At 57.3% G+C, this 115,343-nt stretch carries 81 protein-coding genes, 3 tRNA genes and 3 pseudogenes (2 of these 87 cut by a window edge); 35 read left to right on the forward strand and 52 right to left on the reverse strand.

Features of this window, described 5'->3' with window-relative positions:
- The 3 genes from H3T93_RS07375 to leuC form a co-directional block, all read right to left on the reverse strand.
- A protein-coding gene (locus H3T93_RS07375) for a CPBP family intramembrane glutamic endopeptidase (protein ID WP_144178107.1) crosses the window boundary here: on the reverse strand, positions 1-646 show its 5' portion. 314 nt of this gene lie to the left of the window's left edge; the window shows 646 of its 960 coding nt (coding positions 1-646); the start codon lies at positions 644-646; its stop codon lies beyond the left edge, outside the window.
- 114 nt (positions 647-760) lie between these two features.
- Positions 761-1,447 carry a 3-isopropylmalate dehydratase small subunit gene (leuD, locus tag H3T93_RS07380; RefSeq protein ID WP_046322421.1) on the reverse strand — a complete coding sequence of 229 codons (687 nt, stop codon included), beginning with the start codon at positions 1,445-1,447 and terminating at the stop codon, positions 761-763.
- A 46-nt stretch (positions 1,448-1,493) separates the two neighbouring features.
- Positions 1,494-2,897: a 3-isopropylmalate dehydratase large subunit gene (gene leuC / locus H3T93_RS07385; protein WP_144178109.1), complete on the reverse strand. Its 1,404-nt coding sequence runs from the start codon at positions 2,895-2,897 to the stop codon at positions 1,494-1,496.
- Positions 2,898-3,048: 151 nt separating this feature from the next.
- On the opposite strand from leuC, the gene H3T93_RS07390 reads away from it, so the two are divergent.
- On the forward strand, positions 3,049-3,837 hold the full coding sequence (locus H3T93_RS07390; RefSeq protein ID WP_046322418.1) for an IclR family transcriptional regulator: 789 nt from the start codon (positions 3,049-3,051) through the stop codon (positions 3,835-3,837).
- Between the two features lie 16 nt (positions 3,838-3,853).
- Here H3T93_RS07390 and H3T93_RS07395 read toward each other — a convergent pair whose 3' ends face one another.
- Positions 3,854-5,308 (reverse strand): serine/threonine protein phosphatase, encoded by a 1,455-nt coding sequence (locus H3T93_RS07395; RefSeq protein ID WP_144178111.1) that lies wholly within the window; start codon positions 5,306-5,308, stop codon positions 3,854-3,856.
- Between the two features lie 228 nt (positions 5,309-5,536).
- On the opposite strand from H3T93_RS07395, the gene H3T93_RS07400 reads away from it, so the two are divergent.
- Positions 5,537-6,496 carry a polyprenyl synthetase family protein gene (locus H3T93_RS07400; RefSeq protein ID WP_144178112.1) on the forward strand — a complete coding sequence of 320 codons (960 nt, stop codon included), beginning with the start codon at positions 5,537-5,539 and terminating at the stop codon, positions 6,494-6,496.
- 217 nt (positions 6,497-6,713) lie between these two features.
- Here the strand turns inward: H3T93_RS07400 and H3T93_RS07405 are convergent, their stop codons facing one another.
- From H3T93_RS07405 to H3T93_RS07460, 12 genes are all read right to left on the reverse strand, one after another.
- Positions 6,714-8,207 (reverse strand): cytochrome ubiquinol oxidase subunit I, encoded by a 1,494-nt coding sequence (locus H3T93_RS07405; protein WP_046322412.1) that lies wholly within the window; start codon positions 8,205-8,207, stop codon positions 6,714-6,716.
- 261 nt (positions 8,208-8,468) lie between these two features.
- Entirely contained in the window at positions 8,469-10,328 is a 1,860-nt protein-coding gene (cydC, locus tag H3T93_RS07410; RefSeq protein ID WP_144178114.1) for a thiol reductant ABC exporter subunit CydC, read from the reverse strand.
- Between the two features lie 19 nt (positions 10,329-10,347).
- The gene (locus H3T93_RS07415) at positions 10,348-12,318 is read right to left on the reverse strand and encodes an ABC transporter ATP-binding protein/permease (RefSeq protein ID WP_232348755.1); all 1,971 of its coding nucleotides are present in this window, start codon (positions 12,316-12,318) and stop codon (positions 10,348-10,350) included.
- Positions 12,319-12,379: 61 nt separating this feature from the next.
- Complete coding sequence (gene cydB, locus H3T93_RS07420) at positions 12,380-13,432, reverse strand: cytochrome d ubiquinol oxidase subunit II (RefSeq protein WP_144178116.1); 1,053 nt, start codon at positions 13,430-13,432, stop codon at positions 12,380-12,382.
- A gap of 281 nt (positions 13,433-13,713) precedes the next feature.
- The gene (locus tag H3T93_RS07425; RefSeq protein WP_144178118.1) at positions 13,714-14,889 is read right to left on the reverse strand and encodes an NAD(P)/FAD-dependent oxidoreductase; all 1,176 of its coding nucleotides are present in this window, start codon (positions 14,887-14,889) and stop codon (positions 13,714-13,716) included.
- Between the two features lie 315 nt (positions 14,890-15,204).
- Positions 15,205-15,276: transfer RNA gene (locus H3T93_RS07430), tRNA-Gln, on the reverse strand.
- 41 nt (positions 15,277-15,317) lie between these two features.
- Positions 15,318-15,390: transfer RNA gene (locus H3T93_RS07435), tRNA-Glu, on the reverse strand.
- Positions 15,391-15,458: 68 nt separating this feature from the next.
- Complete coding sequence (gltX, locus tag H3T93_RS07440) at positions 15,459-16,985, reverse strand: glutamate--tRNA ligase (RefSeq protein ID WP_144178120.1); 1,527 nt, start codon at positions 16,983-16,985, stop codon at positions 15,459-15,461.
- Positions 16,986-17,041: 56 nt separating this feature from the next.
- Positions 17,042-17,764, reverse strand: coding sequence for an anaerobic ribonucleoside-triphosphate reductase activating protein (gene nrdG, locus H3T93_RS07445; RefSeq protein WP_144178122.1), 723 nt, complete (start codon positions 17,762-17,764; stop codon positions 17,042-17,044).
- A 69-nt stretch (positions 17,765-17,833) separates the two neighbouring features.
- The gene (gene nrdD / locus H3T93_RS07450) at positions 17,834-20,230 is read right to left on the reverse strand and encodes an anaerobic ribonucleoside-triphosphate reductase (protein ID WP_046323629.1); all 2,397 of its coding nucleotides are present in this window, start codon (positions 20,228-20,230) and stop codon (positions 17,834-17,836) included.
- 424 nt (positions 20,231-20,654) lie between these two features.
- Positions 20,655-21,521 (reverse strand): MBL fold metallo-hydrolase, encoded by an 867-nt coding sequence (locus tag H3T93_RS07455; RefSeq protein ID WP_144178124.1) that lies wholly within the window; start codon positions 21,519-21,521, stop codon positions 20,655-20,657.
- Between the two features lie 99 nt (positions 21,522-21,620).
- Positions 21,621-22,625 carry a LacI family DNA-binding transcriptional regulator gene (locus tag H3T93_RS07460; protein WP_186363967.1) on the reverse strand — a complete coding sequence of 335 codons (1,005 nt, stop codon included), beginning with the start codon at positions 22,623-22,625 and terminating at the stop codon, positions 21,621-21,623.
- A 314-nt stretch (positions 22,626-22,939) separates the two neighbouring features.
- Here H3T93_RS07460 and H3T93_RS07465 point away from each other — a divergent pair, with 314 nt between their 5' ends.
- The 3 genes from H3T93_RS07465 to H3T93_RS07475 all read left to right on the forward strand — a co-directional run bounded on the left by H3T93_RS07465 (position 22,940) and on the right by H3T93_RS07475 (position 26,043).
- The gene (locus H3T93_RS07465) at positions 22,940-24,043 is read left to right on the forward strand and encodes an ABC transporter substrate-binding protein (protein ID WP_144178128.1); all 1,104 of its coding nucleotides are present in this window, start codon (positions 22,940-22,942) and stop codon (positions 24,041-24,043) included.
- Complete coding sequence (locus tag H3T93_RS07470; protein WP_144178130.1) at positions 24,040-24,828, forward strand: ABC transporter permease; 789 nt, start codon at positions 24,040-24,042, stop codon at positions 24,826-24,828. Before H3T93_RS07465 ends, H3T93_RS07470 begins: the two co-directional genes overlap by 4 nt.
- Before the next feature lie 177 nt (positions 24,829-25,005).
- Positions 25,006-26,043: a DUF805 domain-containing protein gene (locus H3T93_RS07475; protein ID WP_186363968.1), complete on the forward strand. Its 1,038-nt coding sequence runs from the start codon at positions 25,006-25,008 to the stop codon at positions 26,041-26,043.
- Positions 26,044-26,094: 51 nt separating this feature from the next.
- On the opposite strand, the gene H3T93_RS07480 is transcribed toward H3T93_RS07475, so the two are convergent.
- Entirely contained in the window at positions 26,095-26,955 is an 861-nt protein-coding gene (locus H3T93_RS07480; RefSeq protein WP_144178134.1) for a hypothetical protein, read from the reverse strand.
- 81 nt (positions 26,956-27,036) lie between these two features.
- Positions 27,037-27,693, reverse strand: a complete 657-nt coding sequence (locus tag H3T93_RS07485) for a histidine phosphatase family protein (RefSeq protein WP_110424821.1) — start codon at positions 27,691-27,693, stop codon at positions 27,037-27,039.
- Positions 27,694-27,907: 214 nt separating this feature from the next.
- Between H3T93_RS07485 and H3T93_RS07490 the strand changes: the two genes are divergently transcribed.
- The 3 genes from H3T93_RS07490 to H3T93_RS07500 all read left to right on the forward strand — a co-directional run bounded on the left by H3T93_RS07490 (position 27,908) and on the right by H3T93_RS07500 (position 30,285).
- Positions 27,908-29,245 carry an MFS transporter gene (locus H3T93_RS07490; RefSeq protein WP_144178136.1) on the forward strand — a complete coding sequence of 446 codons (1,338 nt, stop codon included), beginning with the start codon at positions 27,908-27,910 and terminating at the stop codon, positions 29,243-29,245.
- 78 nt (positions 29,246-29,323) lie between these two features.
- A complete protein-coding gene (locus H3T93_RS07495) occupies positions 29,324-29,830 on the forward strand; it encodes a GtrA family protein (protein ID WP_110424928.1) in 507 nt (168 codons plus the stop codon).
- A gap of 107 nt (positions 29,831-29,937) precedes the next feature.
- Positions 29,938-30,285, forward strand: a complete 348-nt coding sequence (locus tag H3T93_RS07500; RefSeq protein WP_144178271.1) for a phenylpyruvate tautomerase MIF-related protein — start codon at positions 29,938-29,940, stop codon at positions 30,283-30,285.
- 153 nt (positions 30,286-30,438) lie between these two features.
- Here H3T93_RS07500 and rplI read toward each other — a convergent pair whose 3' ends face one another.
- The 7 genes from rplI to H3T93_RS07535 all read right to left on the reverse strand — a co-directional run bounded on the left by rplI (position 30,439) and on the right by H3T93_RS07535 (position 35,481).
- A complete protein-coding gene (gene rplI / locus H3T93_RS07505; protein ID WP_110424820.1) occupies positions 30,439-30,888 on the reverse strand; it encodes a 50S ribosomal protein L9 in 450 nt (149 codons plus the stop codon).
- A gap of 14 nt (positions 30,889-30,902) precedes the next feature.
- Positions 30,903-31,151, reverse strand: coding sequence for a 30S ribosomal protein S18 (rpsR, locus tag H3T93_RS07510; RefSeq protein WP_015021310.1), 249 nt, complete (start codon positions 31,149-31,151; stop codon positions 30,903-30,905).
- A gap of 36 nt (positions 31,152-31,187) precedes the next feature.
- Positions 31,188-31,805: a single-stranded DNA-binding protein gene (locus H3T93_RS07515; RefSeq protein ID WP_046322387.1), complete on the reverse strand. Its 618-nt coding sequence runs from the start codon at positions 31,803-31,805 to the stop codon at positions 31,188-31,190.
- Between the two features lie 99 nt (positions 31,806-31,904).
- Positions 31,905-32,201, reverse strand: a complete 297-nt coding sequence (gene rpsF, locus H3T93_RS07520) for a 30S ribosomal protein S6 (RefSeq protein ID WP_144178137.1) — start codon at positions 32,199-32,201, stop codon at positions 31,905-31,907.
- A 168-nt stretch (positions 32,202-32,369) separates the two neighbouring features.
- Complete coding sequence (rfbB, locus tag H3T93_RS07525; RefSeq protein WP_144178138.1) at positions 32,370-33,392, reverse strand: dTDP-glucose 4,6-dehydratase; 1,023 nt, start codon at positions 33,390-33,392, stop codon at positions 32,370-32,372.
- Complete coding sequence (locus H3T93_RS07530) at positions 33,389-34,654, reverse strand: ABC transporter ATP-binding protein (protein ID WP_144178139.1); 1,266 nt, start codon at positions 34,652-34,654, stop codon at positions 33,389-33,391. The genes rfbB and H3T93_RS07530 overlap by 4 nt, the downstream gene beginning before the upstream one ends.
- On the reverse strand, positions 34,654-35,481 hold the full coding sequence (locus tag H3T93_RS07535; protein ID WP_046322381.1) for an ABC transporter permease: 828 nt from the start codon (positions 35,479-35,481) through the stop codon (positions 34,654-34,656). The genes H3T93_RS07530 and H3T93_RS07535 overlap by 1 nt, the downstream gene beginning before the upstream one ends.
- 154 nt (positions 35,482-35,635) lie before the next feature.
- Here H3T93_RS07535 and H3T93_RS07540 point away from each other — a divergent pair, with 154 nt between their 5' ends.
- Positions 35,636-37,516, forward strand: coding sequence for a DUF4422 domain-containing protein (locus tag H3T93_RS07540; RefSeq protein ID WP_144178140.1), 1,881 nt, complete (start codon positions 35,636-35,638; stop codon positions 37,514-37,516).
- Between the two features lie 72 nt (positions 37,517-37,588).
- Here H3T93_RS07540 and H3T93_RS07545 read toward each other — a convergent pair whose 3' ends face one another.
- Positions 37,589-38,773: a nucleotide sugar dehydrogenase gene (locus H3T93_RS07545; RefSeq protein WP_144178141.1), complete on the reverse strand. Its 1,185-nt coding sequence runs from the start codon at positions 38,771-38,773 to the stop codon at positions 37,589-37,591.
- Between the two features lie 162 nt (positions 38,774-38,935).
- Here H3T93_RS07545 and H3T93_RS07550 point away from each other — a divergent pair, with 162 nt between their 5' ends.
- Positions 38,936-41,956 carry a DUF4422 domain-containing protein gene (locus H3T93_RS07550; RefSeq protein WP_144178142.1) on the forward strand — a complete coding sequence of 1,007 codons (3,021 nt, stop codon included), beginning with the start codon at positions 38,936-38,938 and terminating at the stop codon, positions 41,954-41,956.
- Positions 41,957-42,106: 150 nt separating this feature from the next.
- On the opposite strand, the gene H3T93_RS07555 is transcribed toward H3T93_RS07550, so the two are convergent.
- The 3 genes from H3T93_RS07555 to H3T93_RS07565 form a co-directional block, all read right to left on the reverse strand.
- Positions 42,107-44,041 carry a DUF6541 family protein gene (locus H3T93_RS07555; protein WP_144178144.1) on the reverse strand — a complete coding sequence of 645 codons (1,935 nt, stop codon included), beginning with the start codon at positions 44,039-44,041 and terminating at the stop codon, positions 42,107-42,109.
- A 319-nt stretch (positions 44,042-44,360) separates the two neighbouring features.
- Positions 44,361-46,199 (reverse strand): cell wall-binding repeat-containing protein, encoded by a 1,839-nt coding sequence (locus tag H3T93_RS07560; RefSeq protein WP_186363969.1) that lies wholly within the window; start codon positions 46,197-46,199, stop codon positions 44,361-44,363.
- A gap of 486 nt (positions 46,200-46,685) precedes the next feature.
- A complete protein-coding gene (locus H3T93_RS07565) occupies positions 46,686-47,483 on the reverse strand; it encodes a glycosyltransferase family 2 protein (RefSeq protein ID WP_144178146.1) in 798 nt (265 codons plus the stop codon).
- A gap of 541 nt (positions 47,484-48,024) precedes the next feature.
- Here H3T93_RS07565 and H3T93_RS07570 point away from each other — a divergent pair.
- The gene (locus tag H3T93_RS07570) at positions 48,025-49,170 is read left to right on the forward strand and encodes an acyltransferase (RefSeq protein ID WP_186363970.1); all 1,146 of its coding nucleotides are present in this window, start codon (positions 48,025-48,027) and stop codon (positions 49,168-49,170) included.
- Between the two features lie 144 nt (positions 49,171-49,314).
- On the opposite strand, the pseudogene H3T93_RS09150 reads toward H3T93_RS07570, so the two are convergent.
- A pseudogene (locus H3T93_RS09150) lies at positions 49,315-50,949 on the reverse strand (DUF6020 family protein); the annotation flags it as partial.
- A gap of 138 nt (positions 50,950-51,087) precedes the next feature.
- Here H3T93_RS09150 and H3T93_RS07575 point away from each other — a divergent pair.
- Positions 51,088-52,158 (forward strand): glycosyltransferase family 2 protein, encoded by a 1,071-nt coding sequence (locus tag H3T93_RS07575; RefSeq protein ID WP_144178273.1) that lies wholly within the window; start codon positions 51,088-51,090, stop codon positions 52,156-52,158.
- Between the two features lie 493 nt (positions 52,159-52,651).
- Here the strand turns inward: H3T93_RS07575 and H3T93_RS09155 are convergent.
- The 4 genes and pseudogenes from H3T93_RS09155 to H3T93_RS07590 all read right to left on the reverse strand — a co-directional run.
- A pseudogene (locus H3T93_RS09155) lies at positions 52,652-53,641 on the reverse strand (glucosyltransferase domain-containing protein); the annotation flags it as partial.
- Between the two features lie 96 nt (positions 53,642-53,737).
- Positions 53,738-54,787, reverse strand: a complete 1,050-nt coding sequence (locus H3T93_RS07580) for a glycosyltransferase family 2 protein (RefSeq protein WP_144178275.1) — start codon at positions 54,785-54,787, stop codon at positions 53,738-53,740.
- Between the two features lie 77 nt (positions 54,788-54,864).
- A complete protein-coding gene (locus H3T93_RS07585; protein ID WP_144178151.1) occupies positions 54,865-57,300 on the reverse strand; it encodes an RICIN domain-containing protein in 2,436 nt (811 codons plus the stop codon).
- A 454-nt stretch (positions 57,301-57,754) separates the two neighbouring features.
- Positions 57,755-58,483: a metal-dependent transcriptional regulator gene (locus H3T93_RS07590; RefSeq protein WP_144178153.1), complete on the reverse strand. Its 729-nt coding sequence runs from the start codon at positions 58,481-58,483 to the stop codon at positions 57,755-57,757.
- Positions 58,484-58,677: 194 nt separating this feature from the next.
- Here H3T93_RS07590 and H3T93_RS07595 point away from each other — a divergent pair, with 194 nt between their 5' ends.
- The 3 genes from H3T93_RS07595 to H3T93_RS07605 all read left to right on the forward strand — a co-directional run bounded on the left by H3T93_RS07595 (position 58,678) and on the right by H3T93_RS07605 (position 62,086).
- A complete protein-coding gene (locus tag H3T93_RS07595) occupies positions 58,678-60,120 on the forward strand; it encodes an Nramp family divalent metal transporter (RefSeq protein WP_222102071.1) in 1,443 nt (480 codons plus the stop codon).
- Between the two features lie 302 nt (positions 60,121-60,422).
- Positions 60,423-61,865, forward strand: a complete 1,443-nt coding sequence (locus H3T93_RS07600) for a catalase (RefSeq protein WP_144178155.1) — start codon at positions 60,423-60,425, stop codon at positions 61,863-61,865.
- 133 nt (positions 61,866-61,998) lie between these two features.
- Positions 61,999-62,086, forward strand: a tRNA-Ser gene (locus tag H3T93_RS07605).
- Positions 62,087-62,593: 507 nt separating this feature from the next.
- Here H3T93_RS07605 and H3T93_RS07610 read toward each other — a convergent pair.
- Positions 62,594-64,216 carry an ATP-binding protein gene (locus H3T93_RS07610; protein WP_442859373.1) on the reverse strand — a complete coding sequence of 541 codons (1,623 nt, stop codon included), beginning with the start codon at positions 64,214-64,216 and terminating at the stop codon, positions 62,594-62,596.
- 360 nt (positions 64,217-64,576) lie between these two features.
- Positions 64,577-67,039, reverse strand: a complete 2,463-nt coding sequence (locus tag H3T93_RS07615; RefSeq protein ID WP_232348758.1) for a hypothetical protein — start codon at positions 67,037-67,039, stop codon at positions 64,577-64,579.
- A gap of 94 nt (positions 67,040-67,133) precedes the next feature.
- On the opposite strand from H3T93_RS07615, the gene H3T93_RS09160 reads away from it, so the two are divergent.
- A complete protein-coding gene (locus tag H3T93_RS09160; RefSeq protein ID WP_232348759.1) occupies positions 67,134-67,805 on the forward strand; it encodes an HNH endonuclease in 672 nt (223 codons plus the stop codon).
- Between the two features lie 1,203 nt (positions 67,806-69,008).
- On the opposite strand, the gene H3T93_RS07635 is transcribed toward H3T93_RS09160, so the two are convergent.
- Together H3T93_RS07635 and H3T93_RS07640 are read right to left on the reverse strand one after the other, a co-directional pair.
- Positions 69,009-70,442: a DHA2 family efflux MFS transporter permease subunit gene (locus H3T93_RS07635; protein WP_144178162.1), complete on the reverse strand. Its 1,434-nt coding sequence runs from the start codon at positions 70,440-70,442 to the stop codon at positions 69,009-69,011.
- Between the two features lie 63 nt (positions 70,443-70,505).
- On the reverse strand, positions 70,506-70,955 hold the full coding sequence (locus H3T93_RS07640; protein WP_144178164.1) for a MarR family winged helix-turn-helix transcriptional regulator: 450 nt from the start codon (positions 70,953-70,955) through the stop codon (positions 70,506-70,508).
- Positions 70,956-71,472: 517 nt separating this feature from the next.
- Here H3T93_RS07640 and H3T93_RS07645 point away from each other — a divergent pair.
- Both H3T93_RS07645 and H3T93_RS07650 read left to right on the forward strand, forming a co-directional pair.
- On the forward strand, positions 71,473-71,910 hold the full coding sequence (locus tag H3T93_RS07645; protein WP_144178166.1) for a MarR family winged helix-turn-helix transcriptional regulator: 438 nt from the start codon (positions 71,473-71,475) through the stop codon (positions 71,908-71,910).
- A complete protein-coding gene (locus tag H3T93_RS07650) occupies positions 71,907-74,183 on the forward strand; it encodes an ATP-binding cassette domain-containing protein (RefSeq protein ID WP_144178168.1) in 2,277 nt (758 codons plus the stop codon). The genes H3T93_RS07645 and H3T93_RS07650 overlap by 4 nt, the downstream gene beginning before the upstream one ends.
- A 1-nt stretch (position 74,184) precedes the next feature.
- Here H3T93_RS07650 and H3T93_RS07655 read toward each other — a convergent pair whose 3' ends face one another.
- Positions 74,185-74,955 (reverse strand): GNAT family N-acetyltransferase, encoded by a 771-nt coding sequence (locus H3T93_RS07655; protein ID WP_144178170.1) that lies wholly within the window; start codon positions 74,953-74,955, stop codon positions 74,185-74,187.
- A gap of 346 nt (positions 74,956-75,301) precedes the next feature.
- Between H3T93_RS07655 and H3T93_RS07660 the strand changes: the two genes are divergently transcribed.
- On the forward strand, positions 75,302-75,922 hold the full coding sequence (locus tag H3T93_RS07660; protein WP_144178172.1) for an isochorismatase family protein: 621 nt from the start codon (positions 75,302-75,304) through the stop codon (positions 75,920-75,922).
- A gap of 18 nt (positions 75,923-75,940) precedes the next feature.
- Here the strand turns inward: H3T93_RS07660 and H3T93_RS07665 are convergent, their stop codons facing one another.
- Positions 75,941-76,687 carry an SDR family oxidoreductase gene (locus tag H3T93_RS07665; RefSeq protein WP_144178174.1) on the reverse strand — a complete coding sequence of 249 codons (747 nt, stop codon included), beginning with the start codon at positions 76,685-76,687 and terminating at the stop codon, positions 75,941-75,943.
- 452 nt (positions 76,688-77,139) lie between these two features.
- Between H3T93_RS07665 and H3T93_RS07670 the strand changes: the two genes are divergently transcribed.
- From H3T93_RS07670 to H3T93_RS07680, 3 genes are all read left to right on the forward strand, one after another.
- The gene (locus H3T93_RS07670) at positions 77,140-78,465 is read left to right on the forward strand and encodes an MFS transporter (protein WP_144178176.1); all 1,326 of its coding nucleotides are present in this window, start codon (positions 77,140-77,142) and stop codon (positions 78,463-78,465) included.
- A 422-nt stretch (positions 78,466-78,887) separates the two neighbouring features.
- Entirely contained in the window at positions 78,888-79,628 is a 741-nt protein-coding gene (locus H3T93_RS07675) for an SDR family oxidoreductase (RefSeq protein WP_121913066.1), read from the forward strand.
- A gap of 112 nt (positions 79,629-79,740) precedes the next feature.
- Complete coding sequence (locus tag H3T93_RS07680) at positions 79,741-80,106, forward strand: TIGR02328 family protein (RefSeq protein WP_144178178.1); 366 nt, start codon at positions 79,741-79,743, stop codon at positions 80,104-80,106.
- A 132-nt stretch (positions 80,107-80,238) separates the two neighbouring features.
- On the opposite strand, the gene H3T93_RS07685 is transcribed toward H3T93_RS07680, so the two are convergent.
- Positions 80,239-81,489 carry an MFS transporter gene (locus tag H3T93_RS07685; RefSeq protein WP_144178180.1) on the reverse strand — a complete coding sequence of 417 codons (1,251 nt, stop codon included), beginning with the start codon at positions 81,487-81,489 and terminating at the stop codon, positions 80,239-80,241.
- A gap of 203 nt (positions 81,490-81,692) precedes the next feature.
- Between H3T93_RS07685 and H3T93_RS09270 the strand changes: the two genes are divergently transcribed.
- On the forward strand, positions 81,693-86,606 hold the full coding sequence (locus H3T93_RS09270; protein WP_144178182.1) for an SdrD B-like domain-containing protein: 4,914 nt from the start codon (positions 81,693-81,695) through the stop codon (positions 86,604-86,606).
- Positions 86,607-86,820: 214 nt separating this feature from the next.
- Positions 86,821-87,237, forward strand: coding sequence for a hypothetical protein (locus H3T93_RS07695; RefSeq protein ID WP_015021278.1), 417 nt, complete (start codon positions 86,821-86,823; stop codon positions 87,235-87,237).
- Between the two features lie 82 nt (positions 87,238-87,319).
- Here H3T93_RS07695 and H3T93_RS07700 read toward each other — a convergent pair whose 3' ends face one another.
- Together H3T93_RS07700 and H3T93_RS07705 are read right to left on the reverse strand one after the other, a co-directional pair.
- Positions 87,320-88,090, reverse strand: a complete 771-nt coding sequence (locus tag H3T93_RS07700; protein ID WP_144178184.1) for an MIP/aquaporin family protein — start codon at positions 88,088-88,090, stop codon at positions 87,320-87,322.
- 254 nt (positions 88,091-88,344) lie between these two features.
- Complete coding sequence (locus H3T93_RS07705) at positions 88,345-91,839, reverse strand: SNF2-related protein (RefSeq protein ID WP_144178186.1); 3,495 nt, start codon at positions 91,837-91,839, stop codon at positions 88,345-88,347.
- Between the two features lie 160 nt (positions 91,840-91,999).
- On the opposite strand from H3T93_RS07705, the gene H3T93_RS07710 reads away from it, so the two are divergent.
- From H3T93_RS07710 to H3T93_RS07725, 4 genes are all read left to right on the forward strand, one after another.
- Positions 92,000-93,472, forward strand: coding sequence for a DHA2 family efflux MFS transporter permease subunit (locus H3T93_RS07710; protein WP_144178188.1), 1,473 nt, complete (start codon positions 92,000-92,002; stop codon positions 93,470-93,472).
- 102 nt (positions 93,473-93,574) lie between these two features.
- The gene (locus H3T93_RS07715; protein ID WP_144178195.1) at positions 93,575-94,810 is read left to right on the forward strand and encodes an FtsX-like permease family protein; all 1,236 of its coding nucleotides are present in this window, start codon (positions 93,575-93,577) and stop codon (positions 94,808-94,810) included.
- Positions 94,807-95,832, forward strand: a complete 1,026-nt coding sequence (locus H3T93_RS07720; protein ID WP_144178196.1) for an ATP-binding cassette domain-containing protein — start codon at positions 94,807-94,809, stop codon at positions 95,830-95,832. The genes H3T93_RS07715 and H3T93_RS07720 overlap by 4 nt, the downstream gene beginning before the upstream one ends.
- A gap of 82 nt (positions 95,833-95,914) precedes the next feature.
- Positions 95,915-96,796: a hypothetical protein gene (locus tag H3T93_RS07725; RefSeq protein WP_144178197.1), complete on the forward strand. Its 882-nt coding sequence runs from the start codon at positions 95,915-95,917 to the stop codon at positions 96,794-96,796.
- Here the strand turns inward: H3T93_RS07725 and H3T93_RS07730 are convergent.
- Positions 96,775-97,440 carry an HD domain-containing protein gene (locus H3T93_RS07730; RefSeq protein WP_046322331.1) on the reverse strand — a complete coding sequence of 222 codons (666 nt, stop codon included), beginning with the start codon at positions 97,438-97,440 and terminating at the stop codon, positions 96,775-96,777. The genes H3T93_RS07725 and H3T93_RS07730 overlap by 22 nt on opposite strands.
- Before the next feature lie 233 nt (positions 97,441-97,673).
- Here H3T93_RS07730 and zwf point away from each other — a divergent pair, with 233 nt between their 5' ends.
- The 3 genes from zwf to pgl all read left to right on the forward strand — a co-directional run bounded on the left by zwf (position 97,674) and on the right by pgl (position 101,031).
- A complete protein-coding gene (zwf, locus tag H3T93_RS07735; RefSeq protein WP_232346906.1) occupies positions 97,674-99,155 on the forward strand; it encodes a glucose-6-phosphate dehydrogenase in 1,482 nt (493 codons plus the stop codon).
- Positions 99,152-100,159 (forward strand): glucose-6-phosphate dehydrogenase assembly protein OpcA, encoded by a 1,008-nt coding sequence (locus H3T93_RS07740; protein ID WP_110424791.1) that lies wholly within the window; start codon positions 99,152-99,154, stop codon positions 100,157-100,159. Before zwf ends, H3T93_RS07740 begins: the two co-directional genes overlap by 4 nt.
- An 80-nt stretch (positions 100,160-100,239) precedes the next feature.
- The gene (pgl, locus tag H3T93_RS07745) at positions 100,240-101,031 is read left to right on the forward strand and encodes a 6-phosphogluconolactonase (RefSeq protein ID WP_144178198.1); all 792 of its coding nucleotides are present in this window, start codon (positions 100,240-100,242) and stop codon (positions 101,029-101,031) included.
- A 29-nt stretch (positions 101,032-101,060) separates the two neighbouring features.
- Here pgl and H3T93_RS09170 read toward each other — a convergent pair whose 3' ends face one another.
- Complete coding sequence (locus H3T93_RS09170) at positions 101,061-101,837, reverse strand: FadR/GntR family transcriptional regulator (RefSeq protein WP_198207554.1); 777 nt, start codon at positions 101,835-101,837, stop codon at positions 101,061-101,063.
- A 233-nt stretch (positions 101,838-102,070) separates the two neighbouring features.
- Here H3T93_RS09170 and H3T93_RS07755 point away from each other — a divergent pair, with 233 nt between their 5' ends.
- The 3 genes and pseudogenes from H3T93_RS07755 to gnd form a co-directional block, all read left to right on the forward strand.
- Complete coding sequence (locus H3T93_RS07755; RefSeq protein ID WP_144178202.1) at positions 102,071-103,516, forward strand: GntP family permease; 1,446 nt, start codon at positions 102,071-102,073, stop codon at positions 103,514-103,516.
- A gap of 36 nt (positions 103,517-103,552) precedes the next feature.
- A complete protein-coding gene (locus H3T93_RS07760; RefSeq protein ID WP_082097679.1) occupies positions 103,553-104,230 on the forward strand; it encodes a gluconokinase in 678 nt (225 codons plus the stop codon).
- Between the two features lie 54 nt (positions 104,231-104,284).
- Positions 104,285-105,196: pseudogene (gene gnd, locus H3T93_RS07765) on the forward strand (phosphogluconate dehydrogenase (NAD(+)-dependent, decarboxylating)); the annotation flags it as partial.
- Positions 105,197-105,641: 445 nt separating this feature from the next.
- Here gnd and gndA read toward each other — a convergent pair.
- From gndA to H3T93_RS07785, 3 genes are all read right to left on the reverse strand, one after another.
- A complete protein-coding gene (gene gndA / locus H3T93_RS07775) occupies positions 105,642-107,108 on the reverse strand; it encodes an NADP-dependent phosphogluconate dehydrogenase (protein WP_046322323.1) in 1,467 nt (488 codons plus the stop codon).
- Positions 107,109-107,220: 112 nt separating this feature from the next.
- Positions 107,221-109,542, reverse strand: a complete 2,322-nt coding sequence (locus H3T93_RS07780; RefSeq protein ID WP_411675005.1) for a KUP/HAK/KT family potassium transporter — start codon at positions 109,540-109,542, stop codon at positions 107,221-107,223.
- 174 nt (positions 109,543-109,716) lie between these two features.
- On the reverse strand, positions 109,717-110,673 hold the full coding sequence (locus H3T93_RS07785; protein ID WP_144178205.1) for a TatD family hydrolase: 957 nt from the start codon (positions 110,671-110,673) through the stop codon (positions 109,717-109,719).
- Between the two features lie 200 nt (positions 110,674-110,873).
- On the opposite strand from H3T93_RS07785, the gene H3T93_RS07790 reads away from it, so the two are divergent.
- Positions 110,874-111,938: a glycoside hydrolase family 43 protein gene (locus H3T93_RS07790; RefSeq protein ID WP_144178207.1), complete on the forward strand. Its 1,065-nt coding sequence runs from the start codon at positions 110,874-110,876 to the stop codon at positions 111,936-111,938.
- Here H3T93_RS07790 and H3T93_RS07795 read toward each other — a convergent pair.
- The 4 genes in view from H3T93_RS07795 to H3T93_RS07810 are tightly spaced (at most 24 nt apart) and all read right to left on the reverse strand, a layout consistent with a single transcriptional unit that may run on beyond the window.
- Positions 111,892-112,593: a YesL family protein gene (locus H3T93_RS07795; RefSeq protein ID WP_144178209.1), complete on the reverse strand. Its 702-nt coding sequence runs from the start codon at positions 112,591-112,593 to the stop codon at positions 111,892-111,894. The genes H3T93_RS07790 and H3T93_RS07795 overlap by 47 nt on opposite strands.
- Entirely contained in the window at positions 112,590-113,504 is a 915-nt protein-coding gene (locus tag H3T93_RS07800; protein ID WP_144178211.1) for a family 43 glycosylhydrolase, read from the reverse strand. The genes H3T93_RS07795 and H3T93_RS07800 overlap by 4 nt, the downstream gene beginning before the upstream one ends.
- A 4-nt stretch (positions 113,505-113,508) precedes the next feature.
- Positions 113,509-114,468: a carbohydrate ABC transporter permease gene (locus H3T93_RS07805; protein WP_144178213.1), complete on the reverse strand. Its 960-nt coding sequence runs from the start codon at positions 114,466-114,468 to the stop codon at positions 113,509-113,511.
- 24 nt (positions 114,469-114,492) lie between these two features.
- A protein-coding gene (locus tag H3T93_RS07810) for an ABC transporter permease (protein WP_233439353.1) crosses the window boundary here: on the reverse strand, positions 114,493-115,343 show its 3' portion. Its footprint extends 79 nt past the window's final position; the window shows 851 of its 930 coding nt (coding positions 80-930); its start codon lies off the right edge, out of view; it ends in the stop codon at positions 114,493-114,495.

Genomic DNA, 115,343 nt, shown 5'->3' on the forward strand with positions numbered 1-115,343 from the left:
AATAGCCCAGAACCAGGCCGGAAATGAAACCAAACAGACCCTGGACCAAGGAGCCATGCATGAAGCCGAAAAGCAAGGAAGAGGTAATAATGGCGAAGACCCGACCAAAGCGGCGCAAGCCGTTCATGATGACCCCGCGAAAGACCAGTTCCTCAGCAAAAGGTCCCAAAAGAATGGCATAGAAGAGCATGATCGGCGTTTCCATGCCGCCGTCATCAGGTGCGGTCGGCGGATGCAGCCCAGTACCCGACAGAATAGCGCCCAGTCCAGAGTCGGCCGCACTGGCCACCAGTTGACTGAGGAAGAAGCAGGCCAGGGCGATGATCAGCGCCAACAGGCTGAATCGGCGGGCGGTAACCCAACGCACCTGGTCCTGGCCATGCCGTTCATGGCCTACAATGACCGGCCATTGACTGAGCAAGGCAAACAGCAGGGCCAACACTACAGAGATAACCACTGTCCAGTCCGACAAAGGACCGTTGAGTTGCGCTTTGGAAGCATGCGGGAAGAGAGCAGGCAGAACAACCTTGCCTCCCAAAAGGCCTACCAGGGTCTCGATGGCCACGTAGATGAAGGCAAAAGCACTTAGGGCATTCACTGCCCGTCTAACGCCCCAGTCGTGCACATCGCCGCTGCTGTGCCTCATGATAACCGCCCCTCTTCGTTTACTAACCGGTCACAGTCGATCAATGACTGTCACTTTCCATGGTAAGCGAAAAAGGGGCGGAGGACTTTCATATCAGGGCGCACGGCCCGTCGGTCAGATGATGCCGCGATCAGCCAGGGGCCCAGGCCAATCGATTTGGCCCTCTCTGGCTGAAGTGACCGGCTCTTCGGGCATATGCTGTGCCGGCAGGGTACGCGGCTTGAAGGGGAAGCGCTCAGCCCTCATGCGCTCATAGGCACGGATGTCATCCTCGTGCTGCAGGGTCAGATCGATGTCATCGTAGCCGTTCATGAGCCGCCATCGCACGTAGTCGTCCACTTGGAATGGCAGAGTCACATCCGCGCAAGTGACCGTACGAGCGCCCAGGTCCACAGTCATCTCGGTGCCAGGATCCTCCTCCAGGAGCTTCCAGAGCAACTCCACTGATTCCTGGGGCATGATGGCGGCCAGAACCCCGTTCTTGGCGGTGTTCCCATAGAAGATGTCCGCGAAGCGTGGGGAAATGACCACGCGGAATCCATAGTCCCGCAGAGCCCAGACCGCATGCTCACGCGAGGATCCGATGCCGAAGTCCGGCCCGGCCACCAGGATGCGAGCACCTGAATATTCAGGCCTGTTGAGCACGAAATTCGGATCCCTTCGCCATGCATAGAAGAGCGCATCCTCGAAGCCCGTCTTCTTCACCCGCTTCAGGAATACGGCGGGGATGATCTGATCGGTGTCGACGTTGGAGCGGCGCAAGGGCACTCCAACCCCGGTTACAACGGAAAGTGGCTCCATGATGACCTCCTGCCTGCTGGATGGCGATTACGAATGATTGATGGGCTTACAGATCGGCCGGCGAACAGATGGTTCCCCTGATGGCGGTGGCAGCGGCCACCTCGGGCGAGGCCAGATGCGTCCTGCCGCCCTTGCCCTGACGACCCTGGAAGTTGCGGTTGGATGTGGAAATGGAACGCTCCCCCGGCACCAGCTGGTCGGGATTCATCCCCAGGCACATGGAGCAGCCTGCGTTGCGCCATTCGGCTCCGAAGTCCTCGAAGATGCGATCCAGCCCTTCCTTCTCGGCCTGAATACGAACTCGCGAAGAGGCCGGCACCACCAGGACGCGATGCAGGTTCTTGGCCTTGTGGTGTCCCTTCATGATGGCCGCTGCTGCGCGCAGATCCTCGATGCGCCCATTGGTGCAGGAACCGATGAAGACGGTGTCCACGGCGATGTCACGAATGGGCATCCCAGGCTTCAGACCCATGTAGTCGATGGCATCCTGAGCTGCCTGACGCTTGGCCGGGTCGGCGATCTTTTCTGGCACAGGCACATCAGCCCCTATGGGCAGGCCCTGTCCGGGGTTGGTTCCCCAGGTCACGTAGGGGGTCAGCTGGTCGGCATCCAGGATGACCTCCTTGTCGAAGACCGCATCCGGATCAGTGGGAAGGGTCCGCCAGTATTCCAAGGCCTGATCCCACATGGCCCCCTTAGGAGCGTGCGGACGGCCCTCCAGGTAAGCGAAGGTGGTCTCGTCCGGCGCGATCATCCCGGCCCTCGCCCCGGCCTCGATGGACATGTTGCAAATGGTCATGCGCGCATCCATGGACATGCGCCGAATGGCATCGCCCCGGTACTCCAGAACGTGCCCTTGGCCGCCGCCAGTGCCGATCTTGGCGATGACGGCCAGGATGACGTCCTTGGCGCCCACACCGGGCTTGAGCTGGCCGCGGACGGTGATGGCCATGGTCTTGAAAGGCTTCAGGCTCAGGGTCTGGGTGGCCAGAACATGCTCCACCTCGGAGGTTCCGATGCCGAAAGCCAGGGCGCCAAAGGCCCCGTGGGTCGAGGTGTGCGAATCGCCGCAGACGATGGTCATGCCGGGCTGGGTCAGTCCCAGGACGGGCGCAAAAGCATGCACGATGCCCTGGTCCGCATCCCCCAATGGATGCAGACGGACGCCGAACTCGCGGCAATTGCGCTCCAGGGTGGAGATCTGCAGGGCCGAAACCTTGTCGGCGATGGGCCGATCGATGTCGATGGTGGGGGTGTTGTGGTCCTCAGTGGCGATGACCTGGTCCAGGTGACGGATCTTTCGGCCTGCCAATCGTAGTCCCTCGAAGGCCTGTGGACTTGTCACCTCGTGCATAAGCTGCAGATCGATGTAGATCAGATCGGGCTCGCCTCCCTGGCCCTTTCTGACCAAATGATCGGCCCAGACCTTTTCCGCCATTGTGCGTCCCATATCGCCTCCTGAAAACCTACGACCGGCCGGGGCGCCAACCTCATCGGCACCCCGCCGGCCTCTTACCACCGAGTATGGAACTGCCCAACCGTTATGAACTTTTGCATTTCATATACTGAGATGGCATAATTCAACCATGGACACACCTTCTATGAACGACGACGACAGATACCCCTCCGTAAACGATCAGAACATGCATCAGGAGGAGATTCATTCGGGCGTCGGCGTTCTGGACAAGACGGTGCGAATTCTGGACACCTTGGAGACCGGACCCATGACCCTGGGCCAGCTGGTCAACGCCACCGGGTTGGCTCGACCCACGGCCCACCGACTGGCCATCGCCTTGGAGCGCCACCGCTTCGTTCTGCGGGACGCGCATGGTCGCTTCGTCCTGGGCTCCCGTTTCGCCGAACTGGCTGCTGCCGCCGGCGAGGATCGACTGCTGACCGCGTCGGGGCCCATTTTGCATACACTGCTCAACCGTTCGGGCGAGTCGGCTCAGATTTTCCGCCGCCAGGGCGAGGTCCGGGTCTGCATCGCCGCAGTGGAACGCGCCTCCGGCTTGCGCGACTCCATCCCTGTCGGCGCCCTGCTGTCCATGGAGGCCGGGTCGGCTGCACAGATTCTGCTGGCCTGGGAGGAACCTGAGCGCCTCCACCAAGGCCTGCGACACGCCAAGTTCAACGCAGCGACCCTGGCCACGGTCCGCAAGCGCGGCTGGGCCGAGTCCATCAACGAGCGCGAGGAGGGCGTCTGTTCCATCTCCGCCCCCATCCGCAACGGATCGGGGCAGGTCATGGCCGCCATATCCATTTCTGGACCGGTCAACCGCATGTCCACCACGCCTGGAAGGCGCTACGCCCCCCTGGTCATGGCCGCCGGCAAATATCTGACCGAAGCCCTGTTGCGAGCCTCATCCCCTGCCCGTCGCAGGGTCTGAGCAGTAATCCCGATTCTTATCGCCGCCGGGAGGATCCCCAGGAGGCTATCAGCCCTGCCAGGGCCGTCAGGCCGCCCGCCAAAAACCCAGGCCGACGCAAGAGGTTGACCGCGTCCCCGGTAGAGGTGGGCACATGACTCATGGCGAAAGTGTAGACCTTGTGGGATCCGGGCCGCCCCACCAACTGCCCAAACTCCAGAAGCTGGGTGCGAGGATGATGGGGATGGCGGATGTCGAATTCAAAGAGCCGGGCCGCCCGCTTGCTGGGCACCGGACCGTAGGAACCGAATCCGCATGTGGGCGTGGCCCCCAGAGTCAAATCCCCGCTGCGTCCCACGAAACCGTTGCGATGGTCATGCCCGGCGAAGAGAGCAAAATAGCCCCGTTTCCGGGTCAGCAGGTCATACTCGCCGCTGTCCTCGTCAGGACAGGAGACACCCTCGCCCAGGTAGGAGCCCGGGCAGGTGCGCGACTCGTCCAGGATGTAGCAACGGGAGTCGAAGCTTCGGTAGCCCTGGACCGCATAGGCCGTGGTGGCCGGCACCGGCTTGAGCAGATCATAGAACTGGGGAATGGGCATGTGCTGGAAGACCATGGATCGGTTGCCCAGAAGATCAGGAGCGGCCGCCAGGAAGTCCAGGGCCTGGGCCGAAGGTGAGCCATAGCCGCCTGCACGGGCATAGTCGCCAGAGTCCAACAGAACCAGACCCATGACCACCCCGTGACCGTCGCAATCCGCCACAGGCAGGGCGAAAGTGCCCGGAGCACAGACGAATGCGGTCTGGGAGGGCAGGGCCGATCCGATCAGCGCATGAACCCGATCAGGATGGGCGACCGTAGCCTCCGGGTTCAGGCAGCCGGGCACCTCCCGATAGATGGCATCCATCTGATCGGTGTCCAGGCCGCACTGGAAGTCGTGGTTGCCATAGGTGACGACAAAGGGAATCCCGCGTTCAACCAGTGGGCCCGTGATCAGGCCAACGGTTCTGCGAACCAGATCCTCGGTGTGCTTGATGTTCTGCCGACGTACACGCTCGGCATCCCTACGGTCTGGTTCACGACGGTCCGCAGGAACTTGGCCATCCTGGGTCTTGGATGAGCGCTTCAGGGAGGCTCCTCCGAGCCCCAGGGCGCCGCCCATGCTCAGACCAGCAGAGTAGATGCCGTCCAGGGGGGTGCTCCAACGCCTCTTACGGAAGGTGCGCTCGTAGGCCGTGTCGTAACCGGCCACCTGGTTGCCCGAGAAGACCACCAGATCAGGCTTTGCCGCATCACATGCCGCGGCTATGAGCCTGATTGTGTCCGGAGAGACCTTAGGGCCCTCCTGGACGTCGGCCAGCTGCAGAAGTCTGAACTTGCCCGAGTAATGGAACTGAAGTCGCCCCAGCCTGGCTGAAACGGACAGCGGTCGATCATGCTCTCCCTCGCCGCCTTGTGGGGAGACCTGATCCGCGTGGTAATGCTGACTCATACGTCTAGCCTACTTCACCCGGTTTCGCTCCCAGGTCGTTCTGTGCAGCCCTATTACGAATGGGATTCCGACCACAGCGTCCTCACAGCACGGCGACGGCCTAATGTTAGCTTGACCACAGTGATTACGGCGACAGCCAGGACCAGGCCGACAATCTTCAGGCGTGGCCCCGGTCTTGCTATATTGGATACGTTGCGGTTCTTAACGAGATAGAGGGAGCGTACCTCCATGGCAGAAGGACAAGAGCTCCTGTTGCGCAAGGATCTTGAACGGGTTGTCGACCGTCTGCACCAGGAGCGTACCCATGTGGCTCCCTATCAAGAGGATTACCGTCGACTGCTGGACAACCATGGCAAGATGATCCGTGCTGCCATGGTGATCCTCTTTGCCCGTGCCGGAGCACGAACCGGAGGGCGTCTGGACGACACTGTCATCACCGGCGCCGCCGCCATCGAGATGCTTCATCTGGCTACCTTGGTCCACGATGACGTTCTGGACAATGCCCCCATCCGCCGCAACAAGCCCACGATCCACACCATCCGGGGCAACAAGGCCGCAATCTATCTAGGAGATCTGATCCTTTCACGCTATATGGAGATCATGGCCTCCATCGCCCCTGACACAGCCTTTATCCGCGAGCAGGCCGGCACGGTCTGCGAGATCGTAGGCGGCGAACTCTACCAAGAGTCAGACCGCCACCACACACATACAACCATTAACGACTACGACCGAGCCATCTCCGGCAAGACCGCAGCCCTCTTCCGCCTTGCCTGCCTGACTGGGATTCGCCTTGATGACCAGCCGACTGACCCCGCCTTGGAGCAGACCGCCAGAGACTTCGGCGGCAATCTAGGCATGGCCTTCCAGATCATCGATGACATCAACGACTTCGATCTGGATCGCGACACCGGCAAGCCCAAGCTGGAGGATATTCGCGACGGGATTTACACTCTGCCGGTTCTGCTGGGGTTCCAGGAGGACGAAAACTTCAGAGCCTTAGTCCAGCAGGACGATCCCGACCGTGTGGTCGACTATCTCAGAGCCCACCCACAGCTGATGGAGAGCAGCCGGCAAACCGCCAAGGACTATTTAAAACGGGCTTCAGACAGCCTGGAGGATTCCCACATCGACAAAGGCGTGCGCGACCTGTTGCAGCGGATCACAGTTAAGCTGACCGCCCAAGTCTGACCGAACATGAACGAGTGAGGCCAGTCCTGTATCAGGCATATGCCGAACCTGCATTACATCCGTCGCTTCATGCTCGGCATTGCTCTCTTTTCTGAATCTCACCGCTGTCCGCCGCTGATGGAAAAACCTTAGGACAGCAAATCCCCCGTTCCGAACCATGCAGTCCGAAGCGGGGGATTTACCGAAGGGGAAGGAAGTGTTTAAGGTCAGTCGGGCATCAGGCCAGGGCTACCCGGGCCGGTGCGCCATGCACCTTGGCAGGCTGTGGCCCATTGCCGTCATCCGGCTTGTAGAAGGGTCCCTGATGCAGGGTCCTCCTGGTGTAGAAGACCATGACTCCGCCCAGAACCAGGAAGAGCAGGAAGTAGACAATGCAAGTGAAGAGCAGGTTCGGCACCGTGCTGGTGGGCGAAACCCCATCGGCAATGGTCTGATAACCGTAAACCAGCCATGGATAACGTCCAAGCTCAGTCACCAGCCAGCCACTGGTCGTCGCAGCGAAGGGGGCGAAGGTGAAGATGCCCATAATCCAGAGCTTCCAACGCGAGGTGAACAGGGTGTTCTTCTTCTTACGTGTGAACCAGAGCACCAATGCTGATATCAAGGCAAAGGCAAACCCAATTCCGACCATCAGGCGGAAGACCCAGAATAGGGTGGTGACAGGCACATAGTAGTTCATGTCCTTGCCAAACTTGGCGTCGTACTTCTCGTGCAGCTCCTTGTTGACGGTGTTCATGCCCTTGACGGCGCCTGTCTTCTTACCGTAAGCCAGCTGTGACATGGCTCCGGGAATCTCGACGGATCCCTCGATCTTATGGTCCTTCTCATTGATCAGAGCCACGGCATTCCAAGGGGCGGGATCACCCGTGTCCTCGTAGATGGCCTCGGTGGCGGCCAGTTTCATAGGCTGATCGGTCACGATGAACTTGCCCTGCAGATCGCCGTAGGTGATCACGCAGATTGAGCCGATAAGCCCAATCAGAGCGGCCAGACGAATGGACTTGGTGAACAGGTTGACCTTGGCCTGCTTCTCGGAGTCAGCTTCGACAGCGGCCACGGCCTGGTCCTTGTTCCCCATGTGCATCCTCAGCAGGCTGAAAGCGCTGCAGCCCATGACCACGAAGGCCCCTGTGCAGACAGCGGCGAAGAAGACGTGGGGGAACTCAATCCACAGCTGGGGATTGGATACGACGTCACCAAAATTGCGCAACCGAACATGGCCGGTGGCCTGGTTGATCTCAAATCCAACCGGATGCTGCATGAAGCTATTGGCAGCCAGAATCCAGATGGCCGACATGGAGGAACCCAGGAAGGTCAGCCAGATGAAGACCGCATGCACGGCCGGCTTGAAACGGTTCCAGGTGAACATCCACACACCGATGAAAGTTGATTCCAGGAAGAATGCCACCAGGGCCTCGATTGCCAGGGGGGCTCCGAAGATGTCACCCATGAACCTGGAGTAATTGGACCAGTTCATGCCGAACTGGAACTCCTGGATGATACCGGTAACCACACCGACCGCAAAGGAGAGCAGGAAGATCTTGGACCAGAACATGGTCATCTTCTTGTAGACATCCTTCTTGGTCACCACATAGATAGTCTCCATGATGGCGACCGCCAGGGCCAGACCGATGGTCATAGGGACATAGAAGAAGTGGAATATCGTCGTCATGGCGAACTGGAATCTTGACAATCCCAATACAGTGAACATCGTTCCTCCCAATCTCTGCAGGGTTCGTCGGGCGCGGGTACACGGGTCGAATCCGGACGGATTCAGATATGACCGGGCTTGTGCCTACAAGAACCTTTCAGCTCTCCCCGACTTCGCGACCTGGTCGCTTCCGCGGGCTCCGGTTTCCATACCGCCCAGTCCATGAACTGACGGCGCACGGTGACCGGCCGGGAAGCCATCCGACAAGATCGGCGACCCGACAACCGTGCAAAATTCATTGCTCGGGAAACAGCCTGATGGTCATTCAACAGGGTTCCGTCCATCTGAATCTGACTGCTTCTTTGAGTATATCCCTTGACCGGCACCCTTGTCCACGTCCGAGACGTCCATGCGATAAAGTTCACGAAAACGGGCGTTTTCACGGTACAGATCGACCGGACGCCCCTGCATGGCGATGTGCCCGTCCTGCATAAAGATGACCTGGTCGGCCTCCTCCAGCCCCTGAAGGTGGTGAGTCACCCAAAGAAGTGTGCGATCCTGGCTGACCTTGAAGATCATGGCCATGAGCCGCCGCTCGGTTATGGGATCCAGACCGATGGTGGGCTCGTCCAGAAGGATGATCGGGGTGCGCTTGAGCACGATCCTGGCCAGGGCCAGACGCTGGCGCTGCCCGCCTGAGAGTCGGCCGCCGGCCTCATCAACCGGCGTGTCTATTCCTTGGGGCATGTCAGCCACGACCTGATCCAGCTGTACAGCCTTCAAGGCTTGGCGAACCTGATCGTCATCGGCCTGAGGGGCACCCAGACGCACATTGGAGGCAATGGTGGTGTTGAAGAGGAATGCCTGTTGGTTCAGGTAGCCGAAAAGCTCAGGACGCTGATCCTGCAAGGCATCGACCGGTATTCCATTGATCAGGATGCGGCCACTGGTTGGGCGCAGGTCGCCTAAGAGCAGCTGAAGGACAGTCGTCTTGCCTTCGCCGCTGGGACCGAGCAGGGCCACCCGCTGCCCACCTTCAATCCTCAGGCTGAAGTCGTCCAGCAGCAGGGGGTCATCAGGGCCGTAGGAGAAGCTGACATGGTCGAAGACAATGGACTTGATCGGCCCCTCCAACCTGGTCTGGGCACTTGGCTCAATCCGCCGGGACTCGACCCGCTCGGTCAGATCATTCAGGTGATCCAGTGAGTCTGTGTAGAGGGGAACCTCAGCCACAGCCTGGGAGACCACGATGAAGCAGTCGACCAGGGGGAAAACCGCCAGGACCACGGCTGCCGCGAAGTCTGCAATGGAGGTAGAGCTGGTCATACGCAAATCCGCTCCAACAATCAAAGCCACCACCATGAGGGCGAAAATCATCTGGATGCCGCAGTTGCGCCAACGTTCGAACCGCTTCTGCTCTCTGCGGCCGGCGGCGATGTCGTTGAAGTCGCCGGACGCTGTATCCACGAAGCGCCGCCGACGGTGGGTGATCACCCAATCCCCCAAGCCCATGTAGCTCTCGGTCACTGCAGTGTACTGGTCCTGCCGCCGCGCCTTCTCCATGTCGTAACGCCCGTCTGAATAAGCTAGCGAGACCAGCGGTACCAGAATCAGGATCAGGGCGAAAAGCAGGAAAAGCAGGAGCGAGGTCAGCCAGGAGAAGACGCCTACGGCGATGGTGACCACCACCCACATCATGTAGGCCACGACCGTGGGGAAAATGGTGCGCAGGTAGAAGTTCTCCAGATGGTCCAGGTCGTCCGAAAGCATGCCCAGGACCGTGCCCGTGCGCTCATGCTCGTTCAGGAAGGCCGCGTCCTGCGAGAGGGTGCGGTAGAGCTGAACCCGCAGCTTGGAAACCACTCGGAGCACCCAGTCATGGCTCTTGATGCGTTCCAGATACTTGAATGTGGGCCGTCCAATGCCGAAGGCCCTGGTCAGAACCACCGGCACGTATACGGCGAAGATATTGAAGGGATGACGGGCCGACCTGCTGATCAGGAAGCCCGAGGTGAACATAAGCCCGGCCGCGCACACGAAGGTGATGGTTCCCAGGAAGAAGATCAGGGCAAGCAGCCCCTTGTTCTGACGCAGGTAGGGCCAGAACCAATGGTCCCGGTGCCAGATATGCATATAGCCCGACAGACCGCGGCCGCGGCGGGAGGCCTTCGACGATCCCATGCCGTCTCTTCCGGCGGTTTCAGTCCTGCTGGTAGTCGGCAATCTGGTTCCCTCCCATCTCATCGATCAGCGCATCCAAGGGTCCGCCCTGACCGATCAGCTCATGCGGATCGCCCTGGGCCACAATTCGCCCACGCTCCAACATGATCACCCAATCCATGTTGGCCAGCCAGTGCAACCGGTGGGTGGCCAGGACGACCAGATGCCCGTCCATAATGGGCAGCAAAGTCTGCTTCAGGTCGTATTCCGTCTCAATGTCCAGGTGGGCTGTGGGCTCGTCAAAGAACAGAATCTCGCGTGAGGGATCCAGGATGCCCCTGGCCAAGGCGATTCGCTGGGCCTGACCGCCGCTGATGCCACGGTTGCCCTCTCCGATTTGGGTGCCCAGACCGTCTGGCAATGTTTTGAGCCAGGCGGTCAGTCCAGCCCGATGGGCTGCACGGGCCACGGCGGCATCGTCCGCCTCTAGGTTGTAAAAGCGGATGTTGTCGGCCACAGTGCCGTGGAAGATGAAGGGGTTCTGGGGAATGTAGCTGATGTGCCGCTGCCAGGCAGCCACGTTGCAGTGCTCCAGCTGATGACCATCCAGGTCGATGGTGCCTGCCTTGGGCTGGTCAAAACCCGCCAGCAGATTCATCAGCGTAGACTTGCCGGCTCCCGAACGACCGACAACTGCCACCTTGGAAAAACCGTGCAGGTCGAAGTGAAGACCGCTCAGGGCCAGAGGCTGCTCCTCCGAACTCCCGTCGGACCCACTGAGCTGTGAATCTGCAGCAGCTTTGGCTACAGTTCCCTGCGATACTGTGGAATCGGACTGTGCCGAGGCCGGCCGCATGTTACCGTCTTGAGCCTTGGATGCCTTGGGCTTGCGGCTCTTCTTGCTGGTCTTTTGACTCTCGGACTTGGCCATGGCATCCATCTGCGCCCCGGCCGAGGCATTGCTCTCCACCGGCTTGGGACCAGGATAGGCGAAGTCGATTCCTTCCAGACGCAGGTGGCTGTCTTCCTTCCACCCGGGCCAGTCCAGTTCCTCCAAACGCTTGGGCTCTGGCTGGTCCAGCATATCCGCGATGTCGTCCAAGGCGTTCTTGCCGTTCAGCGTGGCGTGGAAGTCGTCGCCGAACTGGCGGATGGGCATGAAGTACTCAGGAGCCAGAATCAGGGCCAGGAGGGCTGGGAACAGTTCCACCTTGGCGTTGATTAGGTTGTTGCCCAGGAAGACGGCCATGATGGCTATAGCCAAGGTGGCAAAGAAGTCCAGAGCAAAGGTGGATGTCATGGCCACCCTGATAACGCTCATGGTCCTCTTGCGGAAGCGGTCCGAGACCGAATAGATCTCGTCCTCGTACTCCTTGTCAATGCCCAGCATCTTCAGAGTCGGCAGGCCCAGAACCGTATCCATGAACCTGGTGTTGAGCTTGCGGAACTGAGCGTACTGCCGACTGGAGCGATCCCTGGCTGCCAGGCCCAGGATGACCATGAAGAAGATAAGCAGGGGCAGCATGAGCAGCAGGATGAGGCCGGAACCTGCATCCTGGGTCCAGACCACCACCAGGACGATCAGGGGAATGAAGATGAGATCCATCATCTTCGGCAGGACTGTCAGCACGTAGGTGCGCACCTGATCAAGACCGTCCACCAGCATGGTGACAGCTGAGCCCGTGCCTCGCCGAGCCAGAGCTGATGGTCCCAGTGAAAAGACCTTATCCTGAATATGGGGGCGAAGCTCAGCCACGATGGCATCGGCACGGTCGGTGGCGATACGATCCTTGGCCACGTCGCAGAGCTGTCGACAGGTGTAGGCGGCCAGAAAAATCAGCACTGGCACCACCAGAACATTCAGGTTCTGAAGGTGCCAAATACGCACCAGAGCCAGGGTCAACCCATAGGCCTGAGCCACCACACCTATTCCCTGGACCAGGGACAGGGCAGCCAGCAGGCCCAAGGTGGACCGGACTCCGTCGAAACGGAAGAGATTTTTGTCAATCAATGCATTATCCTCCGGATGCGCTCCGGTCCTGCCAGCACTGCCCCCCTGCCTCCTTTAACTTTCAGACGGTCTCAGCCACGGTGGCCGAAGGGGCCACAGGCGAGGTCTGGTGGGCGCCATCGGTGTCCAGCCGCTTGCGCTGGATGAAGTAGCTCCAGATGAAGTAGGCCAGCATGATGGGCAGGAAGATGCACAGCACCACGGTCATGATCTTCATGGTCAGCGGTGAAGCCGAGGCATCCTGGATCAGCAGGTTGTAGGCCGGATCATCAGAGATCATCACACGCGGGAAGAGCCCGTTGAAGATAAAGGCGATGATGGCCATCAGGGTGATGCCCGAGCAAGTGAAGGCGTAGCCGCCGTGCTTCTTGAAGACGGCGACGTGGCCTCCAATGACGGATGCCAGGATGATTACGGTAATCAGCCAGGTGGACAGGGGGCGTGCCTTGTAGAAGTCGGTGTTGAAGATGGCCAGGAGCACGAAGACGACCAGGGCCGGATAGGCGATCCAGTAGGCCTTCTCGCTCACGTTGAGCATCCGGCGGGAATCCATGACACCCAGCTTCAGGCTCAGGAAGTGCAGGCCATGAACGAAGCTGAAGAAGACGACAGCAATGCCGCCGACCACGGACAGCCAGTTGAACACATCGAAGAACCCGGGCCAGGCATCGCCGTTCTTATCCATGGGGATGCCCTGGATCAGGCTGGTCAGCATCATGCCCAGGAAGAATGGCGCGAAGAGCGAGCCGATGAAGTTGGCCCACTGCCAGACACCACGCTCACGGCTGGTCAGTGCGTGAGAGGCGAACTCGAATGAAACGCCACGCAGAATCAGAGAGACCAGCACCAGGAAGAGCAGGATGTAATACCCCGAGAAGAGGGAGGCGTACCAGAGCGGGAAAGCGGCGAACATAGCGCCGCCGGCAGTGATCAGCCAGACCTCGTTGCCATCCCAGTGGGGACCAATGGCCCTCATGAATGTGGCGCGCTCATCACCGTCGCGGGCCACGAACCTGGTAGCCATGCCAACGCCGAAGTCGAACCCTTCAAGCAGAAGGAATCCCGCAAAAAGCAGGCCGATGACAAAGAACCACAAACCTTGTAGAAAACTCATGCTAATGCCACTCTCCTCTCGCTCCTGCCGATCCGCGCACTGGCACGGGGGCCTCCGCAATCCTGGCGGAGGCCAAGGTCGGCCACAGTTTCCGCCGGAACGAGGAGGAGCAGGAGGTAGTCAATGATGTCGATGAACACAGAGCCGATGGACGTCGTCTCCCAGAACGATCCAATCCGAGGCCGAATAGGGACGAACATACGCCGCGTTCTCATGACCTGAATCATGTCCGTCCTCATCTCCCTCGTTGTCCAGCCCCTTGCGTTCATTGAGACGCTGGTTCAGTTGCTCTCCAACATGGTACGCACGTCGGCCAGCTCCAGGACCGACCGCTCGTTGACGATCCACTTCAGTACCGAGACCACCTTGCCCTTGAGCTTCAGCGTGCCCATTCGGTCGATTTCGGCAACCCCGTCATGGGGACCGAGAGAGCACACGGTCCCTAGGCTTCGGAAAGTGAACCGCTGGGGCTCCTGCCCCCGCATTCTGGCAAGGACATTCGCGGCCGCGGTATCAGCCTGGGCCATCGAAATCTGTGCAGTGGTTGGGTAGAGCCGACCGGATTGAGGATCGGGAACGGCACTGACATCACCCACCAGGAATTCCTCTGGATGCTGCTCGACCGATAGGTCATCCCTGACCACTACACGGTTACGCTTCTGATTATACCCGGAATCGGCAATAACGTGGCTGCCACGCACACCCGTTGTCCAAATGATCGTATGGGCCTTGAACTCCTGGTCATTGGAGATCACGGCATCCTGCCTGACCTCGGTGATGGGAGTCGAGGTGTGGAAGTTGACTCCGCGCTTGCGCAGGAAATCCACAGCCCAGTCGACCAGGTCCTGGCTGAACATGGGCAGAATCTTGGGCGAGGCCTCTATGCAGTCCACCTTGACCTGATCCATGGGGAAGCCCAGACGCTTTGAGAGCTGAGGCAACCGGTAGACCAGCTCGCCCAGGTACTCGATGCTGGTGAAACCTGCACCGCAGACCACAATGCTCAGATCCAGCGGATCATGGCTGGTCTGGTATCGGGCCAGCGTCTGTTCCAGCTTCTTGCGGGCCGCCAGAGCGGTGTCCACATCAACGAGCGGCCATCCGTATTCATCGGCACCCTTGATGCCGAAGGTCTCGGACTCGAAGCCCAGGGCGTTGACCAGGTAATCATAGGACAGGGGATCGTGATGCTCCAGGCTGACCCGGCGGTTGTCCTGATCGATGTCGACCACCTTGTCGACGATCAGCTCCACCGAATCGGGCAGGGACTTGCGCAGGTCGAAGACCACATCCGCCGGCTCCTTGGTCCCAGCCGCAACCTGGTGCAGCTGGGTGGACTCGTAGTGGTACTCGTTCTGATTGACCAGGACTATATGGGCATCAGTTTTTGCATGATCCAGCTTCTTGACCACGCGAAGACCCGCATAACCAGCTCCCAACACCATGATTGTCGTCATAATCACACACCTCTACCGAAAAAATCGTACAATGATTCATATACCGGGTGATGTTGCCCGATCAGCCGATGATTGGGTTCATCACTCAAGCTTCTATGCTCAAAGTATCAGATTCCATCATCGGAAACTCTGACATAGCAGTCCGCCGAGCCTCCTCTTTTTGTTTGCTTGCTCACACCGTGAGCAACTCTCGTGGATACCGCCGGCCGCCGCTTTGCAAACCAGAAGCATTCCTGGAATCCATGGTAATGCGTAAATAGGAAGAGCGGAACACCGTGTCGATGTTCCGCTCCTCGGGACTCCATGTCTCTATCGCTGGGGTACCTGGACTCGAACCAAGAATGGATGAACCAGAATCACCTGTGTTGCCAATTACACCATACCCCAATTGGCTGTGCGACAATCGCTTGGACGGTTGCCACATGTCGTACCCCCGACCGGATTTGGACCGGTGTTGGCGCCGTGAGAGGGCGTAGTCCTAGACCGCTAGACGACGGGGGCTTCACTTTTCGCCGCGTACGAACCCGGTTCAGCAGGTCAGTAGCACAACAAAAAAGAAATATACCCGCTCAGAGGTTTTGACGCAAGTTGGTCATCCTTCGGAGTGTTGTGTTTTTGCCCAGGATTTCCAGGGACTCGAACAGGGGCGGCGAGACCCGCCTTCCCGAGACCGCCACCCTAACCGGGCCGAAGGCCAGACGGGGCTTATAGCCGCCCTCATCTACCAGTGCCTGAGTAAGCAGGTCGTGCAGGTGGTTGGTCTTCCAGTCCTGGTCCGGCACATCCTGCAGGGCGGCAATAGCCAGGTCAAGGACCTGTCCAGCCGAGTCCTTGAGCTGTTTGCGGGCATCCGGCTCAGGCTCCAGGTACTCCTCTTGGCTGAGCAGACTGCCCACCATGCCGGACACCTCCCCCAGCAGGCGCACACGAGGCTGGACCAGAGGGGCGGCAGCGGTCAGAATTCGCTGCTCACGATCACTCAGGTCCTGCCAGTGCTCGGCACTCACCAGTCCGTCGCGCTTGAGGTAGGGCAGGGACCGGTTCAGGAAGTCCTGCGGTTCCAACATACGGATGTGCTCGGCATTGATGGCTACGGCCTTGTCGATGTCAAAGTGGGCCGGATTGGCCTTCACGTCGCGGATGTCGAAGTGCTTGATCATCTCATCCATGGAGAAGACATCGCGGTCGGGTCCGATGGACCAGCCCAGCAGGGCCAGATAGTTGAGCAGCCCTTCGGGAATGAAGCCGTGCTCCCGGTGCAGGAAGAGGTTGGACTCGGGGTCGCGCTTGGAAAGCTTCTTCTTGCCCTGGCCCATGACGTAGGGCAGGTGCCCGAACAGGGGCATAGCCCGGGCTATGCCCAGCTTCATCAGGTACCGGTAGAGGACGATCTGTCGGGGGGTGGAGCTGAGCAGATCCTCGCCGCGCAGAACCACGTTGATGCGCATCAGGGCATCATCCACCGGGTTTGTCAGAGTATAGAGGGGATCGCCGTTGGGGCGCACGATCACATAATCAGGCACGGATCCGGCCTTGAACTCGATATGCCCGCGAATCAGATCATCGAAGGCGATATCCTCGTCGGGCATGCGGACGCGCAGGGCGGGCCGCCTACCCTGATCGCGGAAGGCCTGGCGCTGTTGGTCGCTCAGGTCGCGGTCGTACCCGTCATAGCCGAAAGCGGCCGGACGGCCAGCGGCCAGGTTGCGCTCCTTGATCTCCTCAGCGGTGGAGTAGGACTCGTAGGCGTAGCCGGCATCTAGCAGCTGCCGGGCCACATCGTGGTAAATATCGCCGCGCTCGGACTGCCGGTAGGGGCCGTCCGGGCCGCCGACTTCAACACCCTCATCCCAGTCCAGACCCAGCCACTTGAGGGCCTCCAGGATCTGCTGGTAGCTCTCCTCACTGTCGCGCTGGGCATCGGTGTCTTCAATGCGGAAGACGAAGGTGCCATGGGAGTGCCGGGCCTGGGCCCAGTTGAAGAGTGCGGTTCGGACCATGCCTACATGTGGGGTGCCGGTCGGCGAGGGGCAGAAGCGGACCCTCAGATCCTTGGGCAGGTCGGGTTTGGCGTCGTGATCATGCTCATCAGTCATGACACCCATTGTGCCCCGGCAAGGCGACGTAGACCAATTCAGAGCATGAGCCGGCATCAGCCTCGCTGCTGCTCTTGCTGCCGGTCCTTGCTGTAGGTCTCCGGAATGAACCTGGTCTGGTCATGCAGCTTGGGCCAGATGACCACCCGGCCCTGCTCCAAGGACCGTGGCACGTCGATGATCCGCTGGTTGTCCGAGCCCCGGAACTGGAGCAGGCTGTTCTTCCGGTTCTCCAAGTAGCGTCCGTCCACCAGCACATCAAGGTAGGAGATCAGCTGGGCCTTGTCCGGGGTCTCCCCCGGCCGGTTCAGCTCCTCCCAGGTGTAGCCGGTCCAGCACCAGATATCCTTCTCATGACCGAACTCGCGCCGGATTCGTTCCGAAAGGCCAAGCAGCATGGGGGTGTTGAGCAGAGGCTCCCCGCCCAGGTAGGTGATGCCCTGCACATAGGACAGCGACAGGTCCTTGATGATCTGGTCCTCAAGCTGCTGGGTGTAGGGGTGCCCGGCGCCGAAGTCCCAGATGGAGGCGTTGTAGCATCCCTGGCAGCGGAAGGGGCAACCACTGACGTAGAGGGAGCAGCGAATCCCCTCGCCGTCGGTCATGACCAGACGTTTGTAGTCCGCCACGATTCCCCGACTGAGGCGGCGACCGTCCCACTGGCCGGCCTTGGGATTGTTGGTCAGCGCAGAGGGAACCCCCGGACCGCGCCCCTGCTCATCAGCAGCGAAGTCACGGTGGCTGCCTGTCTTTCTCATGGCTCCCTGTTTGTCCGTCATCTGGTCCTCCTCATGACAATGGCGGGCCACAAACTACCCGGCCCGCCATTAACTGCGTCTTGTCAGAGCTTATTCGGCCTTGTCATCGAACCACTCCTTGGTGGATCCGTCCTTGAGGACCACGTGGCCGGTCTCGCCCTCCATGTGCTTGACGCGGTGGGCGATCTCCTCATGCCTACCGTGGACCATGGGCCGCTGGACCGGGTTGCCTAGGTAACCGCAGGTGCGCTTGGTCACGTTGCACTTGTCAGGGTCGTCATTGCCGCATTCGGGGCACTTGAAGCCGTCCTCGGTGGGCTCGAAGTCGCCCTCGTAGCCGCAGACGAAGCAGTGATCGATGGGTGTGTTGGTGCCCAGGTAACCGATGCCGATGTCGTAGGCGTAGTCCCAGACCGCCTCAAGGGCCTTGGGGTTCTGCTGCATGGAGGGGAACTCACAGTAGTTGATAAACCCGCCCGAGGCCAGGTAGGGGAAGTCCCGCTCGTAGCTGAGCTTCTCCATGGGCGTGGGCCGCAGCCAGACCGGGTAGTGGAAGCTGTTGGTGTAGAAGTCGTGGTCCGTCACGCCGTCGACTACACCGAACTTCTCCTTGTCCATCCGGGCGAAGCGGTCAGTCAGCGACTCGGCCGGAGTGGAGTAGACCGAATAGTGGTATCCCTCGGCCTTCTCCCACTGCTTGCAGAGCTGGTTCATCCGGCGCACGATGCTCAGGGCGAATTCCTTGCCCTCCGGATCCCAGGAGTGGTCCTTCATCCAGTCCTTGCCGTAGAAGACGCTGGTGGCCTCGTAGAGGCCGATGTAGCCCAGCGAAACGGTGGCGCGGCTGTTGCGGAAGAGTGTGTCCACGCTGTCGGTCGGCTTCAGCCTGCCGAAGGCACCGTACTGGTAGAGGGTGGGGGCGTTGATGGGCGTGGCCTGCTTGCAGCGCATGATGCGGAACTGCAGGGCGTGGTGGGCCACCTCCATGCGCTGGTCGAAGATCTTCCAGAAACGATCCTTATCGCCACGGGACTCCAGAGCGATGCGGGGGATGTTGACGGTGACGACACCAAGGTTCATGCGGCCGTCCTCCTCGTCCTCGCCCGTCTCGGGGTTGGTCCAGGCCTGCAGGAAGGAACGGCAACCCATGGGGGCCTTGAAGGAGCCGGTGATCTTGACCAGGTTCTCATAGAAGACCACGTCAGGGTACATCCGCTTGGTCGAGCACTCCAGGGCCAGCTGCTTCATGTCGTAGTTGGGATCGCCCTCATCCGCGTTGAGACCATGCTTGATGGTGAAGACCAACTTGGGGAAGATGGCGGTGTGGCGATCCTTGCCCAGTCCGCGGATACGAATCAGGAAGATGGCCCGCTGAATCTCCCGGGCGAACCAGGAGGTGCCTAGCCCGAAGCCCACAGTGACGAAGGGGGTCTGCCCGTTGGAGACACGGTTGGAGTTGATCTGGTACTCCATGGTCTGCATGGCATCGTAAATGTTCTTGCGGGTCAGGATCTTGGCATAGACCTGACGCAGACGAACGATCTGCGGAGCATCCAGATCGAAGGGGGCATCCTCGCCGATAGGGGCACGATCGTCCAGGTGGAGCCAATCGGCCTCCCTGGCCTTGAGTCCCCGGACGACATCCTTGGCCACGTCTATGGGCTCCTCGTCCGGCAGGACGGCCTCAGCCATGGAATAGTTCTTCTTGTAGTCCAGACGCGCGTACTTGTCCAGCATCTCGTCACAACGATTGACGGTCTGGCCACCATACTGGGAGCCGGCGATGTCCTTGATGATCTGAGTGATCTGCGTGGCGGCCGTGCCGATGGACTTGGGCGAGTCCATCATGGCGTTGCCCAGCTCGAAACCGTGGGCCAGCATATCGCCGAAGTCAGGCAGGGAGCAGTTGGTCTCTGCCGTAAAGGGCGAGTAGTCCGCGTCGTGGAAGTGGATGTCTCCCTTCATATGGGCATTGGAGACATCCTTGGGCAGCATGGCGAAGGCCGAGGCCTTGGAGACCGCACCGGCCAGCAGATCGCGCTGAGTGGCGTAGACGTTTGCATCCTTGTTGGCATTCTCGCGCACCAGAGTCTCGTCCTTGCTGGTCAGACGATGAACGGCCTCGTTGACATCCGTGGCCTTGGCACGCTGAATGTCACGGTCGAGACGGTAGGAGGTGTAAGAGCGCGCGATCTCGTAAAGATGGGCATTGACCAGCGCGTGCTCGACCAGGGTCTGGATGTCTTCGATCTTGACCGGGTTGGTGTAACGATCGGTGATCTCGGATTGAACGGTCAGGGCCATACCCCGGATCTGCTGGCGATCCTCAGGGCTGACCTCGTGCTTGACATCCTTGAAGGCGGCTTCGATGGCGTTCATGATGTTGACGGGATCAAAATCGACGATCCGGCCGTCGCGCTTCTCGACCAGAATGCCATCGACAGCATCGCGATCCGAAATGCCACGCTCCTTCACGCTATCGGTCATGACCTCAGTATCCATCGTCACTCCTCATACGGTTGTTCATGTGCAGTTGCTTTGGCGTTCCCAAATTCCGTATTGGGAACGGCGAATCACATGGATGTCATTTTTGCTGACAGGACTCACTCTATCACGTCGTGACCACCATATGTAGTGCCTGAGGATGATTCGTTTCCTACATCTAGTTATTCCCGTGTTTTGTGAACTGAGTCACAAAGAGCAGGGTCTGGACAAGGGCGGCAAATGGCCGAAAGACCAGTAGAGGTCAGTTACAGGGACGACACAACTACCCGACACTCCGGTACCACGTACTCCTTTTGTCTAGACCTCGCTACAACGCATACGTCACCTCCACTCCAGCTTTCATATGCGAAGACACAGAAAAGCGGCCCTGGCCAAAATGGTCATAGCCGCCTGCAAAACGCAACGCTTAGACTGCTGGGGGCTGGATGTTCGTCACCATTCCGTCGTAAGAGCTGACAAATCCCTCCCTGACGGCTGCTTCCTGCATACGTTCATAACTGGCATTGCCACGATGAGAGAAATGGTTGCACACGAACATAGTGTGCGAATCGGCCAGCCCCATCTTCACCATGCGATCCCTAACTCGCAGGTTGTCAGAAAAGTTCATGTGGACGTCGGAACTGAGATCAGTCAACCCTTGGGTGCAATCCAAGGAAACGTAGTCGTATTTTAGCCCAGCTTTGGCTAGATCCTTCCAGGTCGATTCATAGAAGTAGGCCGTATCATGCGCATACAGCAGCCCGACTTGACCGTCTGTCAGTCCATAGAAGAGACAATCACCGAAATGATGGCCGTGCTTTGCCTCAAAAGCATATACCGTGTAGGTCCTGCCATTCCCAGCCGTCACTGTGACACTGTCACCAGGATGAAGAGCATGATACGTTAACTTGTCATAATCGTAATGTTCCTCCAGGAAGAAAGCCCGCTCGTAAAAGCCTTGGACAGCTTCAGAGCCATAGACATCCATATGGGTTGGATTGTCATCGGCGTACGAATCCATGCGATAAGCCAGATCCTCACCGTAAAAATGATCAGAATGCCAATGAGTGATGAAGAGCTGGGTGATTGCCGGTAGATCAAAGTTCTTATTATTAATAAAATGGCAATAGGTATCACCAGGAAAATCAAGCAGGAGTGCATCGTCGACCAAAGCCTGGGACTGAGTACGAATTTCTCTGCCTCCGATGCGTCTGGCCTGCTTGCACAGATCACACATGCAGAAAATGCCGGGGATTCTTTCAGCTGCGGCTGTCCCTAGATGTTCAAATTTCATAATTGCTCATACCCCTTTGTGATGGATGTCAATAGTTATGCCTGGGCAGGTACGTCATACGATAACGACAAGAAGAGAACGTATGAACGCAATGGATTACTAAGCCAGCAGACCCCTTGGCACGAAAAGGGTTTGGGTGCGCAGCCGGCGATCCACGCTCATACCCTCCGGAGCCTGCCGCCCCGGCTCGATCATGGATAAAAGCATGTCAACGCCCTGCCGGCCCATGCGATCCACCTGCTGGGAGATGACCGAAACCTGGGGACTGATCAGCTGAAAGACCTCCAGGTCGTCGAAGGAGACGAGGGGCACACGCGAGCGCTGGTCGCTGTCCCACTCCATGGCGATGGCCTTGATGGCATCGGCCGAGTAACCGAAGATGACCGCGTCCACCCCTTGACCGAGCAGATGGCGCATGGTCGCGGCCGCCAGGGGACGGTCCTCGAATCCTTGGCGGACCACCAATCCCGTCAGCCCCTGACGGGCATCCACGCCGTCCAGAAAAGCCTGCTCGCGCTCGCGGAAGGTATAGGAGCGGCTCTCGGGGCCCGGGACAAAGGCCACTCGCCTGCATCCCCTGGCTGCCAGAGCGTCCAAGGCTGCCTCCAGGCCGGGCACCGGGTCGGAATCCACCAGGGGGACACCAGGCAGGGTCCGGTCGGGACGATCCACGAAGACAACAGGGAATTCCCTTGCCAGCATGGTGCGCAGCATGGGCGATGTGGGCCCGTCAGGCACGACCAGAACACCATCCATATGCCGAGACAGAAGGATGCGGTAATAGTCCTCCTCCCTGCTGGCCTGGCAAGAAGACACGCCGATCAGGGGCGCGTAACCTGCCGAGTAGAGCTGGTCCTGGACGGCGTAGACCAACTCGGAGAAATAAGGGTTGCGAATATCGGGGACCAGCAGACCTACGGCATGCGAGCGCGAGGATCGCATGGATCGGGCTCGGCTGTCGGGGATGTAGCCCAGCTCCATGGCCGCCCGGCGGACCCTGTCCTTGGTGGGTGGGGAGATGCGCCCTGTGTCGTTGAGCGCCTGGGAGACCGTGGATACGGACATGCCCGCCTGCTTGGCCACATCACTGATGGTCACCGACATGGGAACCCTCCGTCGTACCCTACCGAAATCGGATGTCTTGCTCCGGACGAGACCGACAGTGGTCGGCCCGCACAGACCTCTCGTGAGTTTCCAGTATAGGGGCAAATGATGCAACCTTTCACCACGGCGAGGCATGACAGACTTGGTTGGACTAGAGTGGTCTTGTTCGCGCGGCTGGTGGCAGCAGCCGTAGCACACATCGCAGAATTCCATCGGTCAAGACCGTACCGGACCGTCGCGCGGGCTCCTCACCTTCCCGTAGCGGCCCCGATGCGGAGAGGCACCAGGGGTGCCGGAGAGGCAAGGTGACAGTGATGAGCATGTCGGAGAACAGTGGTTTCAGGAGAATTCCCGGCCATAGACTGATCGTACGGGCGCTCGCCCTGGCAGCGGCGATCTGCATGGCAGCTACGAGCGCGGCCTGTGGGGCCAAGGGGGCAGATGACAAGGCCGATGATGGCTCCAAGCTCTCCTTCATGCTGGATTGGACGCCCAACACCAATCATGTGGGCATCTACGTGGCCCGGCATCTGGGCTACTTCGACAAGGCCGACCTGAAGCTGACCATCCTGCCGACGGCCCAGGCGGGAGCCGAGACCTCCGTCCAGAACGGGGTCTCCGACGTAGGCTTCTCCAAGCTGAGCAACCTGGCCACCTTCAACTCCCAGGGATCCGACCTGCGGCAGGTCTTCAACATAGGCCAGCATTCCGTGGCACGTTGGTGCTCGCTGGCCTCGCGTACCGACATTAAGACCCCCAAGGATTTCGACGGCAAGACCTTCGTCAGCTTCGGATCGGCCGAACAGACGGCCGTGGTCAAGCAGATGATCCGCTATGCAGGCGGCAAGGGCGACTTCAAGCGTGTGACCAGCGGCACCAACACCTTCGCCACCTTGACCAGCGGAAAGGGCGACTTCGCCGGCTTCTACGCCAACTGGGAGGGCGTGGAGAGCGAGCTCAAGGGACCAGCCCTGCACTGTTTCACCCAGGCCGACTGGGGAGTGCCCGGCAACCCGGATCAGCTGGGCTTCGTGGTCAAGAATTCCTGGTTGCAGCAGGCCGGCCACCGTCGCGCCCTGACAGCATTCGTCAAGGCCTGCCTGAAGGGATACAACTACGCCCTGAGCCATCCCGACCAGGCGGCGGACATCCTGGTCAAGGAGACCAAGGGATCGGCCATCGACCCGACCCTGGCCAAGCGCTCCATGGAGAGCATCGTCAAGGAGGGCTACTGGGTTGACAGCCCGGATCAAAGAAGCATCACCGGACTGATCAATGTCAAGGATGCCCAGGACTATCTGGACTTCCAATTCAAGGCGGGCACCTACCGGGATGCCAAGAAGGGCGACCCCAACAAGGCCCCTCAGGCCACGGATCTGTGGACCGATCGGTACGTTCGGGAAGCAGCCGGTAAATGAAGTCGCGGAAGCAGAGCAGAACCCGGGCGCTGCCTCCGACCATCACCCTGCTGGCGCTCCTCATCATCTGGGAACTGGCTGCCCGCTTGGGCGGAGTCAGCGAACAGGTTCTGCCGGCGCCCAGCCGAATCCTGGCTGCCACAGTGCAGTCCCGGGAGGACCTGCTGCCCGCCACCACCATCACCGCTCTTGAGGGCCTTCTGGGCTTCCTCCTGGCCTCGGTCCTGGGAATAGTGATCGGCCTGGCCCTCTACAGCTGGCGCACCCTGCATGATGCCCTCTACCCCCTGATCGCCGGCGCCCAGATGATTCCGCTGATCACCATCGCACCCTTGTTCGTGATCTGGTTCGGGTTCGAGCCTCTGGGCAAGGTGGTCATCGTGGCCGTCTTCGCTATCTTCCCCATCGTGGTCCAGACCTACCGGGGGCTCAAGTCCGTGCCGCGCTTCTACCAGGATGTAGCGCTGAACTGCGGGGCAACCCGAACTTGGACCCTATGGCACGTCAAGCTGAGGGTGGCTGCGGGGCAGATCTTCGGCGGCCTGCGCATCAGCGCCGCCTATGTCTTCGCCACCGCGGCCACCTCGGAGTATCTGGGCGCCAGGAACGGCCTGGGCATATGGCTGCAGTCGGCCTTCAACTCCTTTAGAACCCCGCTGATCTTCTCGGCCACCCTGGTCATCATCCTGCTGACCGCCCTCCTGCTGGGCCTGATCACCCTGACCGAGCGGGTGCTGCTGGGCGATGCCGGCGATGATCACATGGTTAATCCAGACGACGAGTGAAGAGCACTGCGACAGCAATTACATACCGAATCTGACGGATTGGCCCAAGCAAGTGTGACGAGCCCCCCATCCCCTTCACCATCCACGACTGGCCGGCAGAAGAACCGGCCTGCCATAATAGGAACATACGGAAGTCAGATTCAGGATTATCAATAGAAGATGAGAGGGACGATATCCATGAGCCATCCAGATGATACGAACGACGGGAACCAGACCCCCAATGATCAGGGCTCCGCCAACGGCTGGTCCCAGAACAATCACGCAGATGGAACCGGTTCAGGGCCCGCAGCCTACCCGAGCCAGCCGCAACCAGACCAACCCGGCTATGCACAAGCAGCTTCTGACCAGAGCGACATCTACCATCCAATCAACGAAGCCCAAAAACCTGCTGACGATTACCAGCGGGAACAGCCATACCAAGGGCAGCCATACGGTCAACAGCCGCAGGGTCAACAGCCAGGCTACAACCAGCAACAGCCCTATGGTCAACAGTCCAATGAACAGCAGTACTACGGACAGCAGCAGACGCCCTACGGTCAAAATCCGAATCCCGGCCAGGCCAATGGCCAGCCCAATGGTACGACCCCGCCCTCTGGCTATACATCGGACAACTCTTATCAATCGCCTGAAGGTTGGTCGCAGGCAGGCTACCAATCGGGATATCAGGCAGGGTACCAGCCTGGACCCCAGGTCCCTCAGTATCCGGCCTACCCCTATGCGAACGCCGGTTTCAACGGCGAGCCGCCACTGAACGCACCCTGGTACGGCATTGACTTCGTAAACGCTTGCAAGCGTTTCTTCGTCAAATATTCCGTCTTCTCCGGGAGGGCCTCCCGTGGGGAATTCTGGTGGGTTTTTCTCATGATCTTCCTCATCGACTTTGCGGTTTCGATCATCACCTCAGGATCCGTCTTTGTGGGACGGATCCTATCCTTCCTGGTCGCCCTTGGACTTTTCATACCGAATCTGGCCGTGGGCATACGGCGACTACACGACACCAACATGTCCGGCTTCTGGATACTCCTGCCCTTCGTAAGTGAGCTGGTGGGCGGCATTCCTCTGGTCTTCGCCATTGTGGCTATCATCGACGGGCATCCAGGATCCTCGCTCTCCCTGCTTGGCTTGGGCGCATTGATCATGATCGCCGGAGCCGTCGCCGGGATCATTCTGCTGGCCCGACCCAGCGATCCACGAGGAGCCCGTTTCGACCGTTGAGTTCACCCGGTCCTTCGTCTTGACCGATGCCGAGGCGAAGGACAGAAGGTCTTAAAGCTCCACAGGAGGCTTGTTGGGGTCCTCAGGCACATGGGCAAACTTGGCCTGCAGGGCCTCGCGGCTCTTACGCTCGTCGTCCTCCTTGGCCTTGCGCTTGGCCTCCTCGGGGTCCCAGAGCACCTCCTGACGATGGTGGTCCCACTCAGCGCCAACCAAAGGGGCCAGCAGGTCCGCGAAAGCCTCAGGATCATCCAGTAATCTCAAGGCACGGACGACATCCTCGTCAGACAGGAAAGCCCGGGGAATGCCCAGTCGCTCGTTGAGCTCATTGATATAGACCAGAATTGGCGCGGCGGTCGCAGCATGGTCAGGGTCAGCGCCTGCACACTGAAGCAGATCACGGCAGATCTCCAGGCTCGTAGCCAGGGCCTGGGCCACCGTCTCCTTGCCCTGAGAGGATTCGGCAGATTCGTTCTGATCATCCACGGACTGTTCGGCCTTGGCCACGCCAGCAGCCACCTCCTGCTGCCGGGCCTGGTCCCAGCCGCTGCCCAAGGTTTCGGCCAAATCCGTAAGCATCTTGGACTGGTCGTCCTTCGCCTGTGCAGCCGCCTCGATGGCATCGTTGGCAGCCATGAGGGCATCCACCAGCTCCTGGGGACGGCCGGGGATGTCCTCAGCGCCCTCATAGACGTATTCTGCGTCGGGAATGGTCACATCCTCGCCCGTCATCAGCTGCGCCAGCACCATGCTGATACGTACCTGCAGGTCCTCCGCATACTTGGCATCGTTGGCCAGGTGCTCGGCATTCGTCAAGGGCCAAAGGTCTACCAGCCTGGCCCCCTGCTCAGCCGCCTGGGCCACGGCTGGCCGTCCGGCTATCGCCTCCGCGCTTGCCTGTACATCCACCATGATCATCACGCTCCTTCATCGGGTTCTCGGACAGTCATCCACGACAGTATCCCCAGCTATCCTAAGCCGCACAAGCGGTCTTTACACGCCTGCCGCCGGGTCCGCATAGGCGATTCCCAGAACTTTGCCGGTTTCACAGTCCAGGGTGATGGAGGTCACCGAGGCCAGGGCGGTGGCCCTGAGGAGCATATTGTGCTCGGGGTGGCCGGTCTCCAAGAGATGACGATACGACCAGATGGGCGACTCATGCGAGACAGCCAGAACCTGTGCGTCAGGATGGCTGCGAACCACCTGCCGGACGAAATCCCCCACTCGCCGGGCGATCTGCCGATAGGACTCCCCCCAGCTGGGACGGCGAAGATCCAGGATCAGCCGCAGGTTGGAGGGTCGCCAGAGAGCCCCCTGCCCGTGACCGATGCGCTTGCCACGGAATTCGTTGCCGGCCTCGATCAGGCGACGGTCATAGATGGGCTCCAACGGTTTCAAGCCGTGCTTGACACGAGCGGGGTTGATCTGCTCAAGCAGGATGGCCGTGGTCTCCCTGGTCCTGTCCAGCGGAGAAGAATAGACGGCCTCCAGATCGCGCAGACCGGGAGCTTCTGCCATAAAACGGGCCGTCGCCTCGACCATGGACCTGCCCCTGCCAGACAGATGGAATCCCGGCAATCGCTCATAAAGAATATGATCGGGATTATCAACCTGGCCATGACGGACGAAATGAATGGTCGTCGCAGGCACGACCCACCTCCCAAGCTCCCCGACGGGCCCCTTGAGTGACCATGGCGGGGGGTAGAATTATCACTATCCGAATGGCACCGATCAGGCGCCAATATGGTTACCACTGTAGCAGTCCCCCCCAGCACCCCCACTTCCTTTCGTGCGTCTAGAAGGTCTTGTGGAAAACATGCTTCGGGACCGTGAAAACACCCAGGGAAAGCGAGACGAACAACCCATGCCACGGCAACTGAAGGCGGCTCTGGTCGAAGCCGGTCACAGAGTCTTCGGAGGATACTCAGCGCTTCTGCGACTGCCTCATACGGCGCGGTTCGCAGTAGGGTCGGTCATTGCCTCCATGCCCTTCCCCATGGTGGGCATGACCATCACCATCTCGGTGCAGCACTACTACGGCAGTTATTCCCTGGCCGGAGCCCTGACCGCCATCCAAGCCGTGGCCCTGGCCCTGGTCAGCCCCATGCTGGGCAAGTTGGTTGACAAGTTCGGCCAGCGACAGGTCTCCATCCCCACGGTTCTGGTCTGGGTTGTGGCCGCCACGGTCCTGATCACAGCCATCACCGCCCACGCTCCCACCTGGGTGCTCTATTTGGTCACCCCCTTCATGGCTGCCATTCCGCCCTGGGGAGCCATGAGCCGTAGCCGGTGGACGCACCTGCTACGCGGCGACCACCGTGCCACCAACCAGGCCCTGTCCCTGTCAGGGGTCTTCGACGAGGCCATGTGGGTGATCGGCAACCCATTGGCTTCGATACTGGCGGTCATTTCAGGCGTGTTGGCTTTCTCTTTCACCGGGACCTGTGTGCTGGTCGGGGCCTTGATGTTCCTCTCCTGTCGAGAAACCGAGCCCCCTTCGCAGACAGACATGGCGCGCGCCCAGGGCATCACCCGCAAGGAGTACCGGGAGCGGCAGGCTCAGCAGGTGGCCCGTCTGCGTGCCCAGGAGGGAGGGAACGGCCACAGCGGCGCCTTCTGGAGCGCCGGCATGATCGCCATCTGTGCCACCTGGTTCGGTCTGGGTGCCTTCCAGAGCGCTGCATCCATCTCCATCATCGCCTTCGCCACCGAGCAGGGGATGAAGCAGATGACCGGGTTCGTCTTCGCCTGCTTCTCCTTCAGCTCCTTGGTCGGCGCTCTGCTCTACGGGGCCAAGAACTGGGCCATTCCCCTCTGGAAGCGTTTCTACTTCTGCCTGCTGGTGGTCAACCTGGGCATCGGAACCTTCATGTTCGCCAGGAATCTGTGGACCATCATGGTCATCTACCTGATCATCGGCGTCTGCCAGGCACCCACCTGGATCAATGGCAACCAGCTCATGCTCCACCTGGTGCCGCCCATCCGCTTCACGGAAGGCATGGCCTGGCTGAGCGCCATGAATTCGATCGGATCCTCGGCCGGTTCGGCTGTGGCCGGGCAGTTCATCGACCGTTACGGATCCCAGGGCGGGTTCGGGGTGGTCACTACTCTGGCTCTGGCCTCGCTGGCCATCGCCTTTGTAGGCTTCCGCCAGATTCGCAACAGCACTGAGGAACCCATTCTGACCGAGCTACCCGCCTGAGGGCGTAACGTAAGGCTTTTGCACACAAGCGGTTCCCGGCACTCCGTCAGCACAGGAGGAATGATTGAATGGGCTACCGTGCGTAGATTAATCGGACAGCTGCTCAAGTTCGGCATCGTGGGCGTCATCGCCTTCCTGATCGACATCGGCATCATGAACCTGCTGATCATGGGGCCGCACCTGAACAATGTCCTGGCCGGGGCTATCTCCTTCCTGATCTCGCTGGTTTTCAACTACCTGGCCAGCATGCGCTATGTCTTCAAGCATCGGGAGGACATGGCCCGGTGGATGGAGATGACGGTCTTCCTGGTCTCCTCAGTCATAGGCCTGGGAATCAATGAGGTGATCCTATGGATGGGCACTGCCATGCTGCCGCCGGATGCCATCACCACCATGCACGCCCGCTACCTGCTCCATGCCAACATCGCCAAGATCACTGCCACCGTCGTGGTGGCCATCTGGAACTTCCTGATCCGCAAGTGGCTGCTGGACGCGCCTGCACCCGGCAAGCCGGTCAACCCACGTTCGGTGGCCCACCGTCTGGGGGCCTGGTCCCTGCGTCACCAGCCCTTCGGCTGGCACTGAGCCAACCAGTCCGGGCGAGGCTACTATGGGACAGGAATAGTCAGCCATCCGCCAGGCGAACCGAATCATCCTGAGTGGTCATGCCGGACGGACCGAAAGGAAGCACCATGCCTGTCATCCACACTCATGTAAGCACACCCATCACCGCCGAACAGCGCGAGCGGATCAAGACCGCATACGGCAAGGCCATCACCGCCGTCCCCGGCAAGTCCGAGGGCTGGCTCATGTGCCCATTCGAGTCGGACATGCCCATCTACTTCGCCGGTGATGACAGCAAGCCCGCAGCCTATGTGGAGGTCAACGTCTTCGGCAGCGACGTGCCCAAGACCGCCTGGGAAAGCCTGACCAAGACCATCATGGACACGCTGGAATCGGAACTGTCCATTCCTAAGGACCGCACCTACATCCGTTACACGGCCACTACTGACTGGGGCTGGAACGGCGGCAATTTCTAAATTGAATAATCCGCTGTAATACATAAGAAGGCCTTCCCGCGCATGATCTGCTGCGGGAAGGCCTTCTGCTTAAGCCCTGATCCCTATTTCAAAAGGATCGCTATGGGATGATCGGGGTCGGCGAGTTGGAAACCAACACCGACCCCAGGTTTGCTACTCTGCGACGACCTTGACCGTGAAAGCAGCCGAGATCTCGGGGTGCAGAGCTACGGTTGCCGGGAACTCGCCTGTGGTCTTGATGGTCTCCACAGAGATGGTGCGGGGGTCCACGTCGGCCAGAGGGCGAAGAGCCTGGGCGATGGCATCGTTGGAGATACCGCCGAAGAGCTTGCCCGAATCAGACACCTTGGCTGCGATCTCGACGGTCTGCCCATCGATGGCTGCCTTGGCGGCCACGGCATCCTCACGGGTGGCCATGGACTTGGCGCGACGGGCCCGCTGCAGGGACTCGATCTGCGCAGCAGCCCCCTTGGACCAGGCAAAAGCCAGTCCCTGAGGAATCAGGAAGTTGCGGGCATAGCCGGGCTTGACCCCGACAACGTCGCCCTTATGACCCAGATCGGTCACAGTATCGGTCAGAATAACCTTGGTTTCCTTTGCCATAATCCTGACCTCCCTCAGCGACCGTTGGTGGCGTAGGGCAGAAGGGCCATCTCGCGGGCGTTCTTGATGGCCTTGGAGATCTCGCGCTGCTCCTGGACGGTGACGCCGGTGATACGGCGGGAACGAATCTTGCCGCGGTCAGAGATGAACTTGCGCAGCAGAGCCACGTCCTTGTAATCGATGGTATGAATCTTGGCGGCCCTTAGAGGATTCGGCTTCTTCTTGAAGGGCTTGACCGGCGGTTGCGGCCTTTTACGTGACATTGGTACTCCTTAAATGAATGATGACGCTATGAAACTTCAGAATTCGGGTTCGTCCCCGGAACCACCGAACTCGCCGGTGGAACCGAAGGATCCGAAGGAATCGCCGGACCCGGTCGATGACCAGGGATCCTGAACAGGGGCCTGCTGGCTCTGCGCTGGCTGCTGACGACCCATGGGGGCCGATGCCGCGCTGGCACCGCCCTGGTAGGAAGCCCCGCCCTGGTAGCCGCCGTTGTTGGAGCCGGCGAAACCACCGCGGGATCCACCGCCACCAGTGTTGGCGTTCCTGGTGACCTGGGCGGTGTTCCGTGTCAAAGCAGGTCCAATCTCGTCCAGACGCAGCTCCACGACCGTGCGGTTATTGCCCTCACGATCCTGATAGGAGCGCTGCACCAGACGACCCTGGGCGATAACCCTCATGCCCTTGGTCAGGCTGGCCTGAATGTTGGAGGCCATGGGGCTGTAAGTGGAATCCCAGGCCGAGCAACGCATGAAGAGCGAGTCGCCGTCCTCCCACTGCCCCGAGTTCCTATTGAACTGCCTGGGCGTGGACGCGATGGTCAGGTTGGCCACCGTGCCTCCGTTGGAGGTCGTACGCACCTCCGGATCCGCAGTGAGATTGCCCACCACGGTGATGTATGTATCTCCCGCCATGTCACGACCTTTCCTCGGAATGAGGACTTGGGAATGAGCCTATTGGGGCGAATCCCGCACCCTTGGACCTCCGACGCTTCTACGTCCTTTGCTGTTTGCTTACTTGTCGTCCTTGCGAAGAATCTTGGTACGGATGACGGACTCGTTCAGGTTCAGCACACGATCGAGCTCAGCACTGGTGGAGGGCTCGCAGGTGTACTCGACCACCACGTAGTTGCCTTCCTTATGCTTGTCGATCTCATAGGCTAGCTTGCGACGGCCCCAGACATCGATATTGTCGACAGAGCCGCCTTCCTTGGTGACCACCTCGAGATACTGGTCAGTCAGCTTCTTCAGCGAGCGCTCATCCATGGCCGGATCGGCAATGAACATCAATTCATACTTATGCGCAGACATCACCCACCTCCTTTGGACTTACAGGTCACGGGCCTTCCGTGACAGGAGGGTGTAGCACATCAACCCGCTATGCAACTCATACATAGACAGATAAGCTATATAGTATCTATCGTGCCAGACAACCTGGCAGGTTGACATCAACGGGTTCAGGTCTTTGGGTCAAGGATTTCAGTGGCCTTCTTGCCGATACCGCAATTCCGTCGTTTGTTTTGCAGGCATCCACCACGATTCGTGCCTTTTGTACCATTCAATAGTGGCCTCAAGGCTCTCGGCGAAATCCGCCTGAAGAGGCTTCCATCCCAACTCGCGCCGTATTTTTGAGGCATCAATAGCGTATCTTCTGTCGGCTCCCGGCCTATCCCTTACAAACTCCACTTCGTCAAGAGGCCGGTTCATCATTGCCAGAATCATCCGCACCACAGCGAGATTGCTGAGGCGATTATCCGCTCCAACCAGATAGGTCTGCCCCAAACGACCCCGACGGTAAACTTGCCAGATGGCTCTGCAATCATCCTCTACGCTGAGCCAGTCCCGAACATCCTCGCCCTGGCCATACAGCTTGGGCCTGTGACCCGTCAGAATATTGGTTATTTGCCGGGGAATGAACTTTTCCACGTGCTGGAATGGACCATAGTTATTTGAGCTGTTCGTTATGGTCACCCTGGTGCCGTAAGTCCTCCACCAGGCCCTGACCAGATGATCAGAGGCCGCCTTCGTCGCCGAATACGGACTCGATGGACGATAGGGACTGTTCTCATCAAATCTCGTCACATCCTCAATGGATGTATCGCCAAAGACCTCATCCGTAGATACATGATGAAAACGCAGGTCATGGCGTCTCGCGGCCTCCAAAAGAACGTAGGTCCCATAAACGTTGGTATGAATAAAGGGAGCAGCATCCCTAATGGAATTGTCATTGTGCGATTCTGCTGCAAAATGGATGATTCCATTAATATGATGCTGCTTGACGATTTGCTCAACCAAAGATGAATCGCAAATATCACCCCTGATCACTATGGGTTTGCGCGACAAACCATCGAGATTATGCGGATTGGCGGCGTAGGTCATCTTATCCAGAACAACGACCTTCGCCTGCGGATTCACTCGGGCAAGATATCGAACGAAGTTGGAGCCAATAAAACCTGCCCCTCCGGTGACAAGAAGGCTGGCAACTTCATCCTTATCCGTCAATCCATGTCCTCCATGCCAGTACGGACGATCTCCATGCTTCTGTCATTGATCAGGCCTGCAAAATTGGTAGTGCCATGATTGCGCACCACAAAATCGCAGGCGTTCTCATCGCTGGTGAAAGCGAGCTGCTCGTAATTGGAAAGGTTGGTGACGTCAGGGATGATCCGCATAGAGGCGATGATGCGGAAGTTCCCGTCATTAAAGAGCTTGAGCGGCATGGAAAAATGAACCAGATGATGCCCTGGGGCATTGACGTGGAATTGGGCTCCGCAATCATAGGGGACCCCTCCCCGACCGGTATCCATGACCGACATGGGTATGTAGAAGTCGCTGTCTCCCCGATAGTCATACTCCACATCGAACTCGAAGGTGTCGTCACAGGTACGCAGCTGAGGCGATACCGGCAAGACCCTGAAGATAGGCACCTGATCGCTCAGTCCCGGCTCATGGGTCTGCTTTTCCTTTTCCACCTTCTTTTCCGTTTTTTTCTGCCCAGCCTGGAGGTTCTCCAAGGTGTACTGGCTGGCAACATCATTCTTATCGCCAGAAACCACGATCTCGCCGTCACGGATCAGGATGGCTTTGTTGCAGTATTTCTTGACGGAATCCATGCTATGCGTAACAAGAATGACCGTTTTGGTCGGATCTTTCTTGATTTCAGTGAAGAAATTGTCGCATTTGCGCTGGAAGGCCTCATCACCGACTGCCAGAACCTCATCAAGCACCAGAATGTCGCCTTGTGCCTTGATGGCCACGGAAAAGGCCAGTCTGACCTGCATGCCGCTCGAGTAGTTTTTCAGCTTCTGATCCATGAATTCGCCCAGCTCGGCAAAATCGACGATTTCGTCGTACATGGCTGCTACCTGGTCATGAGAGAAACCGAGAAGCGCGCCGTTCAAAAAAACGTTCTCCCGGCCGGTCAATTCCGGATTGAAGCCCACGCCAAGCTCGATGAACGGCACCAACTTGCCTTGAATATCCACACTGCCGTGTTCCGGCACATAGATTCCCGAGATGATTTTCAGCAGGGTGGATTTGCCCGAGCCATTTCTTCCCACGATGCCGAAGAAATCGCCCTGATGTACTTGGAAGCTAATGTCTTTAAGAACAACCTGCTCTCTGTAGCCTTTGATTCCCTTGGTCCAGTTGATGAAAGCCTGCTTTAGGCCAGTGGCCTGCTCAGTCGGCAACCTGAAGGACTTGGCTACATGGTCAACAGAGAGCACGACTGGCCGATCATCAAACTGATCAACATCTTGCATTACAGAACCTCCGCGAATTTTCTGCTATGCGACCGAAAGACATACAGGCCGAACATGAAAATAAGAACCGTCAATAGCAAAGGAATGAAAGCGAACAGCTTATTGCCGTACAGGGTCCAAACAGTGGGCACGTTCTCAGGAGAAATGAGATTATGACGCACGTCCATGATGACCTGGGCTGCGGGATCCAACAGCATGAATTTTGCAATCAAAGGATAATTCTTTTGCACCATGGACAATGGGTAGATAATGGGAACAGCATAAAACATAGCCTGAAGAACCACTTCCCAAATATGGGCGATATCACGATAATAAACGAACATCGTGGATAGGATCATGGCAATGCCCAGGGCAAGGATATAGAGCTGAAAAACATTGAGAGGGACTAGGAGAATCCTCCATGTGAAATGAGCCGTAGTGAACAGCCCGAAAACGATGACCACGCCCAGATTGATGGCCAGGCTGATCATGGAACCCATCGTGACTGACGCTACGATGATGTATGTAGGAAAATGAACCTTACGCAGCAGGTCTCCACGGTTGACAATCGACTGCAGCCCCATGCTGGTGGCTTCCGAGAAGAAACTCCACAGGCAGGTGCCGCAAAGCAGAACAATGGGGAACGTGGGCGTTCCGTCCGTGAAGTGAAGGAATCTCACAAAGACCACATACATGACGCAGAACAGCATCAGTGGCTTGAGAACCGACCACAGTACACCCAGGAAGGACCCTTGGTACCGAAGTTGAAAATCTGTCTTCACCAACTCTTTGAAAACGATAAACGAGTAGCGATACCTTTGCTGTAGTCGCTTTAAAGAAGCTTTCACAAAACTCCTATTCTACTGAACTCGTCCAATAGCGCAAAGGCTCATTATCGCAGGGAACCTCTTGCAAGGCAGCAGTTTTACCTTATATAAACAGGAAGCCCACAATTGGGAAGTAACATAAGTACCAACCACCGAGCGAGGAGTCTTATTCGGCATGAATAACGAGGACAGGCAAAACGGGCAGCGAATAAAAATCTATGTGGCCACCCGCGCACGCGTTGCAGCCCCGCAATGCGATGCGATCAGTCTCCTGCAAGTCGGAACAGCGCAGGCACCGGAGAGGCTCCCGCATATGCTTCACGACGACAGCGGAGACTCGATTTCTTCGCTCAATGCCATGTATTGCGAGCTCACTGCGCAATATTGGGCTTGGAAAAACGTCGATGCCGATTACTACGGATTCTGCCACTACCGTCGCTACTTCGATTTCAGCGGCGTACCCCACCGGGCCAACGACTACGGCGAAATCATGGACGACTTCATCGACGAGGCCGCTGCACGACGGTATGGCCTGGATGATGAATCCATCAAGCGCCAGGTGATCGGATGGGATGTCATTACCTCTCCCGTCAACAATGTTGAAGCCATGGGGGGGTATCATTCGCTGATCCAGCATTATGCAGGCAACGATCACCTGCGAGTCGGCGACCTCCGCCTCATGTATGAGATCCTTTGCAAGAATCACCCTGACTACAGGGAGGATGCAGACTCCGTATTGCACGGCGACAAGGGTTCTTTCTGCAACATGTTCATAATGAAGAAAGCAATCTTCCGCCAATATTGCCAGTGGCTGTTTCCGCTCCTGCAGAAGTTCACGGCCTTATGGGATGCCTCTACGGCCGACATTGAACGCCTGAGAACGCCGGGACACCTGGCTGAAAGGCTGCTCAACATCTTCCTTTGCCATCATCAACGCACCAGCGGGAATTGGAAAATCAAGCAACTGGGATGCGTGCACTTCCGCTATCCCGATGCTCAGGAAACCGCTGAACCAGCAAGCCCGACGGACAAGGCTGTACCCGTGGTACTGGCGGCCAACAACGCCTATGCGCCTATGCTGGCCACGACATTGACGTCCATACTGCGCAATTCATCAGGGAATCGTCGATACCGCATCATTGTCCTGGAGCAGGATATATCAAAGGACAATAAAGAGATCCTTGCTGGAATATTCGCAAAACACCCCTGGTGTTCTCTGCATTTCCTTAATGTACGGCAGCGTATGGCCGGCAGGGCCCTGACAACCAACAACGGTTTTATCAGCAACGAAACCTATTACCGATTCCTGATCCAGGAGGTGCTGCCTCAATACGACAAGGTGGTGTATTTGGACTCCGATCTGGTTGTCAACCGAGACATAGCCGAGCTCTACGATACCGACGTCAGCCAGTACGCTGTGGCAGCAGTCAAGGATCTGGACTTTTTAGGCAACCTGGGGTATTCCGATGGCAAGCGTCTGCAATACGCCCGCAATGTGTTGCGCCTGAAGCATCCGTATTCATACTTCCAGGCCGGGGTGCTGGTGATGAACCTGAAGGCTCTCCGAAGAATACACACCACCAACGAATGGATGCGGCTGGCAGCAAACCCTCACTATATATACAACGATCAGGACATACTCAACATGGAATGCCAGGGAAAGGTCAGGTTCCTTGACGGTCGGTGGAACGTCCTGCACGATTGCAACGACCGTGTCGAGAAGGTCTTTCGGTATGCGCCTGCACAAGCATTCAAGGAATATGCGCAAGCCCGTGAGGAGCCCTATATTGTTCACTATGCCGGCTTCGACAAGCCCTGGCTGGATCCTTGGTGTGACCTATCCACCTGGTATTGGCTGTACGTCCGGCACTCCCCGCTTTTCCACCAGGTACTGGCGATCATGACCAAGACCGGGTCTCTTTCAACCGGACATCATAAGCGTCTTATTACCGAAGACAGCCCTCTTAGGCAGTATGCCGACAAGATACTTCCTGTTGGCTCCAAGAGGCGCTCCCGCGTCAAATCACTGCTGCGAGTCATACTGCATAAAGCGTAAACAGCAATATTTTCCAACTTGGAATGCGTCCTGACACTGCGCATTGGCATGCGCAGTGTCAATTGACCGCTTTTACTCTCGATGCCACAAATCGCGGGTATAGACCTTGTCTGCCACATCGTTCAATTCCTCAGTCATCCGGTTGCACACAATCAGATCACATGAGGCCTTGAATTCATCAAGATCATGGGTCACCCTATGCCCGGCGAAACTATCGGCAGCCATGGGCTCGTAAATGATGAAATCCACACCCAGGCTATCCAGGTATTCCATGATGCCCTGGATGGAGCTTGCACGGAAGTTATCCGAACCCTTCTTCATGACCAGCCGGTAGATTCCAGTCAGTTTGGGCTTGCGAGAGGCGATTTGCTCCGCTATGAACCGCTTGCGCGTATCGTTGGATTCAACCACGGCTTTGATCAGGGTCTGCGGCACATCCTTGTAGTTGGCCAGCAACTGCTTGGAGTCCTTGGGCAGGCAATACCCGCCATAGCCGAATGAAGGGTTGTTGTAGTAATCGCCAATCCTGGGATCCAGGCACACACCCTTGATGATCTGCGCCGTGTCCAAGCCACGGACGTCGGCGTAGGTGTCCATTTCGTTAAAGTACGAAATCCTCAGCGCTAAATAGGTGTTTGAGAAGAGCTTGATGGCCTCGGCCTCAGTGGCCCGGAGCAACAGGCAAGGAATTCCGTCATCCTCAGCGCCCTCTTGGAGCAGCTGAGCGAACTGCTCACCATAATGCCTCCAGTCCTGCACGTGGTCGGCAGGTATACCCACAACAATCCTCGATGGATGCAGGTTGTCGGCAAGCGCATGGCCCTCGCGAAGAAACTCGGGTGAGAACACAATGCGCAATTGCGGATAACGCTTGCATATAGTCTCGGTATACCCTACCGGAACCGTCGATTTGATGACGATGCAGGCCTGGGTGTGCTGTTCATCCAACCTCTGGAGCTCCTGCTCGATTGATGAGGTGTCAAAGTAGTTGCGCTCCTCGTCATAATCGGTCGGAGTGGCAAGAACAATGTAATCCGGCTCCTCGTAAGCCCAGTCAGAATCCAGGGTGGCTCGCAGGTTGCATTTTCCGGAAGCAAGAAAGGCGCTGATCTCAGAATCCTTGATGGGCGAACGCCCTTGATTGATGGCATCGACCTTGCCTTTCAGAACATCCAGGGCTCGCACCTCATTGTGCTGTGACAACAGACAGGCCAAGGACAGACCGACATAGCCAGTACCTACGATCGTTATTTTCATACCTAACAGTCTACAGTTCATCCCATACTGGGAATGCCAGGGAACCAGTTGTGTAATCCAGCTGAATATTCAATGGTTATGCCCCTGCCTATTGCGGCATCCAGGTAAGATACGTAAAGACTTCGTCGCCCTCGATTAGCTATACAAGGAGATGCCAGCTATATGCCAAAGATCTCAGTCGTAATTCCCGCCTACAACGTGGGCAGGTACCTTCCGGAATGCCTTGCCAGCATCAGCTCACAAGATTATAAGGACTTCGAAGCTCTGGTCATCAATGACGCAAGCACGGACAATACGGCGGCCGTTGCAGCGGAAGCAGCCGGCAAAGACGAGAGAATTCGATTGGTGGAGCACCCCAGCAATATGGGCACCCATTTAACCAGACGCACAGGTGTGCAGGAAGCCAAGGGTGAGTACACCTTCTTTCTGGATGGCGACGATGCCCTGGCGCCTTCCATGCTCAGCGAGCTGTCAGAGGCCATAGACCTTCACCCTGCTGACATCATGCATTTCGGCATCACCGTGACGGCAGCGAACGGCACGCTGGACAAAGAACGGCAAGATTTCGAGAGCTTTAACAACAAGCCCACCAAGCCAAGCCAGGGTCTCGATATTGTTCGCGACATTTTTGATGAAGACCGCGGGCAACAGGTGGACTGGCGGTTCACCCAGCGGCTCTATAAAACAGCCCTGCTCAAGAAGGCCTTTGCCGCCATGACCGACAATCGCCTAGGCCGCTCCCAGGACGGGTACGAGTGCTTTGTCGCCTCAGCGCTTGCGCAGTCTTATCAGCCGATCAAGGAATGCAGGGGATACCGCTATTACTATGGTCGTGGAATCAGCGGCACCGCACAGATCACCCCCAAGCTGTATGCACGATATTGTCGGGAATTCCAATCGAACTTTGCAGCTGCGTATGACTTCTCCAACAGCCAGCACTCGGCCATATTGCAGAAATGCGCCCTGGGCTTCGAGCATAAGGGCACGGAGATACTGGCCAATGACTGGCTGCTGCGCATCGATGATGAGCATAAGGCTGAGGCCGCCCATGATATGAGCGACATTTTCGGCCCCGTCATCACCGGCAGGGAGATCTATCGCTTTATTCGAGATAGAGCATATGACTTTCTTCATCAGCAATCCGCCATTGATGACACGGACCCACTGTGGGGTTGGAAGGCCATAGCAGACAGGATATTTGTGAACTCCGCTCCCCCTCTGCAGCTTGAACGCTATCAAAGCATGCGCAGCAAGGCCAATGAACATCTGACCGATCTCAATGCCCGACAGACGCTTGATGCCTATAACCGACAGCGCATCAGGATTTTTGTAACAACGCATAAAAAAGTCGACATCCCCAAGTCCGAGATCCTGCAACCCGTACAGGTAGGTCCTGGCCTCAAAAAGGCAAGGATGAAGAATACCCTGCACGATGATGACGGCATCAACATCTCAGAGAAAAACCCCAGATACTGCGAACTCACCACGCAGTATTGGGCATGGAAAAACGTCGACGCCGACTACTACGGGTTCTGTCATTACCGTCGATACTTTGATTTCTCCAAGGCCACCCACAGGGAGAACCCATACGGGGAAATCATGGATGACTATATCGACGATGCCGCCATCCAACGATACGGACTGGACGACGCAACTATCTCTGCAACCGTCAAAGGCTATGACGTTATCACCACCGGCATCAAGGACCTTCGAACAACCATCGACAATTGGGGCAGCCCGCTGGCTCTGTACAGGGCCGCACCGGACCTGTACCTGAAGGATCTGCAAAAGGCATGCGCCATCGTCATGAAGTCGCACCCTGACTATAGCGATGACGTCAAGCAGTATCTGCATGGGCATTATTCCTGCTTCTGCAATATGTTTATTATGCGCAAGGACCTCTTCTTTGCCTACTGCCAATGGCTGTTCCCCATACTTGACGAATTCGAGCAAAGCACCGACATGTCTGCATACAGCCAGGAGGGTCTGCGCACGCCAGGTCATCTGGCCGAGCGGCTTTTCAACATCTGGCTTATTCACCAGCGCCGGATCAAGCCCACATTGCGCATCAAAGAGCTGCAATGCGTCCATTTTACCCACCCCGAACAGCAGACGATTTGCAGGCCTCTTGAACTTGCCGACAATGCCAAAGAGATCATTCCGGTAGTCTTCGCGGCCAACGACGCCTATGTCCCCATGCTGACTACAGCCATATACTCGCTCCTGTCAAACGCATCAGACAAGTATCACTACGATATTGTCGTTCTGGAAAGGGACATCAGCAAGCAGCATAAGGCGGTCATGAGGAAGTTCCTTGTGTCCTCCCCCAACATCACCTTGCGCTTCGTGAATGTGGAACGCGAAATTGCCGGCTGCAACCTTACAACCTCCAATCAACACATCAGCATCGAAACCTACTACCGATTTATCATCCAGACTGTCCTGCCTTTTTATGACAAAGTTTTGTATCTGGATTCAGATCTGGTAGTGAACGATGATATTGCAGAACTCTACAATACAGATCTGGGTACTGATCTCTTAGCGGCTATTCACGATATCGATTACCTGGGCAACCTGAACAACAAGGATGGCAAGCGGCTGCGTTACAGCAGGCAGGTATTAGGCATGCGAGATCCTTATTCCTACTTCCAGGCAGGCGTACTGTTGCTGAACACTGCTGAGATGCGGAAGCTGCACTCCCTGCCGGAATGGCTGCGGCTGTCTTCAAATACCAGCTTTATTTACAACGACCAGGATGTTCTGAACGCCCAATGCCAGGGCCGTGTGACTTATCTGGATTGGTCATGGAACGTGATACATGACTGTGACACCAGGCTGGAGCGTATATTCAGCCATGCACCAGCCAATGCCTACTACGACTATCTTCAGTCCCGTAACCGGCCAAGGATTATTCACTACGCTGGATTCATAAAACCTTGGAATGATGCCGGTTGTGATTTGGCTGACGTGTACTGGTCCTACGCCAGACATACACCCTTCTACGAGAGCCTGATACAACACCTGTCTGGATCCTCCCATAACCAGGTACAGGTGGCACAGCATGAACGCGTGATTGCTGAGGACAATGGACTCCGCAGATTGGTAGACCCTATAGCCCCGATCGGCAGCGCCCGTCGCGAGATCTTGAAAACGGTAGCCAGGGCAGTGGAAGGTCGGCACTAGCCCCATCCAGATGCTGCCGGTCATTCTGTGGAGAAAGCCGGCAGCATCTGATTTCTTTCAGCAGCAGTGCGACGCTACTGTTCGTATCTATCCCAAGCCGTTAACCAACAACTACCTCTCAAGCCCTAAAATATAAGACGCATAGACTGCTTATCTGCATGCGAATCGATATAGATTCCATTGACTCCCCGGCTCATTGGGAGAATCAAGTGCACTGATTTTTACCAGTGTTCCCCGTTGTTCATATTCATTGATCAAACGGTCGTCATGGAAGGGATAGTACTGCGCCTTGTAGGTGAACATACGCAAGCTTGGAGATTGCGGACCCATGGTCAAAAAGTACTTGTTGCTTCTTTCTTCAGGTTGGCTCTTTGCCTTATAGCTGGTCACGACAGGGCACACTGTATTCAGCAAGCGTTCGGAATCACCTGAGGCGAATGCACGCTCCACCCTTCCGAACACCTGACCATTTTTCGTATCCATGGGGTTGTATACCGGATACAACATATCCATTCCATAGAGAGCCATTCCATACATGGAGCCATTCAAGGGGTCAGACACCACTACTGCGTTGCCTTCCACCAAGTCGTGCACCTTCTTCAAGGCGTAATATTTGTCATGGCTCAATTGCTCCCCTGGAGTTTGTGTTTCGACATCCGTGCTACCAGCGACGATGGCTGACAATTGTTTTTTTGCTGGCTCAAAACACGAGCAAAGCACCAACACTACGACAAGAAGCAACACTGTGATCACACCGACAGGCGAGAGTTGAACCTGCGGTGAAACAGGTCGGAATAGAGCTTGAATCTTCAGGTTCCTGCCAGGACGAGGCTCAAGAAGGCAACGCAGACCAAAGGCCAACAGGGGAACAACCGCCAAAGGTATCATGGTCAGGGGCCGAGTCTCGCCACGGTACCAAGCAGCTGTTATCACGTTGGCCACCGGCCCAGTAAGTGCCGAACTTGAAACAAAGATCAGGGCAGTAAGGAGAAATGCTCCGTCCACAGCTAGTGCATCACGAAAACGCTCTCCGCAAAGCAACAGGACTGCAATAAAACATATACAGACCAAAATTGCCATAAATAGGCCTGCAAGGCCAGGAATAGCGTCAGTCAACACAGTCTTCACTGCATTACCAAGACTTCTGGTAGGGCGAAATGTATGGAACCATGACCCAGGATGTAGGTAATCCTTGCCGTGATCACGGTGAGAGACATACGCAAAGAAAAGCCCCGCCGCGAGGAATATGCATAGAAGGAAGCAGAGAATGTCTTTTTTGGACATTTTCACCAGTATAAAAGGGCCTATGAAAACCAAATAGGTAAATGCCACTCGAGGGTGTGCCAATAACATCAGCAAGAGGAGAACAATTGTTAGTAAAGACCACCGGAGTACATGAGCGACCGTGCGCTCACTCCTTATAGTAACGGCATCCATTAACCTAAGACTGGAATATATCAGAAACGGCAGGATCGAGGTAGCAAGTCCATAAGCAATGAGTGGTCCGGCGTTCAACATCCAGTAGGGTTGCGCCACCGATACCACGGATAGCACCGGAACTGCAATATTAAGGATGATCCAACATTTCTTTGATGCATCTGAATAAAAAAATGAGCACAATAGCAACATGCCTATTGGAAAGAGAAGACCCGAGGAGACCAGCCATATTAAATTTAGTCCGGTAAATATATTGACATGGAACCCCAACCAATTCGACACACAAATTAATAGATAGACTAAACAATGAAACAGAGGTGGATAGAAACTGTCATTAGGGTTGAGCTCCCACATGACTGACAAGCCGTTCTGCATAAGCTTGCGAATAAAGTAGTAGTGTGAGGGCGCATCAATAGCCTGGATAGGCAGATTCCACATACTCCGAGTTTTCGGAAACCAACTTACAACAATCAGAAGCGCAAGAAAAAGACCAAAACATGAGGATGACAAGATACAAATTCGCATTGGTTGTTTACGAGGAACCTGGACCTTGGCTTTAGCTTTTTCGGCTTTGCCCTCGATGGTTTTTTGGATACCGGCATTTGTAATAATCAGATTGTTGCCTGATATAGGATATTCACTACTCATCCATTCATTTTATTAGCTACATGCCTTAAAAGAAAAATGATTTGCAATACTGGAGTTTGTTTTCTCTATAAGTTGGCCTGGGGTAAATCGTTCAAATTGAGAGAGCGGTACGCTTTGGCTCCGGCGCAATTATCTAATCAAATGTACCAGCTCAGACAAATTTACTGACTTAATCGCGATTCTAAGCCAGAACCCATATCTTACAATAAGAGCAGCTTTTTGTTGGCTTTACAAAAAATGGTGGCCCCTGACAGTATTACATGTCAGGGTCCACCAATGCAAACTATTTCAGCTTCAAACTAGAGATAATTTAAAGCAATCACAGTTCTTTCAACACTGAGGCAATGTCAGCTGAAACCGTCTCACTTACAGCATCAGTGCCACCGAGTACATAAGCAGTATTGTCAAACACGTCAGTGGAGTTAATCCAGTTGAGAGCGTCATGATTAACGGCAGTATCTGGGCTAACCAAGAGAAGCGGTGCACCCTTTTCCGCAGCTAGCACACCGCCAGCAAGTGCATCAGGGAAGTTTTCACCAGTTGCAAATACTGGAGTACCAGGATGCAGGACACCGGCACCATTGTTGTAAGCGTACTTAGCAATCTCTAGCGATGTCTGATAACGTGTAGCACCACCCAGGCGAACGATGTTAGATTCAGAAACTCCGGCACTCTTCAACTGAGCAATTACACTGTTGGGCACAGCTGCAGATCCTCCAGCAATTACGATATTGGTGAAGCCATACCCCTTAATATCCTTAACGGTACTCGCATCGAGGCCAGACTTACCACTCAGGAATACAGGATATTTGTTCTTTTGAGCATAAGCAGAGATTGACAGTGCATCAGTGAAGTTTTCACCAGTAGCTATGATTGCAGTATCATCCGCCCAATTTGCGTCGACCTGCTTCTTTGCCTGAGCAAAGATTTCATTAGCTGTATCCCTACGGGTATCACCGGAGATACGGACGATCTTTGCCTTTCGAGCAACCCGCTTTTCAATTTGGTTTACAACACTATCAGAAACTGCAGATTTTCCGCCAACAACTACAACCTTTTGAGGCTTCAAACGAGAAATCTGTCCATCTGCGCGAGCAGAAAGCCTGTATGAGTTAGTCAGAATGACAGGAGCAGTTGCTAATCCAGCAAGACCGGACGATGCAAGTGCGTCGGGGAAATTATCTCCAGAAGCTACAATCACCGTGCCACCTTCTGAGTCAGGATAGGCTGCTTCGACGATCTCACCCATTGTGTCGTATCGATCATTGCCAGACAGCCGCTGAATTACACTTCTGTCTTGCTGAACTGTACCACTGAAAGCACCATCAGGACCAAGTTGCGTGCCATTCGCAGCAGATACAGCTGACTTGAAGTGATACGATACTGAATCATAATCGGCCGGCGCAGCCCAAGTGACTTTAGTGTCATCCGTATGGACACCACCTGTTGATGCGCTGTCAATATGCGCGTAGACGTCGCCAACCTTCACCCCATCAAGAACCCAATCAGCTTTTTTGTCGAATTCATGGTCAGGCTTCACCATAATCTTCTGCTCTTTAACTGACAACCCAGTCGGGGTCAAAGACACGGTGCCAAGAAGAGGTGTTATGTCTTTGATGTTGTTGTCGTCAAGAGTGAGCTCTGTCAAAGCAGTCAGATTACCCAACGGAGTGACATCTGATATCTTATTGTTCGTCAAGTTAAGCGATGCTAACTTCTTCAACCCACTAAGAGCAGAAAGATCGGTGAGTTTCTGATTCTGAAGAGACAGTGTCGTTAAGTTCTTGAACGAGCCGACAGCTGACAAACCATCAATGAATTGGCTTCCATTGCCGTCGACCTTAAGGGTCTTTAATTTATCTTTCTGCCCTAGCTGTGTGAGGCCATAAACGATTGGATTCCCTGAAAGATCCAATTCCTCCAACTGATTCAGCCCAGACAAATCACTCAAATCTCGAAGTCCATCGTCTTTCAAAGTGAGGGACTTAATATTAGTGAAAGTCTTCAAACCTGCTAGGTCAACACCGCTTTTACCATTAAGAGTTACGTTTATGGATTCATCCTTAATGTTCTTAATTAAGGAATCATCTGAACCACTGCCTATTTGAGCTGACTCCAAACCAGCTTTAACGGCAACAAGAAGATTTGGATCAGTCACACACTCTGACAGTTTGTTGTCGTCTCCGCACTTCGATTCCGCAGCCCGTGCAGGCACAGTCAAAGCACCTACGCATGCAATCAGTGTTGCACCGCAGATTAGGCCGGCTCCCAGCTTCAACGGTAGGGATGTTTTAACTTTTGACAACTTACTCTCCTTCATCGTATAAGTTGTACTACATATCAGTTTCTATTATCGTGAAAGAACCCAACCGGCCCCTTCGTCAACAACACTATACTCCTACATGAGTAGTTGGCAATCTCGAGTGTCATAGAATCTGACTCATCATTGCTTTAATCAGAATCTATAGCTCTCTTGATTAACCGATTGGATTTTGTGGCCCCGCTCCTTCCTGAAACTACATTATATAGTATTACTGACCAATGCCATAAAGAACCGTATATTAAACTTCTGCGTCTAAAGTGCACTGCTTTATTTAAACTAGGTATTTGATTGACATGCACACATTATCCAGTCGAAACCGAATTACAACAACTTATTCAATTCGTCGTCTCGAACGGCTTTGTCAAAATCCAGTTGACGACCATTTGCGTTGAGATAGCCGAGTATTCGTTGGAAAACCTTATCGTTGCCTCCGCTCTCAGTATTGACGTGGCAGAGTGCCTCTTCTTGGGTGCCGGGCACATATTGCAGAAGTTGATCATCTGTCGAAGCCACTACCGGAATAGGTGGGTTGGCCTCTACTTGCATAATTTTCAACCACACGTCATCCGTGGTGGGGCATAGAGACATGATCAAGTTCTTGTCGAAGGTAGAGTCAGGCATCAAGTGTGGAGGGAAGAGCGTGCCGGCACCAGTCGTGGCAAAAAGTCGCATGGAAGGAACGCCCACCAGACGAGGATGATAATGCGGTGCCTCGTAAATCCAGTCCTCATATTTTTTACGACTGCCGTCTCTGTTGAAAGTGATGAGATGGGTGCGGGAAGCCACTATGGCTTGCGGATAGCGGCGGTGGGCCGCCAGAAGATCCCCAATCATGGTATTCCGGTAGATTAAATCATCATCAACTGTGACAACCAAATCGTTCGGAAATTCGCGCAGAGCCCAATAATATTTCTTGTGCGGTTTCAAATCATCATCGACCCAACGCACCTGGACATCCATCCAAAGCAGATCTTTCAAGCTGGAAGGCAGGTCACGCTCTCCACCTGGAAAATCAGATCGGCACAGCCAAAGAATGATCAAATCTGGCAGGGTCTTCTGGGCAAGCAGTGACTTTATAGCCAGGTGGACAGTCTCGATGCGGGCAGGGTACGAGGTCATAGAGGCAATGATTCGTGGACGGCCAGGCACCAGGGCCCGACCGCATCGGGTACCAAGACGCCTTAGCCTGTTGCGCTTCTCCCTCAAAGACAGGCCCGTAGACATAAACTCCACCTCACCTTCGGCAACCCTATAAAGATAAACACGTCTGGATCGCTAAGAACTTGGATTCCTTGCAGTCAGCATGCCACAAAGTCTAGTTGTACCAGGCTGGGCTCATATTCTTTACCGGTAGGCAACAACGCTCATCAGTTCTCCAACAGCTCGATAGCAGAGCCCTGGATGAAAGCACTGGAAATAGCACCGATTGTTTTATGCATAGCCTGATCATGACGGGAATAGGTAAACATCACTCAATGACCATGTGGGCCACAGTTTCAAGGGGAGTAAAGTCAGTACACAGGTTGAGGTGGTTGGTTGTGGCTTCTGCTGACATTTCAGAATCGAGTATGGAATAGATGTCGGATCCAGTTCTCATCGGCGATTGCGCATGATTACACGCGTGATTAGCTCTGGGGTTTTCACGGGGAAGAGGCTGCAGATGAACGACCAGCGAAGAGCTGCTCCTCCTGAACATGCAGCCAGACAGAGAGTTCACAAGGATCGGATCGCTGGCCTTGATCTGGCAAAATCACTGGCAATATTTCTTGTTATTTTTGTACATTACATTTTTTACACCGGTTTTGTCAGCGACACCGCACTGAACAACCTCGCCTCAACTTTTTCAGTCGTCGGAGTGCCCTTGTTCTTTGCTGTCAATGGGTATCTTCTGATGAACTCGCGATTTTCGGCGGACAAGCATCTTCATAAAATCCTTAGGATGGTATTCATCCTGTTGGCATGGAAGATCATCAGCTTGCCGATACTCAGTGCCCTGATGCGCAAACGCATAGATTGGAAATCAGTTCCCCAGTATCTTCTGGGCGGCTCTTACGACGTGGTTCCTTTGGGATACTTCTGGTTCATCAATGCGCTACTGGCCATTTACATTGTTTTCCCCATACTGAAGACTGTCTACGACGACCCGAACGGGAAACGATATCTGGCCTACGTCACGATTGTGCTTGGTGCTCTGATATTTGCTGTAACGCTAGGAGACAATGCCAAAGACATACTGTCGAGCTACAGCGGGCATCAGGTTCCGCAAGTGCTCGCTTCGATCAGCCAATACAACATGCTGGGAGACTATGGTTACGCCCTGGTGTATTTCGTTGCCGGAGGTTACGGGCACGATATAGCAGCCTGGCTGTCTCGTCACTTCTCAAGCGCGAGGGCGAAAAACATCTGCCTTGCACTCGTGGCACTATTGGCCTGGGGTTTGCTTTTCACCCTGCAACGGTTCCAAGCCCGAACAAAGGGTATATCTTTCGATATAGAGTCTGGTTACCAGAACGTTGTAACCTTGATCTTGGCCATCGCTCTATTCCAATTATTCATACAGGTCAGGAAAGTCCCGTCAGGCCTGAGTGCAATCGTCACTGCTATTGGCTCCAATACGCTTGGCATCTATTATCTGCATCTGATGCTGATATTGGTGATTCGTGATCTGATCCTGCATTTCCATTTATTCTACAAGGCGCCCATGCTCATCAATCTTGCCCTGGTGGCCGCTATTGTTTTGATTGCTGCCTTTATAAGCTGGGTCGGCGGCAAAACCCCCTTCTTCAGACATCTTTTTATTGGCTGAATACAGAGCCCCCAGGGCCAGGGGGGCCGTCAGCACTGCATGAAACACATACCTCGTGGGATCCATCCGTCCCGGGACGGAAAAAGATATGGGGTATGCGAACAGGCTGAACACTGAAACGAAATAGGGCGCCAGCCGCATGGCCAATACCATCAAGCGCTCCTTGCCTCGCCTTCGCCAAGCGGCATACAGAATGAAGAAGGGTACGACCGATGACCAGACAGCCACATAGAAGCAGACATTCAGCACCGGTATGGTTGTCAGCGTCTGGTATGTTTCATCGGCCAGCCGTTGACGCCCATTGGGGTGCGGATCCTTTTGCAGCCGCCCATATGTATCAGGATTCGTCATGGTCCACGTGTACACGCGCATCACCATGGGATCTTGCCTATACGGGGGTTTCTGGGCCTTGGTGGATTGCGGGCCGACAAAACTCGTCCAGCCGCCCTCTAAACAGAAGAAGCCATTCAAATACGACAAGGGATGGTGAAGTCCTAAGTTCACCCACAAACGCGCGAAACCGGGCAGGGACTCTTTGGGACCGTTCGCCCCATAGCCGGTGACCGGATCAGATATATAAGGTATGTACTTTGCAGCCATCCCCTCCCAGCCAAAAGGCATCATCTCATCCACTGCTTTTTTCTGGGAATCAGCGATTGCCGTTGGATGATCATGAGCCGTCCTTGACAGCACCTGTACAGGCATGACAATTGCTGCGACCTTCTCCCCCGGCACCACGTGCAGCACAGGAAAAAGACAGGCAGGTATCAGCATATTGACAACCAGCCATATCGATGCCGCCAGGCAAGCGGCCAGAACCTTCATTTTCCTTCGGAAATGGCCGAGGACCAGCAGGAGCAGACTCACCACAATGATGTAAAGGCCCATCTTCTTCGTCAGCGAGCTTAGGAGGGTCAGAACAAGAAAAGCGCTGAGAAAACGGGGGTTCTTCAAGGGTTCCAGCCGGCCATCGACCAGCTTTACAAACAGGATGGCCCAGGGCAGGAAAAACAGGGCATGAGTCGTATCCTTGCAAATCATCATAGCCATCATGGGAACCAGAGGGAAAAGGCAGAAAAAGGCCGTGCAAAGGGCAATGATTCTTTTCCCCATCGCCCTTGTGGACATATAGGCCAGCAGCCAGGCGATGCAGAGCGCAAAAAGGATGAACTGGATTATGACATACAAGGAAAAACCGAAATTCGGACTGCCCGTCAGGAACCGGCCAAGATCGGAAAACCAACCGTAAAGAAAAGTATCAAAAAAGGGATGGCGGTCAGATATGACGCCAGGGGCCTGGCTGAAAGCCGCAATCCCGTAGTATTGGGCCAGCTGATCACCAGTGTCCCAAAAAAGCGAACCCGGGTATAGAAGTATCAGGTACGGAAGCCAGCAGATAAGAATCCGTATGCCATCGCAGAGCACGCCTTTGGGCGATTCAATATGATTGAAGTACAGCCGTCGTATGAGGCTGTTTTTTTGCTTTCCGGCTCGGTCATCCGAAAAAGAACCGATCCTATCGGGAAAGCAGAATCGGAACATGGTAGCGAACAAGACCCAGAAGAGTATTCCATAGAGCACGATATTCAGATACAGATGCGCCTGACCCCATTGAATGGCACCATAGGTTCCCGCATCTGAAGACAGAGAGAAAAGCACTCCCAGCAGCAGAGGAAAGACGTATCCTTCCATTGCTCTGCCTTGCAGCAACACGTCACGGTTCTTGCCATGTGCGATCGGCCTGATTCGATTCGAACCAGTCCTGCGAAGTCCGACCATGATTCCCTTTGCAACTGATGGATACGTCAATAATGCAAGCTTAACCTCCCGCCTACCTTGCAACACCACCAGGTAGCCGCAGAATACGACCCTGATTCATTGTTGCGCTGATTGGTAAGCTTGTGCCTTGTGGAAGAGATAAGGAAGAACCAGGATGCACGTGTGGCCGTACTTATTCCCTGTTACAACGAGGAGATGACTATAGGCAAGGTAATCGACGATTTCCGTCGGGCTTTGCCTACGGCCGACCTGTATGTCTTCGACAATAATTCCACGGATGCAACGGCTTCCATAGCAAGGCAACGGAACGCCATCGTCTGCCAGGAGCCTCGACAGGGCAAGGGCAATGTCATCAGAGCCATGTTCGAGGAGGTTGATGCGGATGTCTATGTGCTGGTTGACGGGGATGACACCTACCCGGCCGAAGCGGCGCCCGAGCTTGTCTCCAAGATCCTCCAGGGATATGACATGGCCTCCGGTGATCGTCTCAGCTCCACCTATTTCCAAGAGAACAAACGGCCCTTGCATGGCCTTGGCAATCGGCTGGTCAGATCTTCAATCAACCTGCTTTTCGGAGCCCATCTGACGGATGTCATGACCGGTTTCAGAGCCGTATCCTTTGCCTTTGCCAAAACCTGCCCCGTAACCTCCTCGGGCTTCGAGGTAGAAACCGAAATGACCATTCATAGCCTGGACAACAACCTGCGCATCTGCGAAATCCCCATCCAGTACCGCGACCGTCCGAATGGATCGGTGAGCAAACTGGATACCTTCGGTGACGGGATTAAAGTCATGTCAACCATCTTCCGCATGATACGCGAGTACAGGCCGTTGCCATTCTTTGGCATTTCCGGACTGTTGATATCCATGGTTGGGCTGGTGCTGACCCTGAGCGTCATGTTCGACTATTGGAAAACCGGTGTGGTTCTGCGCTTCCCCACGCTTATCGGATCCGTAATGCTCGTCATCGCCGGCCTTTTGCTCATCGTGGCCGGCATCATCCTGGACATCATGGCAGCCGAGGAGCGCAAACGCATCATCCTGGCTCGAAACCAGTTCGCGTATCTGAGCAGGCAGCAAGCCGCTAGTACAAGGCCAGATAGGCCTTGTCGCCAGAGAATACCAGCTGCTGATCCAAATCAAGCTGGTTCCAGTCCCGACCGGCAAAGTAGCGGCGATAGTCCGACCGAGGTATCTCAATTTTGCTGAGGTTCGAATGACTCAGATAATTGATCATCTGATAATTTGAGTAAGGGGTATTCATGATGCGCCGGTTCAGTTCGTACCTCTGATAACGCACACTGTCGTATTTGACATGCACCCTTGCATCAGGAACTATGGCGATAGCTGTTACATGTTGGCCGGTGGAAGCCTCATGCTCTTTGATCTTCTGGGCGACGCTCAGGGCATAGGCCTGATCGTGGGTATTACTGACATAGGCATCATAAGCTATGTCCGCCATGCATAGGCTTGAAAAGAGCAGGAAAACGCCAGAGACGGCGATAAGCCTTGCAGCATGCGGAGCACCGTTGCCAGAGCCCGGGAAGGCCTCGGTCCCCTCCCTCGTGACTTCGACCTTTCGATCCGGTTCCGGCATAGGCTCGATCGGGGTCCTGACCGTGAACGGCTGATGCCGAGATGCGAGCAGGGAAACCGCAAAAACCGTGGTCATTGACGCAATCCAAGCCCAAAAAGCCATATTGCTGCGCGGGGTCAAGAGGATATTTTTCTCGATGTAGTGAGGAGCAAAGACTGCCATATAGGTGACCAGGGCGGCGCAAGCCAATTGCCCATAAGGCAGATTGTGCCTGGTACGGAAAGACAGCACCAGCAGGGCAATCAGAAAGAGCAGTATCAAGGTGACGCTGAATTTGGGCATGAGTCCATCGGCATTATTGAGCAGAGGCAGCTGGTATTTCAATACCTGTTTGACGTTGGAGACAATAGTCGGCAAAGAAAGCCCGGCTCCACGGCCAGGATCGGCTATGTACTGAATATGTATCAAATACCTTACGCAGATGACATTGAAAACAGAGCCGAAGGCAGCCATGCCCAGCACCTTGGCCCAACGAAGCATCACCCGCGTAAAAGGCTCGTGTCCTTCCCTCAAAGAAGTCAGGCAGCCTCCTAGCAAGGCGAGCGCCAAAAACACGCCTACCAAGCTTTGGTAGCACCCCAGGGCAATCAACAGACAAATCAGCGATGCGGCCGACAGCCAAGCATTCCGTCTGCCAAGGATGAGGCTAACGGCCAAGCTGACGAATATGGAACCGACGGCTGCAGACACAGCGCTTTCAGGGAACAAGAGGAATTCAAGTACGAATACGTTGATCCATACCACCGACAAGGTCAGACACAGACAGCACTGCCCAGCAAAGGATGATATTCCACCCAGCCTGGCAAAAGAGGCCGTGAGAATAACCAAAGAGATGGAGAATCCGACAATGCAGATTGCCATGAACAGTCGCTGCCGCAAAACCAGGTTCAGACCGAGGCTGTCCGCCACCAGCGTCAAACGCCACCATGTGTATCGGCCATTCTGCAAATACCAAAGAGCGTTCTGGTCGTCGATCAGATGGTAGGAATCCACCGAGTAATGTCGACGGGCAATCAGGGGAGCAAAGGCAACAACGTTAAGGATGAAGGCCAATAGAGCAATGCCAGCGTGACGCTTCAACGATTCGATAGGCATCAGTGCATGCCGAGAGAGGACAGATTTCACGTTCAATACCTCTTTTGAATTATCTTGTCGAGACTTTCCCGGTCGAAATGCGGTTTGACGTACATATCAGATGCGTTCTTCGACGATATAGCGGGGTCGATGCTTCACTTCCAAATAGATTCGGCCAACATACTCGCCCACCACTCCAATGCCTGACAGGATCAGCCCTCCAAGGATCCAGATTGAACACATCACAGACCCCCAACCGGCCACTGCACGACCACAGAAGAAGGAGACCAGCACATAAATAAGGATCACTATGCCCACCGCAACCGAAATGAGACCGATGCCGGTGATGGCTCTGAGCGGGGTGATTGAAAAAGACGTAATGCCTTCCACTGCGAATGACATCATCTTTTTCAAAGGATACTTGGATTCGCCTGCTGCTCTTGAACCGCGCTTGTAGTACACCTTGCTGTGGGGGAAACCAAGAGAAGGAACGATGCCTCGCAAAAACAAATTAACTTCAGTGTAGTGAGAAAGAGCCTCCAAGGCCGTACGGCTCATAAGCCGGTAATCAGCGTGATTCGGTATCGTGTCGGTTCCCAACCATGACATCATCCTATAAAACAGATCCGCTGTCGAGCGCTTGAAAACAGTGTCGGTATCCCTGTTGTCCCTGACACCGTAGACGATGTCGTTTCCTTTGGCATACTCCTTCACCATTGCATCAATGGCATCGGGATCATCCTGCAGGTCCGCATCCATTGAGATGGCCGCGTCGCATCCACGACTCAGAGCCTCCATAAGCCCTGCATACAGGGCATTCTGGTGTCCCCTATTATGAGAAAACTTAAGGCCATGCACCCTCGTAGGGTACTGGGAATGACTCGACTCGATAATTGACCATGTGGAATCATGAGATCCGTCGTCCACAAGAAGAATGTAGCTGTTCTCCATAATGAACCCGCGCTTTTCCAAGTCTGAGAGCTTGGTATCGAGCACGGGCAAAGTGATGGGCAGAACATCCTGCTCGTTGTAGCAAGGAATGACCAAGGCGAGTTGTGGAGCACCCTTATCGCAACCCTGATCATCGGCATTCCCGCCGTGTCCGGAGGCAGATTCGTCCGCCTCGCTTTTAGGCAGGTCCGATTTCAATTGCCCAGCAGTGTTCATGGTTTCCAACTTTAAACCAATGCTCAACCAAGTTTGCAGGATACCGGCAAAGGATTGCTAGAAAGACAAACTACGAATCAATTGAGCACCGCCCCGGTCGTCTCATCGAAGTGGCGCATGGAGCCATCGACCTGGTGCCACCCCTTCAGCATCCACCCCATGACCGGATCGTAGTAGACCCACTTGCCGCCGTTGGATGCCAAGTGCTTCCATCCATAAGTGGTGGCGCCGCTCCAATCGTTGAAGTAGTACCAATTTTCATTGATATAGGCCTCTCCATGGAGCATCTGGCCATTGGACGGATCGTAGTAGACCCACTTGCCGCCGTTGGACGACACATGCTTCCACCCCTTAGCCATAGCGCCGGTAACGGGGTCGAAGAAATACCATTTGCCGGCCTTGCTGCTTTCGCCCTTGACCATTTTTCCATCGGCGGCGTATCTTACATATTTTCCGCCGTTTGAAGTGAGGTAGAGATCCCGGCTTCTGACCATATTGCCGTCATAGGCAAAGTAATACCAGGCCCCATCAATGAGCCTTTCGCCATGGGCCATTCCCAAAGTGCGGGGATCGTAATACACCCTTCGCCCATCAGGCAGCGTCTTCCAGCCCTGGGCCAGCTGACCATCGTCACCTGCCCAGTACCAGAGTCCGGCAGAAGAATCATATATCTCCTTGGAACGGGCTTTCTCTCCGTTCTCATACCAGTACTTCCCACCATCAGCGCTCACCAATTGACCTGATGCTGAAGGGTTGCCGTTGCCGCTTCCATTAACGCTGACCAGCTTGAATCTTTGGTTCTCGCCTTGATTAGCCGCCCATAATTCCAGCCTGGATCCCGGGGCGCCATTCGAGGCAGTGATGTCCCAAACCTTGTTCCGGCTTCCGGCATATACAGAAGCGATGTAGTACGAACCATCAATGCATCTATACAGGGTCCACTGCTGGTTGCGACCGCCATTTGCCGAAAACTGGATCAACGGTGTCCCGTTATCAGCCGAGGGTCCTGATGCATCCACCACTTTGCTGTAGCCAGTCGCAATGGTGTAATTACCGCCACCGGCCGGCTTGATATAGAACTGCTGGTTGTCCTGCCCGTTGTAGGGCCAGATATCCAGGGGCACACCATTGTCAGGACTGGCTCCTGTTACGTCGACATAACGATTGTCGAAAAGACTGGCGATATAGTAACGCCCTTCAGGTACGTCCGTGACTTTGGCGGCAAATGAATTGGGGTCGGTTCCATTGAAATCAGGCTGACTGCGTATGTTGCTGAAGGCGTTCAAATCCACGTGTCCGTTGATGCCGCTGACTGAACCGCTGCTACTGTATTGCCAACCCTTATCAGCGCTTCTGAAATGAAAACCAGTACGCGGACCATAGCTGGCCACCCAATGCGTCTTGGAATGGATGTTGTCAGAATTCAAGGCGGAATAAAGATAGTTGGTGTATGAGTACAAGGACAGCCTGTTGTAACCGGCAGATGACAGCTTGCCCCACCAGGTATTGACTATTTGATCATACGTTCCAGGATCGGTGGGATGGCTGTGACCTGCCCAGGTCCAATTTTCCAAGTCATAATGAACGGGGTAGCTGAGATCATAAGGGCTGACACCGGCCTGCCTCAACAGGTTGACCGCATTGTCGCCCTCAGCGGCGGCCGTATTGGCGTCATAGGCATACGAGTAGATATAGACCCCGAAAGGTATTCCCAAACGCTTGCATTCACTGATGTTTCTCTTGGCCTGTTTATCCAGGCCGTTGCCCCAACCGTAGCCTAGGCGGATGATGGCGCCGTCGACTCCGGAGTTCTTTACAGCCTCCCAATTTATAGTGTTCTGCCACACAGAAACATCGATGACCCCCTTGGCCTGGTCCGCGAAGAGAGTCCCATCAGCCTCAAAAAATGCCTGTGAACCTTGATAAAAGCCCCAGTGAGCACCGTATTCATTATTTTGCAAAGAGGCAAAGGATGTACGAGACCGTACGGAGGAATCAACTGTTGCCGGTCTTGCCTCCTCACCTTGGTTGCCCTTGGTCTGTTGATCGGGATCCGTCTTGGAATCTTTTATGGCTTTTCTGACTTTGTCCACATGAACAGGGATGAATGATTCTCCATTGGTCTTAGCCAAAGGATCTGCCTGACGGGTTGACGTCCCGACGATTTTCGGATCGGTGACTTTCTTGCCTGAGTCCAATTGCTTGAGCTGCTGGTCTGGCGTCAAAGCCAGATCATTCGCAACTACGGTCGCATCCTTGGGTATGGCGTTGCTGATTTTCTCTGGCAGGGGTTGATTGGGGTTGTCCGGCATAGACGCGCTCTGCGACTGGTCCTGATCGCCTATTGTCGAGGGGCTCGCATGCCCTTCCTCCGCCACCTTTTCCTGCGTTGTTGACTGTGTATTCCATTCAGCAGCCATGGATCCAGGTGCGCTGGGCTGAAATCCCATAGGGCCAGCCATTGCAGCCGTGGCAGCAATAACCAAAATATTTTTAATCACAGACCAAAGCACTGTTACGGCTCCCCTTCAATCGTCATGCAACAATGAACCCACCAACCACACTGGTACCAGCTTAGGAGGTAAAGCCGAGTTCGTCCAATGATCGCAGAACTGGTTTCGAAACATACCAGATACCAGACTTTCCAGCGTCACTGAAAGCTCCAAGGCCTGCCGAGCGGACACCTCAGCCTAAGAAAAGGCGTATGTATTGGTCCGGAACCTTGCTTGAAAACGATAAGCGAGACGTCCATTCATTTGCTGCCAGACAGAGTCTGGACGTTTTGGGGAATTTAGCTGGATCTTCCCGCAGATGCAGGGGATGCCATGACCCCCAACACCGTGACTCCCAACAGAAAAACATTGCATGGTGAAATAATCCATGAACTCATAGCCGGAGATGATGGACGTGTTCCCTGATGGACAGCACAACCATCGTTGCTGCCGTGACATCTGCGGTGCATAAAATCTATTGAACAACTACCTGGATTCTTGAAGCCTGTGCATCATCCAATTCCAAAGGCTCAGCAATCCCCTTCGATTCATCCTCATCCCTATTGGGACTACTTTGCCCGGCCGATATCTTCTGAACGCGGATTTGCGCCCCCTGTGATGCGTCCCCAGGTGAAACCAATTTCAGCAAGGTCCCTGGGCGTACCCTGTGCTTGCTCAAGTACCTGAGCAATGCTGGATCCTGATCGCTTACTCGCCATACCCGTACGGTTTGCCCATCTTCCACCTGAGACAGAGACTTCGTCAAAGGAACAACAGGCATGCTGCCGGATTCAGTCGGTATGGCATCCCCATGCGGATCCTGGGCTGGATGGCCCAGATAGCGATCAATCCTGTCAACCAGCTTTTCAGAGACGGCATGCTCAAGGGCATCAGCCTCCTCGTGCACTTCATCCCAGGTATAGCCCAGGACTTCCACCAGAAACGTCTCCAGAAGGCGGTGGCGACGGACCATGGTAACGGCCGAGCGCCTACCTGCCGAAGTGAGACCAACCCGTCCATAAGGCTTGTGTTCCACCAAGCCGGCATTGACCATACGCGAGAGCGCGCCCGAAATGGTCGATTGCTTCATGCCGGTCCGTTCAGCGATATCCGTCGGGTGGACTGGGCCATCGTCCCACTCCTCCAGATCCCAAATGACTTTGAGGTAGTCCTGGACATTGGTGGAAAGCTGAATGACGTCCATGTGCACAGTCTATAGCACAATTCCTCAGCCCCTTCCCCGATTTTTTCAGTCAAACATCAGCAGGATCCGGCATGTAGGCAATGTCACAGACATGTCATTGTCAAGGTCTCGCAATTTTCATGTGGCACCATTAGACTTCGAAGGGTCGAAGTTTTCTTCCAGACATTTGAGCAACCAGAATCAAGGAAGGTGTCATGCCGAACAGTCAGACCAGACCCTCCTCAGGGTCCGCCAGTCCAGCCGGATCCGAAGTCGGGACTCCGCCGTCCAGTCGGCAGCGCCAATCCCATCCCATCATCGAGACGGCCAATGGGCGATCCCTGGAGGAGATCAACGCCACAGTCTCCGTGCCCAACTCGACCTCCTCCTTCTGGAAGAATCTGGCTGCCTTCTCAGGACCGGGCGCCCTGGTTGCAGTCGGCTACATGGATCCTGGCAACTGGATCACCTCCATCGGCGGCGGCGCCCAGTATGGCTACCTGCTCATGAGCGTCATCCTCATCTCCAGCCTGATCGCCATGATGCTGCAATACATGTCTGCCAAGCTGGGGATCGTGACTGGTCTGGACCTGGCCCAGGCCACACGCCAGCACACCAGCCGCCGGCTGAGCTTCGTCCTCTGGATCTGCACGGAGCTAGCCGTGATGGCCACCGACATCGCCGAAGTGATCGGCGGGGCCATTGCCCTGAAGCTGCTCTTTGGCATTCCGCTGGTCCTGGGCGTGACGCTGACCGTCCTGGATGTGCTCATCCTCCTGCTGTTGACCAAGATCGGCTTCCGCCGCATCGAGGCCATCGTGGCCACCCTGATCCTGGTCATCATGGCGGTATTCCTCTACGAGGTCTTCCTGGCCAAGCCTGACATGCCCGCGGTCTTCCGTGGCTTCATCCCCGACAAGGCCATCCTGGGCAACGGGCAGCTGACCATGGCTCTGGGCATTGTGGGCGCCACGGTCATGCCCCACAACCTCTACCTGCATTCATCCATCGTTCAGACCCGCGACTTCGACCGAAGCGACGACCGTCAGGTTGCCAACGCTGTCCGCTTCGCCACCTGGGATTCCAACATCCAGCTATCCGCCGCCTTCGTGGTCAACTGCCTGCTGCTGATGCTGGGCGCGGCCATGTTCTTCGGACACGGTGAAGGGCTGGACACTTTCACCGCCCTCTACAACGCCCTTGGCGACAAGGCCATCGCCGGGCCGGTCGCCTCCGGACTGCTCTCCACCCTCTTCGCCGTGGCCCTGCTGGCCTCAGGTCAGAACTCGACCATCACCGGCACCCTGACCGGGCAGATCGTCATGGAGGGCTTCATCCGCATGAGGATCCCTCTCTGGCTGCGCAGGCTGGTCACCCGTGTGATCTCCATCATTCCCGTGCTGATCTGCACCATCGCCTTCGGCGGCAAGGAGTCCGCCCTGGATAGTCTGCTGGTCTACTCCCAGGTCTTCCTGTGCGTGGCCCTGCCCATATCCATGATCCCCCTGGTCTGGTACACCTCCTCCAAGAAGATCATGGGCAAGTATGCCAACCCTCGATGGATGGCCTTCCTGGCCTGGATTGTCGTGGCTGTCCTGACCGGGCTCAACCTCCAGCTGGTCATCCAGGATGTGGGCGAATTGATACAGATGCTCTGAGCACCAGTGCTCTGATGAGAGCCGCCGCCATTTGCCGAATGAATGAGGCAATGTCGGCGGCTTTCTTATGGTTCTGTCTGAGATGCCATAAACGCCTCGCTTGATTAGTGAGATATCTGACTCTCGCTCAGCGCGCATATCCACCAACTCCAGTGCCTGTCAGATACGGTGGAGGATAGCAGGATTTTATCAAGGGTCTTGCTATCAACGATCGGACGGCCGGCCAGAAGCAGGGTCACAGACCTGGCCCGCATGGGACCGTAGACCGCAAATATCAAAGATGTCAGAGGAATCGAGCAAATATGAACGACAAACTCACTACCAACGAAGGGCAGCCCTGGGCGGACAACAACCATAGCCAGACGGCGGGCACCCGCGGACCCATCCTCATGCAGGACTACCAGCTCCTCGAAAAGCTGGCCCACTTCAACCGCGAGCGCATCCCGGAGCGCGTAGTCCACGCCAAGGGGGCCGGAGCCAAGGGAACCTTCACCTTGACCAAGGACATGAGCGCCTACACCAAGGCCGACGTATTCAACGGAGCCGGCAAGACCACGCCCATCCTGCTGCGCTTCTCCCAGGTGGCCGGTGAATCAGGCTATCCCGACACCCTGCGCGACGTGCGCGGCTTCGCTCTGCGCTTCTACACCCAAGAGGGCAACTACGACGTGGTGGGCAACAACACCCCCGTATTCTTCGTCAACGACCCCCTGAAATTCCCCGACTTCATCCACTCGCAGAAGCGGGACCCGGCCACGCATCTGCGCAGCCAGGAAATGCAGTGGGACTTCTGGTCCCACTCCCCCGAGTCGGTTCACCAGGTGACTTATCTGATGGGCGACAGGGGCAACCCGGCCAGCTACCGAAACATGAACGGCTACGGAAGCCACACCTTCAAGTGGGTCAATGCCAAGGGCGAGCAGTTCTGGGTCAAGTACCACTTCCTGAGCGAGCAGGGCGTTAAGAACATGACCGACGAGACCGCCGCCAAGGTCGCTTCCGAGGACACGGACTTCCTGCTGCACGATCTCTACGATGCCATCGACCGGGGCGACTACCCCAAGTGGAAGGTCTGCGTGCAGATCCTGCCCTATCAGGAGGGCCTGGACTATAAGGACGATATCTTCGACGTGACCAAGGTGGTCTCCAAGAAGGACTATCCGCGCATTGAGATAGGCGAGTTCGTGCTGGACACCAACCCGACCAACTACTTTGATGATGTGGAGGAAGCGGCCTTCTCCCCCGCCAACTTCGTCCCCGGCATCGAGCCCTCGCCCGACAAGCTGCTGCAAGGCCGCCTGTTCGGATACAAGGACGCCGAGCGTTATCGTCTGGGCGCCAACTACGAACAGCTGCCCATCAACCGGCCAGTCAACGAGGTCCACAACTACGAACGAGACGGTTTCATGTCCCAAGGCCAGGATGGATCGGTCAACTACGAGCCCAACAGCAAGGGCGGCCCCGTAGAGGACAACGATGCCCGGATGCATGGCGATGCTGTCCAAGGGCAAACCGAATACTCCCGCCCCTATGACAAGGACTACTACTCTGCAGCCGGTCGTCTCTACAGGCTGATGAGCCCGGAAGAGAAGGACCGCCTGATCCAGACCATCAAGAACACCCTGGGATCCGTCGATAACCAGGAGATCCAGGTTCTCGAGACCAAGCAGTTCTACCAGGCTGACCCCGACTACGGCCAGCGTGTTGCCGAGGCTCTTGGCCTTTCCATGGATCAGATCAAGTAACACAGAAAACAGAAACAGGGCGAGGATTGTCGGCGACACGTCTGGACTGGCCCGCAATCCTTGCCCTGTGTTACTATTTCCTAGTTGCCTTGATCAGGGTCACGTAGGCTATGGCCCCGTTCATTGCAGCCATGGAGGATTCGCCTAGTGGTCTATGGCGCACGCTTGGAAAGCGTGTTGGGTTCACGCCCTCACGAGTTCGAATCTCGTATCCTCCGCCAGCAGGGATTTTTGGTTTTCCAAAAATCCCTTTTTGTCGCTTAGAGGGCGGGATTGCAACATTTTTGGCGACGCTTCAAAGATTGTCCCTGCTCCGTCTTCTTTCTTTTTGACCCGTTATCTGGAGTAAGTTAAGCGGTATCGCCTTAGCGCTCAAGCATTCAGTCCAAAAACGACGTTGTTCATCCGTCTGCGGCAGCTGGGGTTGATTATCATGGCACGCACTTCGCAAAGTACAAACCCTGTCCGCATCCACAAGAACTTCGATGAAGAGAAAGAGACTCAGGCCAAGACATGATTCAATAAGGCATGTGCCCTATCAACTTGAATGCGTGGACTCCGCCGAAGGTTCCGGGCAAGGCCAATACCGGAAGCAAGATCACATTTCGCGAGTATGCGACCGTGTATGTTGAGAAACAGCGTAAAACAAACAATGGTTTTGCAGAATTCAGTTAATAATAACTGAATTCAGGTAGACTCGATTAGCGATATCCCAATTGATTTATCCACTACACCGCCTCGTACCGTGCTTTACGTTTTCCACTACCAACTTTTCTGATACGCCCCTCATCAACGAGCTTCCGCAACTGGTAATACGCCTGATTCGCGCTAAGGTGCAGCAGTTCCATCACGTCGTTTCTACTCACCGTTTTTTGTTCATGGATCAGCTTGATGATTAATTCGGAGTACCGAACTCTATCGATGTCCGATTGGCGAACATATTCCACTACCTTGCCGCTACGCCGATACACCTTCGCACCCAACATATATGTTCGGCGAGCCCCGGTGCCGGCGCTTTCGATAAGACCAGATTCAGTCAGTTGCCCCAAAACCGTGCGTAGACGCTGGTCGCTCATGTCCATCGATTTCGACAACACGTCAAAGCTGCAGCGCCTCTCTCTCTTGAGCTTGTCCAGAATAAGCAACCCATCGAGAGACATGGATTTGCCACTACGCTCACGCTCCTCGGCCAGCAGCTCCACAAACGCCTTGTCGGGCGCACTGCGCGGCAACAGCACTGATACCCCACGCCCGTTGGATCTCGAATAATCAGGCAGAGGACGGCCATAGTTCAGGGCACCTTCGAAAATGCGGTCGATCCCACGCCCAGTGCGTTCGGCGAGGCCAGATCTCTTCAATGCATCCATCAGACATGGATTACGCCCATGTGGCTCAGCTGTAAGCAGGTTATGAACATTGATACCCTCCACAAACCCACCGGGATTGGCGATGGTCAAGCCAGCATCGTCTACCAATACGCGCACACGCCCGAGAACCGAATAGTCCCTATGGCCGAATGCGTTAACCAAAGCCTCTCGAAAAGCCCTTTCGTCAAACTCGGGGACCATCGAAGAAAACAGGCCCACATTCAGCTCCGTCCCCGGATTCCACGGCTTAAACGACGCGGATATTTGCTCTATGGTCTTGAGCAAAGGGCCATGGTACGTCTGGTTCACCTTGATGTCAGTGCCGTTAAGAACTTGGAAAGCCGCTTCATTCGTCGGAACGAACTGCTGCAATGCATCTTCGTTGCCAATGAGCAGCAAGCCAGCCAAGGTTGGTGTCAAATCCCCATCGACCGATACGACAAGGCGCAGCGATTTTTCCATATCCTCATCCGAAAGCTCAAGAAGATTCTGGTCACCAGATTGATAAGAGGCGATGATCCTGCGCAGACGATCACGTTCCAACGGATCAAAATCTGCCCGAGTTGATCCCCTCACCGGCTGAGCTGAATAGTCGAGCTTTCCCAGATCCGAAAGACGAGTTGCAAACTCATACGGATACATGGGTACGCTTTCAGGCGTGCCATCCACTTTCATCATGCGACGGAGAATCTTACCCGACTTTGTTGATACCACGCTCTGCGCCTTGGGTACCTCGACCTGAACAACCGCGATGTCATTGCCAACCAATTGTGCACGAACCGATATCGGTGGCACAGTCTTATTGGCTATCATCGCAGCCATTCCAACCGGATCCTGATGCTTTTGCTGCGCACCGGTAGGCGTGCCATCATCCTCAACGCCCAAGTATAAGCATCCGCCATCCGTATTGGCCAAGGCAACAACTGCTTCTACCAATTCGGAGTCCGGCAAGCCCTTGAGATCACTTTTGAATTCCTTGGACAAAGTCTCCTTGCCGTACTCACACGCCATCCGTCGTCCACCACCTGTTCTGAGCTATTGGCCTTAACTGAATTATATACTTTTTCACTGAATTCCGGTAAAGGATAACTGAATTCAGTTAAAACTACCCTTAAACAAACAGTCTGGCAGCAGAGAGAACTGGACCCCCTTTAACATTTCCCATGCAATCAGTAACCTGGAATACTAAAAAGCAGAACAAGACTTTAATCAGAGATATCCCCTGCATTCCCCAAGAGGACAATCTGCAGAATCCGATGCATACACATCTCGTCGTGATTCCGGCTCCAGCGCTGTACTTAATCAGACCAATTCGACATCGTCTTTGGCGGCTACCGTAATCTCCTACGAGTGGCTTTTTTGATTGATCAGCTTCAACAATTCCTTTTCGCAATTACGCATGTAACCCAAGCTCTTCTTAAGACCGGAGAGCTCCTTCTTGGTTTCCTTCTTCTCAGCCTTATCTAAACCCTTGTCTCCAGAACGTCTAGAGAGAACCTCCTGCTGAATTTCCATGCGTTCAATCTGATCGAGCAGGCCTTGTCGCATCCGTTCAATCGTCTCTGGCTTCATATCAGCTTGAGCAAAGTCGGATTGGCAAAATGTTAGGAGCTTCGAACACTCGTCGAGGGCAAACGCTCCTTTGGAATCAGTGAGAAGCGAAGTAACAGCAGTTACCCCACTACCACCAACCAAACCCAAGACTGCGCCGCCACCAGCGATTATGGCTGTGCCACCTGCCATACCGAGACCTCCTGCAGCCAATGCACCACCGCCAACCGCTGCAAGGCTCGCACTGGTAAGAGCAGCACCGGATAGGCCGGCAACAGCCGATCCGGCGAGAAACGGCGCTATGACTGGAGCTAGGGTAAACGCTGCACCTCCCGTAGCAACCGCAACCGCGGCAGTTCCCGCAGCACCGACAATCTTCCTGGTTCGGCTACCATCCAATACGCCGACATTCTTATTCAGCGCCTTAGCGGTCTGCTGCACCGGGGATTTATCCAAATCGCCGCTTACATCACACCATAACTCTTCGAGAATTTTTGAATCAAATTTTGGACATTTTGTTTTCTTGATTGAGGAGTCTGGACTTCCGTCAGGATTCTCTGACTCCATTTCAGAGCGATAGGAGTCATACGGCACAAACCGTGCAAGTTCAATCAGAACCAAGGCTTTCCATGTAGTTCCGTCTCGTGCATCAAGTTCTTCAATTCTCTCTTTCACTTGCCCCTGATTAAGAAGAACGCAGTCAGCAGGGAGGTTTTCAGACCATTTGCCAAACCATTCTTCTTTTTCGCCTCGATCCACTGCCTTACTTCGATCTATGTCCTCATAAAGCGCCAGTCGCTCTATCGAGAACAGAACAGATAGATGCTCCGGCTTCAACGAGAGCGTTTCCATTGTCGCCCGATCGGCCGAATCGTCGTTTTGCTGCCGCTGCCTGTGGCTTGTTCTTCGTTCCCATACCGTTTTGACATCCACACCTATTGCGAAAACCAGACGAGTCACACCTACGTAGTTGACTCTCAGCAAGAACTCCTTGCCGGCAAGTACCCTGCCTTCCGTAAACCCGACCAATGCAGCCCGAATAGCAGCATCCGCCAGATCCACCGCAGTAAAAGTGGCCGAGGCAATGGATACCATGCGAACAACTCTGGAATTATTGAATGGAAGAATTCGGTCCATGTCCAGCTGCTTCAAATCGGACAAAGAGCGGACCTCATTATCTTTCATCTCCAGATAAAGATGATGAAGAAAATAGCAGCCTCGCGTCAAGCATTCATTCAGCAACACCGGAAGCGCCTGGCGCCCCAGTTCATGCACAATTCCGATTTCAGTTCGCAGGTTGAACCTACGAGGCACTTTACGACCTTCATCATCCACTTGTGCAAATAAGGTCCCATTGAACATCTTGGAAATGAATTTGCGTGTCCTCATGCCAGAATCCATGGCATTTTCAAACACGGGCAAGGCGGACAATTCCTTAATAATAGAGAGCAAAGGTCCAGGTATCCCTGTGCCCTGACCGGGATTCGAACTTGACCCTGCCATGTCTGACGCCATGTGCAAGAGCCACTGCACTGTGCCTATGAACAGCCTTTCGCAGAAATTATCACCGATCAGTCCTTCCTTAAACCATTGTTCTTCCACCGGGATTGCAATGAAATCTCCGTACTGATTGGTGCCGTATACCTTTCCGGTAAATTGAGTGAGTATCGAGAACACCAATCCTTCAAGGGAGAAGTGGTGAGAAAAGTCCCTGAGATGATGTTGCAAACCGCCGCCAAATTCGGCTGTGTACTTATCGCCAACAAAAGGATATTCATCTTCTAAGAAATTTATGGCATCACGCAGGGACTCTCCTCTAAAACCAGAATGCTGCTTTGCCACCCAAACCACGAATTCATTGACTTTCTCCGAACCCCACTCGTTCGCCCTGTCCAGAGAGAACTTGCCAACAAAAATCGAATCGCATAAACCAGCAACCACTCCACAAGCTGCAGCTATCTTGTAATCAAGCTGCGCGTCATCTTGCACATGGTCAGATGCAGCATCTTCTTCAATGGATTCCACGTAGATTCCATCACCAAAATCTCCGGTCGCTTTAGCAACGCTAATTCCAGCCTCTATACCTTTGTCGTTCGCAAGCTCCAACGAATACTCAACAGAAACCAACTCGCTGCCGTGCCGTGGCGAGAGCTCCAACTCCCTTGTCATCCGTCCCTCTCCTTCCACAGTACGCTCAGGAACAAAGCAATAATAGCCAGAATAAAACAGCAACTGAAACGTCGCATCCCATGTCATCAATCGGATTGCACAGGGCAAGGCAGGTATGAAGCATGGCAGCAAGCTGGACTCCCAAGTCTAGCAATGGTACGCCGAAAATCCCGATGCCTTCATGGCAGAATGCCTCAATTTGCTCCAACATGCACTCCTACAAGCGAACAAACAAGACTTCCACCCAGCACCATTGGCTTCCGACCGGTACTCCACGCTCGAAACCGCAACAAAACTGCTGTTTGACAAGCCCAATCCCGAAGGCGGCGAGCGCGAAGCGACCACGATTCAGCGGATCAACCAGTCTTACTTCCGCAATTCACTGCCCTTGAACTACCAGTACACATGCTGCATCACCGGTATGCAGATACCTGCGATGCTGATTGCCAGCCATATCAAACCATGGAAAGCATCAACCCCGACCGAAAAAACCGCTGCGTCGAACGGCCTGCTGCTCAATGCATTCCACGACCGGGCTTTTGATCAAGGGCTCATCTCAATCGACGACGATTACCGCATCATGGTCAACCATGACAAGGTAAGGCATTCGCCGGTCAATGATCAATGGCTCTACGCTTTTGAAGATCAGAGAATCACATTGCCACAATCAGCAAACCTTCGCATGAATTTATCGAGGACTACCACAAACACATATTTCTCACCGAAGCTGCATAGCCACAGGGACAATCCTTTCCCTACACACTCGACGCTACCTGGGGATATTCAACAAATAGCACTCCGCCTTTTTCTTCCAAAGCATCAATCATGTCCGCAGGTTGCTCTGCCAGCCTGAAATCCATAACGACCTGTGTCACCGCATCACGACGGGCTGTAAGAGCGTAGGATTGAGCAGCCAAGACTTATACGGCATTCTCAAAAAGGTTGATTCCAAACCTAAAACAATACCCCGCGTTTCGAATTTCGCATGTCGGCATTGTTGTTCTTTGCGCTGTCGGTCTGGTTCTTTTCCACATTGGTTGTTCAGCGGGTCGTCTAATAGTGAGATAGGCGGTCTTGTTATCATTAGGGGCCTCATCACCTAAGTGCTTCGCAAGACAAGGATGTTTCGCAGCACCCAGAAGCTGTGCGCAGGACGAGACAAAGGAAGTTCAGGGCCATGCCTTTCAAGACTTACGGCAAACGTAGGCGAGGATACGCTCGGGCCCGTCACCAACTACAAATTGGCACCCATAGATCTTTGCAGCAGGTGAGCTTACTTAAGCGAATGACCGATCGCTTCCTCGCCAGGTTCGAGACCGGGGTGGAAAAGTCGCTGGCAGTTCTGGTCGCCAGGCTGATAGGCACCTCATTCGGGCTAAGTGCGGAGTACGTCCATGGCAGAATGCAGGTCATGAGATCTGCAAATGTGCTGATTGGCGTCATATCAGTTTGCATTTCGTACATCTATAAAGCGTCATACCTGTGATTCAGCCAGGCATCAGCACTAGGGTGTGGTCGCAAGTGCGTGTAATCGTTCTGCAATTTTTAGGATATATCACCTGCTAGAGCATAACCGATTCGATGATCGAGGGCTTCCTTCGCCCCGTATTGGATAACGCTTTTCTCTTCCTTGTCGAATTCCCGGCCTTGCCCTGCGCAATAGCCGTTTCTACGTCCTCAGTAATTCCCTTCTTGACGCATTCTGGTATCTCTTCGGGCGAGTTATTCTGGATGGCGTTGGTCTGTGCCCGAGAAGCAGTCTGGTTTTGAAAGGGGCTGCCGGGCACTGCAAAAGACGCTCGATAAGTAAAAGCCTTTATCTCCATCCTCACTTATGTATACCTGTCTGAGGCCCGCAATAAATTTTCTAATTCAAGCATTTCCCGACAGCAAAGGTTCTCTTCGCCGCTCCAGAATCCTACTCACGTTATGCAGTTGGCGTTTTCGACAGTTTTGAACATCAAATTATGACTATGCAAGCATCCCCGACCGTTGGCATTTTGAGCCGATCCGTGTCCGTATAAGACTCTGTATTGAGAGCGAAAAGATGCCTTTCTTACTCAGTTGCAGTTTTATTCGGATTGAGGAAGAGCGAGCCGCATAGACCGATCAGGGCTATGACTGCGAGGAAGATGAAGGCCCATTGGTAGCCCTGGTCGAGTGCTTGGGCTGACATGGGTCCGCCCTGGCGAGCCCGCTCTGCGCCGATGGTCACAATCATCATGGCAGCGGCCGTACCTAGCGAGCCGCCCACCTGGCGGACGGTAGAGGCTGCAGCGTTGCCATGAGCCGCAAATTCCAGCGGCAGGGCGTTAATGCCCTCGGTGAAGGTGGTCATCATCACCAGCGCCACCCCGACCAGGCGCAAGGCATAACAGCCGGCGATCAAGATCAGACTGGTGGAGGTGCCGAACCATATCATCGGCAAGGTGCCAGCCAGCAGCACCGTGTACCCCAAAAGGGAAATATTCCTCGCCCCGATTCTTTGGTAGATCATTCCGGAGAGAGGGTTGAATATGCCCATGACAATGGCTCCCGGCAACATGACCAGACCAGAGGTGAGCGCGCTTGATCCACGCGTGTTCTGCAAATAGAGAGGAAGGACCAGCTCCACACCGACCATGGCGATGTTGCTCAGGGTGCTCAGCAGGCTGGTCAGGTTGAAGGTAGCGTTCGTGAAGACTCGCAAATTCACCAACGGGGACTCCAGGTGCAACTGACGCCGACAGAACAGGACCACCACCAGCAAGCCAGCCAGAAGCAATCCCAGGTCAAATGCCGATGCGCCCCCCTCGGCACCAATAGCGGATAGCGCATAAAGCAGAAGCCCAAAGCCCAAGCAGGAATATATTACGGAAAGCACGTCCAGACGGGTTCTCACCTGGTCGTTGACCGTGTAGACCAAGAAGAACGATGCCCCCAGGATCGCGGCGCTCAAGGCAGCAAGCAGAACGAACAGAGCCCTCCAGGACCAGTGCTCCAGAATAAACCCGGAGAGCGTGGGTCCCACCGTGGGGCCCAAAGCCACCACCAGGCCCACCACGCCTAGGGCTACGCCGCGCCTATCCGGAGGGAAAAGCAACAGCACCACGTTCTGAATAAAAGGCATCAGCGACCCTGCGGCCAAGGCCTGAATGATTCTGCCGATCAGCAACAGGACAAAATGTCCTCCAGAAAAAATACAGACAAGGGAGCCCGCCAGAAAGGTCACCATCATAGCGATGAAAGTGTGCCTTGACCGAAAGTTGGAAAACACCCAGGCTGAAACAGGGATCATCAGCCCCACCACCAGCAGATAGGCGGTACTCAGCCACTGAGCGGTGGCTTGGGAAACATGGAACTCCGCCATAATGGTGGGAAGAGCATTGTTAAGGAAGGTCTCTGCCATCAAAGCAAGGAATGCTCCAGCCAGAAGCGTGCCCATCATTGCAGTGCGATTTTCCCCACCTCCGCCTTGGCCACGCTCCCCTTTGCTGCCATCCTTATACATGCCGCATCCTCTCCGTTCTTCACCGGCTCGGTCCGAAGCCTGCGTGATCCTACTAGAAGCAGATCAGGATTCCATGTTTCTAATGATCCGTTCCAGGTAGTCGACCAGACGTCTGCTCTCCTGCTCATCGAACCCAGACAGGGCAAGTTTGCCCGTGGCCTCCAATGCATGCCGGATCTCCACCTGGTGGGCGTTCAGCTCCTTGCGCGCCTGCCCGGTGAGCTCAAGAACCATTTGACGTCGGTCATCAGCCTGCGGCTTTGCCGTCAACCATCCTGCCGTGACCAGCCGTTTGACAACCCCCCGAACTGTGGGATGGCTTAAGCGGAACCTGTCGGCAACCGTCTTCTGCGTCACCTCCAGGCCCTCCTGCTCATACAGGTAATAGACCATGACAAACTGAGGACCAGTCAGATTGGGAAAGATGCTCCGCACGCACTCGTTTATATGCTTTTCCAGCAGGGTGTTGGCTATTTTGACCAGCCCTTCTGGCCGCTTCTCCGACAGCTCCAAGAGATACCGCCTCTCTAAAATGTAGCATGCTACATTATTGACAAAGAAGACCTGGCTGTCAAATCAACGTTCCTACTGCAGGTGAAACTCGAGCAAAGGAAGAGCCATGGCTCGGCCTCTCCGACCGGTAGATATGCTTGCTTACGTAGCATCCAGGTGTCAGCATCGTCGTGCTGTATAGCCGACTAGCTAAGCAATACCGATAGTTTGATAGGTCGGCACTTCATCCCAGAATCGCTCAACTGCATCAAGAAATCTACCCAAGCAGGCGTACGCCTATTCTCATGCATGAAGCTCCTTCAAGCAACAACGGCTGCGCGCGAAAGAGAGTCCTCAGCGCCAGAGGATCCGGTTAAGCGGTCCACGAAGCATCCTGTCCTGTTCCAGCAAAACAAGGCAAGCAGTAAACCTACCGAGACCTGACTTCATCGGTTCGATACAGTCGGACAAGGCCGGACCCGAAGCATAGCCAACTACCTGGGAGACAGATAGTTTCTGATAAGATATAGTTTCTATTATGCAATTAAATAAGCCGTCCTCCCTCTACGATGCCCTCATGTATCTGCAGTGCGAATTCGTAGCAGAGCGCAACAGGGTCAACCCGGGAAACATCACCTGGCAGCAGTTCGACATTCTCACTGTTCTGCGTACAGGATCCTTCATGCCCTCGCAGATCGGCCAGCGGCTCGGCATGAGCCGGTCCAAGGTCTCCAAGAACCTGAGCACGCTGCACGATCTCAGATACATCAGACAGACACCCGATGTTCGTGACCGGCGAGAGCTAGAGACCAGCCTGACTCAGGATGGCCGAGACATGCTCAGCATCATCGATCAACAGCATAAGACCCTCGAGGAGGATGCCCAACAGGTCTGGTCCGAAGACGAGCAGGAAGTGTTCACCGCTCTTGCCAACAGACTTATTGCCAAGCTGCGCCAGGAGCGAGTCGCCAGATGAGAACAGAATCCATCCTTATTGATCGGGCCTCTACGCACAACCTCAAGCAGGTCTCACTGTCCATACCCAAGCGGGCTATCACCATAGTCACCGGCCTGTCGGGTTCGGGAAAGTCATCTCTCGTATTTTCCACGCTGGCAGCCGAATCACAGCGCATGATCAACCGCAGTTACAGTTCCTACATTCAGCAGCTTCTGCCCAAGTATGAGCCTGCGGAAGTCGCCCGGATCGACAACCTGCCCTTCTCCATTGTCGTAACCCAGAAGCAGCTCTCAGGCAATGCCCGCTCAACCGTAGGCACCTACACCGATATCTACACCGCCCTGCGCCTGCTCTTCTCCCGTACTGCCCAGCCCTTCATCGGGTACTCCATGACGTATTCCTTCAACAATCCTGCCGGGATGTGTCCGACCTGTCAGGGTCTGGGAACTGTGCGCACTCTGGTGCTGGATCGCCTGCTCAACATGGATCTCTCGCTGAACCAGGGAGCCATCAATTTTCCCACCTTCCAGCCGGGCGGCTGGAGACTGACCAGGTATACGGATTCAGGCTACTTTGACAACGATCTGCCCCTGCGGGAGTGGACGAGCGGCGACCTTGACCTTCTGCTCTATGGCAAGAAGCAGAAACCGGCACACCCTAGTCCCAACTGGCACAAGACAGCCATGTATGAGGGGTTGGTGCCCCGGATCACCAAGTCCTTCATCAACCAGAGCGGTGACAAGTACCAGCATGAGCTGGAGCAGGTTACGCGAATCACCCAGTGCACCGACTGCCAAGGGGCCAGGGTCAACGCCAGGGTGCGCTCGGCCAAGATTGACGGACTGAACATAGCTGACTGCTCAGCCATGAGCGTTGCTGACCTGCAGGACTGGCTGGGGAAGATTGATGACGATCAGACAGAGTCCATTTTACAGGACCTAGAGCGCAAGATAGCTAACCTGATAACAGTTGGTCTGGGCTACCTGAGCCTACAACGTGGCACCTCTACGCTTTCCGGAGGAGAGGCACAGCGTCTGAAAATCGCCAATTGCCTGAACAGCCCCTTGAATGACGTTCTCTACATCTTTGACGAACCAAGTGTTGGGCTACATCCCCATGACCTGACCGGGATCAAGAAAATCTTCAAGGGCTTACGGGACAAGGGCAATACGGTGGTAATCGTGGATCATGACCCCGAGCTCATCGGTATTGCAGACCGTATCGTCGACATGGGGCCAGGAGCAGGCAGGGAAGGAGGACGGATCGTCTTCGAAGGGAGCTATCAGTCTCTGCTGGAAAGCGGCACAGCCACGGGCAGAGCTCTGTCAGATCCAGGCGTAGTGAACGAACCAGTGGCGCCATCGCATGGCTTCTACGCGATAGACAAGATCACTGCCCACAACGTCAGAGAAGCCCACGCCAAGATACCCAGGCATATGCTGACAGTGGTGACCGGTGTGGCCGGATCAGGCAAAAGCACCCTGATCAAGGCAGGCTTCATGGCTCAGCATGATGCCATGCTCCTGGATCAGAAGCCGATCAAGGCCAGTGGGCGCTCCAACCTGTTGACCTACTTGGGCGTCTTCGACCCACTGCGCAAGGCCTTCGCCAAGGCCACAGGTGAGTCCCCGTCACTCTTCTCATTCAACGCTGCCGGAGCCTGCCCTGTTTGCAAGGGCAAAGGAGTTGTCACTCTTGATATTGCCTACATGGGCGATGCCAGCACTGTCTGCGAAAGCTGCCATGGAACCAGATATTCAGCACGAGCCCTGTCTGCTAGATACCGCGGTCTCAGCATCGCCCAGGCGCTGAAACTGACTGCCAGCGAGGCCACGCACCGATATCGTGAGGTGCTGGGCCCAGCCATGAGAGCCTTGGAGGATGTCGGGCTGTCTTATCTATCCGTTGGACAGGCTCTCGATACGCTCTCGGGCGGTGAGCTGCAACGTCTCAAGCTGGCCAAGCTCCTCAAAGAAGGAATTCATGAGACCCTGATTCTGGATGAACCTACCAGCGGCCTGCATGAATCCAACATCTTGCAGCAGATTGCCCTCTTACGCAAACTCATCACTGATAAAGACCTGACTGTTGTCGCCATAGAACATAATCTGCGCTTTATCGGTCAGGCCGACTGGGTGATTGATATGGGCCCAGGAGCCGGGAGCGCGGGCGGCAAGGTGCTGTTTGAAGGAGCTCCCCTTGCACTGATGCGCCACAATGACACTCCCACAGCCCAAGCCATGAATGCCTATTTTGGCCTTATCAAGGATGCAGCAGTGCAACAGCAATAGTTCAGCAATCCTGCAGACGGCGCTTCTGCCTGCCATCCTGATCGAAATTGTCATCATCCAGCCAGGTCTCCAACCGCTCTTTCACTGTTGGCCATTCGCTTTCCGTTATGGAAAACCAATCCGTATCCCGAGTCCGACCCTTGTAGACCATGTCGTTTCTGAACCGGCCTTCAGCCTTGAATCCCAGCCTCAGCGCCGCCGACCGTGAGGGCGCGTTGAGGCTGTCGCACTTCCACTCATATCGGCGATAGCCCAAGTCCTCGAAGACATGCCGAGCCATCAGATATTGGGCCTCGGTAGCCTGCCTGCTTCTCTGCAACTCCCTGGTATAGATAACGTGGCCCATCTCGACGCTTCCCATGTCGGACCTTATCCGGTGCAAGGCATACATGCCCAACAGATCCGACGAATCATGAAGCTTGACATGCCCGTGTATATCCTCATCCTTCCCACCTGCAGACTGACCGACACCAAGGCCAGGCACAGACGGATTGCGGAGAATAGCAAAGAAGAGCGGATCCCGGCTTGCAATCATAGATGCGAATCCTGAGTCGAATGTTGGTCTATCAGGATAGAGGTCGTGAGTGCTATAAGTCATGATGGATTGGTCGCATTCTGGACCGAAAATCCGCTCATAAAAGGCATCACCTTGGTTTTCGCCCAAGGGCACCACCAGAACGGTTCTGCCAGTCAACTTGACAGGCTCCGGCACCATGGCCCCGACAAACGAAATCGCATCTCCAATAGGTTGCCCAAACTCATTGATCCTCATACCCGTATCCCCTACCTTGGAACAATGCTCGCTCCCTCATCACGCGGAAGAGGCAGGCCTAAAAGCACCGGCCACAACTACGTACAATCCTGCTTATGATACCAAGCAAACGCCCCAAAAGACCGTATGGATCCACCTCACACAGCCACGGTTAATCACCCTTGCTACCTCCTTTATCATCTTGTCCACAAGGTGCTGATTCGCCGCCATATTTGTCCACATGCACTAACGCGGAAGGACCGACGCATCTGCGGGAATTAGACTGATGCGTAAGAGGAAATGATCGAGGAGCTTCAACCGGTATTCCCTCTGCCTACCGTCAGCATCGACCAAGGGAGTGATCACTATGTCCAAGGCTTTGATCGTCGTGGATGTTCAACCGACCTTCTGCGAAGGAGGTGAGCTGGGAGTCGAGGGAGGCAACGCCACAGCCGACAAAATCGCCGACTATGTCCACGACCATGCCAAGGACTATGCCTACATAGCCACCACCCAGGATTGGCACATCGAACCCGGATCCCATTGGTCCGATCACCCGGATTTTGTAGATACTTGGCCCAAGCACGGCGTGGCCGGATCACCCGGGGCGGAGCTGCATCCCAGCATTCGGGAGCTGGGCATCACCCATCACTTCAAAAAGGGCCAATATTCCGCCGCCTACTCCGGATTCGAAGGCATCGAAGACAACACCGATCGAATCCAGAGCAGGGAGGAATTCACTGCCGCCAAGTCATCTGGAGTCACCTTGGCCGACGCACTGGCGCAAGCAGGAGTCGACCAGGTGGATGTAGTCGGCATCGCCGAATCCCACTGCGTCAAGGAGACGGCCTTGGATGCCGCAAAGCTGGGTTACCAGGTCACGGTCTTCGAGGATCTGACTGTCCCGGTCAGCGAGGATCAGGGCATCGAGGCTCGAAAGGCCATGGCACAAGCCGGCATCCGTCTTCTTTCCTCCAGTGGCGACTAAAGGCAGTGACGGAGGAATTCACCAGGGCTGAATGGTGGGGCCCACGGTGAATTCCGACACATTGGTATCCTCAGGCTGATCAATGGCAAAGGCCACCACCTGAGCCACCCGTTCGGGATCGATCTGATAGGTGTCGTAGGTCTTGTTCATATCAGCCAAGGTCTGCTTGTCTGTGATGGTGCCCAGCAACTCGGTTCGAATGGCTGCCGGGTAAATGGTAGAGGTGCGAATATGAGTCCCCTCCTGGGCAGACTCCATCCTGAGCACCTCCATCAGATCACGCAGGCCCCATTTGGTTGCCCCGTAAACTGCTCCGCCCGGGTAGGCTTTGAGACCAGCCACCGAAGAGGTGGCGATGAACTGCCCGTGACGCTGCCCGGTGAACTCCGGCAGGGCCGCAGCAATGCCGTACAGTGCGCCTTTGAGGTTAACGTCAATAGTCCGATCCCACTCGTCCACATGCAGAGCCGACAAGGGAGAATTAGGCATGAGCCCGGCATTGAGGAATACCACGTCCACTCCGCCGAACTGCTTCTTGGCGAAAGCCACGAAGTCCTCATTGGCCTGCCTATCAGTAACGTCCAGAGCCATGGAGGCCGCCTGGCCACCCGCCTGAACGATGTCGTCGACGATTGTATCCAGCCGATCCTTGCGACGAGCACCCAGCACCACCTTGGCCCCTCGCTGCGCCAACAGTCTCGCCGTAGCCTCTCCGATGCCAGAAGAAGCTCCGGTGATCAGCACTGTCTTATCTGCAACTGTCATAGTCCCGCCTTTCCTAGATGTTCATTCGGCCTGATGGTACAACCTCGAGTCGCTGGAGGTGCAAGTCTTTACTACGATCAGGCACACATCGACGACCATGACCAAATGCCTGGTATAGGGCTGACCTTTTGTGAAGGACAGATCAGCCAGGACGGCATCAGCATGGGCATATGGAGAATCGGCGCAGTAATCTACGAGGAAAGGCGGTTGCCAGCTAAAAGTGGGCTCGATCGCCCCATTGCAAGAGGTAAAACGGCAGTGTCGCAAAACTACTTAATCTGCATCGTCTTAATCTGCATTGTAACGATAGGTGAGGGTCAAATATTGAACTATGATTAGTCCTTAAATTTCCCATAGTGGACATTCAGAGCAGACGAGCCACAGATCGATGGGAGCATACAAACCAAGCATCAGTTGGCTAGCCACGATCCCCTAAGAGGAAGGTCGCAGTCATGTCGACCACACCGACACAGCCCTCATCACGAAAACAGACTGTTTATCCCTACCTGATCGTGCTGTCGGGCATAGTCTTCACGGCCATCCCCGTATCGCTGGTATGCAGCTGCGCCGGTATCTTCTTCACTCCTGTCAGCAACTACTTCCATGTTCCCAAGGCTGCATTTACGGGGTACTTCAGCATATTCAGCATCACCATGGTCATCTTCCTGCCGGTGGCCGGATGGCTGATGCACCGCTATGATCTGCGCATCGTCCTGACGGCAAGCACCATCCTGGCCGGACTGGGCTGCCTGGGTATGTCCCGATCATCCGCCATGTGGCAGTTCTACCTATGCGGAGTGGTTCTGGGAATCGGCATGCCGCCCATTCTATATTTGTCGGTTCCCACGCTCATCAACGTCTGGTTCCGCAAACGGGTCGGGTTCTTCATCGGCCTGTGCATGGCCTTTACCGGCATAGGCGGCGTGATCTTCAACCAGATAGGCACTATGATCATCAGATCCGCCCCTGACGGATGGCGGCGGGGATACCTGGTCTTTGCCATTCTCATTCTGGCGATCACTTTGCCTTTCACCATCTTCGTCATTCGCGGGACGCCCGAGCAGATGGGTTTGCTCCCCTATGGCGCCGCCGACCAGGAGCCTGCTGCAGCCGAGGCTGCCTCCAACAGCCCAAACACCGGAAGTAAAGACAAAAAGAGCCCTGAGCCTGCCGCGTCGACTGTGGGCATGACCGCTTCCCAGGCCTTGCGTTCCCCTGCCTTCTGGGCGCTGGCACTCTTCTGCGGCCTGATTACCATGAATCAGACCATCTACCAGTTTCTGCCTTCCTATGCAGCATCCCTGCCATCCATGGCGGCCTGCACAGGCCTGATTGCTTCCTCCTGCATGGCCGGCCAGGCCATCGGCAAAGTCATCCTGGGCATGGTCAACGACAGCAGCATCGTGGGCGGGCTCTGCCTGGGCATCGGCGGCGGCGTTCTCGGCGTCTGCCTCATGGTCGCCTTCCCCGGATTGCCTGCGCTTCTCCTGCTGGGAGCCTTCGCCTTCGGCCTGGTCTACGCATGCACTACAGTGCAGACGCCCATTCTGGTTACGGCAGTCTTCGGCTCGCATGACTACACCAACATTTACGCCCGCATTCAGATGGTGGGCTCCCTGGCTTCGGCCTTCGCCGCTCTCTTCTGGGGAGCCATCGCCGACCTGCCCCACGGCTACATCATCATGTTCGGTCTGAGCATCCTGATCATGGTTGCAGCCTTGTTCCTGGGCATTATCCCACTGAAGGGCACGCACAAGTCAGCTAATCAAACCAACTGACCGAACCTTGCAACCAGCAGCCTACGCAACATTCCACCTTGCGTCATGGGCTGACAGGATACGGCAGACCGCAACTTCTACTACCTGGGCCCCGTCACCGCTATAGGGCCACCGTATGCCGGGAAGAAAGCAGGGCCGGACGGCAATGACCGGATGCTCGTCACCATCACCAATCTCCGTCTTGACCGACCTATGGATCACGAGCTCTACCGCCATCTGCTCGACATCCGAACATACCCAGTCAGCAGAACAGACGCACTGTTTCTGCGGGGAATTTGCTGTAAACCCTGCAGAACTTTTGGCCCCTCATGAACAACTTCGGAGAACTAACGGAACCAAGATAATCGGTACGTCGGTCACCACCGTGGGCATGCCATCCCATAGGATGGAATATGACAGCACATCTCTATAAAGGAGTGGATATGACTGATCGACTACAAGGTAAGGTAGCCATCATCACCGGAGGAACCGGTGGCATGGGCGTAGGCATCGCCGAATGCTTCGTCCGCGAGGGAGCCAAGGTGGCCCTTACCGATATCAAGGAAAGCGATGCTTCCCGCAGCTTCATGCAGAAGCACCCCGGGCAGGTCGTCTTCCACACCCTGGACGTGACGGATGAGGACCAGTGGGTCTCCACCATCGACACCGTTGAAAAGGAGTTGGGTCAGCTGACCACCGTGGTCAACAATGCCGGCATAGGCGGCAGCGGAGCCACTATGGACCAGGAAAGCTACGAGGACTGGAAAAAGGTCATCGCCATCAATCTGAACGGAACCTTCCTTGGCACCAAGCACGGCATGCGGGTCATGAAGGGCCGTGGCGGATCCGTTATCAACATCTCCTCCATCGAGGGCTTCGTAGGCCTGAGCGGAGCCGGAGCCTACAACGCCAGCAAGGGCGGCACCAGGCTGCTGACCAAGTCCGCGGCCCTGGATTCCGCCAACAACAACTATGGTGTTCGCATCAACTCGGTTCATCCCGGATTCATCAAGACCCCTCTGATCAGCCAGAGCCTTGAGGACAGGATGAGCAAGCTGACCCCCCTGGGCCACATCGGAGAGCCCCAGGACATCGGCGAGATCTGCGTCTATCTGGCCAGTGACGAATCTAAGTTCGCGCTGGGTGCCGAATTCGTTGTGGACGGTGGATTCATCGCCCAGTGAGCTATTCCGGCAAGGAATTGCCGGAACCCCTTCTTCTGCCAGTCCGCTTTACAGTAAGGCAAGTGGCTAGGCTGAAGGAGGGGTTCATTTATGGCCCCAACGAGGGGGCGTCATGCGACTGTGGCATCAGGATCTGATTCGACTGCTTCCCAGACAGCAGCTGTTGGGTCAGCATCGGGAGATCACCGCGCTGCGGGGCCTGGGCTGGGGTAGACGGCACGCCACTGTTGACTATGTCTTCCGCCACTGCCCATACAAGCTCTTTCAATTTCATCTGCTGGTCATGGCAACGATGCGCGAGCGCGGCTACCATCCTGATCCTGACTGGTATGATCCGCTTTACCGCGGCAGACATTGCCCGCCCTACGAGGACCTGTCTGCAGTGCCGTTGACGGACCCCATCTATCCTGAGCATGATGCAGCCTACCTGCAGGAGTGTTTGGAGAACCTGGCAGGGAAGGGCATCCATCTGTCCTAAGGCCGATCCTCAGGGCCGGTGCCGACTGACTGCTGTGGCCATAAAATTCGCTGACGTGTACGGCAATATTGGGGAAGGGCTGTTTGAATCCGAGTATCTGCCCAAAGAGTGCCCTTCGCCAATCGAAGAGCATCATTCCCGAGTGAGCCTGGACACCCTAGGCACCAGGAGGGTGACCGCCGCCAGTAAGAGCGCCAAGGGGAGCAACGCCGGCCTGACACCTGTGTGGTCGGCCAAAAATCCGATAGCCGGAGGAATGATCCAAGAGACCCCGTAGTAAGCAGTGGAGATGACCGAAGCGCGTTGAGCCGCCATGGCTGGATCCTTGGTTGCCAGAGTGGTGACGATGGGTACGCCCAGAGCTGCTCCGACACCCCAAATTCCAGTGCCCACGAGGCTGAGCACGAAAGAGGGCGAAAGAGCATAGACCAGGATGCCCAGAGCCGAAACCAGCAGGGTCAGGACCAGCGAGCGCATATTCCCCAGCCGCTCAATCAGATGCGTCCCCAGCAGCCTTGACACGATCATGGCTGCAGCGAAGATCGTGGGAGCGAGACCGGCTTGAGACTCGGGGACACCGAAGGAATCGACCAGACCGATCCCACTCCAGTCATTGACGGCACCCTCGCTGGCCTCCAGTGCCACGTTGATCAGGGCCAGGATGAGCACCAAGGCATCACCCCAGGCCGCCAACTGCTTGCTGAAGGCGGATGAGCGTCCTGAATCAGCATGACGGTCCGAACGTTTGCCATCAGCGTTGCCCTTGTAGTCCCCTAGAGGCCGAGCCGGGCAGAGCAGAACACAAGCGGCCACCAGAGCCAGGCTGATCAGTGCATTGACCGCCAGATGCGCGCCTATGGGCACGCCCAGATGAGACAGGAGCGAGCCCAGACCCAAGGCAAGAAACATGCCCAGACTATATGAGGCATGGAAGCGCGGCATTATGGACCGGGAGGAGAATCGCTCCACTGCGCCGGCCTCAACAGTGTTGACCGTTCCCCACAGGCTGATTCCCGCCGAATTGAAGAGCAGCCCCAAGATAACCCCCGGCACTGATCGCAAAGTGACGGCCAGGGCCGCGATCACCATGCCCAGGCACCAGATCGAAGCTGCCAGCAACATGGCCCGGCGCATGCCCAGCTGATCAGTCAACACTCCCGAGACCAGCATGCCGACCAGAGCGCCGCATCCGCCCAGGATAGTCATCAGAGCCAGGCCCGAAGGCTGCAGACCGAGACTGGCCTTGACTGTTGGCAGTCGAGAAATCCAGGCCGATGTACCAATACCCATGATGATGAAGAACCCATAAACGGCCAGCCGCTCGCGCATTCCGTGACCCGGAAAATCGGCAACCGAGAGCTCATGATGATCCCGTTCACTCATGCGAACCTCCCTGTTTTGTCCATGGTTGGCCCTTTTCTCCGGAGGCGCATATCAATCGGAATCATAGCCAAAGACTTTGTATACTAGCTCTACAAAACTAATATCGAATGACTCGAGAACCATCGTAGACAGTCGACCGGATGTTCTGAAGGGGATGCCCGGCCCGACGCCCCTGGCGGTCGTCGGCGCTCAAAAGGAGAAACGTGGCAAAGGGTAATTTGAGTGGAAAAGTCCTGGCCGGCCTGATGGCTATGGCCATGTTGATACCCACCATGGCTATAGCCGATGGTGGGCAGACGGCTGGTGCACAGACCACCGCTTCCACATCAACATCCGCAACGACGCAAGCACAACAGACGACTGTGACAAACCAGGCATCATCCACGTCGATCCAAACCTCGACTCCACAGTTAGACGCTGCCACGGCTGGAGCAGCCCAAACCACTCATAAATCGAAGTCAACTTCCCCGAACCAGGCCGCGCCCATACAACCCAGCAGAAGGCCGACCGCCAAATCGGTAATCAAGGACACGCTGGACACCGACGACGCCGTGGTCACCACACTGTCCCAGGCCTCCCGCTCCACTGGCACGGCCCCTTTCGACAGCGACAACAATCCAGGCGACGACCACGATGCGGACAATGCCATAGTGCGCACTTTCGATAAGATGTCCTACACCTATTCTTTCGCCGTAAATACCCGCAGCGAGACAACCAGTTACCGCCGGGGCCGAATAGGCTTCCAATTCAAACTGAGCCAGCCTGAGGATCAGGTCACCTTTGATGTGGCTTCGATGGGCTGGGTGGACAATACGCAGGGATACGAGCCAAAGCAAACTACAGAGATCATCAACGGTCAGCCCACACAGGTGCTTACCGTTTACAGGCTGCTCGCTGCCACACAGAATATGTCTACCGTCATTCCGGGATCCTCCAGCGTCACTCTGGTCCTCCGGGTCCGAAGCATGCCCAATGGCAGCAAATTCGCCCCAGAGATCCAGGCCTGGGGCGCTCCGGATGCCACCACCAAGACCGATCCTGCTTCAGCCACGTCCGATGAGATCACCGTATCGGCCAAGCTCAATCTGAACCTGCGAATCACTGGCGGAACCAATGAAGGCTCCGGCAACCAAACCTTCGATTTCAACACCCCAGCCGCCAGCAATTACCCCAACCATGAGCTGGGCAAGCGCAAGGGGATCATCAGCAAGTTCAACTGGGCCGTTGACATGCGTTGGCCCGATCGAACCAAGGGTCTCAAGGGTCTGGAGGTTCCCACTGGCCCCATAACCTTCTCCCTGTCGCTGAGCAATTTGTGGCAGACCGCCAGCGGAGATGCCTACCCGAAAATAGAGGATCTGCAACCCTACTTCTGGGACATCGGCACCATCGATGGCGACTTCAACAACAGCGGGCGCAACACCGGCGATCAGGGCTGGAAACCCACTCTCAGCAACTATGGCTATGCCCGATCCACAGGTGGCGATGCCGGGAAGGACCGGGTCCAAGGCAATGGTCAATACACCGTGGCTGAACAGCGCAGCAGCCAGGGCCTTAGGCTGGACCTGACGTTGAAGGATTATAAAACCAACGACCCCTTCCCATACTTAGGGCATACCCATGCGCCAGGCACCAACTGCACCCCTGCCCTGGCCTCGACTGACTGCACGCGACAGGAAGTGGCCGAAATCTCCACTGGCTACCTATATGTCTTCAACCCCTCCACTGTCGGAGGCAAGGACGTGGCCAACTACTATGGACAGACCGGTCTCAGCCTGCAGAGCAAGGTCAATGACGGCAACCTGGGTGCGAAATCGCTATCAAACCAGTCTTTACCCCTTGCCTCTGGCCCCACGGACACGTCAAACCAACCCGACCAGTCCGATGACATGTGGCACAACGTCATCTTCACGCTAGGCTCCGAAACATCAAAGGCAGGCATCAGCAACATCATTCAGTACAGTTGCATGACGGCTTCCAACTTTTTTGATAACGGCGTGGACTGCGGGTGGTGGAACGCTCCTGACAATCTACGGGGGACCGACTCAGCAGTCTCAGGGACCAAAGTGCGGGTAACGGCTGGCTTCAACTTCAAAACCAGCAAGGCCGATCTGCCTCTGCTGGGAATGTCCTTGGTCAAAATCGACCCAAAGGTAGTTGGACTGCCGGACTCCGACAGCCTGGATCTTCCCTGGGGCAATGGCATCTGGCAGAACGGCAAATACAACGATACAACGAGCGATAAAAACCCGTTGCTGGACCTGGTCATGTACGCCACCAAACCCGACGGGAAGGACTGGAAAAACGACACTGAGCAAGCCAATGCCGACATAGAGAATCTGAACTTCTACAGCACACAGGAGGAAGCAAAGAAGCATGGCACGGTTGTAGGCATGCTGCTGGGCGGGCGCACCGCCGCGCCCTCCAGGTTTGCCGAAGAGAATTCCCGATTCGGCTTCGGCGGATTTGTGATCAACGTCCTCCCCGACGCCAAAGTAGGTTCGGTAGCCCAGCTGACATCAGTGTCGTGCACCTTCACCCGCAGCCAATTAGCAGCTATGGCCGGGCTGAGCCCCGAGAACTCCAGCGATCAGGAATGGGAGAACTGGGCCGAGAAGCAGAACCCATACGATCTGGCCAAAATAAAATCTCCTGTCTTAACCACCCCCGTCGGAGGCTATACCAAGGCCCGCTATGATCAAATAAACGGTTACCTGGGCGGAGACACCGGCGGCAATGAACACGGGGACAGCCTCTATGTAGCCGGCGAAACCAACACCATCTCCAACGCCGTAGCACAAACAAGCACCAATTCCAAACCCAAAGACTATTTTGACATAGACAGCGATCAACGGTTCGTTGACTGGCGGCTAACCATCAACACCGGCACTTCAGCTTCCCAAGCCAACAAGGGCGCCAAAACCGAACTCTACATCACCGACAAACTGCCAGCAAAGCTCCACTACATCCCCGGCAGCGCCCGATTGGGCGGCACATATACGGAAGCCACGCCTGAAATGGGCCACATAGAGGGCGGAACCGCCTGTGAGCCATCAGTGAGCACGGACTCCGAAACCGGAATCACCACTCTGTCCTGGGCACTGACCAACATTCCTGTGGACGGCAACAACCGCATCATCCACTTCTCCACCTCCCTGGGCGACCTGACTGACCCCAGCAAAGACATCGGTCCCGACGAAAATCTGATGACCTCGGCCACAGTTCAGTCAAAACAGAATATGTCCCAGCCCAACACATACTTGAAGACTGCCGACTCCTTCACCATCCACGCTTGGCGGACCAACACCACCAGCCTTTCCACTTCGGCCGTACGGGATACCAATGAAGCCGGTGCACCAATCGGCTTCACCAACATGCTGAGCAGCACCGCAGGCAGTGGCAAGCAGCATCACTATGCCATCGACATCATGCCTTACAAACAGGCAAGCGGCAAACCCGACTTCCACGGGGAACCCACTTTTGCCGATATGAGCATAAAAGCTTCGGCGGGGGCTGGTCTGAGCGGAATCACCATCCGCTACACCACAGATTCTCGATGGCGGGTGAATGACACGAGTTCCATACAATCCCAGGATTACCTATCTTGGAGCAAGGCTGACTTTGACCCAACAAGCGGCGAAGTGAAAATGCCTGGAAACGTGGTCGCCTGGGCCTTCATCATTGATGGGCAGCCCAACCAATTCCGCTATGACATTACTTTCCATATAAACCCCGGAAACAACTCCCCCGGCGACCTCTATCGGAATCGCTGGGGCAATGCACTGAACCAAATGCCTGCCCAGGCCATGGTTGTTCAACGTTCCATCAGTGGCATCGTATGGTACGACGTCAATGGGGACGGTGTCCGCTCTTCGGAAGATATTCTGCTTAAAGATGTGAAAGTGACCCTGATCAAGGACGGTACCAACGAGCCCGCCAAGTCGGTCGTCACCCCACATGATGTTCTGAGCACAAAATCTGATTCCCAGGGCAAGTACGAACTGACCAATATACCGGCAGGGAAATTCCACCTGCGCTTTGACCCCGCCCCGAACACGAACTGGACCCACCTGACTACAACAACCCAAAAGGCCAGCGCAGCCAGCCCGAGCGAAAACTCCTCAGCCAGCGACATACTGGAAGACGGAACCATGAAAGGCGTCGTCATCAACGATATTGATTTCCTGAAGGCCGAGGATATGGTTGACACGGCCAGCCAATCCCTGGACTACAACAACTGCGGCCTGACGGGAACAATGGACACCGATGAAGTGTCTGCCGGAGTCAAAGTACAGATCCAAGGCAGGAACTGGCTCAGTACAGACTCCTTCACATTAACTGTCGAGCCCCTGGAAGGCGCACCCTCCGCAGCGTTGCCCAGCCAAATCATCATAAACGCCGACAACCAAAATACCCAGGTGCCCGTCAACGTGTATGCTCTGCCCCACGATGGCAGCTACAAGTATCGCATACACCAGGAAACCGGCTCCATTCCTGGCCTGATATATGATCAGAACGTTGCAATCCTGACCATCACCTTGACAACCGATGCAGCTCAGTTACACCGTACCGCCAAGGCGCAATGGACTGACAGCAAGGGCATCAAGGTAGACACGGCGGTCTTCACCAATACCTACCAGACCCGGCCGGCCAAGCCCGACGACCCTGGCAACTCCAGCAACTCTGGCAACTCTGACTCTGGCGACACCGGCAACTCTGGCAACACCAGCAACACCGGCGACTCCAGCAACCCCGACAACACCGACAACACCGGTAACCCCGACAACACCGACAACACCGGCAACCCCAGCGACTCCGGCAACTCCAACAACTCCGGAGAGCATGACAAGCCGAATCCGCCGGTGGAACCGAGCAAGCCGGTCGAGTCCGATCATGCACCTAGCAAACCGGATCAAACCAGAAATAGCCAAAAACCAGTGCCAGGAAGCCAATCTTCTGATGACCAAGCGAAGTCCTCTACGAATTCCCCGTCCCTAGCCGACTCCGGCTCAGACATAGTCATTCCTGCAGCCCTGGCTGTCGGCACTGCCGTTCTCGGCCTGGCGCTGATGTATCTGCTTGGGCATCGCAGGGATCAGGAGACCGAGCTGGACTGATAGTTCCCTCCTCTTCGCCAATGTCAGGCACCTATGGCGAACCTCACGGTTCCTTGCCCCTATTTGCAGGCGGAATTTGGTATTCTTGCAAGTGGAAGGAATCTTGTATCCAGGGGTCGCTGTCGACGATGGACGGTCACCCGAAAGGTCATGGCCCTGCATGGTCATGGCGTTGATTGTCACACGTGCAGGCCGTCACACAGAAAGGTCAGTCATGGTAGACGATACAGTCATTGTTGTTGATACTTCCATGTTCGGAAAAGATGCCGCGGCGAAGACCGCCAAGGCCAACGAGGTTGCCCGCAAGTACGGCATCAGCGACGAAGCCCTCAAGAAGGTCGAGGATTACAAGAATCAGTTGAGCTACCACCAGGCATGGGACCTGCCTTTCCTGGGCTACGTGGACGAGGACGGCTATGGATATGCCTACGTACCCAATAAGGCTGTCGCAGCTGATGGCTGGGATGCCCATAAGGCCTTTCTGGACCTGCCCGATGATGCCCAGACGGCCTTCGCCATCCGCATGCTCTTCACCCATCGCGATGTCGACCGCCACGGTGCGGAGATGTTCCTTCACCACGGCCGCGGGCTGACAGTCCGCTTCCAGGAGCCCACCTCAGCCAGCTACTGAGTTCGAGCTACCTAACTAACTCGACCCCCGGTCCTGTCGTAATAACCCCCTGACAAGGCTAGGGGCTTTTCCATGCCGACGATCAAGGCAGAAGTCCCATCCAGGCAGGAGCCAGCACACCGATGCAGGCTCCAATGATCGGCCCAACAAAGGGTATCCATGCGTAGCTCCAGTCCGCATCCTTCTTGCCGGACATGGGCAGAAGGCAGTAAGCCAATCGGGCGGAAAAGTCACGTGCAGGATTCATGGCCGCACCAGAAACCCCACCCAAGGCCATAACCAGAACCGTGATGACCAGGGCCACGCCCAGCGGCCCGACCTGTGTAGGAGTCCCCCCATTGAGGAAAACCCAGGAAACCAGGATGGCCGTGCCGATGGCCTCCGATGTCAGATTCCAGAAATTCGAACGTATGGCCGGTTTGGTGCAGAAAACCATGAGTTTGGTATCTGTATCGGTCTGAAGTTCGAAATGCTTGCGAGTGCCCAGGTAGCCCAGGCAGGAGCCAAAGAAAGCCCCAAGGAACTGGGCAAAAATGAAGATGGCCACATTGGCCATGGTGACCGGAATGCCGCCCTTGCCCATGGCCAGACCGTTCAAGGTCGCTTGTGGATCAATCCAGTGGCCGACCACCCTGGCCAGCGTCACTGCCGGATTCAGATGGCCGCCAGTTCTCCACCCCGCATATACGCCCACATAGACAGCAAGACCCCAGCCCAGCGATGCGTTGATCCAGTCGGATCGATAAGCCCCTGTCTTGGGGAGCGACCTGCTGGCGGCGACCATGACCGCGATGGCCATCATAAGGGCGGTGCCCATGAACTCCGAGCAGAACATCTGCACACCGCTGATCATGCTCTCTCCTTTAGCTTCCCGTAATCAAAGGAGCTGAAAAATGGCCAGGCTCCCATAACCCGAATAATCGACCGTTGCCAAATCGACAAGCCCGCAGTGGCACAACCGTCAATCTGCTCATACACATAGTCTTTCGATTTGACTACCGCATCAAGAATAACCGGAACCGTGGCCCGAGGACCTCGCCATCAATGATGGCAGCACATTCAAAATCGCTGAGTCTTAGTTTCGAGTAGATCCATGTCAGTACGGGATCAGCCCAGCAGAGCCAGGAGGTCCTTTCTGCTAAGCCTGGCCACGCTGGAGGCGCCGGTGGAGGCGGCCGAATCGACAAAGCGCGATGCCAGGTCGCTCTTGCTGTGCTGCAGGTTGAGGATGCGTTCCTCGATGGTGTCCTTGGCTACGATCTGGTAGACGTTGACGTCCTGGGTCTGGCCGATCCGGTGGGCGCGGTCGTTGGCCTGCTCCTGGGCAGCGGCGTTCCACCAGGGGTCCGCATGAACCACCACACAGGCTCCGGTCAGATTAAGCCCGGTGTTGCCGGCCTTCAGGGAGATCAGGAAAACCGGCGTGGCATCCCTATTGAACTGTTCCACCAGCTCCAGCCGACGCTTCTTGGATGTGGCGCCGGTGATCAGATCGTAGGGCACGTCCAGCCGACGGAGCCTCTGGGCTATCAGGTCCAGGTAGGAGGTGAACTGGGAGAAGATCAGCATCTTGCGCCCGGCATCCTGGCAGGAGACCACCAGATCCTCGATGGCATCCAGTTTGGCCGAATCGCCCCTCCGGTCACGACCCTGATCCTGGTAGACCAGACGTGGATCGCAGCAGACCTCCCGCAGCCTGGTCAGCTGGGCCAGGACCTGGATTTTGCCGACCTCGTACTCCTGATCCCTTTCCTTGTTGAGCGTAGCCCTCAGCTCCTGCTCCAGAGCAGCATAGAGCTTGCGCTGACGACCTTGCAGGGGCACGCTGATCACGTTTTCGATCTTCTCGGGCAGATCTGTCAGCACCTGTGACTTGAGCCGGCGCAGAATGAAGGGTCCCACCAGGGCCTGGAGCCGGGACTGGGCATCCTGATCGCCGCTGAGTATAGGCATTTCGAAGCGGTCCCGGAACCGGGAGTAGGGGCCCAACATCCCGGGCATCAGGAAGTCGAAGATGCTCCAAAGCTCAGACAGCCGGTTCTCGATGGGTGTGCCGGTCAGGGCGAACCGATGCAAACTGTCCAGAGCGCGTACGGCCCGGGCTGCCTTGGTGGCATGGTTCTTGATGTACTGGGCCTCATCCAAGACCAAGGCATACCAGGGCAGGCTCCGATACCGGTCTAGGTCCCGCCTAAGCAGGTCGTAAGAGGTGATCAGCAGGTCGTAGGACCTGGCCCGATCCAGCAGTGCCTGACGCTGGCTACGCCCCCCAGCCAGGACCGCCACCCGCAGATCCGGCGTAAAACGACGGCACTCGGCCTCCCAGTTGTAGACCAAGGAGGCCGGACAGACAATCAGCGAAGGCCCTCGACCCCTGGCCTGATCCTTACGGGAGAGCAGGTAAGCCAACATCTGTATGGTCTTGCCCAGGCCCATCTCATCGGCCAGGATGCCACCGAAACCGCGGTCGCTCAAGGTGCATAGCCAACGCAGCCCTTCTACCTGATAGGGTCTGAGTTGCCCGCGCAGCCCGTCAGGGACCTTGAACCCCTGAGGGTCAGGATTGCGCTCCTTCAGGTAGTCGCGGAAGCTGGAATCGCGGTCCTGCTCGGGTACCAGCGCATCCAGGTAGCCGAGCTGGAATTCAGGCACACGGACCGGCCCCTTGGCCAGATCAGCCGGGTCGATGCCCAGATCTTGGGCCAGGGTGTCCACAGCATCGGTATTCAGATCAGCCAACTCGACGAAGGCCCCATTGCGCAGACGATGGAAGCGCCGACGACGGCGATGGTCAGCCAGAATGGCGGCGGCCTCCTCGGGCCGTACCTCATCGGCGATGGGAGAGATCTCAACCAGACCAGAGCGCACCCGCACACCCACACGAATCTGCGGATGAGAGACGACGCTCAGTCCGTCGAAGGCCGGGGTGGAAAAAACCCGTCCCAGACTCTTGAGCACCGGCAGGCCCCGGGTCAGCAGGGTGTGGATGGCTTCCTCGTTCTCCTCGGGAATGCGGGCCAATCCCTCCTCCATCAGGGGGAAATAGCGGCGGACCGTCTGCCGGGCCAGAGACTCGCTCTCCCGATCTCTGCCAGGTTCATCCTCGGAGCCGGGATCAGCGCCGACGGACACAAGACGATCTCCATAGCGGGCCTTGAGATCACAGCTGACCCCTTGCTGATCCCTGTCCAGGTAAAGCTCGATCCTGCAGGGCGGCCGTCGGCGGGCATCCAGCTCTTCAGGCAATGTGGCAGAGAGCCCGGATCCTTCCTGGGCACCCTGATCCAAGTCAGGCAGGACAGTCCGGGCGAACAAGTCCAGGTCGTCGGCATCCAGATGCAGATCCCGATCCTCACCAGGGCGGCAGAGGGTCTCCAACAGGTCCCGATGACGCATGAAACGCGCGCTGCAACGGTGGATGACTGGTCCCGAATCGAGCCCTAAACCGGGCTGAGAGGGGCGCACGATAACGAAGGAATGGGCCTGGCCTACGATGAAGCGCTCCACGGCCAGGGCATGAGTGATCCGGTAGCCTTCCGCCTCCTTGCTGACTGCGATGCCAGGGTCCGGGTCTCCGCCGACCACGGGGGCAGGCATGGTCTGCAGGAAGGAGTCCTCGGGAGGCGTGTAGTCCAGGGTGAGCCCGGAATCCACAAACAGGTCGAGGATCTGCGCCACCTCATCGTCGCTGAGCCGGATCCCCGCCAATCCTGCACGCGTAAGACGGCGGCGCATGCCCCCTTCCTGTTCGGTCAGGCTGCGGCGGATGGCGCCAGCCCTCTCCAGGATGGTCAGCAGAGCCTGGGCCCGGTCATCAAAGGTGTCACGAGAATGGATGAAGGCCAGCCGCCGTCCGTAAGACATGAATTCACCTTGGTCCACGGCGCGCAGCAGGGCCGGAAGGTCCTTGACCAAATAGGCGACCCCGTGGGAGGACAGGGTGATGTGCAGACGGACCAGCCAGCCTCCGCGCTCGCTGGTCAGGTCTGGGATCAGTCCGACTGAGCCGATGGGCAGGTGACGGCCGCCGACCGGTCCGTTCTCCTGCTTGAGCAAGCTCAGCTGGCGGTCACGAAAGGCCTGCCGCCGCCGACCCTCCTGCCGGTGCATGTAGGCTGCCAAGGGTCCTGATGTCGAGCGGGCGGACCGGGATCGACCCTCGTCACCGGTCCAATCATCCGATCCTGCAAAGGCCTGGTTGGACTCGTTATAGGCCATGATCAGAGCGACTACATGCTTGCATGCAGGACCCTGGCGCCCAAAGGCCCGGCAGGTGCAGGAGGAGTCGATGACCCGATGGGCCTGCTCGTCCAGCCGAGCCTGAACCATGCAGTCGCCATCCGGCTGATAGGTGGCGGGCACACGTCCCTTGAGGACGGTCAAAGCCCCCAGGTGTCGCAGGCGCAAGTCTGTAAAGCGACGGTCATCCAGCAGTTGATGGGCACGGAAGTAGGCCTTGCCGCCCAATCGACGCAGAGCAGCGTCAGAGATGGTGTCCGGATCACCAAAGGTCCGCCCCTCCTCCTCATCACCTGGATCATAGAAGCCATGGCCTCCTGAACCACCGGCTCTTGACCCGTAGACCGCTGCATGCCAATCCACACGCACCCTCCTTATGGTCTCTGACGACCATTCCCGAGCATAACCTTTTCCATCCCGACGCGGCACGCCTTCGGCGAAGCGAGTAGACATGCCGACTTACGAAAAAATTGCCGCCTCCCTAAGATGGCGTGCTGTTTGTCTGAAGAAGGAGATCATTATCGTGCAAAACACGTCCACCTCTGCCTCCGTTCACCGGTCACGACCGGCCGTCCCACACCCCTGGCCGGCCATCGCCGCGCTGATGATCGGGGCCTTCGTGGGCATGCTGAGCGAAACCTCGCTCAATATCGCCCTGCCCAACCTGATGGAGAGCTTCCAAATCCCCGCTGCCACCGTGCAATGGCTGGTGACTGGGTACATGCTGGTCATCGGCATCGTCCTGCCCTTCTCCAGCCTGATCTCCAAGTGGTTCACCACCAGGCAGACCGTAATCTTCGGTCTGGTCGCCTTCCTGGCGGGCTCGGTGATCTCGGCCATGGCACCCACCTTCCCTGTCCTGTTGGCTGGACGGCTAATCCAGGGCATCGGCACGGGCCTGATCCTGCCGCTCATGTTCACCGTGGCCATGCTGATCTTCCCGCCGGCGCGACTGGGCACGGTCATGGGCATGTGCGCCTTGGTCATCATGTTCGCCCCCGCCATCGGCCCGACCCTGACCGGGATCATCCTGGGCAAGCTGACCTGGCACTGGATCTTCTGGTTCTTCACCCCCTTCCTGGTGGTGGCCCTGATCTTCGCCGTCTGCTTCCTGAAGAACGTTGGCACCATCACCCACCAGCGGCCCGATCTGGCCTCCATTCTGGAATCCATTGTCGGCTTCGGCGGACTGGTGGCAGGTGTCAGCCTTGCCAGCCGGTTCGGATGGCTCTCCCCGGTCACCCTGACCATTCTGGTCGTGGCCCTAGTAGCCCTGGTCCTCTATATTCGTCGTCAGTTGGGCCTGGAACACCCGGTGCTCAACCTGCGCATCTTCTCCATCCCGGCCTTCCGCTACGGCGCCACCCTGGTCATGTTGGACTTCGCAGTCATCCTCTCCTCCATGTATCTGCTGCCTCAGTTCCTGCAGCGTGGGCTGCTCCTGCCCGTGGCCATGACCGGCATCCTCATGCTGCCCGGCGGGGCCATCAACGCCCTGGTCTCGGCCTTCGCCGGCCGGCTCTACGACGGCTTCGGGGCTCGTATGCCCGTCCGCTGCGGATTTCTTATCGCACTGTTGGGAACGATCATCCTCCTGTTCACCGGCCCGCACACCCCTGTGGCCCTGGTGGTGGCAGCCCACATCATCCTCATGATCGGCTGCCCCTTGGCCATGTCGCCAGCACAGACCTACGCGCTCAACTCTCTGAGTGGCCCGCAGTCCGGCGACGGGAGCACCATCATCAACACCATGCAGCAGATTGTGGGAGCCGTGGCTACAGCCATCACCACCTCCCTGCTGGCCATGGGCGAGGGTCAGGCAGCCGGAGTGGATAAAGCCCAGGCCTTCACCAGAGGCACCCACTATGGATTGATATTCACCCTGGTGCTGATCCTGGCTGCTCTGGCCGTCTCCCTGAAGGTGCGCAACTTCTCCCACGCCGAGCAGCCAGAGGCCGATCGAGACATTCAGCAAGCTCCAAGTTCTCACCGCTAGCTTGGGAACGTCCCTGGCTAGACTGGAGGACGACGACCGAACTTAAGGCCCGCCATCGCGGGCCGCCAGGTCATCCCTGGAAACGCTATCAGGAAGGGTGTCATGTTCGTTCTCAAGAACGCCTGGTTCACCATCAGGCGGCATGCGGCGCGGAGCCTGGTCACGGTTCTGGTCTGCCTGGTCGTGGCGGCGCTGGCCACGACAGCGGCCACCGTGCTCCAGGCTGACACCAAGGCACGTACCACAGACTACGAATCCCAACAGGTGGATGCCGTCATCAGCCCGCGCAAGGGGACCAAGGCCTCCCCCCTGGGCTGGAACGAGTATTCCAAGTACGCCCAGCGCCTGCAGATGGATGGCATGCAGTACAAGGCCTACTTCCACGAGACCGCCGACATCAACCCAGAGGGACTGACCCAGTCAGGCACTTACTCCCTGGTGGGCGTCTCCGACAAGCAGGCCGAGTCCACCCTGCCTCATGGTCCCTTCGTGCTGGACCAGGGCAAGGGGCTGGACTACGCCTCGCAGAATACCTCCGGCACCCAGACCGTGCTGATCTCCAAGCAGATGGCACAGGCTAACAAGCTCAAGGTGGGCGACACCCTGACCATCAAGGATCCCCGCCAGCAGGATCAGCAGGTCAAGCTGACCGTCTCGGGCATCTATCACTACCGCAAGGCCGCCGACCAGGCAGCCAACCGGGCCATCTACACGGCCTATCCCACCTTTGCCATGCTGGGGTTGGATACGGCCAGCAAACCCGGTGACCCTGGCCATGAGCTGCTGGTGGCCTTCGTCCTGGATTCGCCGAGCACCTACCAAAAGTTCATCAAGGAGCTCCGTAAGGACGGGCTCAAGGCCTCGCAGTACGACATAGACTCTCCCAGCCTGAAGGACTATCAGCGGCGGATGGAGCCGGTCCACCAGGCTGCCGACCAGGCGCGAACTGTCGTCATCCTGGTCTGCCTGCTGGGCGGGCTGATTCTGCTGGGTTGCCTATTCCTCATGCTGCACGGCCGCACCAACGAAATCGGCATGGCCATCACCATCGGTGTCCACAAGGCCCGGCTGGGCTGGCAGTTCGCCTTGGAGACCCTCTTGCTCACCCTGCCCGGACTGGCCCTGGGCCTGGCGCTGGGCACCGCGATCAGTCGGCCGCTGGGGCGGTCGCTCTTCCATCTGGGGAGCCTGGCCAGCATGCCTCATGCTGGCCTGATCTGGAAGATAATCCTGATTGGCCTGGCCGCCTGCCTGGTCATCGCTCTGGCAGCAGCCGCCAGAGTAGCGGCCTTCAGAACCGCCCAGCTATACACCAACGACCTGGAGGACGAGGCATGAGCGAAAAGACATCGGACCAGCAACCAGACGAAGAGTCCCAGGCAACTACTGATCAGAAACAGACCGATCAGAAGCAAGCCGCTCAGACAAGGGCCGAAGCTGAGCAAACAGCCGACGAGAGCACCAACGCCGAACCCATGTCCGAACCCAGCACAGGGTCGGAGACGGAAACGGAATCCAAGGAAGAAGCAACCACTCAGACAGACAAAAAGACCGAGGAGGATGATTCTTCGGAAGAAGATGCCGCGCTGGCTGCCTTCAAAGTGGTCATCGAGCATGAAGATACCGAAGATTCCGATGACGATCAGGAAGAGGACCCGCTGTTGGATACCGATGACCAACGGGTGCTGGTTCCTGGAGGCTACCCGGTGCTTTCCCTGAAGCACGTGGATTACACGCGCAAGATCCAGGGTCGCCCCGAACAGATCCTGGACGATGTCGATCTGGAATTCCAGCGTCGCCGCATCTACTCGGTGGAGACCACCTCCCCTTCCGTACGAGCCGCCATGATGGCCTTGATGACTGGCCTGCGCGCCCCCACCCAGGGCAGTGTGCTCTTCCGGGGCACAGATCTGCGCCAGTTGCTGGCCTCCGACTATCGGGGCCACCAAATTGGGGCCATCTTTGGCACCGATGCCCTGAGGCACGACCTGACCGCTGTGCAGAATCTTGTTTACACCATGGATGCCAGCGGGCGCACCTTCCTGGGCCCCAAGGACAATCTGGCCCGTCAACTGCTGGACGAGGTCGGCTTCCCGGAGCGTCTGCAGGACAAACTGACCGCTGATCTGGGCCACCTGGACTTCCGCCTGGCCTCCGTGGCCCGAGCCCTGTGCTGCGAGTGCGATGTGCTTATCGCCGACGAACCCACCGAAGGGCTGGAGCCGGGCGATTGGGATACCCTGCTGGCCACCCTGAAGCGGGTCTCCCGCCGTCATGACTGCACCGTGATCATCCTGACCTCGGGCGGTTCGGACACTGTAGACGAGGGCACCTACGACGACCGATTCATCGTCGATTGAGCCTCAGCCTTCCGGACCGAAGACGGATGGCACTGCACTGATTTGTTCGGTCATCACCCATGAGGAGTGGATACCCCGGGTCATGGCCGAACAAATCGATTTGTGCAACAAGGACCCACATCTGCAACGGGGAATCATTCTGCACCATCACCATGGATTCGGACCCATTCGGGAAGTCGGCATCAAGGAAGCCATATGGATCACCCCAGGGCTGCTGATCGCCCAGAACGCCTGGCTGGTATCCCACGGCCGTCCCTCATGGGCCCTGTCAGCCCCACCGACCATGTGGCTGGATGATCTGGACCAGTCCCTGACCGGACGCAGAATTCTGACTGTAACGGCCGAAACCATTCTGGCCTGGCGCCGACTACCATCGGGCTTGGGGCAGCGCCCCTGGTCGCAGCTGGCCGTCGGTCGTGTATCGGGCCTGCCTGCAGCCCGGCGAAACCTTGAAGATCTGCAGAGCAAGCTGCGGACGGCCCCTGCGCAATCGTTGATTCGCATCCAGACCCACCTGCCCGATATCCAAGAGGAGTGGCGGGTCATCATCAACAAGGGACGGATTGCAGCATCCAGCGGATACTGCCTGCATGAAGGTGAGGGCTCTAGGGCCATCACCACGATTTTTGACGGTGCAGTTTTCGATCCCAAACACCGAACAATCGCCGAGGACTGCGCCCTCCAGGCAGCCAATGGTCGATCTTCTGCTCCAATCAGCGTGGACCTGGCCTTCCTCCGTGGGTCGGATCGGCCGCTGATTTTGGAGGGAAACCCGGTCTGGTGCGCAGCCCCTTACGCTTACGGGCCACAGGGCATGATCTCTTTCCTGAAAGCCGTCGCGGACTGCCGGACCGATCCAGTCGACCCCTATCAACCAGACCCGTGGATGGCGCGCGAATTCGCTGGTCGTTTCCGCAGTTCCTGGGGGTCGACCCGGCCGGATCAGACGATGGTCATGCCGTAGTACTTAGCCAGGGGCTGCAGGTCCGGCACCCCGTATCGGGCCACCAGTTGCCTCCAACGGGCCAGATTGTCGGGACCATATTTGGCAGTGCGCTTGGCGGCAGTGGGCTCGGAGACGAAGATAGGCGGCTGGTGCTTGCTGTGGAACTTGTCCGCATACATGACCACCTCCTGCTCAGGGTTGACCGGCAGGTAGTCGTCCGGCGGCAGGTTCAGATGCTCCTCCTCCACCTGGCGGCGGGTCAGCCCCACCCCGGTATGGTTGCGGGCGAACTGGGCCACCGACTCGTCCACACCAGCGTCCAGCAGCAGATGATAGCCCTCCAGACCGTGCTCAATGTACCGCTCGCCCTGGAAGGTCAGGGGCCGGCCCTGAGAACCGTCGTCCTTGAGGATCCGATAGGTGCCGATGTCATGCAGCAGGGCACCTATGCGGACCAGGTCACGGTCCAACGGCCGCTCGGGCAGGACCCTGTCAGGGTCATCACCACGCGACAGGCGCTCGTTGACCTGGTCGGTCATGCGCACCGCGAGCGCAGCAATGATCTGGCAGTGGGTGTGTATCAGTTCATAGGCGGCTTGGGAGGGCGCATACTGACGATGCAGGGCCTCAGCCATGGGAACATTGGGAATCATACCGACCATTCTAGGGATCCTTGCCGCAAATGTGACCTTTGCGACGCTTCTGCACACTTCAGCGGATAATCAGCCCTGCCCTTCTGCTGCCGACAGTACACTGGGAGCCACGGTATTTCACGAGGAGCACTATGGACACTTCACCACTTGCGCGCTCCGCCGACCAGCCCACTCCCCCCGACGAGGACGGCGGCCGACAGGCGCCCTGGCACAACCCCTTGCTGGACCCGCGCGATCTGCGCATGCCGCGCATCGCAGGACCCAGCTCATTGGTCATTTTCGGCGTCACCGGCGATCTGGCCAAGAAAAAGCTCTTGCCGGCCGTCTATGACCTGGCCAACCGGGGACTGTTGCCAGCCAGCTTCGGGCTGATCGGATTCGGACGGCGCGACTGGAGCGACCAGCAATTCGTCGCCTTTGCGGAGGAGAACGTCCGCGCCCACTGCCGCACCCCCTTCAACGAATCCACCTGGCGACATCTGAGCCAGGGCATGCGCTTCGTCAAAGGCAGCTTCGACGATGCCGAGGCCTTCCGCCACCTGTCGGCCACCGTCTCTGAGCTGGACCGGGTCCGTGGCACCCGTGGCAACCATGCTTTCTACATGTCGGTGCCGCCCAAGGCCTTCCCCCAGGTGGCCCGTCAGCTGGCCGAGTCGGGGCTCTCCCACTCCACCCAAGGGGCCTGGCGCCGTGTCATCATCGAGAAACCCTTCGGTCACGACCTGGCCTCGGCCAAGGCGCTGGACCGAGTGGTCTCCGAGGTCTTCGAGCCGGATTCGGTCTTCCGCATCGACCACTATCTGGGCAAGGAGACCGTGCAGAACATCCTGGCCTTGCGCTTTGCCAACATGATGTTCGAGCCGGTCTGGAACTCCAACTACGTTTCCCACGTGCAGATCACCATGGCCGAGGACATGGGCATCGGCGGCAGGGCCGGCTACTACGACGGAATCGGAGCAGCCCGGGATGTCATCCAGAACCACCTCCTGCAGCTGATGGCCCTGACGGCCATGGAGGAGCCGGTCTCCTTCTCGGCTTCAGATCTGACGGCTGAAAAGACCAAGATCCTCTCAGCTGTCCACCTTCCCAAGGACCTGGCGGCCCACACCGCTCGAGGCCAGTACACAGCCGGTTGGCAGGGCTCCCAGCACGTGGTCGGCTACCTGGACGAGGACGGGATCGATCCCTCCTCCACTACCGAAACCTACGCGGCCATCAGGCTGGATGTGGACACCCGCCGCTGGGCCGGCGTCCCCTTCTACCTGCGGACAGGCAAGCGCCTGGGCAAGCGGGTCAGCGAGATCGCCATCGTCTTCAAGCGTGCCCCCCACCTGCCCTTCGAAGCCACAGCCACCCGGGAACTGGGCGCCAACGCCGTGGTCATCCGCGTACAGCCTGATGAGGGCGTGACCCTGCGTTTCGGGGCCAAGACCCCTGGCTCGGCCATGGAGGTGCGTGACGTCAACATGGACTTCTCCTATGGGCGTTCCTTCACCGAGGCCTCCCCGGAGGCCTATGAGCGGCTGATCCTGGACGTGCTCCTGGGAGACCCGCCCCTCTTCCCCACCACCGAGGAGGTCAATCTGTCCTGGAAGATTCTGGACCCCATCGAGGAGTTCTGGGCCGGACAGGGCCAACCCCAGCCCTACCGCGCCGGCACCTGGGGTCCGCGGGAGGCAGATCTGATGCTTGCCCGCGACGGATACCACTGGAGGATGCCATGATCGTCAGACTGAACAACACCACCACCTCCGCCATCGCCCGGGAGATTGACGAGCTCCACGTAGAGCGGGGAGAGGCGGCCCAGGGACGGGTGCTGACCCTGGTCATCGTCACCGAGCAGGCCCATCTGGAGACGGCCCTGGAAACCGTAAACGCCGCAAGCCGTGAACACCCCTGCCGGGTTATCGCCATGGTGACCGACGCCGAAGACCATCAGGCCGAGCAGGAAGCGGATCAGAAGTTCGCTGCAGCACAGTCCTCTGAAGACTGCGTCTCCTACAAGAACACCGACCATGACGGCGACCGCACACTGGATGCCGAGATCCGCTTCGGCTCGGATGCCGGTGCCGGCGAGGTAGTGGTCCTGCGACCAGTGGGGGCTCTGCTGAACCATTCAGATGCTCTGGTCATCCCCCTCCTGGTGCCTGATGCCCCTCTGGTGGTTTGGTGGCCTACCAATCCGCCACTGGATCCCTCGCAGGATTCCATCGGAACCATGGCCGCAAGCAGAATCACTGATGCCATGGAGGCCGACGATCGTCAGGCTGCCTTCGCTGGGCTGCTGGCACATTCGCGCGCTCAGGACGTGGACCTGTCCTGGACCAGGATCACCATCTGGCGGGCACAGCTGACCTCAATGGTGCAGCAGCCGCCCCACCTGCCCATCCGTTCGGTCAGGGTGACCGGCCAGGCCCACTACCTGCCATTGGAGCTCTTGGCCTCCTGGCTGGCACTGAAACTTAAGGTGCCGGTCACCGTCGAGCGCGATCCGAAGGCCCAGGCCGTCACCGGCGTCTACTTCGAACGCCCTGACGGAGTCATGAGCATGGAGCGCCACAATGATGACCAGGCCCGAATCAACCAACCTGGACAAGCTTCACAGACCATCTCCATGCCCCTGCGCACCGCTGTGGACTGCATGAGCGAGGAACTGGGTCGGTTGGATCCTGACGAGGTCTATCAGGAGGTCATCCACACCGGCTGGGGAATGGTCGACCACCAGTAGGCCCAGGCAGCGACTGAATTCATATGCAAGCGCAGGGGTGTAGGCTGAGGCAAGCATCACCTGCATGCGAGGAGGATCAGATGACCGAGCGTCGTATCGTTACCTATGCCACAACCGAGCTGCTCAACCAAGCTACAGCAGCCCGCATCCTGCTGGAGCTGGGAGACCTTCTGGCCCGTCAGGACCGGGCCGACCTGGCGCTGACCGGCGGGCGAGATGCGGCGGATGTCTATGCCCTGATGGGTGCTGATCCCCTGAGCCAGAGCGTGGACTGGAGCCGGGTCCACCTCTGGTGGAGCGATGAGCGGTTCGTGGGCCTGGAAGACCCGGACCGCAACGACGAACAGGCACGGCGGGCCTGGTATGACTCGCTGATCGACCAGGGGCTGCTGCCGCAGGCCAACGTACACTCCATGCCCGTGGACACTCGCAGCCCAGCTCAGGTTGAAGCCGCCGATCAAGAGGGGAACGAACGGGCTCTAACCCAGGCGGCAGCCACGTATCAGCAGGAGATTATCGACCAACTGGGCCCTGAGGGCCGGATGGATCTGGCTGTCTTTGGCGTGGGCCCTGACGGACACTATGCCTCCCTCTTCCCCGACCGTCCTGAGGTCAGGCTGCAGGACGACGATCTGCTGGTGACGGGTGTCAGCAACTCCCCCAAGCTGCCCCCGCTCAGGGTCACCATGACCACGCCATTCATCCGCCGGACCCCCAAGGTCTGGCTGTTCACCTCAACCGCTGAGAAGGCTTCGGCCGTCGCTGCCGCTCTGGGAACCACAGACGATCCCCATGTCCCCTCCTCTTATGCCAGGGGCACTCTGGAGACCCTCTGGCTCCTGGACGCTGATGCCGCCTCGAAACTGAACTGAGCCTTCTGCACCAAGAGCCTCTACAGATCTCAGGACTCCGAAGATTCCTTATCCGCAGCAGGAGCGGAGTCTTCGGAGTCCTTTCTTGTCATTTGTTCGACAGCCCGATCGGATTCGTCAACGATCCAATCCATAGCGTGGCGGGCCCCCTCTGCATCGCCCCGACGTATCAGTGCAGCCACGTCGCCATGCAACCGCAACGCTTTCTCATCGGCCTTCCTGGGCATAAGCTCATGCCGGGTTCGCCCAGACAGCACTGATGCAATCACATCGCCCAAGGCCGCGAACATAGCGTTGCCCGATGCCTCAAGCAGGGTTCGATGAAACGTTTCGTCAGCCCGAAGATAGTCCGGCCCGTCGGCCCGGTCAGCGTTGGCCACCATATCAATGGCGGCCCGCGTCAGCTTCGCCCATTGATCCTGATCAGCGTTGCCGGCCGCCAGCTGGGCAGCCATGGGCTCAACGCATGCCCTGAGCTCAGACAGCTCATGCAAGGTCCGTCCCCGGTCAGGTCCGCGCAGTCTCCACTCGATCACCTGCGGATCATAAATATTCCAGAGTTGACGAGGATTGACTGTGGCACCGACCTTGCGTTTGACAGTGACCAGACCCATGGCCTCAAGAACCCTGGTGACCTCGCGGGTGACCGTGCGCGAAGGCCTCTGGCTATCCAGGTCGGGGGCGGGCAGCCGGTCTCCCGGAGCGATGGTGCCATCTACGATGGCCGCCCCCCACTGATCCAGCAGCCGATCATGCAGGGTGCCTTCTGCAGCCGTTTCGTCATCAGGTTTCCTCGCGTTTTTCACGAATTCCACTCTAGCAACCTGGCTCATTCCTAATGGGATCAGAGTGATATGTAAATAATTTGAGACTCAATCCTGCCTCTTAGCATGCCGTCTTCCAATCCGTCACAGATTCGTGTAAAATACTGTCTGTTAAGGCATACGTAATATCACACTGTCGATATTATGTAATGCAAAAATAAGAGCCGGGAAGCTGTTCAGGCTGAACGGCTCGCATCCTCAGAGAAGAGGCAGCCATGCTTTTAGCGTCGCAGCCGACAGCCGACGGGTACCTAACCCTGGCGGCGAGTCAGGCCGTTTCCCTGAACACCACCCAATTGGGCATCAGCCTGGTGCTCAGCCTGGCGGTGCTCATCTTCCTAGTCACTGTCGTCAAACTTCATCCCTTTGTCTCACTGCTGGGTGCCGCCCTGGTGGTCGGCATCGGTTCTGGCTACGGCCCCGTGGCCACCCTGACCAGCTTTACCGGCGAGTTCGGCTCCACCATGGGCTCCGTGGGCATTTTGATCGGTCTGGGAGCCATGATCGGCAAGGTCCTCATGGACACCGGAGCCACTGACCAGGTGGTCAACACCCTGGTCGCCAAGTCCAAGCCCGCCACCATCCCATGGATCATGGCCCTGATCGGCGCCCTGATCGGCCTGCCCATGTTCTTCGAAGTCGGCCTGGTAATTCTGGTCCCGGTCATCATTCTGGTGGCCCGCCGCACCAAGCTTCCCCTGATGCGTGTGGCCATCCCCACCCTGGCAGGCCTGTCCATCATGCACGCCTGTGTGCCTCCTCACCCCGGCCCCCTGGCAGCCCTGAGCCAGTTCAAGCAGACCGGAAACGTGGGGCTGACCATGATGTTCGGCATCCCCTTCGCCCTGATTACCCTGGTCGTCGTGGGCCCGGCCTTTTCCCGTCTGGCCTCCCGCTGGGTCCCCATCGAAGCCCCGGCCGATTTTGTGGCCAAGAGCGAGCAGGCCGGCAAGGAGGAGACCCGGCTTCCATCCTTCGCCCTCTCGGTCTGCTGCATCCTGCTGCCGGCAGTCCTCATGCTGCTGACCTCCATCTTCGAGATAGCCATTCCCGGGTTCAAGGATCGCACGGACGGCCTGGCACAGACCATCAACTTCATCGGCAACCCGGTCATGGCCCTGGCCATAGCACTGATTGTTTCCATGCTGGTCCTCAAGGCCGCCTCGGGCATCTCCTGGAAGACCGTCAATGACTCCCTGGGAGCGTCGCTTCCCGCTGTAGCGGGCATCCTGCTGATTGTGGGCGCAGGCGGTGGCTTCAAGGGCGTCCTGGTCTCCACCGGCATCGGCAAGATCATCGGCACCTTTGTGGAGAACTCCAACATCTCCATCTTCCTGCTGGGCTGGGTCATCGCCGTCTTCGTACGCATCGCCACAGGCTCGGCCACTGTCTCCATCCTGACCACGGCCGGCATTCTCAGCAACGCCATGACCATGATGCATGCGGGCTCCACGGCCACTACACTCCTGGTCATCGCCATCGGCGCCGGATCAATCTTCCTCTCCCACCTCAACGACGCGGGCTTCTGGCTGATCAAGGAGTACTTCGGCCTGAGCGTTGGTGAGACCCTGAAGACTTGGTCAGTTCTGGAATGCCTGCTGTCGGTAGTGGTTCTGGTCCTGGTCATGATCGCCAGCATCTTTGTGCCCATCACCGCCTGAGCGTCATTGTCAGATTACTTTTCAGAAAGGTTGCACATGGTCGACACATCGTTGAAGAATTCCGACGCACTGAGCGCAGAAGATCACCCGGAGCCCCAGGTCCCCTCGGCAGTGGACAACACGGTTCCCCCGGACTACTTCCAAGGCCGCACACCCGTTCTGGTCATCATGGGGGTCGCCGGCTGCGGCAAGACCACCATGAACGAGCACCTGGGCAGCAAACTGGGCTGGGACATGGCCGAGGCCGACGACTTCCACCCTCAGGCCAACATCGACAAGATGGCCCGCGGCATCCCCCTGAACGACCAGGACCGTTGGCCCTGGCTGGACAGCATCCATGATTGGATCGAGGACCACATGCGGCGAGGAGTGCCCGGAACCGTCACCTGCTCCGCCCTGAAGCGGATCTATCGTGACCGGTTGCGAATGCCTGGGGTGGTCTTCATCCACCTGAGCGGGGACTACGACTCCATCATGGAACGGCTCTCCAAGCGGAAGGGGCATTTCATGAAGCCGCAGATGCTCCGCTCCCAGTTCGATGACTTGGAACCCCTGGGACCGGACGAGGTTCACCTGACCATCGACGTGGGTCTGCGCATGTCTCCCGAGATCGAGGCCGAAGAGGTCATCGACACCCTGGGTCTGCAGTGTGATGTCAAGGCGCACACCGCCCAGGTTCAGGCCGAGCGCGCCCGGCAGGCAGCCCGCCAGTAGCACCGGCAAAGCGGCCCGACCGCGGCCGACCACCAACCATCGCGGTCAACTTCACACTGTTGCAGTCAAGGGAGAGGAACTGACACTATGAAGATCGGCATGATTGGCCTGGGACGCATGGGCAAGAACATGGCGGACCGTCTGCGTACCGGTGGCCACCAGGTGGTCGGCTACGACATCGCGCCGGACTCGGGCAGGGATGTGGACAGCCTGCAAGCCCTGGTTCAAGCGCTGGAGGCCCCACGAGTGATTTGGGTCATGGTCCCGGCCGGCAAGCCCATTGAGTCCACTCTCGATCAGCTTGGCGAGCTGATGGAGCGCGGCGACCTGGTCGTGGATGGGGGCAACACCCGCTTCACCCAGGACCAGGAGCACGCCCAAGCCCTGGCCGCCAAGGGCATAGGCCTGGTGGATGTGGGCACCTCCAACGGCATCTGGGGCAAGGAGAAGGGCTACGCCTTGATGGTCGGAGGATCGGATCAAGACGTGGCCCGGATCCAGCCCATCCTGGACACCTTGAAACCTGAGGGCGACTACGGTCTGGTCCACGCGGGAGGAACCGGCGCTGGCCACTACGCCAAGATGGTCCACAACGGTATCGAATACGGGATGATGCAGGCTCTGGCCGAAGGGTACGCAGTCCTGGAGGCCTCCGACCTGATCAAGGAGCCAGGCGAAGTGGTGGAGTCCTGGCGAAAGGGCTCGGTCATCCAGTCCTGGCTGCTGGATTTGCTGGCCCAGGCGCTAAAAGAGGACCCGCACCTGAGCAAAATCGCCGGCAAGGCTGACGAGACTGGCGAAACCAAATGGATGATTGCGGACGCCCTGGAGCTGGGGGTGCCCACACCGGCCATCACCTCGGCACTCTACGCCCGCCAGTCCTCCAAGATCGAGGACCCCATGACCATGAAGGTGGTCTCCGCCCTGCGCAGCGCCTTCGGCGGCCACCCCATCGTCAGGGAGTAACCGGATTCCTGGTCGGGTACCAGTAGGATCCCACCTGCGGACGGACCTGGACCATGGCGCCGTCATCAGCGAAATCCAAGGGGGCGAAGACGATTTCACGATTACACATCGGCATACTTCGCCCCGGCCATTCCTGAAGAACCTGTGTCGGGCCATAAACCAGTCTTCCTGCCCGACGCACGGATAACCAGTGGATGCCTATGGATAGCACTCCCCCTTCGCCCTTATTAGCTCCGATCAGCATCGACAAGGAGGATCTGGTTAGTCAGGCGATGACTGTTCTGTTAGTGCTGGTCTGCCTGCTGGACAGCAATGATCGCCCCCGCTTGAACAACGGCCGACCGCCAGTTAGTGCTATAGAAATCTCCACTCGGCGTCAGGCAATAAAAGGGTCCACACTGCCGACTTAGCGGCTGTGCGGACTCTTGCGATTTTGACGAGAAGTTCAGTCCTGCTTGATCTCGGACTTGTCCTCGGCCCAGAGGGTGTGGAAGACACCTGGCTGGTCCACGCGCCCATAGGTGTGGGCGCCGAAGAGGTCACGCTGGCCCTGGATCAGGGCGGCGGGGAGCCTATCGGAACGCAGCCCGTCGTAGTAGGACAGAGAGCTGGCGAAGACGGGGATGGGGATGCCGGCCTGGGTGGCACGGGCCACAACACGCCGCCATGAATCCTGAGCCTGCTCGACAGCCTGCTTGAAGAAGGGGTCGAAGAGCAGGGAGCCCGGCTCACGGCCAGAGGCATAGGCATCGGAGATCCGGTTCAGGAACTTGGCACGGATGATGCAGCCGCCACGCCAGATGCGGGCGATGGCACCCATATCCAGCTTCCAGCCATAGACTCGAGCTCCCTCCTGCATCTCGTTGAATCCCTGGGCGTAAGCCACAATCTTGGAAGCATAGAGGGCCTGGCGAATGTCCTCAATGAAGGACTTTCGGGCCTCGGGGTCGGCGGCCAGATCAGCCATGACGGCCTTGGGCTGCGGACCCTTCAGGCCCTCCTGGGCAGCCTGGCTGCGCAGCTCGGGCGAGGAAGAAAGTCCCCGGGCGAAGACGGCCTCGCCGATGCCGGTCACGGGCACGGCAAGGTCCAGCGCGGTCTGCACGGTCCAGGTGCCGGTGCCCTTCATGCCTGCCTGATCGGTGACGATGTCGATGAAGGGCTTGCCGGTGGCGGCATCAGTGTGGTGGAGCACCTCGGCAGTGATCTGCACCAGGTAGGAGTTCAGATCCCCCTGGTTCCACTCTTCGAAGACCTGGGCGATGGCCTCGGGTTCCATGCCCAGGCCCCTGCGCATCAGGTCATAGGACTCGGCGATCACCTGCATGTCTGAGTACTCGATGCCGTTGTGGACCATCTTGACGAAGTGACCCGCCCCGTCGGTGCCGATGTGGGTGACACAGGGTTCGCCATCGACCTTGGCTGCGATGGATTCCAGGATGGGTCCCAGGGTCTTCCAGGACTCATCGGTCCCGCCGGGCATCATGGAGGGTCCCAAGAGGGCGCCCTGCTCGCCGCCGGAGACGCCGCAGCCCACGAAGTGCAGCCCACGGGCCCGGATGGCCTTCTCCCGGCGAATGGTGTCCTTGAAGTAGGCATTGCCGGCGTCCACGATGATATCCCCCGGCTCCATCAGGTCGGCCAGGTCATTAATCATCTGGTCGGTGGGGTCCCCGGCCTTGACCATGATGATGGCCGTGCGGGGCTTGGTCAGCGAAGCCACGAACTCCTGCAGCGTCTTTGCCGGGACAAACTGGCCCTCCTGGCCATGATCGTGAATCAGGGTCTCAGTGCGCGAATAGTGGCGGTTATAGACCGCTACGGTATTGCCGTGCCGTGCCAGGTTCCTGGACAGGCTGGCGCCCATGGCGGCCAGACCCACGACTCCGATATTGGCTTGAGCTTGTGTCATCACATCACCTTTCGACGGTAGCCCGGAAAGGCCGGGCACCAGGTTCCATGCCGTCAATTCTATGGCCCGGACCCGATTTGGGCCAGGATCCACAGGGTGAGATTCCACTCACTCAGTCCTTGTGGTGCTTGCCGCCCTTCATCTTGCGGGAGGGCAGGACCACTCGCGTCAGCTTGGGAACCGCCCGGGTGGAGACGAACAGGGGCTGCACCTCCACGATGGGGTTGTAGGGAGCCAGACCGAACCACTTGATCGGCGAGCCAGCCACCTTGCGAATGGCGTACTTGACCTTCAGCGAGAAGGCGCCCCGGGAATCAATCTTGGACTCGGGCATCAGGGCCTTGTGGACCAGCACATAGGTGACTGTGCCGATCTGCGGATCCTCGTCCACCTTGGGGTAGATGGAGGGCTGCTTGGGCAGTTCGCCGCTATCGATCAGCTCGTGCATGATCTGGTGCAGATAGGTGGCCACATTCTGGTCCACCTTGAAGCCCAGCCTCATGCGCACGCGGAAGAGGTAGTTGGTGCCGAAGTTCTCCACCGAATACTTGCGCGTGTAGGGAGCGTCCGTGGTCTGGACCGAGACCGCCCACCAGGCCCGGGCACGCTTGGGCCGGTTGGCGAAGATGGAGAAGAAGATGTCGGTGTCCAGCCGCCGCATCTCCGCGTCCGAGGTCAGATAGACCAGGTTGTCTGCATAGTAGGGGACACGGAAGTCGTTATGGAGCATCTCCAGGGCGGGCAGGCACTCCTTGGCCGTCATATGCCGACGCTGCGAGCGCTCCACCTTGGTGCCCACATCCCAGGTGTACATGATGTAGAGGATGGCCGCGGTCAGCAGCATGGTGAACCAGCCGCCGTGCATGAACTTGGCCATGGAGGCCATGAAGAAGAGGATCTGGATGGCCAGGAAGACCAGGGCGAAGAGCAGGGAGAGCGCCCGCTTGCCGTCGTGCCAGATGTAGTCGGCCAGCAGGACGGTAGTGGTGATCATGGTCACCGTCAGGGCCAGCCCGTAGGCGGCCGAGATGTGCTCGGAATCCTTGAAGATGGCCAGCACAGTCAGCGTGGCCGCGCACAGGACCCAGTTGATGGTGGGGATGTAAAGCTGGCCGCGAGTACGCGCCGGATAGCGCACCTGCAGGTGGGGCATCCAGTTGAGGCCGGTGGCCTCCGAGACCATGGTGAAGGCGCCCGTTATCAGGGCCTGCGAGGCGATGACGCCAGCAGTCACCGACAGAAGCACCGCCACGTAGCGCACGGTGGTGGGCATCATCTGGAAGAAGGGGTTGAGCCCGTCTACGCCCTGCAGGGCCTTATTGTCGCTGTTGCGCAGGATCCAGGCCCCCTGGCCGAAGTAATTGAAGACCAGGGCGACGTTGATGAAGGGCCAGGTGGCGTAGATGTTGCCGCGGCCCACGTGGCCCATGTCGGAGTAGAGTGCCTCGGCTCCCGTGGTCGACAGGAAGACGGTGCCCATGATGGTCAGGCCCACCGGATTCTGCGGGCTGAAGAGGAAGCGAATCCCGTAGACCGGGTTCAGCGCCTCGAAGATGGACCAGTCGTTGCCGATGCAGTAGATGCCGATCAGGGCCAGGAAGGCGAACCAGACCATGACCACGCTGCCGAAGACCTTGCCGATCCGCTCGGTTCCGCGCGACTGGACCGCAAACAGGATAAGGATGATCACGAAGGTGATGACCATGGTCAGATTTCCGTTTTCACGGAAGATCGGAGTCAGCACAGGGATGGTCTTGAGGCCTTCGACTGCCGAGGATATGGAGACCGCCGGAGTCAGCACCGAATCAGCCAGGAAGGCTGCGCCGCCGACCATGGCAGGGATGGCCAGCCATTTGCCATAGTGCCGGACCAGGGTGTACAGGGCGAAGATGCCACCCTCGCCCTTGTTGTCGATACGCATGGCCACCAGGACGTATTTGACCGTGGTGATCAGCGTGATGGACCAGAAGACCAGCGAGAGCATGCCCAACACGGCCGCCCTGTCCACACGGGCCATGCCGCCCTGCCCGGCCACAAAGGCCTGCATGGTGTACAGGGGCGAGGTGCCGATGTCGCCGTAGACCACGCCCAGAGCCACGATGCACATGCCCAGGCTGATCCTGTCAGGTGAGGACTGTACCCGCCGCCACCAGCGGCCCAAAGGACCCTTTGGCGGAGTGCGACGACGCTGGGCCGCCCGCTGGGCCTCGCGCCGGACCCGCTTGAGCTCGTTCTCCTCCTCGCGCGTGCGGGATTTGGCCGAGATCTTTGGGGCCTTGGTGAAACTCTCCGGGGGAAGTATCGATTCTTTCGTCAACCGACCCTTACGAGAGGCCGCAGTCGACTTCGCCGCTTTTTCGCCGGATAACCGGGGTGGTTCGTCAGCGCCCCTGCCATCATCCTGAGCCGCCATCTCATGCCGCTCATCCGCCATAGAGCCCTCCATCGGCCAAAGCCTTCACTCATCTACTTCTGGGTGCCGTATGTTGCTGTTCGCGCACACGTGCGACGACAACCGTAGCACTCTCCCCCCACACTCGGCAGGGGCGATTCAGACCGCGACACACCAATAGCTTAATCCCGCCCGGCAGCGTCTGTCGGACATCCCTCACAAGCCGTAAACCCGTCGCGTGGTGGCTGCTGTCGCTCGGGCCACCTGTTCCAGGGGGCAGTCCAGGGCATCGGCCATGGCTCGCAGGGTGTAGGGAATCATGTAGGGGGAGTTGGTACGCCCCCGGTAGGGCATGGGGCTCAGATAGGGCGCATCGGTCTCCACCATGATGTGATCCATGCCGACTACGGACAGGGCCTGGCGGATTCCCTCGTTGCCCTTGTAGGAGACCGTCCCGGAAAAACTCAGATACCAACCGTGCTCGGCGGCCACCTGAGCCATCTGCGCATCCCCTGAATAGGAGTGGAAGATCGTGCGCTCGGGAGCGCCATCCTCCAGCAGGGTCTCAATGACCTGCCGGTGGGCGTCGCGGTCGTGGATCTGCATGGGCAGATCCAGTTCCTTAGCTAGGGCGATGTGGTCCCGGAAGGCCTGCCGCTGGATCTCTTCAGCCTCCTGACCGGTCCGGTAGAGGTCCATGCCCGTCTCCCCGATGGCCACCACCTGGTCGGGATATGCGCGAGCCAGGCGGGTGACCTCCTCAAGCGCCTGCTCGAAGGGGACCTCATGCCAGGGCTGATATTTCAGTGGCAGTCCGTCCGGTCCCGGCACCCCTCGATGGCCGTGCAGGACAGCCTCATTGGGATGGATGGCCAGAGCCGCGTGAACCACCCCAGGATGGGCCAGGGCCAGGTCCACAGCCGTCTGCAGGTGGGGCAGTTCGCAGCCCACGTCGATGGCTCCGACCACGCCCACGGCCCGAGCCCTTGCCAGCTGCTGGTCGACCGTGCGGACGGGGACCGGGTCCTGCCCGCGCTCCCTGGCCTGCCGGTCCATCTCCTGGGCGAAGGGGACCACAGAGGCCATGTGGGTGTGATCGTCGATGACTCCAGTGCCTGCGGGCAGCGGCTCGGGGTCGGGAGCCCAGCTACGGTCGCGATGATGCTTGCTCATGGTCCACAGTCTAGGAACCCATACGACCCAATGTGCGACCCGCCCGGACGGCCGGCTCTGTCAAAAGGAAGGTCGGCAGCTAGAATCGCCCATGACGGCCCTGGAACGACCGGAACGGAAGAGCGAAGAAGCGCCCGCCATCTGTCCCTGCCAGTCCCCCGCCGCCGCAGTATCTTTGCCGAAAGCAGGAAAGGTGGAACATGTCTACGGATTGGCAGCCCTCATTCGAGGCGACCAGCGCCTACCTCTTCGTCCACTTCACCGGCCATGAACAGGCTGAGACGGATGAGCAGCTCTACTTCGCCCTCAGCCGCGACGGCCTGCACTGGCATGACCTGCGGGCCCAGGGAGACCCGGTGCTGACCTGGAGCGAGGGCGAGGGCGGCGTGCGCGACCCCTATATCGTCCGGGGGCCAGACGGCCTCTTCCACATCATCGCGACTGATCTGTCCGTCTACCACAGGGGCGGCTGGCAGGAGGGCAGGACCACCGTGAACGGATCCACCGGCCTGGTCATCTGGGATTCGCCTGACCTGGCCCACTGGGGCAGGCCCCGTCTGGTGGATGTGGCCTCGGCCATTCCCAAGGCCGGCATGGCCTGGGCTCCGGAGGCCTGCTGGGATGCCGACAGGGAGCAATGGATAGTCTTCTGGGCCACGGCTGCCGCCGACAGTGCTGAAGACCCGGCTGCAGCCGACCTGGCCAACGAGCTGGGTGACGGCATCAACATGTACTACGCCACCAGTGCTGACCTGATCACCTTCTCCCGCCCGGTCAAGTGGATCGACCGCAGCAACGGGATCATCGACACAACCATGCTCAAGGCGCCCGACGGCTGGTGGTACCGGGCCTCCAAGGATGACCAGATCACCCTGGAGCGCACGCGCAACCCCTATGCGGTCACCCATGAGCTGGTACGCACGGACGACGACCAGGCCTGGTCCTACCTATCCAATCTGACCGACATCTTCGGCCAAGGGCGCTACTCCTCGCGTTATCTGGAGGGCCCCGAGCTCTTCCTCTACAACGATGCCGATGCTGCCGGACCCGACGGCAGGGCCATGCCTTTCGGTCTGATCTGCGACCAATTCCTCGAGGGCCGGGGCTATCTGCCCTTCCGCTCGGCCGATCTGTCGTCCAGGCAGCAACAGGACTGGACTTTGGTCAACGACATGGACTTTGGCCGACTGACCAAACGCCACGGATCCATCATGCCCATCACCGAGAGCGAGTATCGGATTTTGAAGCGGACCCTGACCCGCTGACCCGCTTCTTGGCGGGTTCGAGCACATGGACATCCATGCCCGGCAGCCGTCCCCAGGAATAAACAGCGGCCATGTCTGCAAAGAGCGGCACGGCCAGGCCGAAGGTCACGGCCAGACCCGGCCAGGTGTAGTAGGCCCAGCCCGTGATCATAAGCAGGACCAAGACCATCAGCGAGCAGAGGGGACGCCCCACCACCATGGACAGGGCGGTCCGGGCCGCCCAGAGGGGGCCCTCGTCGAAGTTGGACCGCACCGGCCAGCTGAGAAGGACGAAGAGCCCGTACAGCAGGTTGAGCAGAAGGAGCAGGCCGGAGACCACCGGTGTCAGGGTGCCCATGTCATTGGTCATGGTCAGCCAGTACTCCCAGATCAGGAGTGCCCAGACCAGGAACTGGGGCCATCCGAAGCGGTTGGCCGCAGCCAGCTCTGAGCGCCAGGCCCGGTGGAAGGTCATCCAGGTCTGCTTGACCGTCCATGAGCGGTCTTTCAGGTCCAGCAGCCAGGTCCGGTACGTGGTGCAGGTGGCCGCCATGGAAGGGAAGAATCCAATCAGGACAAGTCCCAGCAGAGTGTGGGCCAGAAAGGCCACATGGACCACGAATATCATCATGATGATTCGGCATAGGAACTCGTATCCCACTGCGAAGCGCTTCATCGCCACCCCTTTTCTGGATTCCATTGTTCCCGCCAGAGCAGACGAACGCAACCCTCGTCGATCAATATGGGCAGGGTGACCAAAGGGGATTCGCCCAGATGATCCGGCCGCCACCGATCTCCGATGTACAGGCAGGGCAGGGCCGAATCCTCCGACAGGGGCACGATGGCGTCGCACTGCGACTGGTAGGTCTGCGTCCCCAGAGGCGCCACAGGCTTCCACGGGCTCCATGGCCCACGCAGGTCCCGCGAAACAGACACCATGTTGTCATTGCAATCCCAGCCGGTCAACTGCGAACCAAACCAGTAGTACCAGTCGCCCCGGTGCAGGAGGATGGGGGATTCATAGCCGAAGCGGCCGTCCTGTCCACGCAGACAGACCAGATCCTCCACCAGAGACAGGTAGTCCCTTGAGAGCCGGTAGATGTGTGTTCCCTGATCCCGGTCCTCGGAGACCAGATACCCGCTGACATCCCAGTCCTGAAAGGCGAAGATGTCACGGCTGGCATTCATGCCAAACCGCATTGTTGAAAGAGGCCGGAAGGGTCCCTCGGGCCGCTCGCTGACAGCCGTGCCCACATGGGCGTAACGATAATCCCCCTCGCCGTCCACATGCAGGTACATGACATAGAGACCATTGGCCGGACAGCGCAGGACCCGGGGGCGCTCCACGATCCGCTCCGGAGAGGTCATCCCACCCGATGCCCCCACTGGCAGAGCACAACCCAGGTCGCGCCAGTGAACGAAGTCCTCGGTGGCATAGCAGCAGATTCCCCCGAACCGGCTACCCCCGGTCTTGATCTCGCCATAGGCCAGCCAGCGGCTGCCATCCTTCAGCATGCCAAGAGCGTGCAACTGGGCCACAGACCCATCCGCCCGCCTGACTAGCTGCACACCCGGTATGAGGCTCATGGTCTCATCCCTTGACCGCGCCGATCATGACACCCTTGTTGAAGTATTTTTGCAGGAAGGGGTAGATAATCAGCAGGGGCAGGGTGGATACGATGATGACGCCATACTTGATCTGGTCAGCCAGCTGTTGCTGCTGCAGGACGTTCTGGCCGCCGTTGCCGCTGCCCATCTGGTTGGTCTGGTTGGCCAGCAGAATGGACTGGAGGACGTTCTGCAGAGGCTCCTTGGCCTCCTGGCGGATGTAGATCAGACCGGTGAAGTAGTCGTTCCAGTGGCCCACGAAGTAGTAAAGGCCGATGACGGCGATGATGGCCGAGCTTAGGGGGATGACGATCTTCATGAAGTAGCCGAAGTAGCCCAGTCCGTCGATCCGCGCCGCATCATGCAGGTCCTCGGGTATGGAGGTCTCAAAGAACGAACGGGCGATGATCAGGTTCCAGACGCTCAGGGCGCCAGGCAGGATGAAGACCCACATGCTGTTGAGCAGGCCCAGTTGCTTGTAGAGCAGGTAGTTGGGGATGAGCCCGCCGGCGAAGTACATGGTGAAGGTGAACAGGAAGAGCAGCACCCTGCGGGGCTTGAACTCCAGGCGTGACAGGGCGAAGGCCGCAGGCATGGTGACCACCAGGTTCAGAGCTGTACCCAGGACGGCGTACAGGACCGTATTTCCATAGCCGGTCCAGATGCGGGCATCCTGGAAAACCCTCTGGTAGCCGGCCAGCGTGAAGCCCACGGGCCAGAGCGTGACCCGCCCAGAGGAGACCGCCCCTTGATCGGACAGGGATGCGACCACGATGAACCAAAGCGGGTAGATGACCGCCAGAAGAATGACGGCCAGAAGCAGGGCGATGACGATGTCGACGGCCATATCCCCCGGCTTCAGCTGCTGTCTGGTGTGCTTGTTCCACGGGATGGCCCCAGGGTCCGCCTTGGGTGCCGGTTGCGCGACGTTGCCGCTAGTCATGATGACGCTCCTTATCCTGCACAATCAGAAGATGCTGGTGTCGGTGACCCGCTTGGATATCCAGTTGGCCGCGACCAGGAAGATGAAGTTGATGACCGTGTTGAACAGGCCTATGGCCGTTCCGTAGCTGAATTGGAAGGATTGGATGCCGATCTTGAAGGTATAGGTGGATATGACCTCGGAACCCGGCAGGTTCATGGCGTTCTGCATCAGCCAGACCTTTTCGAAGCCCACGGACAGGACCGAGCCCATGTTCATGATCAGCAGGACCACGCAGGTGGGCATGATGGTGGGCAGGTCCACATACCTGATCAGCTGCAGCCGGCCTGCCCCGTCCATCTTGGCAGCCTCGTAAAGGGACAGGTCCACCGAGCTCAGGGCCGCCAGATAGATGATGGCGTTCCATCCGCAGTGCTGCCAGACCTCGCTGATCCAGTAGATGGGCGCCACGGCACCGGGGCTGTCCAGGACGTTGTCCTTGCCCAGGAAGCGACCGATCAGCCCGGTATTGGGCGTCAGGAAGATGTTGAGCATGGCCACGATGACCACGGTGGAGATGAAATGGGGCATGTAGGTGATGGTCTGCGCGAATCCCTTGATCCGCTGCGAGCCGATCTGGTTGATCAGCAGGGCCAGAATGATAGGGGTGATGAACCCCAGGACCAGCGTTCCCAGGCTGATCTTGAAGGTGTTGATCATGGTGGAGGCAAAGAGGGGCGACTGGAAGAACTGCCTGAAGTACTGCAGCCCCACCCATCGGCCACCGGTCAGCCCCTTGGCGGGAACAAAGTCCCTGAAGGCCAGCTGGATGCCGTACATGGGCACGTAGGCGAAGAGCAGGGTGAAGCCCAGGGCCGGCAGGGCCATGAGCCAGA

The organism is Bifidobacterium sp. M0404 (genome assembly GCF_016101415.1).
Taxonomy (GTDB): domain Bacteria; phylum Actinomycetota; class Actinomycetes; order Actinomycetales; family Bifidobacteriaceae; genus Bombiscardovia; species Bombiscardovia polysaccharolytica.

Coding starts and splice junctions, on each gene's coding strand:
- leuD (WP_046322421.1), bottom strand. CDS start 1,447: ATGGAGCCACTTTCCGTTGTAACCGGGGTTGGAGTGCCCTTGCGCCGC.
- leuC (WP_144178109.1), bottom strand. CDS start 2,897: ATGGGACGCACAATGGCGGAAAAGGTCTGGGCCGATCATTTGGTCAGA.
- H3T93_RS07390 (WP_046322418.1), top strand. CDS start 3,049: ATGAACGACGACGACAGATACCCCTCCGTAAACGATCAGAACATGCAT.
- H3T93_RS07395 (WP_144178111.1), bottom strand. CDS start 5,308: ATGAGTCAGCATTACCACGCGGATCAGGTCTCCCCACAAGGCGGCGAG.
- H3T93_RS07400 (WP_144178112.1), top strand. CDS start 5,537: ATGGCAGAAGGACAAGAGCTCCTGTTGCGCAAGGATCTTGAACGGGTT.
- H3T93_RS07405 (WP_046322412.1), bottom strand. CDS start 8,207: ATGTTCACTGTATTGGGATTGTCAAGATTCCAGTTCGCCATGACGACG.
- cydC (WP_144178114.1), bottom strand. CDS start 10,328: ATGGGATCGTCGAAGGCCTCCCGCCGCGGCCGCGGTCTGTCGGGCTAT.
- cydB (WP_144178116.1), bottom strand. CDS start 13,432: ATGAGTTTTCTACAAGGTTTGTGGTTCTTTGTCATCGGCCTGCTTTTT.
- H3T93_RS07425 (WP_144178118.1), bottom strand. CDS start 14,889: ATGACGACAATCATGGTGTTGGGAGCTGGTTATGCGGGTCTTCGCGTG.
- gltX (WP_144178120.1), bottom strand. CDS start 16,985: ATGACTGATGAGCATGATCACGACGCCAAACCCGACCTGCCCAAGGAT.
- nrdG (WP_144178122.1), bottom strand. CDS start 17,764: ATGACGGACAAACAGGGAGCCATGAGAAAGACAGGCAGCCACCGTGAC.
- nrdD (WP_046323629.1), bottom strand. CDS start 20,230: ATGACCGATAGCGTGAAGGAGCGTGGCATTTCGGATCGCGATGCTGTC.
- H3T93_RS07455 (WP_144178124.1), bottom strand. CDS start 21,521: ATGAAATTTGAACATCTAGGGACAGCCGCAGCTGAAAGAATCCCCGGC.
- H3T93_RS07460 (WP_186363967.1), bottom strand. CDS start 22,625: ATGTCGGTGACCATCAGTGATGTGGCCAAGCAGGCGGGCATGTCCGTA.
- H3T93_RS07465 (WP_144178128.1), top strand. CDS start 22,940: ATGAGCATGTCGGAGAACAGTGGTTTCAGGAGAATTCCCGGCCATAGA.
- H3T93_RS07470 (WP_144178130.1), top strand. CDS start 24,040: ATGAAGTCGCGGAAGCAGAGCAGAACCCGGGCGCTGCCTCCGACCATC.
- H3T93_RS07475 (WP_186363968.1), top strand. CDS start 25,006: ATGAGCCATCCAGATGATACGAACGACGGGAACCAGACCCCCAATGAT.
- H3T93_RS07480 (WP_144178134.1), bottom strand. CDS start 26,955: ATGGTGGATGTACAGGCAAGCGCGGAGGCGATAGCCGGACGGCCAGCC.
- H3T93_RS07490 (WP_144178136.1), top strand. CDS start 27,908: ATGCCACGGCAACTGAAGGCGGCTCTGGTCGAAGCCGGTCACAGAGTC.
- H3T93_RS07500 (WP_144178271.1), top strand. CDS start 29,938: ATGCCTGTCATCCACACTCATGTAAGCACACCCATCACCGCCGAACAG.
- rplI (WP_110424820.1), bottom strand. CDS start 30,888: ATGGCAAAGGAAACCAAGGTTATTCTGACCGATACTGTGACCGATCTG.
- rpsR (WP_015021310.1), bottom strand. CDS start 31,151: ATGTCACGTAAAAGGCCGCAACCGCCGGTCAAGCCCTTCAAGAAGAAG.
- H3T93_RS07515 (WP_046322387.1), bottom strand. CDS start 31,805: ATGGCGGGAGATACATACATCACCGTGGTGGGCAATCTCACTGCGGAT.
- rpsF (WP_144178137.1), bottom strand. CDS start 32,201: ATGTCTGCGCATAAGTATGAATTGATGTTCATTGCCGATCCGGCCATG.
- H3T93_RS07530 (WP_144178139.1), bottom strand. CDS start 34,654: ATGCAAGATGTTGATCAGTTTGATGATCGGCCAGTCGTGCTCTCTGTT.
- H3T93_RS07540 (WP_144178140.1), top strand. CDS start 35,636: ATGAATAACGAGGACAGGCAAAACGGGCAGCGAATAAAAATCTATGTG.
- H3T93_RS07545 (WP_144178141.1), bottom strand. CDS start 38,773: ATGAAAATAACGATCGTAGGTACTGGCTATGTCGGTCTGTCCTTGGCC.
- H3T93_RS07550 (WP_144178142.1), top strand. CDS start 38,936: ATGCCAAAGATCTCAGTCGTAATTCCCGCCTACAACGTGGGCAGGTAC.
- H3T93_RS07555 (WP_144178144.1), bottom strand. CDS start 44,041: ATGAGTAGTGAATATCCTATATCAGGCAACAATCTGATTATTACAAAT.
- H3T93_RS07565 (WP_144178146.1), bottom strand. CDS start 47,483: ATGACCTCGTACCCTGCCCGCATCGAGACTGTCCACCTGGCTATAAAG.
- H3T93_RS07570 (WP_186363970.1), top strand. CDS start 48,025: ATGAACGACCAGCGAAGAGCTGCTCCTCCTGAACATGCAGCCAGACAG.
- H3T93_RS07580 (WP_144178275.1), bottom strand. CDS start 54,787: ATGAACACTGCTGGGCAATTGAAATCGGACCTGCCTAAAAGCGAGGCG.
- H3T93_RS07590 (WP_144178153.1), bottom strand. CDS start 58,483: ATGGACGTCATTCAGCTTTCCACCAATGTCCAGGACTACCTCAAAGTC.
- H3T93_RS07595 (WP_222102071.1), top strand. CDS start 58,678: ATGCCGAACAGTCAGACCAGACCCTCCTCAGGGTCCGCCAGTCCAGCC.
- H3T93_RS07600 (WP_144178155.1), top strand. CDS start 60,423: ATGAACGACAAACTCACTACCAACGAAGGGCAGCCCTGGGCGGACAAC.
- H3T93_RS07615 (WP_232348758.1), bottom strand. CDS start 67,039: ATGACATGGGATGCGACGTTTCAGTTGCTGTTTTATTCTGGCTATTAT.
- H3T93_RS09160 (WP_232348759.1), top strand. CDS start 67,134: ATGGCAGAATGCCTCAATTTGCTCCAACATGCACTCCTACAAGCGAAC.
- H3T93_RS07635 (WP_144178162.1), bottom strand. CDS start 70,442: ATGTATAAGGATGGCAGCAAAGGGGAGCGTGGCCAAGGCGGAGGTGGG.
- H3T93_RS07645 (WP_144178166.1), top strand. CDS start 71,473: ATGCAATTAAATAAGCCGTCCTCCCTCTACGATGCCCTCATGTATCTG.
- H3T93_RS07650 (WP_144178168.1), top strand. CDS start 71,907: ATGAGAACAGAATCCATCCTTATTGATCGGGCCTCTACGCACAACCTC.
- H3T93_RS07655 (WP_144178170.1), bottom strand. CDS start 74,955: ATGAGGATCAATGAGTTTGGGCAACCTATTGGAGATGCGATTTCGTTT.
- H3T93_RS07660 (WP_144178172.1), top strand. CDS start 75,302: ATGTCCAAGGCTTTGATCGTCGTGGATGTTCAACCGACCTTCTGCGAA.
- H3T93_RS07665 (WP_144178174.1), bottom strand. CDS start 76,687: ATGACAGTTGCAGATAAGACAGTGCTGATCACCGGAGCTTCTTCTGGC.
- H3T93_RS07670 (WP_144178176.1), top strand. CDS start 77,140: ATGTCGACCACACCGACACAGCCCTCATCACGAAAACAGACTGTTTAT.
- H3T93_RS07675 (WP_121913066.1), top strand. CDS start 78,888: ATGACTGATCGACTACAAGGTAAGGTAGCCATCATCACCGGAGGAACC.
- H3T93_RS07680 (WP_144178178.1), top strand. CDS start 79,741: ATGCGACTGTGGCATCAGGATCTGATTCGACTGCTTCCCAGACAGCAG.
- H3T93_RS07685 (WP_144178180.1), bottom strand. CDS start 81,489: ATGAGTGAACGGGATCATCATGAGCTCTCGGTTGCCGATTTTCCGGGT.
- H3T93_RS07695 (WP_015021278.1), top strand. CDS start 86,821: ATGGTAGACGATACAGTCATTGTTGTTGATACTTCCATGTTCGGAAAA.
- H3T93_RS07700 (WP_144178184.1), bottom strand. CDS start 88,090: ATGATCAGCGGTGTGCAGATGTTCTGCTCGGAGTTCATGGGCACCGCC.
- H3T93_RS07715 (WP_144178195.1), top strand. CDS start 93,575: ATGTTCGTTCTCAAGAACGCCTGGTTCACCATCAGGCGGCATGCGGCG.
- H3T93_RS07720 (WP_144178196.1), top strand. CDS start 94,807: ATGAGCGAAAAGACATCGGACCAGCAACCAGACGAAGAGTCCCAGGCA.
- H3T93_RS07725 (WP_144178197.1), top strand. CDS start 95,915: ATGGCCGAACAAATCGATTTGTGCAACAAGGACCCACATCTGCAACGG.
- H3T93_RS07730 (WP_046322331.1), bottom strand. CDS start 97,440: ATGGTCGGTATGATTCCCAATGTTCCCATGGCTGAGGCCCTGCATCGT.
- zwf (WP_232346906.1), top strand. CDS start 97,674: ATGCCGCGCATCGCAGGACCCAGCTCATTGGTCATTTTCGGCGTCACC.
- H3T93_RS07740 (WP_110424791.1), top strand. CDS start 99,152: ATGATCGTCAGACTGAACAACACCACCACCTCCGCCATCGCCCGGGAG.
- pgl (WP_144178198.1), top strand. CDS start 100,240: ATGACCGAGCGTCGTATCGTTACCTATGCCACAACCGAGCTGCTCAAC.
- H3T93_RS07755 (WP_144178202.1), top strand. CDS start 102,071: ATGCTTTTAGCGTCGCAGCCGACAGCCGACGGGTACCTAACCCTGGCG.
- H3T93_RS07760 (WP_082097679.1), top strand. CDS start 103,553: ATGGTCGACACATCGTTGAAGAATTCCGACGCACTGAGCGCAGAAGAT.
- gndA (WP_046322323.1), bottom strand. CDS start 107,108: ATGACACAAGCTCAAGCCAATATCGGAGTCGTGGGTCTGGCCGCCATG.
- H3T93_RS07780 (WP_411675005.1), bottom strand. CDS start 109,542: ATGGCGGATGAGCGGCATGAGATGGCGGCTCAGGATGATGGCAGGGGC.
- H3T93_RS07785 (WP_144178205.1), bottom strand. CDS start 110,673: ATGAGCAAGCATCATCGCGACCGTAGCTGGGCTCCCGACCCCGAGCCG.
- H3T93_RS07790 (WP_144178207.1), top strand. CDS start 110,874: ATGTCTACGGATTGGCAGCCCTCATTCGAGGCGACCAGCGCCTACCTC.
- H3T93_RS07795 (WP_144178209.1), bottom strand. CDS start 112,593: ATGAAGCGCTTCGCAGTGGGATACGAGTTCCTATGCCGAATCATCATG.
- H3T93_RS07800 (WP_144178211.1), bottom strand. CDS start 113,504: ATGAGCCTCATACCGGGTGTGCAGCTAGTCAGGCGGGCGGATGGGTCT.
- H3T93_RS07805 (WP_144178213.1), bottom strand. CDS start 114,468: ATGACTAGCGGCAACGTCGCGCAACCGGCACCCAAGGCGGACCCTGGG.